This window comes from Pseudoalteromonas sp. SG45-3, from assembly GCF_014164075.1.
In the GTDB taxonomy this organism is placed as follows: domain Bacteria; phylum Pseudomonadota; class Gammaproteobacteria; order Enterobacterales; family Alteromonadaceae; genus Pseudoalteromonas; species Pseudoalteromonas distincta.
In genome coordinates this window covers 173,909-289,251 of record NZ_JACJEN010000001.1, presented here as the reverse complement: position 1 = coordinate 289,251, position 115,343 = coordinate 173,909, and the positions used below count along the sequence as shown (strand labels likewise).

Sequence of the window (115,343 nt, the reverse complement as noted above, 5' to 3'; positions counted from 1 at the left end):
TGGTTCTTTGAATGGTTTTCAAAATGGTACTTTTATATATTGCCCCAACAGCAATAAGGCCAACCTCGAGGGGTTGGCCTTATCAGTAAGTCAGACTGGCAGAATACGTATTAAATCAACTGATAAGTGCCAGAAGAAGTAATCTAGGCTATCGACCCCAGCAATAACCAATATCGGTGTCTCCTTTAGACCCTTTTGCACCTTTGAGACCAATATCAGTGATTGAAAGCTCTTTACAATCAGTATCTCCTTTTACAGCACCGTCTATAGGCTTAGCTGTAATAGTGAAGGTATTACTATCAACTACGCTGATAGATAGTTCAAAGTGACCATTTTCGGTTTTACTTTGTAGCCCTAAGTCAGTAAAGGATTGCGTATACTCACGATTATCTACAAAATATTGCTCCTCTTTGTTTGCAGCATCTAACAATGCTGCAGCAGCTTCAGCGCGCGAAGCACGCTTTACATATTCTGTATAATTGGGCAATGCAATTGAAGCAAGTATGCCTACAATTGCAACCGCTATCATCAGCTCAATTAAGGTAAACCCATGTTGTTTCTTCATTTAATTTCCTTAATTATTAACTTCGTCATTTTCTTCACGTTTATAGATATATGTTTGTTGAGTTTTAAAGCCAAACCCTACAGCATTGTCATTAACCAATACAACTTTACCATCAACAATTGTTAAGCCAGGGCCCTTTATCTCAACAGGCTTCATTGGGTTTTCAGCATTTTCACCTTTGATACCCGGCCCAATTAGATAAAACTGACTTTCTTGTGTTACGTCAACTGTTGGGTTGTCATCACACTTACCATCTCCATTACCATCTACGCATGAAGGGCCTTCGCCAAAGTATAACTGAGGTGTATCTGGTACATCATAGCTGGTTGTAAATTTAAGGTCATCATACACTTTAGTACCGTAATGTAAGTGAAATGCGTATAAAGAACCACCACCACCACTTAGGGAACATTGGTTTTCAGTCGATGTATCTGATGCAGGTGTGAAACTTGTAAAATAAGCAACACCTCCAACAACTGTAGCAGCAGCTAGTGATTTTTCACCCGTTCCTAACTCATATCTCCAACCATTAAATTTAGCCAAGTCGACTTCTAAGTCAACAAAATCATCAACGTCATCTAGAGCATTACCAAATGGGTCTGAATTCATTTGCATCAAATCAGCAGGTACAATAGTATCCGGTGCATTCGTTTTATATGATTTAGTAACTGTATTTTCATCTCTGATCATAAACAGTTGATCTTTTTCATTGGTACCGGTTGGTTTTGAGCGGTTACCACTACCAATAACTATTGCATCATACGGCGTATCTAAGCGTGTTATAACGGTACTACCATCAACTGTTGTCTCGCTTACTTTACTATAAATGGTTCGTGCAACGAGTGGTTTGTAAAAAAAGCGTCTGTCTTCAGTTGCTTTATTACTGCCAAGCTCAGCTAATTTAAAGTGACTAAATTCACTAGTACTAGTGCCTGGCATATCTATACGCCAAATATCTCCACCAGTATCTGCCGCATAAATTCGGTCTATATATCCATCATAATCTGAGTCAAGCGTGGTAATATCTGCAGCAATGCTATGCTTACCTTTAAAGCCATTAATATCGGGTGTTAATGCCCATACTCTTTTACCTGTTTCGGCTTCAACAATGTAAATACCTCGCCCTGTACTATCTTCACTTTTAATCACCGCATCTTTGTTTGTATCGTACCCAGCACCAAAAATTAATAAAGGCTTGTCACCAAATGCTTTAATGTAGGCTATTTGCGGTTTTGACCATGTTTGCGCAAGCTCTTTAAAATCACCTTTTCCGCCTTCTATTGGTGCGCTCCATAGTTTTTTAGGCTGATCGGGATTTGTTATATCCAGTGCGTAGTAGTTTTTACCACCTCGACGCATTCCTGCAAAAGCCCATACTTCATCATCACCACTCGCATCAATAATCCCGTCGTTTAAACCATCGCTATTTAAGTTTTTATTATTAAAATAAACGCTGATTGGACCATCCATACCATATTTTTTACCCGTTTCTTTGTTGCGCAGCGGTTGAATAATGCTGTACAGATCTGAGGGTATAAATGCCCAGCTTTCAGATACTTCATTATTTGTATCATCGTCTTTAAACATATGCAAAAAGCCAGCATTGGTACCAATAAGAATACGAATATCATCATTACCGTAATCAAGCGCAACAGGCTTTGAATGTAGAGGATCACCAAAAATATCATCTCTTTGATCCGTGGTATCGTTATCGTTATCTTCATCATCAACATCAATACCCATAGCCCATTTAATATCTGAACTAGATAAGCTAATTGGGTTATTAGTTATTAAATCAAGAATGTCACTAACAATCGATGTAGTAAATCGTACTATATCGCCTTGTTTATCTGTATATAGTGTTCTTCGTTCTTCTGCGTTGGTTCCTGTTAAGGTACTTAGTTGATAATTAACGCCACCTTGTGCTACTAAGTTCCCATCTGCTGACTTACCATCAGGAAGCCAAAATGTTTTTGCATCAGTGTCTATCAAACCATTAGAATCAAGCGCTACATTGCCTGTTGAATCAACTATGTTACTACCCGATACCTTTAACTTTTTTAAGTTACCGCCCCAGCGGGTATTTGTCTCTGGGTAAAACATTGCAAAATAAATAGCATCTCGACTACGGGTTTGATCTACGTTGTTACTAGCAACGGACGGCGATGAAAAGCTATCATTTACTTCACGAATACGAGAAATTGCACTGTTTAATGATTCAGAAAGCTCATCTGGCGTACTTGCGGGCAAGTTTTCACCACCACCTAAAGAAGCGGCCCTACGTAAAAGCTCTTGTCCACTCGCGCTCATACCAGAGCCAAAACCGATAGTATATAAACGGCCTGTTTCATGAATATCGGGAGTCGACGGGTATAAATCAACAGTAGTATCACTTGTACCATGAATAATTTTAGCCATTTGGTGTAGGTAACTACTGTAGTAACTATCCGTATTCCAGTTTAATCCTTCCCCAAAGTACTTCTCATGCTCTGCACTAATTTGGCTGTCACTATCATTATCGCCAGATGGGTCACCATCCGTCATATAAATGATATTTATTGAATTATCACAACGTTTAGCTTCTGCTGTACTATCTGCAAAAGGTGATATATAGGTATAATTCGTTTCAGGTACATAATATGTATTACATACCTGATAGCGATTTCGTCCCCGACCAGCCCAGTAACAATATTGATTTTCAACTTGGACAGTAGAGGAACTTTCTACACTCGTATCACGCTCTATTATTGAAGCTTCAAGCCCGTACTGAACTCCTTGCCCAGTAATATATAAATAAGCTTCCCAAAGAGTTTCTGTTAAAGGGGTCCCCCCAGCAGCAGGTAAAGCAGCAAGTGAATTTCGTATAATTGTAGAATCTTTACCAACTCCATTAACTATATAACCACCGTCTGTGGCTTTAAAGCGCATTAAACCAAAGTCGATAGTATCTTCGTTATCGGTAATAACTTTATTCATCGCAAACTGTGCTGCAGCTAATCGACTATCAGAACATAAAGCCCAACCTCCACTCGAATATTGCCCACAATTACTACCTGTACTTGATGAAAAAGCCATGCTTCCTGATGTATCAAAAATCAGTAATACTCGAGGTTTTTCTTCAACATCCACATCATGATTAACATAAAGCTCTATATCTTCAGCATAAACTGACGCACTTATTGTTAAGCCAAGTAAAGAGGCTAACACTTTGTTTAATTTTAATTTCATATTAAATCCCCTTACTTATGCTAGCCATTTCTTGCGCTACACCTGTAACAATGGTTAGTTCATGCTTACTTTTAGAGCCATATTCTATTGTCGTGGCGACCTGTAACATATTGCACGATATACCTGCAGTAAAATTAAAGCGTCGAGGACACTCTAGGTCAAGCGCACCTTTGTTTAGATTAACCATTTTGCTTTGCATACCATCATGTGTTGCGATCACCATGCCTTCTTTATCAGAGGCTGCAATCGAAGTGACTTCATCTGGACTCAAAAAAAACTGATTATTCGCACCTTTATTTGCTTCATCAGAAATCATGCGCTGTACTTCGCCAATAAGTTCATTTTCGGCCACTTCACGCTCTTGCGCTGCATTGGTAATTTTAATATCAATACTACTACTGCTCATAAGGGTCACCGCTATACCCGTCACTGCAATTACCATTATTAGAGCAGTGATCAGTACTACACCCTGCTGCTTTTTCTGTGATTGTTTTAAATACGCCATAAATTTGATCCAACATTATTTAATCGAATAGTCGTGGTAAACACTGTGCGTCTGAAACTATCTGTGAATTTCAATTCACGCTTGTTTTCATCTTCACCTAATATGTAAGTTTGGTTTTTAATTTTAACCCCAGGGTCTGGCTCCAATGCGCGTATTAATAAAAATACCTGTACTGTTAAAATACCCTTTCGATTTTCCCAATCAGTGTGCTCCATACTTTTAATACTTCGGTATGTATCTACACGATTGTCGCTGTTTGTATCGAGACCAAAAACAAACCGCATGTTTTCGACACCTTCCATAATAGTTTCTGTGGTGATATTCCCACCAACTAAGCGCTTTCTCATTAATGCAGGTACAGTTAGGTTCTTGTTATTTACTTTATATGTTTGCTCTGAAATATAATAAACATGATGGCTATACGGCCAAATAGAGGCATTAACAGAACTTCCTGTAATTTCACCTCGCTTGAATTGGGCTCTCTCTTGCTCCGCTATGAAATAGTTTTCACTCGTTTGAGTCTCACCTTCAGTTAATTGATCACCTTGTAAAAACTTTAACTGAATAATATCGGTACCTTTTACTGGACTCGTTACGCAGTTTAGTTCTTTTGAAGCATCTGCAACCTTCGCATAAATAGTTCTAAAGTTACTCGCAGTTGCCAAATCAGGAAAACTACCGTTATTTAGTCCTTCAAAACAGTCATTTAGCGGGTTTGATAATGCTTCTGTGTTTACCGAAGTAAAAGAATCATCATAATAAGTGCCCCAAAAGCCAATTTGTTCAATATCACGTTGCATTATGTTAATTGCAAGGCGTCCTGATTCTTGAAGTTCACCAATAGTCATCGTATCTTTAGTGGTTACTTTCATACCTATATAGGTAAACATAACGCCGCCTAAAATTAACCCACCAATAAATAATGAAATCATCATTTCTACAAGTGTAAAACCTTTTTGCTTCATGTTAGCTCCTAAGGTAAATATAACTAGTTAAAACAACTAAACGGCGCTTTTTATCAGCCGTTCCACACTTGATGTCTCCAGTCGTACTATTTGCATTAAACTCTTGACGCCCTTGCCAAGATACAACGACCTCTAAATTAAATGCTTTACCACCTGTACCTGCAACTGCAGTAGCCGCAATACATACAGTTGCGTCATCTAAAGAGCCTGTGTTTTCCCTTGCTTTTATAGCTCTTTTCCATTGCTCAAGGTCTAGGGCTGCAACTTGCGCTGCGCTACAAGTGCTTGTAAAACACGTCTGTGAGGTTTTAGTTGAGGCTTCGCTATTAAATGTTTGGGTATATAGGCTAGCTATTTGCGGGGTATCGTTAGCACGGATACGCTGCACAATATCATTACCAAGTGCAACTGCAGCAGCACGCTGCATAGAATCAAAGCTTGCTTGCTTTGCTTTTGCTTGCAAAGCAACTGCGCCTAAAAGGCCAAAACTAAGAATAATAAATGCAATTAGCACTTCAATCAGAGTGAAGCCTCTTTGCACTTTTACGTGAGGTGATTGCATAATAAAACCAAATAAAAATTATCTGATTTTAAGTTTATGTTATTTATTTGAGGAATCAATGAGGACTAAGACAAGCGGTTATATTTGTTGATAAACGGTTAATTAAACCTGTTTATTCAATAACACCGTTGATAATTAAGACTCAAATGTATTTAAATCAAGGGGAGGTTAATTGCAAGGTAAGCCTAAAGCGAATTTTTTACTAATTTAAGCTCACGGCGGCTCACTGGCAATAACTCACTGCACCCTTGTAGCTCAATCATATGATTGCCATTCGCTTTTGAATGCAAAGCAATTACTTTTTGTTTATTAACCAATGTATTGCGATGAATTCGCAAAATATGTGTAGGAAATTGTAACTCTAATTGTTTTAGACTTTGTTCAAGTAAAGCTTCTCCACCACAGAATATCATTTTGGTATACTTTTCTTCGGCACTAAAATACAAAACATCATTTATATCAACACTGCGTAGAGTACCAGCTAGCTGATAAGAGATTTTTACATTTTGTTGTTTTTGAATATGTACTTTATTTAAGCGCCCGACTTGCTTAAGCACCTTTTGCAATGATTGCTCTGAAATAGGTTTAACTAAATAACCTGCAGCGCTTAATTGTAAAGCATCGAAGGCATGCTCAGGGTGAGCAGTTATAAAAACAATAGCAGGAGGTAGAGTTAAACTATTGAGCTCATTAGCAACTTGTAAACCATTCATACCAGGCATATCAACATCTAAAAAAATCAAATCCGGCGTTTGCTTTTTAGCCAGTACTAGGGCTTCATTACCATTACTTGCCTCGCCTTGTACAACTATGCTTTTATCATGTGCCAACAAACGAATTAAGCGCGATCTCGCAAGAGGTTCATCATCAACAATGAGTACGTTCATACACTGCCCTCAATTAGCTTAGGAATAACGACCTTGACCCTAAACACATCATTTTTATTAGTAATTGTTAGCTGCGCTTTATTTTTATAATAAATATTTAATCGCTGGCGAATATTTTCAAGCGCCATGCCGTTATTAGGCCTAGTTTGAGCATTAGAAATTGTTATAGGGTTAGAAACAATCATGGTTATATAGCCGGTAGTAATATGTAGCTCTACTTTTATTTCTGCACCATGCTCACTTGTTTCAACACCGTGGCATACTGCATTTTCAATTAATGGCTGCAGGGTTAAACAAGGAATGCTCAATGCAGGTAGTTCATTAGGTATTTGCCAATCAACGCTTAAGCGATTACCGAAACGCCATGTTTCAAGTGCTATATATTGCTTACTCAGCGTTATTTCATCGTCAAGAGATACATTTTTTCCTGAGTGCATTGCTGCCTGCGATAAGGCGGCTAATGCTAAAATAGCCTGCTCTGCCGCATCGGCATCATGATGAGTAAGCTCTGCAGCGGTGTTTAAACTATTATATAAAAAATGAGGACGTATTCTAGCTTGCAAGGCATCAAGCTCAGCTCGAGAAAGCGCTTTAGTTTGCTGCTCTTTCTCAAAATGAATTAATAAAAATTGGACGAATAAAGCCGCCAGCAAAGCCACTATAATGCAATTGCGAAGTGTGAAATAAATTAAGTTATCTGTATCATCTATATCAAAAGCAAAATGGGAAAATAAAATACTAAAAATGCATGTAGATAATAAAAAAAAGATAAAAAACAAACTTAATTGAAAAGTTTGAGTGCGCGTTTGTAAGAAAAATCTACAAAAGTATAAAGAAGAGGTACCGACTAAAACAATTAAATGCATAAACAAACTGATGATCCCAAGTCGAAGCCAAATATCTCCTTCTACATTGGGTGCAAAGGCTAAAACAATAGCAATAACTTGAGAAACAATAAGCGAAGCTAGTACGCCTCGCTCATTAAAAAGAGCCGAAAAAAGCAAACCATCATTTTTTAGTGACTTACTCATAACGACTCTCCTATAATCTAAATTTTAAATTAACGTAGCTCTACAGGAACAGCAAATACGATATTCTCTTCTTCGCCTGGGTTTTCAACAACCTGCGTACCACCAAGATCTTTTAATCGGCTTATAACTTGTTGTACAAGTACTTCTGGCGCAGATGCACCCGCAGTTACACCCACTGATTTAGAACCTGAAACCCACTGCTCTTGCACATCAGTTGCATCATCAATTAAATAAGCAACAGTGCCCATTTTATCTGCAAGTTCACGTAAGCGATTAGAGTTAGAGCTGTTTTTAGCGCCAACAACTAATAGCACATCAACTTTGTCAGCTAAGTCACGAACAGCATCCTGACGATTTTGCGTTGCATAACAAATATCATCTTTACGAGGTCCATCAATTGATGGAAACTTATTGCGTAGTGCATCAATAACATCAGCAGTATCATCAACTGATAAAGTCGTTTGACTACAGTAAAAAAGATTTTCAGCATTTTTTACATTAAGCGCAACAACATCATCAACGGTTTCAACAAGATAAATACCACCGTCTGAGTTATCATATTGTCCCATTGTTCCCTCTACTTCAGGGTGACCATGATGTCCAATTAAAATACACTCAATACCTTTGCGACTCGCACGTGTAACTTCCATATGCACTTTAGTTACAAGCGGACACGTTGCATCAAATACTTTTAAATCACGACGTTTAGCCTCGCTGCGAACCGCTTGCGATACGCCATGTGCGCTAAAAATAACAATACTGTCGTCAGGTACTTGATCAAGCTCTTCAACAAATACCGCACCACGACTTTTTAGTCCATCAACCACATAGCGGTTATGTACTACTTCGTGGCGAACATAAATTGGCTTTTCAAAAATATCTAAAGCGCGCTCAACAATACTAATAGCACGGTCAACACCAGCGCAAAAGCCGCGAGGATTAGCTAGTAATATTTCCATTAACCTTCCACCTCAATAATATCAACTTCAAACGTTAAACGCTGGCCAGATAAAGGGTGGTTAAAATCAATCGTTACCGACTCACCTTGCACTTCGCGGACTAAACCAGGAAGCTCAGTGCCATCAGGTTGAGTAAACGCAATAATTGCACCTACCTTAGCTGGTGTTTCTGAACCAAACTTACTACGGTCAACATAGTAAATATTATCTGGGTTTGGCTGACCAAAAGCATCTTCAGGTTCTAATTCAAACGTTTTACTTTCGCCTGCAGTTAAACCTAATAAACACTTTTCGAAGTTTGCCGTTAAGCTGCCATCACCCATTGTTAATTTAGCAGGTTTGTTGTGCACCTTGGTAGAATCAGCGGCAGAGCCATCTTCTAATTTAATAGAAAAATGGAAAATAACTTGCGAGTTTTCACCAATTACAGCTTGGCTCATGCTTTATGCTCCTTTGGACTCTCGCCGGTGAAGGCGTCAAATAACAATAATGCTGCGCCAATACAAATAGCGCAATCGGCAATATTGAATACAGGAAAATGTGAGTCTTTATAAAAAACGTGAATAAAGTCGATTACATAACCATACGCAATACGATCGTATAAATTACCAATAGCGCCAGCAAGTACCAATGCATAAGCACCGCATAGTACTTTATTTGTAGCAGGTAAGCGTTTTAGCCACCATACAAGCAAAGCACTAATAGCAACGGCAATTGCACTTAAAAACCAACGCTGCCAACCACCCGCTTCACTTAAAAAGCTATAAGCAGCACCATAGTTATGTACATAAGTAATACTAAAAACAGGGAGTAAGTTTATAGACTCTTGATAAGCCATAGTCCCTACAACAAGTGTTTTACTGGCAAAGTCTATTACTAAAAGTAATAGACTCAACCAAAGCCACACTAAACCACTTTTTTGGGCTAGTTTGCTCACTAAGAATAACTCCTAAGCGAATTGACGCTTTTCACCTTCGCCGTCAACATTACTTACACAACGACCACAAATTTCAGGATGAGCAGGCTCAACGCCTACATCTTCGCTGTAATGCCAACAACGCTCACATTTAGCAGCATCTGTTGCAGCAACGCTAATGAACAAACCTTCAATCTCGGTAGCTTGTGTATCTACAGGCTGGCTATCAACTTCAGTAACATTCACGGCTGATGTTAACAATACAAAACGCAGTTCATCACCAAGCGCGTTTAATTTAGCGGCAAGCTCTTTACCCGTAAATAAATTCACCGTTGCTTGAAGTGTTGCACCAATGACTTCTTCTTTACGTGCAGCTTCTAATAAGCGGTTTACTTCGTCACGTACAGTTAAAATCTCTAACCAATCATCGTTACTAAATTGGCTATTTGTTGGTGCTTGTAAGCCATCGTACCAAACTGATGTAAATACGTAGTCACTACGCTCACCCGGTAACGCTTCCCAAATTTCTTGTGCGGTAAAGCTCATAATAGGTGCCATCCAACGCGTCATTGCTTCTGCAATATGATAAAGCGCAGTTTGACAAGAACGACGTGCATGGCTATCACTCTTAGCTGTATATTGACGATCTTTAATAACATCTAAATAGAACGAGCCAAGCTCACCCGTACAGAAGTTCATTAGCTTTTGAGTTACTAATAGCATTTGGTAGCTGTCGTATGCGGCTAAAATCTCGTCTTGCAACTGAGCTGCGCGACCAACAATCCACTTATCAAGCTCAACCATATCATCAACAGCTACTTGATCTGTTTCTGGGTTAAAACCATTTAGGTTAGCAAGCAAGTAACGGCTGGTGTTACGAATACGGCGGTAACGATCGGCTGAGCGTTTAAATATTTCATCCGACACAGTCATTTCTGCCGTGTAATCGGTAGAAGCCACCCACAAACGTAGAATGTCAGCACCTAGTTTATTCATCACATTTTGTGGTGAAATAACATTACCTAGTGACTTAGACATTTTGCGGCCGTTTTCATCAACAGTAAAACCATGAGTCAATACTTGGCGGTATGGCGCATGACCATTAATAGCAACAGATGTCATCATTGATGACATAAACCAACCACGGTGCTGATCAGAACCTTCAAGGTATAAGTCAGCTGGACCAACCAGGTCTTCACGTGCATCTACTACACAAGCGTGTGACACACCTGAGTCAAACCATACATCTAGCGTATCTTGCACTTTCATGTATTGCTTGGCGTCTTCTTCACCAAGTAAAGTAGCTGGTTCTAAATCGTACCATGCTTGTATACCAGACTTTTCAACAAGCTCTGCTGCTTGAGCAATTAACTCTTGTGTATTTGGGTGAAGTGCACCGGTGTCTTTATCAACGAACAATGCAATAGGAACGCCCCAAGTACGCTGGCGAGAAATACACCAATCTGGGCGGCTTTCAACCATGTTAGAAATACGGCTTTCGCCCCACTCTGGTAACCACTGCGTGTTTTTAATCTCAGCAAGAGAATCTTGACGTAAGTTAGCCTGATCCATACTTACAAACCATTGTGGTGTAGCACGGAAAATGATTGGTGTTTTATGACGCCAGCAATGTGGGTAACTATGCGTAAGCGCATGGTGATGCATAAGCGCACCACGCTCTTTTAACACTTCAATTACGCTCGCATTCGCCTTAAATACATGCTGACCTGCAAAAAGTTCGGTATCTGGTAAATAAACACCATTTGCACCAACAGGGTTAGCCACTTCAAGGTTGTAATTTAAACCAGCCACGAAATCTTCTTGACCATGGCCTGGGGCGGTATGTACAACACCAGTACCTGAATCAGTAGTTACGTGTTCTGCAACAATCACTGGTACATTAAAATCATAAAAAGGATGGGCTACTTGCAAGTTTTCAAGCGCTGCACCTTTTACATACCCTAGTACGTGAAAGTGATTAAAACCAAAACGGTCCATAGCATCTTTAACAAGCTCAGAACCTAAAATTAGACGTTGTTGTACGCCTTCATCTTCAACCTGTACTAACGCATACTCTAAATCGGCATGCACAGCCACAGCGCGGTTTGCAGGAAGCGTCCACGGTGTTGTTGTCCAAATAACAGTACCAACACTGCCTTCGCCTTTATGACCATCAGCCAAATCAAATGCACTAACAACAGCATCTTGATCAACAAATATAAAACGCACATCGATTGCTGGAGACTGCTTATCTTGGTATTCAACTTCTGCTTCTGCTAATGCAGAGCCACAGTCTGTACACCAATGCACAGGCTTGGCGCCTTTATGCAAATGACCTTTTTCAATAATTCGACCAAGTACACGAATTGCATTCGCTTCAAAGTCAAAGTTCATTGTTAAATATGGCTTATCCCAATCTGCAAATACGCCTAAACGTTTAAAATCAACTTTTTGACCTTCAACTTGTTTTTTAGCGTATGCACGGCATTTTTCACGAAACTCACTCGCAGTAACTTTTACACCCGGCTTGCCTACTTTTTTCTCAACCATTAACTCGATTGGTAAACCATGACAATCCCAACCTGGAACTAATGGTGAATCAAAGTCAGATAATGTTTTAGACTTAACAATAATATCTTTTAATATTTTATTAACTGAGTGGCCTAAATGGATATCGCCATTTGCATACGGAGGGCCGTCATGCAAAATAAAGGTTTTTTTACCTTTCTTAGCGCTGCGAATTTGACCATAAAGGTCGTCCTCATACCATGCTTTAAGCATTTTTGGTTCACGTTGTGCCAAATTGCCACGCATTGGAAACGGTGTTTCCGGTAAGTTCAAAGTATGTTTATAGTCGCTCATTTATCCTACATTCCGTCTCTATCGGCTACCTGATTTAAACCAAAACACTGCTTAGCGGCAGCAACATCAGTTGCTATTTGCGCCGTTAATTGTGTTAATGTCTCGAATTTTTTCTCATCGCGAAGTTTTTCTATTAACTCCACATGCATAAATTGTCCGTAAATATCCTGTGCAAAATCAAAAAGGTGAACTTCTAATAATGCACGAGTTCCATTAAATGTCGGCTTATTGCCTACATTTGCAACTCCAAAAATCTGTTTTCCTGCAATCGTTGCTTGCACTGCAAACACTCCGTTGACAGGACACACTTGGCGTTTTAGGGCTATATTTGCCGTTCTAAAACCGAGTTCACGTCCTCTTTTCCAACCATGTATAACACGCCCAGAAATAGCATAATCGTGACCAAGCATTATTTTAGCACTCGCTAAGTCACCGGATGCTAAAGCATCTCGTATTAAAGTGCTGCTTACTCTAGCATTTAATTGACGAAAGCTCGCGGTGCTTTTTACATCCATGCCCGCTTGCTTACCCATGCTAGCAAGTAAGTGAAAGTTACCTTGGCGTTGCTTTCCAAACTTAAAATCATCACCAACAGTAAGTGCTTTAACACCTAACTTTTTAATCAAAATCTCATTAACGAATTGCTCAGCATGCATGTTTGCAAATTGCTGATTAAAGCTAATGCAAATAACTCGCTCAATACCTAAATCACTCAATAAACGTAACTTATCTCGTAAGCGCGTTAACCGTGCAGGGGCATTGTTTTTAGCAAAAAACTCTTGTGGCTGGGGTTCAAACAGCATTACAGTGCTAGGCAAACTATGCGCTTTAGCATCGCTAAGTAAACCTTTTAATACTTCTGCGTGGCCTAAATGAACGCCGTCAAAATTACCAATAGTTAACACACAACCAAAATGGTGTGGGCGAATATTGTGTATACCTCTAATTAACTCCATGCCACCTAATGCCTTGTTTAGCGAGCTATTAATTACGGCTAAAAAATGATTAAAGCCGCAGAGTTGCCGATTATAATCTTTTTTTTAGTTTGATTCAGTAATTGCTACACTTTTTATCGTATTTAGTCTAACGCCCATCACAAATAGCATTGCAAAGTAGCTAATACCTGCCAAAGCCACTAGCGCTACTAATAATATTACTTGCTGTGTAAAGGCCCATGTAGCCCAATAATAGTAACTGCTCACAAACCATGTGACAGCTCCCATAACAATACTTGCAACAACACATTTAAGTGTAAAACGCATACTCATTGATGAGAACTGGTATACATTTTCTTTTTTAAGCTGTCTGTATAATAAAAATGCATTGCAGCTAGCCGATAACGAAGTAGCAAGTGCCAACCCTAAATAACCAATGAAAGGAGCCAGCATAATGTTAAACACCATATTAAGTACTAAGGTAATAATACCAATACGCACCGGTGTTTTTGTATCTTGACGAGCATAAAAGCCAGGAGCGAGTACTTTTATTAGCATAAAGCTTACAAGTCCGACCGAATATGCGACTACGCCTAAGCTTACAGCTTTGACATGATCAATACTGTCTTCTTTAAATGCACCGTGGTCGAACAACACGGTAATAATAAGTGGGCTGATGATCATCAAACCTATCATTGCTGGCAGGCCTAAAAATATAACAAAACGAACTCCCCAATCGAGAGTATGCTGAAAGTCGCTACTTTTTTTACTGCTATGTAGTTTAGAAAGCGCCGGTAAAATAACTGTCGCAATACCAATACCAAATAACCCCAGCGGAAATTCAATTAAGCGGTCTGAATAGTAAAGCCATGCAATTGAGCCCGTCATCAGTAATGACGCAATCATGGTATCGAGCAACAGATTAATTTGACTAATAGAGACACCAAACAAAGCCGGTAGCATAAGTTTTCGTACTTTTTTTACGTTTTCGTCTTGCCATGCCCAGCGCGGACGCGCCAACATTTTAGCGCGATACAAGAACGGTAATTGAAATAGTAGCTGCACTACACCACCGACAAATACACCTATGGCAAGTGAATAAGCACCTACCGAAAATTTATCATGTAAAAAAATTGCACACGTAATAATAGAAACATTAAGCAAAACTGGTGTAAATGCAGCAACAGCAAAACGGTTATACACATTCATTACCGCACCACTAAGTGCAACTAAACTTACAAAAAATAAATAGGGGAATGTAAGTTTAAGTAGTGAACTTGCAAGTTCAAATTTTTCGGCATTAGGTCCGCCTTGCCACCAATCTATAAACCAACCGGTACCAAATAGTGCTGCAATAACAGGGGAAGCAACAACACCAATAATAGTGACAATTAGTAAAATGGTTCCTAATGTGCCTGCTGCCTGTGCAACAAAAAGTCTGACCTTGTCGTCGCCTTGCTGTTCTTTAATTTCACTTAGCACAGGTACGAATGCTTGTGCGAAGGCACCTTCTGCAAATAAACGGCGTAAAAAATTAGGAATACGGTTAGCAAATAAAAAAACATCAGCCGCTGCACTTGCGCCTAATAAATTGGCAACGACAGCATCTCGAACGAGCCCTAAAATACGCGATATCATAGTCATACAACTAACAATCATACCAGAGCGAAATAAACCTTTTGACACCTTAAACCTACTCAAAAATCCTCAAGATAGGCGATTATGCCACAGTCTTTTTTATAAATCGCTTTAAAGCACTAGGCTGGGGGTCTGTGCTTTGTTACAATGTCTATATTAACTGCTAAAGCGGCAAATTGATGCTCGTTATATGGTGCAGTTTTTCTTGGATTGTTAAATTTAAATTGACATCCATGATAGAAACAGGCATATTCCACGGCCTTTAATTTAAGCTTTATTTTAAGATTGTTAGGAGCAAACCTTGGCTAACATCAAGTCTGCAAAAAAACGCGCTATCACAAGCGAAAAAAACCGTCAGCACAACGCAAGCCGTCGTTCAATGATGCGCACTTACTTCAAAAAAGTAATTGTTGCTATTGAAGCGGGCGATAAAGAAGCTGCACAGCAAGCTTTTTCTGTTGCTACACCTATCCTAGACCGTTACGCAACTAAGGGTCTAATTCACAAAAACAAAGCAGCTCGTCATAAGAGCCGTATAGCAGCTAAGATTAAAGCTCTATAATTTGTTTTTGATAGAATATAAAAAACCGGCTTTTGCCGGTTTTTTTTTATCTAAGATTTAATCTCGTACTTTAATAACAGTCGACATAAATATTTAAACAGATTGGTGTCATACATTTTCCAAGTCTGGATAAAACTTCTTAAGCATTGCCGCTATTTTTTTAGGTGTAAACGGCTTCACTACAAATCCTTTAGCGCCTTTATCAATTGCATCCTTAACATTTTCAATACCTGAATGTGCAGATACCATTACTACATTTGTCTCAGGGCTTAATTCATTGATTTGCGCAATCAAATCTTTGCCATCGCCGTCCGGCAGTTCTATGTCTAAAAAAATGATATTATAATTTGCAGCCTGGCACTCACTAATACATTGTGAGGCAGTAGATGCTTCCTTTACGTTATCTATCCCTAAGTGCATGAGCGTTTGGCTCAAAAAACTACGCACTGTGCTAACGTCATCTACAATTAAAATTGATAGCTGCGTATTCATCTTTATTCCTCGTAGGCTATAAGCTAACTTTAAGTTATCATAATAATTAGCTTAGTATATAAATTTGCTCATTTAATTATAGAGACCTACGGAAAAAAGGCCAGATTTGCTTTATGTCTAAAACCCCAAATAAACAGTCGTTGCTAGGTAAAGCACCAACAAGAAAAAAAACAGCGCAAAAAAGAAAGCCGCAACGCCCTACTCAGCGCTCTATACCCGCAGAGGAAAAAACAAACATAAACAATGGCACTAGCCAAAAAACAAAGTCAAAAAAGGGGCTATTTATATCTCTGGCCATTGTTATTGTAATAATTTTAGCTTTTCCAAAACCAACCTTGCTCACCTATAAAAAATTAGGGATGGTAAGTGAGAGTGTTTACTGGCCTGGACTTTTAGGTTACGGAGCTACTTTAATTGATTCCAACTTGCACCCCAACTATGATTCTAGCCGTGAATCCCTTTATTTATGCAGTGATTTACAAAAACCACAGAGCTGTCAGAAGTATCAAGTAATTGCTGACAATGGTTTGTTTTCGGCAATTGGCAGTTACTTTTAGCATTAAAAAAACTAATCTGAAAATTTAAAATTACTTGGTTGAAAGGTGTGCAAAAGATCAACATAATGGCGCTCCTTTTTTCAACAACTGAACTATTGAAACGACCATGCTAAATGAGCTAGATTGGCTTTTAAATACTACACTACTTGCACTAGGTTTAGGTGCATTCTTTATTAACCAGATAACACTGCTGCGCGTTGCCGCCATTAGTGCATGTGGTTTATTATTCTTATCATTTAGCCTAGATCTTATGTCGTCGAGCGTTATTTCAAATATGAGTTTAGTGTTGATCAACACTTTTTACCTGTTTAAAGTTTATACATTTGGGCAATTTAATGTAACCCAAAGTTAACAACTTTTCCTTAGAATATTTAATAGCCCAGCATTGCTGGGCTTTTTTGTTGCGAATTTTTAAAATATTAGAAACACGATGGATCAGGACAATATTAAGCGCCACTAAAGCACCACTGCAATAATGGTGCTGTGCATGTACTGTTGAGAGAAACGAGAAGAAAGACGAAAACTGAAAATACCTAATAAGCTAGGTTAATCTGCTATTGTTAATTCACTTTGGGTTTGTGTTTTAGATGGACTATCTTCAGCGTTAGCCTGATTAAACCAAGCTGAAACACCTAGCACGATAATTGAAATAACAACGAGGCTTAATTTAGCCCCACTTTGACTGGATTTCATAACACCCTCTTTATATTTTTATTAGTGAGAATATCTTTTACACTAATGAAAATTACAAATGTTAACAAGCTGTTTTTTAAACTAATTAGCTATCAGCTAATAACCTTTAGTTCTATCCACTGAATTATTGAGTGCTAAGCCCATATTCAAACGTTCAATATTATCGGCTATTTGGTCTATAACGCTATTTAAATCAGATAGCGCTGCACAATGTGGTGTAAGTGTTATTTTGGGGTTTCCCCAGTAAGGGTGATTCTGCGTTAAAGGTTCTTGGTCAAAAACATCCAAGGTAGCAGCGCGTAAGCTATCGTTATTTAATGCATTTAATAAATCTTGCTCAACCACATGAGCACCACGTGCTACATTAATAACAACAGCATGTGAAGGTAGCTTAGCGAGCATTGAGTGATTAATAATACCCTTCGTTGCCTGCGTAAGAGGTAATAAGCACACGAGATAATCAATCTTACAAAGCATATCGCTAAGTCCTTCATCGCCATAATAAACCTCGACATTAGTCGTGTTTTTATTACTTTGCGCCCAGGCACTTACTTTAAAACCATTAGTTACAAGTTTTTGCGCACATGCTTTACCTAATTCGCCAAATCCAAGTATACCAACATGTTTATTACTAAAAGCTCGTTTTGGCTTCCATGTTTGCTGTGTTTGTTTAGTGTAATACTCTTTTAAGCGTAATTTTTGAGCTAAGACATGTGTAAGTACATATTCCGCCATATCTTCAGCTAATTGCATGTCCACAATACGTACTACTTCGACATGTTCAGGTAATAATGTTAGATTTATACTATCTACGCCTGCACCAAATGACGACACAGCTTTTAAGTTAGGCAGCTGCGGCCACAGAGACTCAGGAGCATTCCACGCAAGTACAAAATCCACATTATTTGCGTTTTTGCAATCAGGCCATTGCTCTATCAATGTATTTGGTAATCGCTCTTGTAACTTCGTTATTAGCTTTTCGTTATTGCGCCCCGTTATAGCCACCAATACCGACATAAATTCTCCTAGCAATTCACAGTTTATAATTTAGTACTTTAAAAAGTCACACTACTGCAAAGTAACTGTCACACCCTTTTTTTAATCTTACATGTATAGCGAATAGACCAAACGGAATATGAGGTTAATATGATAAGTGTTGATAAAGTAATTGCAGCAAACTTACCACAACTAGAGAACTCTCCAAAAGTAAAAGGTTTAGTAAAAAAGGGCTTAGGTTACTTATTACATGAACAAGAGTTTATCACCTTTGGTAATACCTACCCTCACCTACAAGGATTAGAATTTGTTGAGCAAGTACTTGATGAACTCAATTTTGATACGCGCTATAAACCTAAGCAGATAGAACATATTCCTAACGAGGGTAAACTTGTTATTGTTGCTAACCACCCTATTGGTTCACTAGATGCTTTAGCACTTATAAAAGTACTCTCTACAGTAAGGCAGGATTTAAAAGTAGTCGCAAACCGCATGTTAATGTCGGTCAGCGCAATGCATTCTCTTTTACTCCCTGTTGATAACTTATCTGGTATGAGTAAAAAGCAAGAGCTTAGTAATATACAAAACCATTTAAAAGGTGGAGGTGCCTTACTTATATTTCCTGCAGGGGAAGTGTCGCGCCTAGGACCAACCGGTATTAAGGATTGCAAATGGAATAGCGGTTTTTTACGTATGGCAAAAAAAGCCAACTGCCCCATTTTACCTATTTTTATTAAAGCCAAAAATAGTCCGCTTTTTTATGGTACATCAATGATTTATAAACCTTTGGCAAGTTTACTATTAGTGGCCGAAATGTTTAAGCAGCGCCAAAAATCTTTAGAGTTTGAAATTGGTGCTTCTATCCCTCCTGAGTCCTACTTGATAGAAAACCTTAAAGATAAAGAAATTGTAAACCTCATACGTAAGCAGCTTTATAGGCTTACAACTAAAAAAACACTGCCGCTAAAAACACAAACACCTATTGCTGTGCCCGAGTGTAGAAAAGAACTAAAAAGAGCAATTGAGCAATGTCAGCTTCTGGGTAAAACACACGATGGCATGCACATTCATTTATATCAATATGTAGGTAGTTCACCTATTTTTAGAGAGTTGGGACGCCTCAGAGAAATTGCATTTAGAGCAGTAGGTGAAGGAAGCGGTAAGCGTCGTGATATAGATAAATACGATATGGATTACCAACACCTTGTACTGTGGGACCCTATGCAACTAGAGCTAGTAGGTGCTTATCGATTAGCCTGCGCACAACAGATAATACAAAAACATGGACGTGAAGGTTTATATACCGATAGTTTATTTTCTTACACCGACGCTATGACGCCCTATCTGCACCAAGGTATTGAGCTTGGTAGAAGTTTTGTACAACCTAAGTATTGGGGACGTAAGAGTCTCGACTATTTATGGTACGGTATTGGTGCTTTTATAAAAAACTACCCACAGTATAGATATTTATTTGGGGCTGTAAGCGTGTCCAACGCTCTACCTGAGCAAGCCAAAGCCATGCTCGTTTATTACTATCAACATTATTATAAAAGCAGTATAGAACTAGCTACGCCTAATAATGAGCTTAAATTAACTGAGCAACAGCTAACTCAATGCAATATTCTTTTTAATGGAAACGATGTTAAAGAAGATTTTGTAGAGTTAAAACATGTGTTAGCTAATATGGGCGCTCAAGTCCCTACTTTATTTAAACAATATACTGAGCTTTGCAACCCTGGCGGTGTACAATTTTTAAGCTTTAGCATTGATCCCGATTTTAATAATTGTATTGATGGATTGGTATTAGTCGATCTTAAAAGTGTGAAAGAAAACAAAGCTAAACGTTATTTAGAATAACTATTGATAACTAAAGTCAGTGCACCGAGTATTTTATGCTTTATAAAATACTCGGTTTATATTTCATTATAAATACCGACTCAATCGCGTTTAAGTCTTCCAATACTTTTTAAGTGTCAGTTGTTTTAATTATTTTTGAACCCTGCTAAAAACATATTTTCTTGTTTATTAAGGCCCTTGGTTAAACACGAGATTATGGCAAAGCAGTGCCTGCCTTATATTCATGTGACTGTTAATTAAATAAATATGTCAATCTTTACAAAAGCATAACGACACTAAAATTAATCTAAATCAATAAAACATTTTATAAGCTTCAAATGCTTTTTAAACTTTGATCTAGAACAGGTTTTCATATTTATTGCTCGGTAATAATAGCGCTAATTAAACAGTAGTTCTTGGAGAACAACATGAAAACTCAAATTAGCATCGCATTATTAACCTCTTTATTAGCACTCTCTCCAGCTGCACACGCGAACTTTAGCGTAAATGTTGGTGCTATTAACGTAAACCCTGATAACAATAGCTCAGCGATTAATGAAGCACCTACGCTAGGCCTTAAAGGTGATTCAGATACTCAACTAGGTATCACCGTAGATTATGCATTTAACGATCAATGGGTGTTAGAGCTGATAGCAGCAACACCGTTTTCACACGATGTAAATGGCGCAGGCGGCTTAGCAGGCAACAAAATTGCAGATATAAAACAACTTCCACCGTCATTGGTTGCACAATACCACTTTTTAGATACAAGCTATGCGCTAAGACCTTTTATAGGCGTAGGCATAAACTACACTACATTTTTTGATGAGCAACCCTCTCAAGCACTTAAAGCAACACTAGGAACAGACGATGTAGAAGTAAAGTTAGATGATTCGTTTGGCTTTATGGCTCAGGTAGGTGCTAACTATAAAATTGATAAAAACTGGGGTTTACACGCTATGGTATCAATTATGGATATTGATACCGATGCCACTGTTTATGCTAATGGTGCAAAATCGCTTACATCAACTGTTGAGCTTGACCCTGTTGTGGCTATGTTTGGTGTTAGGTACAGCTTTTAAAGCATATATGAAGTAGTACATAGTTACCCAATTACAATGTGTGTTAAAAGGCCGAAAGGCCTTTTTTCTCATTTGTAGGGTATTAGCGATTTGGCAGGTTACTTAACTTTTTCTGCTCTAACATTTCTTTCCAGTGCATTACTTCACTTGGCAATATAGGTGTTTGCCCATCAAAACCAGCAACTTCAAGCATTTCTTCAATACTTATAATACCCTTTTTACTTTTAAATACACCGCGTACATAAGCAATAGCATGTAAGCCTCGCTCTGAGTGAAACTTTTGCTCAATATAAAAGTATTTATGATCCCAGCCAACTAACTTAGTACTTATTGTATATCGCTGCATAGGTTTAATATCGCGGATATAAGTAATAGCAGTTGCGTTAACAATCGGAAACCAACGACGCTTCATTATTTGCTTTAGTAAGCCAACACGCTCCGTCATCCACGTGCGAGATAAATCCATCATCGCAAGATAGCGTGAGTTCGTTAAATGTAGATTAATATCACAATCAGTCGGCAAAGCTTTGTAATCAATATCTACTGTATCAAGTAGATTTTGATATTGCTTATTGCGTTTAATTTTGAAAAATAATAATAAAAGTCGAATATATAAGTTCACAATAAAGGTCTTACCAGTTAAATTTATTCGAGTGTAGCATAGCCCCTTGCGAAGACGAATATTCTACTTTAATCTTAAATCATTATTACAATAAAAAAGATAGCTAATGAAATCAAAACTAAAAATTATCGCTGCACTGGCCCTATTAGTCCCTAGCTACAATGCTTTTGCCGATTTTTCGTTACCAGGTAAAGGCTCAGTAACTTACCCTACCGGTGTAGTTAAAGAATTTAAATTTGGTTTTGAATGGCAGCAAAAAGCTGAGAAATTCACTATTGGATCTAAAAGTTACAATATGGAGCAAATTCCTAGCTCTTACTCTGTCGCCATCACGCTTTCAAAAGATGACAGCCAAGTATGGGTTCAAGAATTTAATAACGGGTTTATTGAGGAGTTTGAATGGCAAATTGGCGAACATACAGTCACTTTAAAAAAGCAGCAGTTTAGCGATCCGGTAAAAGGTGACTATGTTATTGAGCTAAATGGCCGTAGCTATTTTTTCACTCGTAATAACGCCAGTATCGTAATGAACTTTAACGAAGAAGGTATTGAGACGATTGCAATTGATGGGGTAACAAAAAATATGGGCACTAAAAATTAGTCCCCATATTTTAATTTCTTTAAGTCAATTACACTTTTACTGTTTTTCGATTAATCCCGTAATCACGTAACTTATTAGCTACAGCGGTGTGACTTAGGCCCAATCGCTTAGCTAACTGACGTGAGCTTGGGTAAGCAGGGTAGAGTTTGCGAAGTAAAGTCGCTTCAAAACGTTTAACAGCTTGATCTAGTGAGCCTTCAAAATCAGACTCTAAATACCCTAAATCATGAGTAAAAGTTGGTAACTGCAAATGCTCTACGCGAAGCTCGCTATCATCTAGTAACGACACTGCACGGTAAATTGCATTTTCCAGCTGACGTACATTTCCAGGCCAGGGATACTCTTGTAAGAAGCTTAAACACTCTTGTGATAAAACAGGAATTGCATGACCATTTTGTTGCGCATATTTTTGAATAAAATGCTCTGCAAGTGGTCCTACATCTGCTTTTCTATCTCTTAGTGGCGCTATTTCTAAAGTAAGCACGTTTATACGGTAATATAAGTCTTCTCTAAAAACCCCTTCTTGTACCATTGCAGGTAAGTCTTTTTGAGTAGCGGCAACAATACGTACATTTACTTTAACTTCGTTCTCATCGCCTACTTTTCTAAACGTACCATCTTGTAAAAAACGCAGTAACTTAGTTTGTAGTTGAGTCGACATTTCGCCAACTTCATCTAAAAATACAGTTCCACCATCAGCTTGCTCTAATACACCACGCTTTGGCGCTGCGTTTTCTTCGTACCCGGCATAACCAAATAATTCAGACTCAGCAACATCATCAGGAAGTGAAGCACACGATAGCGCAATAAAAGGCTTAACAGAGCGATTAGATGCGTAATGGCACGCTCTAGCTAATAACTCTTTACCTGTGCCAGTTTCACCAGTAATCAAAATAGGGGCTTCTAGTTGCGCCATTTTGCGTGCTTCGCGCACAACTCGGCGCATTGCCGTACTAAAGTTATGAATAGTCGCAAAGCTTTCTTGCCCGTAGCGTCTAAATGCACTGACCTGCTGCCCTAAGCGGCTTTGCGATTTAATGTTAATAACCGCACCCGCTAAAACATCGCCTTCACTGCCTTGTGGCACGGCAATTGGTAAAATATCTGCAATAAAGTCTTCGCCAGCTACTTCAACCCGAGTCGTTTGGCCTAACACTTCCTTGCCCTCTAACCAACGCGTAAAGTTAAAGCCTTTTAGTAGGTTATTTATGTTAGCACCAATAACTTCTTTTTCACTTAACTGCAGGTCTTTACAGGCAGCATCGTTGCATAAACGTACCCAGCCCTTAGCATCAATAGAAATAACACCATCAGGTAATGCACGTAACAAGGTATTTAATTCGTTATGCTCTCGCTCAGAAGGGAGAAATGCGGTAGTGCGTACATCATGCACACCATCAATCAGACGGATAGAAGGCATGATTTTTTGAAACTGCTCAAATTCTATTTCTGGAAAGCTCACATACATACGGCAATTGACAGAATCGACCTCAATACCTTTTAAATCAACACTGTAGTTAACTAAAATATTAAGGATTTCTTGGGCTATACCGATCCTATCAGCACAGTGAATATCTAGACGCATACATCCTCAAAGCAGAAAAAACTAAATTAGCCGAATAATACGCTAAGTCGCTTTGATAAGGTAGCTTATTGTAAACATTTTTGGACAAGTCTGCGTTTTAATTAACACATAAGAATAACAACATAAACACGCTACACAGCAGAGCTAGCCTGCTGCGTAGCTAAATTACTTTTAACCTTGAGGGTAAGCAGACCATTCTTCGCCATCAAGTTGTATGTAAGGTCGTTTATTAACATACATCATGATTGTGCCGGCATTTTCAGCAACTTTTGGTGCTTTTGGCAAGTTTTCAACTAAATTGGCAATGCTGTTATTACCCCCAAAAACATTTGTCTCAAGTGTTTTTGCAACAATTTCAGATAAGGCAAAGTAACTAGTCGATTCGTTAATCATAATTTGCGAATAACTTTTAACGTCTGGGCCAATAAATTTTATAGCGGCTGGTACAGATACAATAGTAGGGCTTGGTATTTCACGAAGGCCAGCAAACTGTACCTTGTCACCTTTTAATGCTGCACCATGTTCGGGTACTACCATTAACATGACATTACGGCCGCGCTTTTCAAGGTTTTGAATAAAACGATTAATATCAGATAATAAATTAGCGTGCCTGATTGGGTAACTTTCAAGGCTGTTCATGCGTTTTTTATTGGCCAGCTGGTTACCATCGTGAAGGCTTGTTGTGTTGTAATACATTGCACACGGCTCACAATCTTGCGCTTCATTTTTAAGCCAACTATCTAGCACTGCACCGTCAGAATAAATAGGACTGTCGTCAAAACCGTATTGCGCTACTGGAAGCGAATCAATATTAAGTGGTTTATCGTTTAGGCCACCAAAGCGATTAACCAAACCTTTAAAGTCATCGAAGTGGCCATCGTGGTTCATCACAACGCTGCTTTGATACCCTAATTTTTCTAAGTTTTTAAATAGATAACATTGCTCTGGTGCATCACTAAATAAAGCCGTTTGGCTTGTTTGCCCACAACTTGCGCGTAAAAGCCTTATAGCTGCAGGCCCACTGTATGATGTTGCTGAGTTAAAATCTGAAAACACCACATCAAAATCATTAAACATGTCTTCAACACTAACGCCAATAGCGTTCAAATCATCAATCGCCATTGAACAAATATTTAAAACGATGACATCGAACAGTTCGCCATTAACTTGCGAAGGAAAATGGCTAATTAAATGGCTTTGTTGTTGATAAAAGTCTGACAATTTTTGATCAGGCGTTTGGCTTTCGCGAGTAATGACTTGTGCTTGATTAGTAGGCTCATTTCTAATTGTTGTATTTGTAGATTTGGCATTTACTACTGTGCCTGGTTGTTCACCCTCTCCTTGCCATCCAATCAAAAGCAGCCCAACAATTGTAATTGTTGTAAAACGTAACCACTGAGATGTATACCAAAAACACACGGTAATAACGAATAATGCCAATAGCATATCTACACTGATTACACGTGCTAAAAGTTCAAAAAAATAACCAAAGCTGAAATCTTGAACATTACCAGCTTGCTTTGTCAGCCTATTTATTGGCGGCAACCAAGAGTCTTGGTAAAGTATGATAATCGCAAAAATACCACCAAGTACATGTTTTAACTTTTCAAAAGTCGATTTATTAAATTTGATTGCTAAAAGTGCTGCAAGGGCAGCATTGGTTAATACATTAAAATCAATTGCGCCGTAATAAAACAAGGCAAATTTAGCTAAGAAATAAAGATTCCACGCTCCTAAACCTGATAATTTCACTGCTCATCCTTCTTTTTTTTATTCGGTGTATAAGGTTCAAGTACTTCGTGTTTAAAAGTAAGCTTGTAATAATATGTTTTTACTCTGGCCAATATTTGAGTTGCCGACATACAAAGCACAATACCGACTATAATTGCCAAAATAACGGTAATAAAAAGCTGATTAATACTCATTGGTTAAGCCTTTAATCTCATTACAAATGACACAGCATCGGGGCGCGCATCATTTGTAAACTCAGGTGTGTCTAACGACTCAGTAATCCCTTTTGACAAACCGGGTTCAAACTTATAGCTATCATTTTCTGTTAACTGTTTAGAATAATCAGTAACCTGTTTACCGCTATAAAGCCGCCTTAATTGCTTACATTCTTGCTGTATATGAAAATGATCTGAAATAACATTTTGCTGCACAAAAAAGTCACTCGTTTGTAGCTTGAACAAATGCTTAATTGCATTATTTACGTCGTTCTCTCTACACGCATGCAAGTACAAATACACGGTGTTATCTGCAAGGCTAAATACATCCCCTTCACGCTTAATATGAAACAAGTGTAAAGGGTGAATGGGCTCTATGCGGGGTAGTAACTCAAGCTTAACCAACACGCCGCTAACACCCAGATTAACAGCCGAGTCACTATGAACCTCTACTTGGCGCGTAAATTCATCAAAAGGTAAATAGCCTTTAGAAAACGTATTTTCAGTATATTTCAGAACGTGCTCGACAGATGGCGGTAACGGTCTAGAAAATTGAAACCCTTGAATAGATTGAATTTGAGATAATAATCGCGAAGGTTCAGAAAAGCTATACAAAATAAGGTTAACGCCTAAAGTTAAAAATAAACATTCATCTTGATGGCGAATAACGCCATCAACATTTTGTACTACCAATTTCAACCAACGACCGCAGCTTTTTCTGAGTTCAAAGCACTGTTTACCAAGCAGTACTAAATCTGTGTAACGCGTAACAGCAAACACCAATGTTGCCGCTTTTAATTTGGGGCCTTTGTCAAACAGCTCATTATTGTCTTTTGCGGTATAATAATGCGTAGGCAATTTTGTACCGATTGGTACCGCGCTTTGCACTAACCAAACATCGTCCTCATCTGGAAAATGCGAGCCATTGAATACTTTTAGATCGTTTACAGTTCCCTCTTGTACCAAAAACTGATTATCTTCAAGCGAAAGTTGAAACTGCATATCAGCAAATACACCCGTAGTGTGATGCCAATAATCGTACTCTAAAACGCGGGTAGCGGAATCATTATCTACAAAAATTAATCCATCAAAAGATTTATTAAGCTGCCTTATTAAAAATCGATAGTGTGTTACTTCTGGACCAGATAACAAAAATAATAAGGTAACCCCTGTTTTTTTTGCAAACTCACTGTAATCGTTCATTATTGCTTTTGTGCTAGCTTCGGTTGCTGCACTAAGTAGCTCTGTATTGAAGTGAATAAACACTAGCGCATTTTTTAATTTTTTATACGCGCCTATCTCTTTAATTATACCTTTGTTTATTCGCTCTATTGAGTAATGCTGTGTCTCAGATGAGAGAGAAAATGGATGAACTTTACTACGTTTGTACGCAGTATTAATTGCTGCAGAAAATGACGACTCAAAAAAAGATTCAACGTCTTGAGAAACAATGTAAATATCGTTTGCGCAATTTTGGTTAATTGCATGTAAAGCAAATTCAACTACAAAATTGTCTAAAGGCGCTAAAACAGCATAACTTGAAGCCGATTTTAACTCTTTTGCAGCCGGCTCTAAACCCGTTATGTTAAAGTTATGCACTTAAAAAGCCCTCAAAAAAATACTTTTTTACTAGTTTTACCCGCTATTCTATATATAATAGCCAAATATTGTCCACTTTTAATAAAAATAAATATTACGCTTACAAAGGTTGTGATGAACAATTTAGCTACAAAAAGCTCACAAATACTCACATCAAGTGACATAGAAAACCTAGCTCGCCGTTTTGGTGGAAAAAGTGACGACTATATAGAAATTATGAATACACAAAAAAATCAAAAAACAATTAACAAGTATGCGCTATTGAAAGAAATTGATGACGCAATAAAAACATCTAAAGAAAAAAAATAAAAAAGGTAAACTCCATTGCAAAGGATTTTTATTAAAGGTATCAAAGGCGGCATAGGTAGCACATCAGTTGTTGCAAACTTAGCGTGCGTTTTGAAAAAATCTGATGTTGATGTGGTTGCAATAGACCTAGATGCTAAAAGTGACCTTGGTTTGCACTTTGGCCTTAAGTGGACAGCCACAAAAGGTTGGAGCAACGAGAGTACTTTTGACGATGCGTTATTGCATTTTCGTAAAGACAGCGATGGCGTTCTTTTTTTACCCCATGGCGATAACGAAGCAACGCTAGATGAAATTATAGCCACAATTAACAATTGCAAAAAACTGGACTATAAAGAATCTGCTTGGATATTATTCGACTGCCCTTCACACATTAATATTTCTCACTACCCGTTAGAAGAAAACGATATTGTTATTGAGCTAGTCACTTGCGATGCAATTTGTCATAGCCTCATATACAAGCGCCTACAAACCCTTAAGTCAGTAGAGTCAAGCTGGAAACACTTTTTTGTCGTTAATCGTTACAACGCAGCCTCAGTGTTAGAATTTGATCTATTTTCTCTTTGGCAATCTACATTGCCATTTATGGCGCCGTTTTTTATCAACAGTGATGAAGTTATTAAAGAGGCCACAGCTAATCGTAATGTAGCCCTTAATTGCGCACCATACAGTGTAGCGAACGATGACTTTGAAACACTGGCCGGTTGGCTTGTAAGCAAGGCGGCGAACTGAGGATGAGCTTTACTCTTTTTTACAAAAGGCCCATACACAGTACATTGTATATTCTATTGAGTATATTATTCACTGATAAGCTTGTGCGTTACATTTTATTTAAATTTCATAGTTACTTTAATCAGCACAAAGTAAATGTAATTGAAGCCTTTTTAATGCCCTTCATAACTTTGTTCGGTTCATTATTTGTGAATATTAAAAAGAACAAAGAAAACTTTGAGTTAGCGTTATATAACTATTATCCACATTTAAGATTGCCATACAGAACTTATATCTATTCCAATATTATACGCTTTGTTATTCAGAGCATATTTTTGCTTTTTGCTGTTCATAAACCCAAAAGAAAATCAGTGTCTATAAAAAAGCATGCTGTAAATTATTTTTATGATGGAGTCAGTTACAGCCTAAGGCAACTTCGTTGGTACGACCTTAAATTAGGCCGATTAATAAGGCGCCTTTTTTCCAAAAACAACAAGCCTAAAAAAAGTGCTTTTAAAACAATGGCCGACGCTCGTATTTGGCAGAACAAACTTATTAAATACATCGTTGTTGCACTGATATTATTCTTGCTTGCCATATTTGTTACTATTCCCTTTAGCCTTGAAGCGCAAGCGGTGTTTATTAGCTTTATTTTACTGGTTGCTTACGCGCTCAAACGCGTAAAAGGCCATATGGCCACGATTGTAATGATCACCTTATCTGTCACTACATCTTCTCGATACTTGTGGTGGCGATACACTGAAACACTTAACTGGGATGACCCTTTAGCACTTACATTAGGTGCAGGCTTGTTACTAGCAGAAACATACGCATGGATGGTACTTATTTTAGGTTTTTTTCAAACTATTAACCCACTTGAAAGAAAACCTGTCATGTTGCCAAAAAATACTGACTTATGGCCAACGGTAGATATTTACATTCCTACTTACAACGAGCCTTTAAGTGTTGTAAGGCCGACTACCCTTGCCGCTTTAAGCATAGATTGGCCAGCAGATAAACTAAAAGTCTATATTTTAGATGATGGTAAACGCCCTGAGTTTGCTGAATTTGCTAAACAAGTTGGTGCAGGTTATTTAACAAGACCAGATAATAACCATGCAAAAGCCGGTAACATGAATAGTGCTATGCGCTACACAGATGGTGATTATATTGCCATTTTTGATTGCGACCACGTACCTGCTCGTTCATTTTTACAAATGACTATGGGACAGTTTTTAAAAGACAGTAAAGTGTGTTTAGTACAAACACCACATCATTTTTTCTCAGCAGATCCATTTGAGAGAAACTTAAATAACCACAGTCAAATTCCAAATGAAAACATGTTGTTTTACGGGCTTATTCAAGACGGAAACGATATGTGGGATGCTACGTTCTTTTGTGGTTCGTGTGCGGTACTCAAAAGAGAAGCGCTTGATGAAATAGGTGGCTTTGCTTTTGAAACCGTCACCGAGGATGCTCATACTGCACTGCGAATGCAACGCGCAGGTTATAAAACTGCCTATATAAATATTCCTCAAGCTGCTGGCCTTGCCACTGACAGTTTATCGGCTCATATTGGCCAGCGAATTCGTTGGGCACGGGGCATGGCGCAAATATTTAGGCTCGATAACCCGCTGTTAGGCAAAGGCTTGAACATACCTCAGCGACTTTGTTACTTAAATGCTATGCTGCATTTTCTATCAGGTATTCCGCGCATTGTATTTTTAACCGCGCCCCTGGCACTTATATACTTTAATGCATACATTATTTACGCGCCATTTTTAGCTATTTTTATCTACGTTGTACCTACACTTATTCAGATAAAAGCAACTAACTCACGAATACAAGGTAAGTATCGCTATTCGTTTTGGGGCGAAGTTTACGAATCTGTGCTTGCTTGGTACATATTAAAGCCAACAACAGTTGCTTTGTTTAATCCAAACAAAGGTAAATTTAACGTTACCGAAAAAGGTGGCTTAAACGATAAAGAGCATTATGACTGGGGTATTTCTAAGCCATATTTGGTTTTACTCGCCATTAATTTAGTAGGTATGTTAATTGGTATTTTACGCCTGTTTTTTGGCGACCCTACGCAAGTTGGTGTACTGCTGATTAGTATGGGGTGGGCGCTTTATAATATTATCATTTTGGGTGCTGCGGTTGCCGTGGCAGCAGAAGCACGCCAAGTGAGGCATTCACACCGTATTAAAGCAAACTTCCCAGCGGGAGTTCGTTTAGCAAATGGCCACACATTAAAAGTAAAAATTACAGATTACTCCGATAACGGCGTAGGAATAGAAACCGACCATGCACATGCTTGTCGTGTAAACGATAAAATAGAATTATTAATGAGCCGCGGTAATAAGCAATTTTCGTTTACTACCCATGTTTGTAATACTCGGGGTAATCAAATTGGCTTAACCATTAAAGATTTATCTCTTGAAAAACAGCGCGCGTTTATACAATGTACATTTTCACGAGCTGATGCGTGGCTTGACTGGCAAAATAACTTTAGACATGACCGCCCATCTTACAGTTTTAAAGAAGTGCAAAAAACAAGCCTCAGAGGGTTTAGTAACTTGCTCTTCCACGCACCAAGAGTGCTTCAACCTATCATTCAGTTTATGACTAATTTAGTTGTATACGTAAACTCATTTACTCCAAAAAGACCAATAGTGCATAATAATTATGATTAAAAAGTTGCTTAATATATCCCTAACATTGTCGCTTATTTGTTGCGCTTATTTTGCGCATGCAATTGAGCCATTACAAAATAAATCAATGTTCATTAATGGATACCCTGAGAGCGCTCAGGTGTCGAGTTTACGCTTAGATTTTGAAGCGTTAGGCTTTACAGGTTTTAGGCTCAACGGGGTAAATAATAACTCCCGCGTTGACTTTACAAACCGAATAGATAAATTGAGCACCAATTTAAAGCTTAACTTTTCGTATACTAACTCGCCTTCATTAATCGCGAATGTTTCGCACTTAAAAGTATACTTTAATGATAATTTAGTCACTGTTTTACCTATTAACGAACAACTTAGTATTGTAAAGAACACAGTGCAGCATAGCCTCGATCTTAACGCTAAATACATTCAAGATTACAACCAAGTCCGCTTTGAATTGGTTGGTTATTACGACCTTAGATGTCAAGACTACTTCAGCCGTACTATTTGGACAGAAATAAATAAATCAAGCAACATAACGCTCGACCAAAAGCAGCTTGCTATCGATAGCCGTTTAGAATACCTCCCAGAGCCGTTTTTTGATGAAAAGGATTACAACAAGCTTAACCTTCCATTTGTATTTGCTAAAACACCCAATACCCAAGCTATTGAGGCAGCAGCAACGCTATCGAGTTGGTTTGGAGCCCAAGCTGATTGGCGTGGATTTAATTTTCCCGTAACGTTAAATAAATCGCCTGATCAACACAGTGTGGTTTTTATTACTAATGATTCAAAACCTGATTTTTTGAAAGATTACCCAGATGTTGAAAAACCAACGATTGAAATCATTTCAAACCCATTTAATCGTTATTATAAAATGTTACTGATATTGGGCCGTGATGAAGCTGATTTAAAAACAGCGGTGACTGGCCTTGCATTTGGCCACAAAGTAATGACTGGAAGAAGCGCAAGTATTGAAGCCATAAATCAGTTGCCACTTCGAAAAGCGTATGATGCACCACGCTGGCTTAGAAGCGATCGTCCAGTGCATTTTGACGAGCTTATTGACTACCCTACGCAACTACAGGCGCAAGGTCTTAATAATGGTCCAGTAAAACTAAACATTCGCTTTGCACCTGATCTATTCACGTGGCGTGAAAGAGGAATACCTATTACTCTTCAGTACCGTAGCACGCCAGAATCAGAAGCCATCGACTCTCGTTTAAATATGCTAATAAACCAAGAATTTATAAGTGGTTTTTTACTAGATGAAAACAACGATTTATTACAAACAACACAAGCGTTGTTGCCACTAGTTGCCAATACTGACACCACACAAAGTACAGAAGGCTTTTCTGTCAATGGCATTAATTTAGCTAACAGAAATGAACTTAACTTTGACTTTAGGTTTGGCGTACTCAAAAAAGGCGAATGTGCTGTTGCACCTCCTGGCGGTGAGTTTGGTGTTATTGATGGCGATTCAAGCATTGACGTAAGTGAATTTGATCACTACATCGCATTACCAGATCTGAACGTATTTGCTAATAGTGGCTTTCCTTTTACCAAATATGCTGATTTACAAAAAACACTTGTACTTATTGATGAAAACCCAACACCTAATGCTTTAACCGTTTTATTTAACTTAACGGGGCACTTTGGCGCAATCACCGGCTACCCAACCCACAGAATGAGTGTTGCTCATTTAAATGAGGACGCTGATTTAGATGATAAAGACATACTCGTTATTGCTAAACCTAACAGTATTGCTAATGACTTAGATGAAGATGCACAAACAAATGTTTTGCTTAACAATAATCAGCGCGCAATTAAACAAGCAATTTATAATGGTGCATACGACGAACAAACGACCGATAAAGTAGAGGTTAGTATTAAAAGTAGTGGCGATATGGCTGTTATAACAGGGTTTCAATCACCGTTTGACTCAGACCGCTCTATCGTCTCGTTGAGTGCTACGACGCAAAATGCATTTACTATACTTGACGATGTTCTAATGAACTCAGAAAAATTAGCTCAAGTAAAAGGTAGTGCAGCCATTATCAACTCACAGGGTATTAAAACCATTCAAGTAGATGAGCAATACTTTGTAGGCCATATCCCAGTCTATACATTAGTGTGGTTTCACTTATCTGATCATCCATTTATTTTGGCATTACTGTCTATTTTAACGCTATTGCTGATCTCATTTATCTTATGGCGATTATTACAAGCACTAACTTACAAGCGTTTAGCTGAAGGAGACGAATAATGAAATCACTCGTTAATATGTTTTTTACTGTGATGGCACTATTTGCTTTCAATGCCAACGCACAAGTTGAACAGTGCGAACCTTGGCAGTCGTGGCAAGTGTTTAAAAATCATTTTATAAGCCAAGACGGCCGCGTTATTGACTTGGGCAGTGATCAAAGTATCACAACCTCTGAAGGCCAATCATATGCACTATTTTTTGCGCTTATTGCCAACGATAAAGCCGCTTTTGATTCTGTTTTAAATTGGACCCAAGAGCATTTATCAGAGGGCGATTTAAGTACGCGTTTACCAGCATGGAAATGGGGACTAGATAAAAACCGCGTAGGGGGTATTTTAGATTCAAACCCTGCGTCAGATTCAGACCTATGGATTGCCTACAGTTTATCGCAAGCGGCAATTTTATGGGATGAACGCCGCTATAGTATTTTAGCCGCAGTGCTTGCTCAACGTATAATCAGAGAAGAAACCGCCTACATAACGGGCCTTGGCCTGTCTTTACTCCCCGCACCTGCCGGTTTTGAGTTTGACAATGAGCGCTATAAGCTAAATCCTAGCTACTCGCCGTTATTTATTTACCAGCAATTTAAAAAGCTTTATCCACATTCACCGTGGCACCAACTGCACGAAGGATCAGCTAAGCTAATTTTAGATACCGCACAGCAAGGCGTTAGCCCTGATTGGGTTATGTTTGATTCAAACCGTGGTTTTTACTACAACAGAAAAAATACAGATTTAGGTAGTTATAATGCAATTCGTGTTTACCTTTGGGCAAGTATGATGGCAAAAGATGCACCCTACAAACAAGAGCTTCTTGCTCAGTTTGCACCATTTGTGGATACTATTGAAGAGCGCGGCTATGTTCCTTTAAATACGTACGCTCAATCAGGTAAATCTGAAAAAAGAGGACCTTTGGGCTTTAACGCTGCCCTGTTGCCTTTGTTAGCAGAGCAAGGTAATGATGAGCTAGTAATGGCCATTCAGCAAAAGCTAATGATTGATAAGTCTTTTACGCAAACACGTTATTACGACAGTGTATTGCATTTATTTGGTGAAAGTGCTGTAAACAAGCGTTTTAAAATAACGGCTGATGGAACGCTACAACCTACTTGGAGCACTGAATGTCGTTAAGGTTGGCCTTAGCTTGTACATTGGCACTAAGCACTAATTTAAATGCCGCAACAATAAATGATATTGATACACAATCGGTTGATTGGTTATTAAACCAAATTAGTATTGGTGAAGCACAACAAAACAAAAGACTTGTTGAAGATAGCCTGCAAAAATTGGTTGCAATTGCCCCTACGCGAATAGAAACGCAATGTGCGCTTGCACATTACGACTTTACGAATGGCAATACAGACCAGGCAAACTTGTTATTAAATAAGCTTGATAACCAACTAACACAACAAACACCTTGCGTAAAAAAACTCAAGGTTATGTCTCGTATTCAAGGTAAAGACAAGGCAGTAATTCAAGAAGCAAAGCTGCTTGCTCGTGCCGGCAGATATGAACAAGCACGTCAAATTTACAATAAAATATTTAATGATGTTTATCCTACTTTAAACTTTGAGCTTGAGCATTTAGGCTGGTATGCACAAGACAGCGCTCAATGGCAAGGGGTTAAAAATGGTTACAAGCAATTATTAAAACGCTATGACAACCTAGGCACTATAGAAGTTGCTTATGCCAGACATTTGCTAAGACGTAACCCACGCGATAAAGCAGCAATGCGTATTTTAAGTAAGTATGGATCGACATCGGGTTTTAGTGATGAAGTTGAAGGTATTTGGCTCTCTGCATTAAAAAATATGCCAATAAACAGTAATACTGACAAGCAATTTCAGCAATACTTTATACTTTACCCGTTTAGTAATAAGGGAGAGTTACAGTATCAAGACTTTAAAAAGCAATTAAAAGCACGCCAAAAATTATTAGCCGACCCGGCTTATCAGCTCTGGTTAAAAGGCAATAATCTACTCGAACAAGAAAAGTTAAAAGCAGCAGAACCTCTTCTATTAAAAGCATTAAAAGGCCGCCCTACTGACGGCGAAATCATGAACAGCTTAGGCATACTTTACCTACAACTAGGTGAAAATGGTAAAGCCTATAATTATTTTACACGTGCACAAAAATACACTGCCGACTTTGCAGAGCGAAATACCCTTAAAAGCATGGCTAAAACAGCTAAGTTTTGGCTGTATATTCGCCAAGCAAGAGACGCTATAGATAGCAGTGAATTTAGAGTTGCTAAACTAAAACTCGATTTAGCCGCCGCATTAGAAGAAGAACCTAATACCGTACTGGCAAATCGTGGCACCTTACAATTTGCCCAAGGGCTATATTCACAAGCTGCGCTTACCTACCAAGTGGTGCTTAAAAGCGAGCCTTTAAACGAAGGCGCCGTATTTGGCTTACTTGAAATTGCAAAGCTTGAACAAAGTGAAAAAACGCTCACCTCTTTTTTTAATCGACTTTCATTTTCACAAAAAGAAATATTAAGAGCGTCATATTTAAGCTCATTAAGTAGCGTGTATAGAGCTAAGGCAACAAAGCTAACTGAAGCTGGTGAGTTAGAAGAGGCTGAAAAAATATTAAAAGAGGCTATTCAGGCAACACCAGAAGAGCCTTGGTTATATTACGACTTAGCGTTTATATATCAACAAAAAGGACTCACCGACAAAGCTCGCTCATTGTTTAATAATGTATTGTGGCAATTTCCGCTAAATTCACAGCTTAGGTATAGCCATGCACTGTTTTTGCGCGCTTTAGATGATTACCAAGGTGCGCTTGCTACGCTTCAGTATATTCCATTTAAATCTCGCGATGCTGACATTGTATCTCTTGAACAACAGTTACAACTTAATGAGTCTTTAGCACAAAGCGAACGTTTTATTAATTCTCAAAATAAAGCAGCTGCTATTTATCACTTAAGTGCGTTAGAAGCACAAAATTTAACGCCACCAATGAAAGCGGAGCTAGCACGAAGCTGGTTTAGCATAGAAGAACAAAACCACGCTTTAAAACTCATGCGTGACGCATTAGCTGAAGACCCCTCATTATCAGCCTATTGGCATATGTTGTATGGAGAATGGCTTTTAGCACAGGGTAATAAAGCTCAGACTACGGATTGGTTTAATCAATATCGGCTTCCTGAAAATGCCTCTGAGGGTGAAATAGATCAGTTTGTGCAATTACAAAATGCCTATTATTCTGAGTATTTTAGTGGCAGTGATCTTATTGCGAAGCTAAATCAGCTTGATCAAAAATACCCAAGTTCATCAGCAACAACAACTGCGCTAATAAATGCAAACTTAGCACTTGATCAAAACCAATCAGCGATTATTTTATACGAACAAAAACTAAAAAATAATCAGTTAATTGAACCTCAAGCTTTAATGGCAATATCCAAAGCCTATAGAGCACTTGGTGATGATTTCCAATCGAAAGAAGTCACACAGCTCGCCATTGAACAAAGTACAACGCAAGAAAGTTATTTTCAGCGTCAAATTATGGAATCGTTAAACGATTTTAATTACGCAGGTGATGCCCTTTACTTAGCTGAACAGCTTATTCAAAAAGCACCTAATGATTTAGAGCTTCGTTATTTAGGCGCGCAAGTTGCTGCTAATTTTAATGAAACAGAGCAAGCACAAACGTGGTACGCACAAACGCTTTCACCTAATCGTCAACTAAATGAAAAAGAACTCTACGCATCACTTTCGCGCATTAATGAAAACGACGAGTGGTATATAAACGGTGCCAAACGAGAACTACTCAGCCAACAAAACAAAAACCAAGCCTACATTGCTGTTGGTGTAAATTTTAGCGGACAAGTAAGTACTGAAAGTGAGGCTACATTGGGCGCTGGTTTAGTCCCTATTGAAGCGTACTTTCCGCTTTGGCAAGGGCAAGGCTTTGTAAAAATAGATCCTACAAGTATTAGCGCTCAAACAACACGATTTGACGAGCAATTTGCTGGCAGTCGATACGGTCAAGGCGCTTTGTGTATATTTACCTGTGGTATTGACGAAGTAAGTCCTGAGCAAGATGGCGTTGATATTGGTATTGGTTGGCAAAACGAAAACTGGCGCGTAGATATTGGCACAACACCACTGGGCTTTTTAATCGAAGACATTGTGTGGGGTGTTAATTACTCGGACGACTTTGGTGACTTTGGTTATAGCCTTGAATTAGAAAAACGACCAGTAACCAGCTCAGTACTCGCCTATGCAGGTCTTGAAGACGTTAATACAGGTAAAATTTGGGGGGGTGTGCGCTCAACCGGTTTAACCGCTAATGTTTCTCATGATTTAGGCGGCAATTGGGGATTTTGGTCTAGTGCTGACTTTACATTGTATAAAGGTCAAAACGTAAAAGATAACCAGCGCTACCGCTTGATGGGCGGCACCTATTATCGTGTGATAAGTAATCAAGACCGCGAATTTACAGTGGGTGCAAGTTTATTGCATTGGGCCTATAAATTTAATTTAAGTGAAGAAACCTGGGGCCACGGCGGCTACTACAGCCCACAGAACTATATTGGGTTATCGGTTCCTTTAACCTACGATGCACGATGGGGTGATGACTTTGTATACCGCGTAAAAACAGGCGTGTCGTATTCACAAACTAAAACGCAAGCAATCGACTTTTTCCCTAATGATCCTGACCTTCAAGCAGAGGCCTTTGCGCGTCAACTTGAAACCGGTGTAGATCCGGCCTTTGATTCAGATACAAGTGCGGGCGTATCGTACAACTTAGAAGGCAGCTTTGAATACAGAATAACCCCACATTGGTTCTTTGGTGGTTATTTAGCTATTGACCGTTCTGACTTTTACGAACCTAATTTTGGCCAACTGTATATCCGTTACTACTTCAATCCTGTTTACGGGACACTCGAATTTCCGGGTACACCTATTATCCCTTATGCTGAGTTCTAACTTAGCATAAGGTGATACACCGCTCAGTACTTCCCCTCGCCTTGAGGTGTATGTATACTTGTGCTCAATTGTAACTAGGATAAGGGTGTGTCTCTTACCTTCTGGTGTTACTACCATATAGCAAATCATTATCTTAGCTACAAATAATAAACTGATGGTCGAGCATTTTAGTATGACTAAATATTAAGATAGCTAAAGCAAAAAATTATAAGGCCATTACAACAATTCTTAAAGTTAGGAAGTAAATATGAGTTCAGCTCCAGATAGTGGTTGGTTTGGCCACCCTAAAGGACTTTCGACATTGTTCTTCACTGAAATGTGGGAACGAATGAGTTATTACGGTATGCGAGCTATGCTCGTATTATTCATGACAGCAAGCTTACAAGAAGAAGGCCTTGCCTTTACTGTTGCATCAGCTGCTGCAATCTATGGTTTGTACACAGGCGCAGTATACTTTTTAGGCTTACCGGGTGGGTGGCTAGCTGATAGATTGTTTGGTGGTCAAAAAGCAGTTTGGTATGGCGGCATAATTATTATGATTGGCCATATTATTTTGGCTATTCCACATGATTATTCTTTCTTCGTTGGCTTAATATTTGTAGCAACAGGTACTGGTTTACTAAAACCAAATATCAGTGCAATGGTAGGCCAATTATATAGCGATGCTGATGAGCGTCGTGATGGCGGTTACGCTATTTATTACATGGGTATTAACATGGGTTCTTTAATAGGTTACTACGTATGTGGTTACTTTATGGAGAACGTAGGCTGGCACTGGGCATTTGGTGCGGCAGCTGTAGGTATGGCCATTGGTTTAGTACAGTACAAACTCACACTTAATAACTTACCAAAGCACAGTGCTTTACCGGCTAATCCATTAGGCTCTAAAGGTACTTCACGTGCATGGGGCGGTATTGCTGCATTTGTAATTGCAGCTGCTGCAGTTACTACGGCTGCAATGACCGGCGCTATTGTTATTAATCCAACTGTAGTTGCAGGTTACACAGCCATTGTATTTACTATTATCTTTTTTGTTTATTTTGGAGTTATTTACTTTACAGGTAATTTAACAGATGCAGAAAAACAAAGAATGTGGGCACTATTTTTAGTATGTATTGCATCTGCATGTTTTTGGTCTGGCTTTGAACAAGCTGGTTCATCATTAAACTTATTTGCTCGCGACTATACTGACCGTCTTATTGGTACTTTTGAAATCCCTACAACGTGGTTTCAATCATTAAACTCACTGTTTATTATTGCTTTATCGCCATTTTTTGCAGCGCTTTGGATTAACTTATCTAAAAGCTTAGTATCACCTAGCTACAGCGTTAAATGTGCAATCGGCTTAATTATCATGGCATCAGGCTTTTTAGTTATGTTTATGGCGGCTCATTACGCAGCTGAAGGCTTAAAAGTTGCGCCTTACTGGCTTGTTACTACGTACTTTTTACATACAGTGGGTGAGCTTTGTTTAAGCCCTGTAGCATTAAGTGCTGTAAGTAAGTTATCGCCTAAACGTTACACTGGCCAAATGATGGGTGTGTTTGTATTAACTTACTCAATCGGTAACATCATCGCAGGTTTACTTGCTGGTAATTTCGATCCGAATAATGTTGATGAAATTCCTAACTTATACTTACAAATTGCATTATTTAGCATTGGTGTTGGTGTTGTTTTAGTACTAATGACTTTTAAAGCTAAAGTATGGGAAAAACAAGGTTTAGAAGAGAAAGTCTCTTAATTATTGTTTATTTCAAATGTAGCAATATAACCTAAGACAATTCCTCCATAGCTTCTATGGGGGAATTTTTTATTCAACTTTGCCCTTCCCCCGTTAACTGATATTATATCCTGATTGGTTATTGAATAGACTCAGGGACATCCGTAGATGCAATCGTTAACGATATCACGTGTTATTATATTTATATTTCTTAGCTTTATTCTAACTGCCTGTGGTAGCGGTGATGAAGTGACGGTTAATCCAAACGATCCTGTTGAGCCTGAACCTAGCAAATTAACACTATCAAGCGCTAATGGTTTAGAGGCTACATTAGACGAAGGCAATTTTATATTTAATGCACCTTCCAGTGCTATTTCTAGTGATGTAGAGCTTACCTACGAGAAAACATTATTAGATGAGACGAATATACAACAAAATATAATTTCTGATTTACATGCGCTTACGCCCTCCACGCTTACTCTTGAAAAACCTATTACCATTACAATAAAAATCCCTGATGACTATGCATTAGGCGGACAACTGTTTATCGCAAAACTATCAGGCGCTAATTGGGATACTGTTACAAATTCAATAGTTTTAGATGGATTTGTTAGCGCTCAAGTAACAACACTGGGCACATATGCAATACAAATGCAGCGCAATGAAGCTTTCGCAAATATCGGCCCAACTTGCGACGCTAATGCAACAGAGCAATCGGTAAGGTTTGTTCACGTTGCAGATTTACATGCTCGCTTTGGCTATGAAGAGCAATATTTCAGCCGGATCAAAGCCTACTACAACCAAGTAGCAAGCCAAACTCCGCACACCTTATTTACAAACGGTGGTGACGACTATGAAAAAGGCACCGTTGCTGAGCAATTATCACAAGGTACCGCGACAGAAGAAGCTATTAAAGCAATGCAGTTTGACCTACGAGTCGTTGGAAATCATGATTATGCTTGGGGCCCTGAAAAATTACTAAGTTATTCCCAAGACGAGAATGCAATCGTACTTGCTAGTAATACTCGTTATGAAGCAGAGCAACTACAAGATTTTGAAGGCGTAGGATTTGCAAAAGTTCAAGTAGGATGTATTACACTTGGTGTGTTTGGCATGACCTCAGTGCCATGGAATGAGCTAGATGAACCTATTCAAGATGATCCGATCCCTGATTTTATTAAACAGTTTAAAATGAGCTGGGAGTGGCAACAAGTCGCACAAAGCATTGTAAACCAATACCGTGATGATGTTGATTACATGGTAATGCTAAGCCATCTAGGAGTAGGCCTAGACACAGATATGGCAACTGACGTTGCAGGTATTGATTTAGTATTAGGGGGCCATACCCATGGCGGCGAAAGCTTTGATACACTAGAAAATGGCGCCATTGTTATTCAACCTGACTTTTATGCAAAAGGGATAACCGACTTAACACTTGAGTTTAATTTAGCTGATAAAACATCACCTGTTGTGAACTATCAAACGATTGCCACTGAAACCATCACTGAACGTGATGAACCGACAAAGCAAGCCATAGATGAAATTATGGGCCGTTACGCGCCTGATGCACAAACCGAAATAGCTATTTCAGAAAACTACCCTAGTGCAATTGAGTTAGCTGAAATAACAGCATTAGCCGCGCAACACGAAAGTTCAATCACAGCTGCACTTTTAAACCCCGAACTGGTTCAAAAGCGTTGGACACCCGGCACGCTCACACAAGAAGATTTTCACGAAGCATTTTACGTAGAAAGACAGCCTTCAAATACACCCGGTTTTAACGCAATATATAAAGTAACAGTAACAGGTACAGACTTAACATCTATGTATGCAAGCCAACCTGACTGGTTTTTACTCACACCCGAAAACATTCAAGCAACCAGCAATTATGATGTCGCTTTATTTAAAGGCGCAGCGCTTAACCCTGAATTATTTTTTAATGGTGTCACATTTTCAAACGTAGAACCCATTGCCGAAGCATGGTGGTTACTAGATCAGTACGCCCGATTTAGAACAAGCCAGTGCTTATACCTAGATACCAACAATCAACTGTTTTCATGTACAAACGAAGAAAACATAACGGTATGGAATTTTGATAATACAGCAAGCCCACTTACAGCAGATTTTGGACCTTCAGTACTCAGTTACTTCGATCCTGAAGAAAAAGACTGGGGCCCAGAAGAAACTCAATATAAAACTACTGCCGAACTGGGCATTAGTGATTTGAGTGATGGGCCGTCAGGTGTAATGGCATTTTCAAGGCATGCACCAACCGAAGGCCTACATATTAACTTAAACACAGCCGCTAACGGCGATTATGCCGCTGATGGCATGGTTTCAGACTACACACTTGTAATGGATTTATACTGGCCAGCAGAAGGCCAAGATATTTACCGTGCGGTTGTTCAAGCGGATACCGTTAACTACTTAACCGACGATGCCGACATATTTATTGACCCAAGTGGTGGTTATGGTAAATCAACCAGCGACAGCGGCTATTTTGGCAATACACAATCCGACTCTTGGCATCGTGTCGCTTTAGTATTTTATACTGCACCTACCAATGGCGTATTTGAAGTGTACATAGATGGCGAACTAGTGGGTGTAAAGGAAGATGGAGAAATAAACAACCGCTGGGCACTCAAAGACGCAGTGCTGCTGTTTAATGATGACAACTTTGAAACCGAGCCAGGCTACTTAAATGCCATGCTTTATGCCGGCCGTGCAATGAGCCGCGACGAAATAAAAAGCTTAGGTAATGCGCAGCAAAAACTCACTTACGAGCAAGCAACACGCGTACTTAATCAAACCATTGAACGCCATTACCAAGCTGCGCCTGAAATAAAACCAAACTTGTGGTTACAACAGCGTAGCAAGTTTTTTGGTGAACGCGCCAAAAATGTAAATAATTAATTACACTTAACCCTATTTCATACCACTTCAAAAAAGAGAGTTTAGCTACTTAAACTCTCTTTTTTATTACTATAATTCATAAACTTAATCAAAAAACCGCCACTAAAACTGTTTACTTTTACAGCGTGAAAATTTTCTACTGTATTGACTCAAAACAACTTGGACACAAGCGTCCTATAAAATTTACACACCACTCAATTACTAAATACCCGGCTGCTCTTCCCCTAAATCTAATTCTGGTTAATTATCTTGCCATTAACACAACAACACATAATCGCAGTGCTTAATTGCGGGAGTAATAATAATGAGTGAAGTAAATAACTATTTGGGTTTAGTCGGTATTGAGTTTACCGAGTACGCAACACCTGATGCTGATTATATGGATAAAGTATTTACTGATTTTGGCTTCTCTAAGCTTAAAAAATTCAAAGGTAAAGACATTGTTTATTACAACCAAAACGATATTCACTTTTTACTGAATAACGAGCGTGAAGGTTTTTCTGCAGAATTTGCTAAAAGCCATGGCCCTGCTATTTGTTCAATGGGTTGGCGTGTTGAGAATGCGCAAAAAGCATTTGAAACAGCTGTAGAACGTGGTGCAAAACCAGCGACCGACTCAACGCATAAAAATATGCCTTACCCTGCGATCTATGGTATTGGCGACAGCCTAATTTACTTTATTGAACAATTTGGCGACAAAGGCACTATTTACGAAAGTGATTTTGAAGACTTAGAAACGCAAAATGTTGTAGAAGATAAAGGCTTTATCCGAATCGATCATTTAACCAATAACGTTTATAAAGGCACCATGGAAAAATGGGCTAACTTTTATAAAGACGTATTTGGTTTTACTGAAGTACGCTACTTTGACATTAAAGGTCAAAAAACAGCGCTTATTTCGTATGCACTTAAATCGCCATGCGGCACCTTCTCTATTCCAATAAACGAAGGTAAAGGTAACGATAACAACCAAATTGATGAATACCTTGGTGAGTACAACGGCCCAGGCGTTCAACATTTAGCGTTTTTAACAGATGACTTAGTAAGCTCTCTTGATAAGCTTGATAAATCAACAATTGCCACTTTAGATATTATCCCAGAGTACTACGATACTATTTTTGACCGTGTACCTTGGGTTGCTGAAGATAAAGAAAAAATTCGTGAGCATCAGATACTCGTAGATAGCCAAAGTGAAAATTGTTATTTATTACAAATTTTCTCTAAAAACTTATTTGGTCCAATTTTTATAGAGATGATCCAACGCGTTGATGATGGTGGCTTTGGTGAAGGTAACTTCCAAGCATTATTTGAATCAATCGAACGTGACCAAGAGCGTCGCGGCGTTTTATAAAATATTTGAGTAAATTAAAAGCAGCGACCTTCGCTGCTTTTTGTCGTTTTAATATTTAAAATGTATGGCTCAAAGTGCAAGTATGCTTAAATAAATACTCCATTGTTGCCATACAGTTAAACCAAAGGAAATGTAATGAGCCTAATTAACGAAACCCATGATATTAATTTAACAAGCTGGGTAGAGTCAGCTAATGTTGCCAATTGCGACTTCCCTATTCAAAACTTACCATTTGCCGAGTTTCGTCGCAAAGGCACTAACGAAGTATTTCGTGGCGGTGTTGCGATAGGTGATCAGGTTATCGACCTTGCAAAACTAAATGAGCTAAATGTATTTACAGGCGACGCTAAAACAGCACTCGATGCAGCGAGCGAGTCAACGCTAAATACATTTATGGGTTTAGGGCAGCAATATTGGTCAGCACTTCGTTTGGCCCTTTCAAAAGCATTACGCGAAGGCGCTGATTGTCAAAAAGATATTGCGAGCGTATTAATATCGCAAGCTGATATTGAATTTTCATTACCATGTCGTATTGGTGACTACACCGATTTTTACACTTCTATTTATCATGCAACAGCAGTAGGTAGTTTATTTCGCCCTGATAACCCATTACTACCTAACTATAAATGGGTACCAATTGGTTATCATGGTCGTTCTTCATCTATTGATGTGTCTGGGCAAACATTTCACCGTCCTAAAGGACAAACTAAAGCACCTGATGCTGATGTACCCTCATTCGGCCCATGTAAACGCCTTGATTACGAGCTAGAGCTTGGCATTTACTTAGGTAAAGGCAATGCGCTTGGCGATGCAATTGCAATCGAAAATGCAGAAAATCATGTATTTGGCTTTTGTGTGTTTAACGACTGGTCGGCCCGTGACTTACAAGCTTGGGAATACCAACCATTAGGTCCGTTTTTAGCGAAAAACTTTGCATCAACAGTGTCTCCTTGGATTGTTACAACAGAAGCACTCGCACCGTACAGAACAAGTTGGACCCGTGATGAAAACGATCCACAGCCAATGGACTATTTAGAATCAAAAGCGAATCGCGACCAAGGTGCTTTTGATATTCAAATGGATGTTAGAATTCAAACGCAAAAAATGCGTAGCGAAGGCCATAACCCAACGCGCGTATCAACATCTAGCTTTAAGCACTCTTACTGGACTGTGGCACAAATGGTTACTCATCACACAGTAAATGGCTGTAACTTTATGCCAGGTGACATGCTAGGTTCGGGCACTCAGTCGGGTCCAACGCACGAAGAAGCAGGTTCATTACTTGAGCTTTCTCGTGGCGGTAAAGAAAAAATCACGCTAAGTAATGGCGAACAACGTAGCTTTTTAGAAGATGGCGATAACGTTATTATGCGTGGCTGGTGTGAAAAAGAAGGCTATGCACGTATAGGTTTTGGCTCTGTAGAGAGTACTGTAATACCGGCAAAATAATACGCATATTAAAAAATTTATTAAAAGGGCTGCTTACTAAAAGCAGCCCTTTTTTATTAATTTTTGAACAGTTACAATTTTTTTCTAGCTTTTTTAACTCAAATTGCTATCTTAATTCGGTTAATAGCCAGTGTTTATATGCCATGTCAGTATTTATAAAGTCTTTTTATCATAAATTTTTCCCTGCTCGTCAGCTACTTATTCGTCAAAATGGCGAAGTTAAGCATGTTGTTTTAGCCTCTTGGTTTCAACTTCTTGTAGCGTTGCTTATTTTAGTCACTTTTACTTGGCTGAGTATTTCAAGCTTTCGTGTTTATACACAAACAAATAAAATCTCTGACATAAAACAAAATCAAATAACCGAGCAAACGCTGTGGCAACAAAAAGTCAGTGAGCAACAAGCCCTTCAAGCAACGCAGTTAGAGCAACTTGCAATTCTTGAGCAAAAGCAGGCGCTACTGCAAAGCATGATAGAATCCCTTCCTGCTTCAATTAGCAAAGACGTTATTAAGCTTGATACAGAACTTGATGTACCTATTAATGAAAATGGCAATGAATTTCATGAACCATTAGTCGATGAAAATCAAAAAGGTAAACAAGCACAGTTAATCGCTCCAATTACATTCGCAACAAGAGTGGCCAACTTAAATAATCATTATGAGCAAAGCTTTACCTATTTAGATAACCAAATTAGTGAACGTCACCAAGCCATTTTAGCTATGGTTAAAGGCGCAGGAATTGAGTCTGCGCTTGAGCAACACCTAATATTAAGCGCCCAGACAACTGCACAAGGTGGGCCACTTGATATATTTAACGAAACAAAAATTCCGAGCCACTTTTTAGCCATCGTTGATAAGCTATTAATATTAAATAATTTAGAAAACTTTTTAACTGAGCTACCAAATACCCTGCCTTTAGCTAAAGCTAAATACTATATTTCGAGTAATTTTGGCCTTAGAAAAGATCCCATGAATAGTAATCATGCCTTTCATAAAGGAATTGATTTAGCCGGTTGGCATAAAACCGAAATATTCGCTCCAGCAGACGCTGTAGTGCTTCGTGCCGGTCGTAATGGTGGTTATGGTAACTTTATTGAGCTTGAACATAAAAATGGCTTAGTGACTCGATTTGGACACTTAAATAAAATTAAAGTAAAGAAAGGTCAATCAATCACTAAACATGATGTAATCGGTTTAATGGGCAGCACCGGCCGAAGCACAGGCACGCATTTACACTACGAAGTATTACTTAATGGTAAACAAGTCAATCCTCTAAAAATAACAAAGGCGCTTTCTCGTGTTTGGTAGAAAAAAACAAAAAACAGTTAGCTCTAATTTAAAAAGAGTGAATCACACACCGTCTATTATTTCTGAAGACGTACGCCTTACAGGCACTTTAGTTAGCCAAGGTGAAGTACAGCTTGATGGCCGTATTGATGGTGACATAAAAGTGGAGCATTTAGTTATTGGCTCAGCGGGAGTTGTTGAAGGTATTGTTGAAGCTAAAAGCGTTATTGTTAAAGGTAAAGTTATTGGGTCAATTAATGCCAGTGAAGTAAAAGTACAAAGTGGCGCTCATGTTCATGGCGATGTATTTCACGATACATTGAGTATTGATGCAGGCGCAGTAATTGAAGGCAGTTTAAAGCAACGCTTTGAAAAAGAAGAGCCGGAACTAATTTCGAAAGAACTAAAACCCGCAAAAGAAGTTAAAGCATTATTGAAAGAAGATGGCAGCGACTTATCATTTGTAAATAAACAAGCCACTGATAAAAGCTAAGTCAAATTAGCTTTACGTAAATTAATTTTTCTCAGTAATGTACATAGTAATATCTGCAGTGAAAACAAGCTCATTGCGGGTATTATACAGTTTAACCGGTACTACTAAGTCTTCTTTATCAATCCACTTATGTGGTAAATCAATTTCAGCGACTGCTCGTACATCTGTATCTACTTTAGCCAAATACCTAACTGTCATCCCTTTTGGGATCCAACGATGCGTTTTAACTGGCACTGTTGCATCAACCATTACACCTGCACACAATTCAGCTAAGTTACACTGCGCAATAGCATGAATAGTTCCAATATGATTATGAACGCTTCGGCGGTTTTTAACCACCGCACTACAATGGCCCTCTCTCAAATCGAGTACGTAAGGTTTCATCGAACCAAAATATGGCGCTTTAAAGCAAACAGCTTTAGTAAAAAGCCAATTCCCAAAAGGTAGGCGCTTAAATTTATGCCATGTTTGTACAAGTGCAGATTTATTACTCATTATTATTTTCCATCAACAGTTACTTTTTTAAAATTAACACATCAGACCAGTTTTAAAAAGTGCATTTATGCTGGCTTTTTCGCTTAATCCAATCAAAAAGTAAGAATGACGGCCTATGCAGGGGTCATAAGCCCTTTCTTTTTTATGAGTGCCCACCTAAAATACTCGACAAAAGGAGACTCAATGCAAACACAGCCCGCTAAACCTAATATGACTTTGTTACTTATCTTAGCGTTACTCGTTATATTTTGCCCTATGGCAATCGATATTTACCTACCTGCTTTTCCAACTATTGCAGAACAATTTGCAGTTACTGAACAACAAGTACAGCAAACCGTTGCTATTTTTATGCTTACAGTGGGTTTAGGCCAATTAATTGCGGGCCCTTTGGCTGATAGATTTGGCCGAAAACCAGTGGCAGTAGTGGGCATTAGTTTGTATGCAAGCTCTGCATTACTCGCATACTACTCGCCTTCTTTTGAGATATTACTAATAGCACGTGCTTTTCAGGGATTTGGAGCGTGTGCCACATTTGTTGTCGCATTTGCGATAGTGCGTGATAAATATGGCAGTGAACGAAGCGGACAAATGATTACCTACCTTAACGGGATTGTGTGCTTTATTCCGGCAATGGCACCTATTTTAGGGGCTTGGCTTACCGTACAGTTTGGCTGGCGTATGAACTTTATGTTTTTAACCGCGTTTGCTATTTTGGGCCTTATTGTTACCCTATTCTTTTTTAGAGAAACTCGTCCTGCTGATAGCCATTATCAGGGGCATATTTTAGATTTACGTCGCTTTACACCGATTATTAAAACACCGGTATTTTTGTTTAATAGCCTAATTTGTATGGTCTCAATGTCAGCCATATTAGTGTATGTAACGCTCTCACCAGGCTGGCTTATTACACATTTAGGGGGTACCGTAGCCGACTTTACTTTTTGGTTTACGTTAAATGCCGTAATAAGTATTGTCGCAAGTTTTATTTTACCTACCTACATTAAACGAAATAGCCAACGTGCTTTGCGTGTCGGTGTGAGTGTACTGGTTTTCTCAGGCATTTTAATGCTAGCCTTGAGTCATATAGAAACAGCATTTGCGCTTATGCTACCTATCTTAATTGCTGCATTAGGGTTTGCTTTAAGTTTAGGCTCTGCTGCAGGAATGTCTCTGTCTAGCTTTCCTAAACAAGCAGGCACAGCCTCTGCATTACTCGGTGCTATGCAAATGAGTGGCGCGAGTATACTTGTTGTTTTAACCCAATATTTAGGGCTAAGCACACCGTGGTTGATTGCTTTTCACTTATTATTGCTAGTTCCGCTTTGGCTTATTTTAATGAGCAAAAAAGCACATACTTTACACCCGGCTAAAAGTACTCAATGATCAATCCTGACTTTCTAGTCTCATTTTTATTAGCCAGTTTTTTAATGGCAGTAGCGCCTGGGCCATCAAATGCATTTTTGATGGCGCAAACATTTGCTAATGGTCGAAGTGCTGGTATGCAAAGTGCTTTTGGTTTTGCATTAGGTGGGGTTGTTCATACGCTATTTGCTGTTGTAGGCCTAAGCGCAGTACTGAAAGCTTCCCCTAGTGCCTATGCCGCAGTGCAATATGCAGGCGCAGCATACTTATGCTATTTAGGGTTTATGATGATTAAAGGCACGCTAAAGCAGCCAGAGCCGACATCTGATGACAAGCAAACCGATAAACCGCATATAAGTACCAGTAAAAAAAGTAATGTCATGTTTCAGGCCATGATGACTGAAGTATTAAACCCTAAAGTAGCATTATTCTTTATTGCATTTATTCCACAATTTGTAGATCCAACGCTTTCATCGGCTACTTTTCAGCTCGCATTTTTTGGCTTACTTTACCCTCTTTTTGCTTTTCCGATTGACTGCACGTATATTTATTTTGGCGACAAAATTGCACAGTTTTTTAGACGTAACCCAAATAGCCAACTTTGGATTGATAGGATCACTGGCATTGTATTTATTGCCCTTGCTATCAATCTATTATTTTAACTAACCTGCACTTTGGTTAAGAGATTTATTCTTCCGAGTTTAGGTTCATCAATAAAAAGAATTAGCATGGAACAAAAAACACAATCTCTTCCCGCACAAAAAAATATTGCTTTAGTGGCACACGATGGTAAAAAAGCAGCACTAAAATTATGGTGTGAAAAGCACAAAGAAATACTAAGTAAGCACACTTTATATGGCACAGGTACTACGGGGCATTTAATTCAAAAAACTACGGGGCTTGATGTAGTTCAGCTTTTAAGTGGTCCTATGGGCGGCGATCAACAACTTGGCGCTAAAATAGCAGAACATGAGATACATGTTTTAATATTTTTTTGGGACCCATTAGCATCACAGCCTCATGACCCTGATGTTAAAGCGCTGCTGCGTTTAGCAGCTGTTTGGAATATTCCGGTGGCGTGTAATGAAGTGAGTGCAGATATGTTATTAAGCTCACCGCTTATGGACGTAGAGCTTGAACGCACATTGCCAGATTACGAAAAATACCTCGCAACCCGACAAATAGATCTTTAAACCTCAATTGTAATCTAGGTTATTTATAAAGCATGCTGGCCCATTTAGTCAGGCCAGCGGTTACACTACCAAAGTGATCCCCGTTAACCATCTTTATATCGCCTAAGTGCTCACTTAAAGCCGCTTTAATCAATGGTGACTGTGCACTACCGCCTGTTAAGTAAATAATGTCTGGCGTGGTCGCAGCGTCGCTGATTGCTTGTTTTGCTAAAGTAACTATTTGGCTAATACTACTCTCAACGGCAACAGCTAAATCTCTTACAGATACATTTTTATTCAGCCCACTATCTAAAAAACTTAAATCACAATCAAACACACTAGCAGACGAAAGTGCTATTTTAGCCGCTTCACCTTGTTGCACTAACTGATGGCCTTGCTTGTTTTGCTGTAAATGTATTAAACGTTTATAAAGCTCAGGTGCACTTACATCACGTAATTGTGCGTTTAGCTCTCGGGTATGGCTTTCACTATAAAATTGGCTTTGTAAGTTTACATCGTTAATTTTACACGCTTGCCAAAACGCTTGATTAGGCAAAGGCAAACCCGATTTAAACGTACTACCTAAACCCAATAACGGCATTAAACCATGAAAGCTCAAAGCAATATCTAAATCGTTTCCGCCAACACGTTTACCACTGTGAGATAAAAAATCGCTATCGCGCTGGCTATTTCCTCTAAAGCTTGGGCCCATTTGTACAAATGAGCAGTCACTTGTACCACCACCAATATCAATAACGAGTACTTTTTGATCCTGAGTTAAATCACTCTCGTAATCGATACCCGCAGCAAGTGGCTCATATAAAAACTCTACGTCTTTAAAACCAGCACGTTTAGCAGCACGCTCTAAAATACCGACCGCTTGTTGATTTGATTGCTCACCACCCACAGCTTGAAAGTTTACTGGGCGACCAATCACTGTTTGTGTAAGTGTTTTACCTAAAGAGAGCTCAGCACGTTGCTTAATTTTTAAGATCATCGCGGTTGCGATATCTTCAAAAAAGTTAATTTGACCTTGCTTTAAACCTGTTGCACCAAAAAATGATTTAGGAGACTTAACAAAATAGCCTTCTTCAGGAAACTGCACGTACTCGCTAATCGCTTCACGACCAATAAATAGGGTTTCATCTGAAGGTTGTAAATCAAGGTCTGACTTAATACGAGGTAAGGTATTTAATAATGCTTGGCGCTGCGTTAAAAAGTCATGCTCATGGGCTGTGCCATGTAAATGCTTAGCAACAAAATCAACAACCAACGCGCTGTGATGAGTGTAAAGTGTAGACGGTAAGTAATGTTTTCCTTGCTCTAGCGGTACTAATTGAACATTACCCTCGCTCATTACACCCATAGCACAATTAGAACTACCGTAATCAAAACCTACAAACATACTTCACCACACATTACCAAAAAGGCCGCGCAATTTAGCACACTTTGTAAAATTTATAAATGTTATAAACTATCTCTGACCCGTAAAAAACTGGCAAAACGCGGTAACCCATTTTTTGTTAAGCCATGAAATCGGTACGTTACAGTACTACCAATCTCCGGTGGGATGGAGCGCTGTGCATCATTAAACCCAGTACCAATAGAAAATACCTGCCCCTGCGCTGTTTTTACCCTTAATGCCCCTAACATACCTTGATATTTACCTTTGCCTGGTAAGTGCGCAATTACAACCGCTTCTGCATCTAAATAAGGTTTTAATTTTAGTAATGCATTACTTCTTCCATTGCTGTGCTTCGCGCTGGCCAAATGAAGCATTACGCCCTCGCCGCCCTGCTTAGTTATGTTCTCAAAATACTCTGTAAGTTGCTCATTATTTGTAAAGCTATATTGAACTACAGCACTAATGTGCGGCGAGTTTAGGCTAGTAATAAGCTCATTATAGTTTTTATAGCGAGTGCTAAAAGGCAGATTTTTATCTGGCATATCAAATACTTTATAAGTAATAGTTTGCCAATCATGATTATTAGGTTTTTTAGTTCTGACTATGCCACTAAGCGCAGAAAAGTGCTCACGTTTAGTCCACAGCTCACCATCAAGCCATATATTTGGCAATGGCGCTGTAAACCAACTTGGCGCATTGATAATATTACCCTTACGAGTGACAAACTCCGTGCCGGTCCAGATAGCTCTTACGCCATCATATTTTTCACTGACTAAATATTTACTTACATCATAATGCTTCGTTTCGTCATATACTTTAGCCAGTAAAACAGACGGTTGTGCTGCACTTATGCATTGCGTAAAAAGTACAATAACAATTAAAAGCAGGTGTTTAATAGTAAACATTGGCGCATCCAAGCACGTAAAAGTTGGCTTAAACTATAGTTGAGATTGCGCCCATTGCCAAAACTCATCTAAGTTGCTCATTTGATAGGTAGCTTGGCTAAAGTCGTGATCTTTAGTATGGCTATTGGCAATGGCTACAACACGTAACAAAGCATTATTAGCAGCTGTTACCCCTGTGTAAGTATCCTCAACAGCAATTGCATTGCCAGGTTGTATATTTATCTGCTCAAGTGCCAGTAAATACGGATCCCCTGCAGGTTTAGGATTAGTTACATCATCTTTTGTAACCACCGTATCAAACAGCTCATAAAACCCTAAGCCTTTCAGTATTGGCATAGCTTCACTTTTAGCACTGCCTGTTACTAGCGCCATTTTTAAGCCACTCGCTTTTACAGCTTTCAATGTTTGCTCTGTAAATGGCATCAGTGGCGGTAAATGTGTTACTACATATTCACCAAATAAACGGTATTTTTCATCTGCTAAAAACTGTGCACTTACCGATAAGTTATGCTCTTGCTTAATTTCAATTGCGGCTTCTAAAGTGGGCCGTCCCGAAAAGCGCTGACAAAAATCATTTTCTAAATAACTAACACCGTAGGGTTTAAGTAATTTACTCCAGCATACAAAGTGCATGCTTTCTGAATCAACTAATGTGCCATCCATATCAAATAATATTGCTTTTAAAGTCATCCTCATTCCTTATTTAACTTGTGCTAAATTTTGACAATAAAAAAGGCGCCTTAAGCACCTTTTATATAAATACAGTTATTGCGTTAAGCCTGCTGGCGGCTCACCCGTTGCTTCCTCTCCCGTTTCAACATCAACAAGCTCGTAGCCACGCGTTTTACGTACAACTTTAAGTACTGGTTTATCAAATGCAGTTTTTAAACGCTCAGAGTCATCTTTCAACTCATCTAAGGTTGTTCCAAAAGGGGCTGCGCCAGTTTCTGACCAGTTAGTTACTTTACCATTTAGGTTATATTCTACTTCATGTATTTGATATTGCGCTGCTTCGTCTTTCGTTGCTTCACAAAAAATTACACGGTAATTCCAAAATCCAGCCATCTTTTTATCTCTTTAAATTAATTAACGCTACTTTACCAGCTTTATAAAAACATAAAAGCCTGCACAAGGCAGGCTTTTAAAAATTAATATAATTTAAGGTTATCTCTAGAAGAAGTTAACTTTAAATTCAGCACCAACATAACGCTCTTCGTTAACAATACCTGTATTGTTATTGAAATCTACAGCGCCAATAACTTGTTGCTCGTCAAATAAGTTACGAACAAACGCAGCAACTTCGTATTCGTAATCGCCTTCAGACCATGTGTAACCTGTACGAAGACCTGTTTCAATAAGCTCTTTACCTTCAAACTCTACTGATTCGTAAAGGAACATATTGATTTTACTACGATAAGAAATATCACCGCTTGCGAAGAAGTTACCATCGGCAAGTTCTTTAGTGTAGCGAAGCGTAAAGTTAGAGATCCACTCAGGAGCATGCGGTAAGCTATTACCATCAAGTACAGCAAGACCAGAACCATTAATTGGGTCAGTTACAGTACATTGAGCACAAACAGCGACAGCTAAATCGTTATCTTTAATTTCTGTTTTATTGTAGCTTAAGTTAAACGTTGCATTAAACTCATCGCTTAATACCCACTGCGTATCTAACTCAAAACCATAGCCAGTCGTTTTATCAGCATTAACTAAACGGTTAAAGTTAGCACCACCGCCTACAGCAGTAAGCTGTTGGTCGTCCATCGTGTAGTAAAATACAGTTGCATTTACACGGCCTTGGCCGTCTAGCACGTCTGATTTAATACCTGTCTCGTACGATGTTACCGTTTCTGACTCAGCTGTTGTAACGTCATCACCAAATAAAATACGACCTTGTAAACTAGGTGCGCGGAAGCTGTTTGCTACACGGCCGTACCAGTTAACATCATCGTTTACTTTATAGTTTGCAGATAAATCCCAGCTAACATGGTCGTCACTAACATCACGCTCTACAAGTAATGCACCGCCACCAATTGGGCTAAGTGTACGATCAGCTACAAAATCTTTATCATCATCAGAATAACGAAGGCCCGCTGTTACTTTTAAATCATCTGAAAAAGTATAATCTACAGAACCAAATACAGCCCATGCAGTTGTGTCTTGTTGTTGGCGAACATAACCATTTAAAGCACCAGCATTAGGTGTTGAGAATGTATCGTAGCTGAAGTTTTCAATCGTTAGCTCTTCATCAAAGTAAAATACACCTACTTGATAATTTAAGTCACCATCAAAGTTACTAGATAAACGTAGCTCTTGCGTCAACTGGTCGTGATCTGGAATGCCATCAGCACTTTCTGAAGAGAAAGGGATAAAACCGGGTCCCATGAAATCTGGAATATAAGAAGCACCATAACCGCCGTCGATGTCAGCGCGAGAATAAATTTCAGCACTTTCCCATGCAGAAATAGAAGTGATTGTGTGGTTTTTAAGTTCCCACTCAAGCTTTAAGCTTGCACCTTCCGATTCTACTTGTTGAGTAGAGCGAGATGCCGCATCTTGATAAACAACATCATTTTCGTAGTTATCTACTAGCTCATTAGTACCCGCTTTAATTACATTTGCACGAAAGGCAATTGGTGAGCCATCTAAGTCACGTGTGTGATAGTTTAATAAAGCAGTAAAATCATCGCCTTCATATAAAAACTGAACGCGTGCCGCTTTTTCAGTGTAACCACCTTGCTCATCTTTAGCTTCAAAGCCTGGAGCTTGGTTATCAATGTAATCGTCTTTGTCTTGCCATAATAATGAAACACGAGCAGATAAACGGTCAGTTAAAGCACCACCTACAGCACCACTTGTATCTACAGCACCACGGCTACCGTATGAAACAGAGCCATAACCATCAAATTCTTGGCTTGGTTTAACAGTATCAAACTTAACAAGGCCAGCTGGCGTGTTACGGCCAAATAGCGTTCCTTGAGGACCACGTAATACTTCTACGCGTTCAACATCAAATACTGGGAAACCTTTTAAAATTGCATTTTCTTGAACTACTTCATCAACAACAAGTGATACTGGTTGTGATGCATTCAAATCGAAATCGGTATTACCTAAACCACGAACGTAAAAGCGTGGGAATGAACGACCAAATGAAGACTCAATAGATAAACTTGGAATTTTCGCATTTAAAAAGCGAATATCCATACCTGCAGAGCTATATGCATCAAGGTTATCACCTTGTAATGCAGATACAGCTACAGGTACTTCTTGTGCATTTTCTACGCGTTTACGGGCGGTAACTTGAATAACTTCTAGTTGATTGCTTTTTTTAGCCGTTTCTTCTTCAGCGGCGAATGCTGAAATAGATGTGCCAGCAGCAGATAGTAGTGCAGCGTTAATAATTGTCGCTATTGCAGATTTCTTTAATGATTTCATGTCGGGTATTAACCTTTAGTATGCACTCTTGTTCAACGGTTTTTTGTGTTGCGCAATGTATTCATTGCGGGCTCGTACAATTTTTCGCGACTTGCTATATGGCGCGCGGACCTCATCACCGAGAGTACAAAACGGAGTAACAAGGCTGAACGAACGATTAAGATTATACCATTGTGTAATAATTTTACTGCATAAATATGAACATAAATGGAAACTTTTTTGCAACATTTAACTACAAGATTACGTGTTTTTATCAATATTTAGATGCAAAAACCTAATAATGAGGACATATGTCCTTTATTGAAGATCGCGAAGTGAAGTAGGAAAAATGGATTACCTTCCATATTAACCCAAAATAGAAACGTTGTGGTTACTCATAAAAAAGTCACCCGCAAGCGACTTTTTTTATTAGAACTACGACCTTTTAAAAGCAATTTCACCATCTATATGAATATCGCGCTGTGGAAACGCAATCACTACATCATGCTCTTCAAATACAGCATAAATACTAAAACGAATATCACTGCGCACTTTTCTAAGCATGGTTTCAGACTCGGCGCATACCCAAAAAATAGCATTAAATACAAGCGAGCTATCTGCAAAGTCATCAAATAACACTGATGACTTTGGATTAACCAATATTGCATCATGATCATCAAGCACTTGCTGGATAAGCTTTTTAACCAGTATAACGTCTGAACCATACGCAACGCCGACACTGACCGATGAGCGTGCATTGCCATCTATCAGCGTCCAGTTTGTTACTGTATTTTCGAGCAATTGAGAATTAGGTATAAGCATATGTACGCCGTCATTTCGGCGAATACGTGTAGAACGCGTATTAATAGTTTCAACTACGCCCTTTGCGTTACCTACCTCTAAAAAGTCACCAATGCGAATTGGACGTTCCCACATCAATATCCAACCGCTGATAAAGTTATTAATAATGTTTTGTGCACCAAAACCTACACCAATAGCAATCGCACCGGATACAAAAGCAAATGCCGTAAGCGGGATGCTGAGCACTTCAAGCGATGTAAAAATTAAAATTGCGATACTTAAAATAAAGTAAATACGAGTAAACAAATGCACTGCATCTTGGCTTATTTTTTTAGCGAGTAATGTTTTTTTAATAAGCTTGCCAATACGTGTGACTACAAACCACATAGCAAACAATATAAGTGGCACTTGAATTACTTTTGCTACCGTAATATTCACATCGTTATAAGTGAATATTACAAAGGCTAAGTATTGATTAATTTGTTCGAGGGTCATAAGTGTTCCCAATATCTTTTTTGATTGTTATTTGTTCACTAAAAATAAGTGTGGTTCAGTTTTCGCTAAGCTTAGCACGTCATAATATAACTAAAACGCCAAGTTAATAAGTTCAATATGAATTTTATAAACAATTTATTAACTCTTTATTGCACCGAGTGCTATATAAATAGTGTACAAGCACTGGAGATCACATATGACACAACTTACTCTAAATCAAAGACTCGCTACTTTGCAGCCGCAGGTAGATTTAAAATTGTTTGAAAGCAGCCTAGATTACCGAAATAAAGTTTTGTGCTTGCTCGCCGAACAAGAGCAAACTCTAGCAACTATTAATAAAGAGTTTGGGCAGCAATCTAATAGCTTTGGCTCAGAGAAAAAATTTGTTTTAGGTTATAACTAACCCCCTCTCAAGCACACAATCGTATAATTAAGTAGCTTTAACGTTTGATTTTAGAGCTACTTTTACCCACCTTAATACTAATTATTAGCTAATTTGCGTTCAAATCCCCCTTAATACCGATAAACTTTATTGTATAAACCCACAAATTTGATAAGTTAACTAGGTTTTTCGACTCGCAAAGCCTATTTCGGCTAATCTTTTTATGGAGTTATTATGCGTAAAACCCTGATCGCCACTACTATTGCTAGTGCCCTAATCCTATCGGCTTGTTCTTCTAACGAACCTCAAGACATGGCAAAAGAGAGCGCAGCACAAGTGCAAGACATGAACGCAAACAATGTTTTATTCAAACCAAGCCCATTACAATACATGGCACCTGAGTTTGATAAGTTTGGTACAAAAGACTACGAAGCCGGCTTTGATGCTGGTATTGCTCAGCATACTGCGCAAATACAAGCTATTGCTAACAACCCAGCTCCTGCAACTTTTAAAAATACATTAGTTGAAATGGAAATGTCTGGCGAGCTACTAAACCGTGTATCAGCTGCTTTTTATAACCTTTCAGGTTTGATTTCTGATGACGAATACCAACGTATAAGTAAAAAAATGGCGCCGGTATTATCTGCTCACTCTGACGACATTTACTTAAATGGTGCATTATTCAAGCGCGTACAAACTATTTACGACAACAAAGACTCGCTTAATGCTGAAGATCAACGCCTTGTGGATTTTTACTATAAGCAATTTGTAAAAGCAGGCGCTAAATTAAATGACGCTGAAAAAGCAAAAATGCGTGAAATCAACTCACAACTTGCAGAGCTTTCTACTGCGTTTTCTCAAAACATTTTAAAATCGTTTAAAGAAGATGTTATTGTAGTTACAGATAAAAGTGAATTAGCAGGTCTTTCTGAAGGTGAAATTGCCGGTCTTGCAGCTTCAGCTAAAAAAGCAGGCAAAGACGGCTACATGATCACGCTTGTTAACACAACACAGCAGCCTATCTTAAGCAGCCTTGAAAACCGCGACCTTCGTGAGCAAATATTTAAAGCCTCTGCTAACCGTGCAGCAAAAACTAATGGCCCAATTATTATTGAAGAAACAAACCTACGCGCTCAAAAAGCAGAGCTACTAGGGTTTAAAGATTGGGCATCGTATGTAATGACTTCGCGTATGGCACAAACAACTGACAACGTGTATGGCATTTTAGATGACTTAGCACCAAAAGCAGTTGAAAAAGCTAAAATTGAAGCCGCTGCTATTCAAAAAGTAATTAACGATTCAGGTGAAAGCTTTGAGCTTAAACCATGGGATTGGGCTTTTTACGCAGAAAAAGTACGTGCTGAAAAGTACGACTTAGATCCTGCCCTTGTTAAGCCTTACTTTGAAATGGATTCTGTAATTCACGATGGTTTATTCTTTGCAATGAACAAGCTATACGGTATTACATTTAAAGAGCGTAAAGACTTACCGGTTTATCATGAAGATGTTACAGCCTACGAAGTATTTAACGCTGACGGCAGCGCCATCGGTTTATTTTACTTAGACCCATACGCACGTGAAGGTAAGCGTGGCGGTGCATGGATGAGCGCTTACGTAAGTCAAAGCGGCTTAAAAGGCACTAAACCAGTTATTTACAATGCGCAGAACATTCCAAAACCTGCTGCAGGCGAGCCTACGTTAATGACGTTTGACGAAGTGTCAACTATGTTCCATGAGTTTGGTCATGCGGCGCACGGTTTATTCTCTGACGTTAAATACCCAAGCTTAGCAGGTACTGCTACAGCGCGTGACTTTGTTGAGTTTCCGTCGCAAGCGAATGAAGATTGGATGATTGAACCTACGGTACTTGCTAATTACGCCAAACACTACAAAACAGGTGAGCCAATTCCACAAGCTTTACTTGATAAAGTACTTGCATCGCAAAAATTCAACCAAGGTTTTGGTACCACTGAATATTTAGCAGCTGCTTTACTTGATATGGAATGGCACTCGTTTGGCTCAGATAAAAAAATTACTGATGTTCAAAAGTTTGAAAGCGATGCGCTAAAAGCACACGGTATTGATTACTACCCTGTACCACCGCGTTATAAATCAAACTACTTTAGCCATACATTTGCCGGTGGTTACTCTGCGGGTTACTACGCATACCTTTGGACTGAAGTATTTGCAGCCGATGCCTTTGCACATATGGAAAACAACGGCGGCTTAACACGTAAAAATGGTGATAAGTTCCGTAAAGAAATCCTATCTAAAGGTAACAGCCGCGACTTAATGCAAAGCTACATTGAGTTTAGAGGTCAAAAACCAACTACCGACGCATTACTTAAGCGCCGTGGTTTAGTTGAGTAAATAACTTAATTTATTAAGCTCACTTTTATAAAAGCCCGCTTGCGGGCTTTTATTGTTTATACCCTCACATATAACAGATAAACTTAGCTCAATATTTATTAAAAGATGATGGTTATGCAGTACTTATTTGCAGTCACTTTGCTTTGGGCGTTTTCGTTTAGTTTAATTGGTGTGTATTTAGCAGGCCAAGTTGACGCTTGGTTTAGCGTATTAATACGCATAGCACTGGCAACACTGATTTTTTTACCTTTTTTAAAGCTCAAACAAACGCCTAAACCTTTAGCCTTAAAGCTTATGCTGATTGGCGCTATACAACTTGGTGTTATGTATAGCTTTTACTACCACTCATTTTTATTTTTAACCGTTCCCGAAGTGCTGCTATTTACTGTAATGACTCCTTTGTACATTACCCTGCTAAATGATGTATTGAACAGACGCTTTAACCCACGCTTTTTTATAGTCGCACTTATTGCTGTAATCGGTGCAATTACTATTCGTTACGAAAACCTAAATAGCGATTTCATAATCGGCTTATTAATCGTTCAAGGGGCGAATATAAGTTTTGCTGTAGGCCAAGTTACCTACAAACGATTAATGAATAACAATCAGCTTGATGATAAAGCCGTATTTGGATGGTTTTTTATAGGCGCACTTATTATTGCCACAATTTGCTATGCATTATTTGGTAACTCAAACAAATTACCAACCACTTTCACACAGTGGGGCATACTAATTTATTTAGGGTTGGTTGCATCAGGACTTGGTTACTTTATGTGGAATAAAGGCGCAACCCTTGTCAACGTAGGTGCTTTGGCAGTTATGAATAACTTGCTTATTCCAGCTGGGATTATAATTAACGTGCTGATCTGGAACAGAGATGCCGATATAGTTCGGTTAAGTATTGGGGCTGCTATAATGTTAGGTGCATTATTGGTCAATCAAATGCTTAATAAAAAAGTAAATTAATAAGCTTGTAGCAAAATTGTCATTAATAATCATTAAGGTAGTACAAATTTTACTTTTTAAGGATAAACAATGAAACGTATTACCTTACTTACAAGCTGTATATTGTTAGCCACACTTGCAGGCTGCGACGACGATGTAGAAATAGTAGAAAAAGAAGTGGTTGTTACCAACACCGAAGTGGAAATTGTTGAAGTACCTACGCCCATTGTTGTAGAGGTTGCTGAAGGAGTAAATATTCAGCTAGGGACTCGCCCTGACTATTTAATTAACGATATGGCGCAAAGCACACTAAAAACAAAATTAGAGTCATGCAGCGAAGGTCCTTTTTACCGCACCGATTTTTCTATTGGTCATCGCGGTGCATCAATGCAATACCCCGAACACACTAAAGAAGCCTACATTGCGGCAGCGAGAATGGGCGCTGGCATTGTTGAATGCGATGTTACATTTACAAACGACAAAGAGCTTGTTTGTCGCCACTCTCAATGCGATTTACATACCACAACTAATATTTTAGCTATTCCTGAACTTGCAGCTAAATGCAGTGTGCCATTTACACCAGCCGACCCTGCTAATGGTATTGCCGCATCAGCTAAATGTTGTACCAGCGATATAAGCTTAGCGGAGTTTTTAACCCTTGAAGGTAAAATGGATGGTGCAAACACTAATGCAACGACCGTTGCCGATTACATGGATGGCACACCAAGTTGGCGCACTGATTTATATGCCACCAACGGCACATTGATGACCCATAAACAAAGCATTGCACTGTTTAATGAGCTAGGTGTAAAAATGACACCAGAGCTAAAATCGCCACAAGTAAGTATGCCATTTGATGGAATGACACAAGAACAATATGCGCAAAAAATGCTAGACGAGTACACGCAAATGGGTGTGCCAGCCTCAAAAGTTTATCCGCAATCATTTAACCTTGAAGACGTAAAATACTGGATTAACAATAACCCTGACTTTGCAGATAAAAGCGTATACCTAGATGGACGTGACAGTGAAGCCGGATTTGATCCAAGTAACCCACAAACATGGCAACCGGGTATGGATGAGTTAGTGGCTGATGGGGTGAAGATTTTAGCTCCTCCAATTTGGATGATGCTAACAATAGATAACGAAAGTAATATTGTGCCATCGCAATACGCTATTGACGCAAAAGCAGCAGGTTTAAAGCTTATTGCATGGAGCCTTGAGCGCTCGGGCCCGCTTAATGAAGGTGGAGGTTATTACTATCAATCAATTGCTGATGTTATAGATAACGATGGCGACATGATGACAGTAGTCGACGTACTCGCAAAGGACGTGGGGGTAATGGGTATTTTTTCAGATTGGCCGGCTACGGTAAGTTACTACGCCAGTTGTAATAAAATGCCTGCAAGTATTTAATACCAATCTGCTTATATATGGGGTCTATTTAACGTTAAGAAAATTACGCTAGAACTAGGCAAAATTTTTTTTATCTAGTTGTTCTAAATAAAAAATTTTTAACGACGTTGTAGTGAAATTTAATTCGTTAAATTGATCAAAGATTTATGCAGGTTGGTATAAATACTCAACGACAAAAGTCGTATATTTTATCGCGCTCAGTTACCATATCAGCATATATAATTTTATTTTACTGAGCGCTTTTTATGATAATCCAACAACATAATGCTGACTTGCCAACACCGACAGGTTTAATGCGAACAACTGTATATCGCCCTCAAGCGCAAGGACAGTTCCCTGCTATCATTTTTTATTCTGAAATATTTCAGCAAACTGCCCCCATCGCACGCAGCGCAGCTATTTTAGCAAGCCATGGCTTTGTAGTGTTAGTGCCTGAAGTGTTTCATGAGTTAAACCCTATAGGCACTGTGCTTGCTTATGATGATACAGGTAAAGACAAAGGCAATGCCGACAAGTGGGCAAAGCCACTTGAGCACCACGACAGTGATACACAAACTATGATCGACTTCATTAGATTACAAAGCTATTGCACAGGCTCCGTCGGCGCAATGGGCGTATGTATTGGCGGTCACTTAGCTTACAGAGCGGCACTAAATCCTGAAATTAATGCGGCTTTTTGTTTATACGCAACTGATATTCACAGCAATACATTACCTGCGCAACCTGGAAATAACTCATTCGAGCGTATGGCTGATATACAAGGCGAAATTCACTTTATATGGGGCAAACAAGACCCGCATGTGCCAAAAGAAGGCCGCGCTAAAATATACCAGCAATGCGTAAGCACAGGCATCAATTACCAGTGGCAGGAAGTTAACGCACAGCATGCCTTTATGCGTGATGAAGGTGAGCGATACGATGCAGCCCTTGCGATAAATATGTATCAACAAGCGGTGGCATTATTTAGCCGAACTTTATAAATGCTGTAAAAACTACTCATTAAGTACTTTTCAGCATACCTAAAGCGGTATGCTGTTTTACAAAGTATGCTTTTAAGTAATCAATAAACAATCGTAGCTTTTTAGAGCCCGCAGCCCCTGGCGGAAATACCCCGTAAAGCTCAATATCTTTGCTTTTATAATCATCTAATATTATTTCAAGCAGTCCAGCTTGCACTTTTGGCCACGCATCGTAAAGCGGAATACGCCCAATGCCATGCCCTGCTTCAACAAAAGCAGTACGAGCAGCGGCATTATTGGTGCTTAAGGCGCCTTGCATTGTAATATCGTGTTTTTTGCCATCTTTTTGAAGTGTTAATGTTTTACTGCCCAATTGATAAACGACCCATTGGTGCTCTGCTAGCTCTAAAGGCGTTTTAGGTTTACCAAAATGTGCAAAGTATTCAGGCGCGCCACAAATACAAGTGCTCATTGTAGTCAGCTTGGTTGCCTGCAAGTTGGAGTCACTCAGTGCCACGCCCCTAATTGCAAAATCAAACCCATTTTTAATAATATCAACCACATCGTCGGTAAGCTGTAAGTCTATTTGAATTTTAGGGTATTGGCGCTTAAACGTATTTATTGCAGGCACAATTAACTGCATTCCCACATTTACTGGGCAACTAATTTTAAGTAAACCTTGTGGCTCGCTCTTTATATTTTCTATTTGCTGATTAGCCGCATTAGCTTGTTCGGTAATTATTCTACAACGCTCATAATAAGCAATGCCCGCTTCAGTGAGCGCCATGGTACGGGTTGAGCGATTTAGTAAAGTAACTTCAAGCTGCGTTTCTAATTTTTTTAAATGATAACTTGCAACTGCTCGCGTAAGCCCTAGCTGTTTGGCAGCAGCGGTTAAGCTGCCCTGCTCTACAATTTGTGCAAATACAACCATGCTCTTTAACTGCTCAAACGACACTTTCATAAATGCTCCGTAGTGTGTTTTAAATTCAACCTTTTTATTGTATCAATTATTAAACCAATAAAGTTAAATTTATCATCGTTGTTTAAAGCAGTGTTAGTGCATATAGTAATTGGTAAGCAAGGTAAACTAATTCAAATCATCAGAAGGAATATATTCAATGTCTAAAAAAGTACTTATGGTTCTTACATCTCACGCAGAACTTGGTAACACTGGCGAAAAAACAGGTTTTTGGGTAGAAGAATTTGCAGCCCCTTATTACGCCTTCGTTGATGCAGGCGTTGAAGTAACATTAGCGTCTCCAGCTGGCGGCCAACCACCCATTGATCCGACAAGTACACTTGCCGATTTTCAAACAGATGCAACTAAACGTTACGACGCCGATAGCGCAGCACAAACACTTATGGCAAACACTAAAGTGTTGAGTGAAGTAAAATCTAGCGATTTTGACGCTGTATTTTACCCAGGCGGTCACGGTCCATTATGGGACTTGGTTGACAACACAGATTCAATCTCACTTATCGAAAGCTTTGTAAAAGAGCAAAAGCCTGTTGCTGCGGTATGTCATGCAAGTGCTGCATTTTTAAATGTTAAAGATGCTGATGGCAATGCATTAGTAGCGGGTAAAAAAGTAACTGGTTTTACTAACTCTGAAGAAGCTGCAGTGCAACTTACCGATATCGTGCCATTTTTAGTTGAAGATGAGCTAATCAAAAAAGGTGGCGATTATCAAAAAACTGACGACTGGGGTGTATTAGCACTAGAAGACGGTTTAGTAATTACCGGCCAAAACCCAGCAAGCTCTGAACTAGCTGCAAAAAAACTATTAACTAAATTAGGTTAATAGTGAGTAATAATTAAAATTAAGCACAGCATTTAATGCTGTGCTTTTTTAATTGCTTTTCATTAGCAAATACAATTCCTATACTGGCAACTCTTAAAGTCAATTAGGGCGATTATATGGCAACCAAGCCAACCACACTGTCATTACTAACAAGTACCCGTTTCGCAATATTTAGTATTGTTGTTATTTGCTTCGTACTACAGGTGATCAATAGTCTACCTGGCATAAATATTAATGGTTTAGGCATATATCCACGCAGTATCCAAGGATTAATTGGCATACTATGCGCACCTTTTTTACATGGTAGCTGGTGGCACTTTGCCAGTAATATGATCCCATTTGTAGTATTAAGTTGGCTAATTTGCCAGTACAGCGTAAAACGTTTTTATAACGTATTTATTTTTACCGCTCTAATCGGTGGACTTTTAGTTTGGGCATTTGGGCGCAGTAAAATACATGTTGGTTTAAGCGGTGTTATATATGGTTTATGGGGCTTTATTCTATGCTACGGCTTAGTAAGACGCTCATTAAAATCAATTATAATTGCAGTTGCAGTGGCTATACTTTATAGCGGTTTTATATGGGGTGTTTTACCTCAGCGCTATCATGTATCGTTTGAAAGCCATTTATTTGGAGCGCTAAGCGGGTTGTTTTTAGGTTATAGATTAGCAAAAGCCGATAAATTAAAAGGTCGGTAAATTAAATATTTAGGGCCTTTAATTAATTTTTTATGGCCACATTTATGAGTAAGTATTAAGCATTTTCATTTAACATTGAGGTTATTTATGAGTGATCAAAACGAATACACGCCACCAAAAGTATGGACGTGGGAAAGTGAAAGTGGCGGTAAATTTGCCAGCATTAACCGCCCAATTGCAGGCGCGACTCATGACAAAACCCTACCTATTGGTGAGCACGCATTTCAGCTTTATTCTCTTGCTACACCAAATGGCCAAAAAGCTACAATCATGTTTGAAGAGCTTTTACAGCTTGGTTGCACCGATGCAGACTATGACGCATATTTAATAAACATAGGTGATGGCGATCAGTTTGGATCTGACTTTGTTGATATTAATCCAAACTCAAAAATCCCAGCGCTAATGGATCATTCAACTACCCCACCTACTCGCGTTTTTGAATCGGGTTCTATTTTACAATATTTGGCTGAAAAATTTGATGTACTCATCCCTAAGGATTTAAAAGCTAAAACGCAGTGTCGTAACTGGCTATTTTGGCAAATGGGATCAGCGCCATACTTAGGTGGTGGGTTTGGTCACTTTTATAGTTACGCACCAAGTAAAATGCAATACCCTATTGATCGTTTTACCATGGAAACTAAACGCCAACTTGACGTGTTAAATCGTCATTTAAGCGAAAATGAATACATGGCGGGTGATGAATACTCAATTGCCGATATTGCAATTTGGCCTTGGTATGGCTCGCTTGTTTTAGGCGACTTATATGATGCAGCTGAATTTTTAGATGTTGCCTCATACACTCATGTTGTTCGTTGGGCAAAACAAGTTGCTGATCGCCCTGCTGTAAAGCGCGGCCGCCGCGTAAATCGCACATGGGGCCCTGAAGAAGATCAAATGGCAGAGCGCCATAACGATAGTGATTTCGAAGGTTAAATCTACTAAACAGCAAGTAAAGTCGTTAACACTTTAACCTGCTTAATAATTTTAAGGCTCATAATGATTATTTATTATGAGCCTTTTTACTGTGCTAGCTTTTTTTTTTGCTTTCATAAACTATATTTATTCTTATACTCAGGATTAGAGCCTAACTAATCGATGTTTAATACGCTTTTGTTCATCTGAAATATTTGCTGTATTTCTTGAACGTTTCTCCATCGCTAGTTGGAGTGACTTTTGTATAAGGTTTTACTTAGTGCCATATAAAAATCTAAATAGTGAAGAACGCAGAGAAACCGTTAAAATTTTATACTCTAATGCCATCTCTGGCATTGCCATTTCGACTGTAGTCAGTTTTATATTAGTGTTTGCTTTTGATTTAAATAACCAGAAAATATCCTACGAAAAAAGTATTTGGCTAAGCATTATGGTTGTCTTATTAGCAGCTCGCGCTATTGATGTAATGTGGTTTTATAAAACCAAAAAGGATAGCCCGTTATTTAATGCTGACACATACTCAAAAAGATTTTCAACCGGGTGTATTTTAACTGCGCTATCGTGGTGTGGGTATGCACTTTGGTTTCATAGCACCTCATCAGCAATAGAGACGACAACCACGATTGCTATTTTATCGGCATTTGCAGGAGGCTCTGCAAATCTGCTTTCAGGAAGTCGAGTAACCGCTGTACTCTATAGCATTATTTTACTGGCGCCCTACTCTTTTTTATTAACCTTTTCTAACGAAAACTACAACTCTGTCCTCGGTATTTTAGGCCTAGCATTTACTGCTATTATGGTAGCTTCATCGTACAAATCAGCCACATTTACACACAGCGCAATCAAGCTCAAAAACCAAAACAGAGAGCTGCTTAATGAAATGGAAAACAAGGTTGAGCAACGCACAGAAGAAATTTACCGTTTATCGAATACCGATCCACTTACAAATCTATTAAACCGAACCGCATTTTTAAAAAATGCAAACAGACAACTAGCAGACAACCCTCAAGAACCCTTTGCTTTATTATTTGTAGATTTAGATGGGTTTAAACAAATAAATGATTCGTTGGGTCATAAAGTAGGCGATAAAGTATTAAAAGAAATAGCACGAAGAATTAGTAATGTATGCAATCAACAGCTATTTAAATGCCGATGGGGCGGGGATGAGTTTTTAATTTTAGCAACGTATCAAAAACAAGCTGAGCTTATCGAGTTTGCAGATAAAGTACTTCAAAGCATTGGTGCCGAGCATGAAACATATAAATATCAAAAATGGGTATCTGCAACTATTGGTATTGCCATGTATCCTGAGCACGGGAGTGATTTTAATACTTTAATTCGCTCTGCTGATACTGCAATGTATCACCAAAAACGCATCGCGAAAGGTAATATCAATATTTATAACGATTCACTCAAATTAATACAAGAAAGGGAGTATCTTTTGAGTCAACGCCTAGCCAGTGCCATAGAAGAAAATAGTTTAAGGCTAGTATTTCAACCAATTGTTGATAGCAAAACCTCAAAAGTAACCTCTTTTGAATCATTATTACGCTGGCAACTAGATGGTGAAAATATTTTCCCTGATGAATTTATAGCTATTGCCGAGCAATACGGTTTAATAACCGAGTTAGGTATTTGGGTAATAGAACAGGCATGTATACAAGCAACAAAATTAAGTCACTTACAACCACAAATTGCTATAAGCGTAAACGTATCGGTTATTCAGCTACAAGATCCTGATTTTGTATCTAAGGTATTAAAAATAGTAAATCGCCACCTGGTAGAACCTAAAAACCTACACATAGAAATTACTGAGTCAGTATTTGCCGAGGATAAACTCACATTTTTGACAGCCGTTAAAGCACTACAAAAACAAGGCTTTTGTATTTCAATTGATGATTTTGGTACAGGCTACTCATCACTATCAAGCATGCTTGATATTGGTGTCGATATAGTAAAAATAGACAGAAGCTTTATTCAAAATATGGATAAAAGAGGGTTAAGTATTATTCATGCAATTGTACAAATGGCCTCTACTTTAGATTTTACTGTTGTTGCAGAAGGCGTTGAAACTATTGAGCAAGCAAACACACTCACTAAAATTGGTGTATCTCACCTACAAGGTTATTACTTTTCAAAACCGATGGAAGTAGGTTTTGTAGATGCTTATTTAAATGAGCAAAATAAGCGATGTAGTTAATAACCAAACACTTCTAAAAGCGCTTAGCTACCATATGAGTTATGCGCTACCTTTCTTATTAGGGCCAGTATATTTTTCGAGGTTGAATTTGCAGCAGACTGTTTGATATTAAGCAAGGCAGAGCCTATGAAGTGTGGTTAGCCCCCATAACCAGTTGATAACGTAGCATAAATGCCAAACATGCGCTGTCCGAAGGGTTCTGCCTAGGGAGATTGACTCTTTGTTACTAGGTTACAAACCTCGCGCCGCGATTAAATCGTCCTTGGATTGAACAAATTTCAATCCTTAAAGGTCAGCAGCCCCTCCCTAAAACATAATCTTACAATTGCTTACACCCAGTACATAGTAATTAGCGTAGGCTAAATATAATCCAACTTACATATGTATATTACGTTTAAACGAAAAAGCCCCAGCGCTGGATAGTAGGTAAAATTATGCGCTGACGCTGCTTAAATAATAAAAACTTTAACGATACAACTAAATATAAAAAAGGAATTTGCATGATAAAACCACTTTGCTATTCACTCATCACTTTACTTACCCCCATAAGCGTTATAGCTCAAACAATGGCAATAAAAACAACGGATGAATTAGTATCAACCGATTCAGAGATTTTATTTGCATATAATAAAGAATTAAAACAATTAGAAGCCATCAATTTACTTACATCACTTAGTAGTGAACTTGCTTTACCAAAAAACGCCATCGGGTTTGATGTGGCAACACTTGCTAACATCACCGATAAACAAGCACTCGTACTAACAAGTGATGGCGTATATAAAGCCCAAGCAGGTAAACCAACATTGTTGTTTAATTATGAGTCGGTTCTTAATCAATTAAAAATAGATAAATTTGAAAAAGTAGACTTTGTTTTCGATGCTAACAACGATGGTCTAAGCGATATTTTCATTCCTGGGTTAGCAAGCAGTACTTTATACATTCAAAATAAAGATGGCAGCTTTAAGCCTAACCAATTTAAGCAAATACCTAAATATGAAGGCCGCTTTTCAGGAAAAGGGCTTTCTTTAGAAGTTAATATTAACAATAAACCTGTGGTTATCGATTTTAACCACGACGGATTAAACGACCTGGTTTTTTCAAATGACTTTGGAGCAGATGTACTACTTGCTAATTCAGAGGGCTTTGAGCAAAAGCTTACCTCAATTGATTTTAGCATTGAGCTAGGCGAGCTAAGCAATGGCGAGACTCGCAAAATAAAGCAAATTATTGATATTAATAACGACGGATTTCTAGATTTTACAACCAGACAGTTTAAGCCTACACAAGGTATGGACTCGCTAGATATAAAAATAGCACATACTTTGTACCTAGGGAGTGCTAAAGGTTTTACTAATACGCCCATTACCTTATTTGAAACACAGGGCCCTAGTGAGTTATTGCTCAAAACTGACTTTAATAATGATGGCTTAATTGATTTACAAAAAATGGACTTAGATATTGGCTTAGGTACTATCGCCTCTATGGCATTAGGCGGTGGCAGTACTGATGTAGATGTAGAAATGAATCTTTATAAGCAGCAACCCGACGGCTCATTTGCCAATAAATCGAGTATTGAACTTGATTTAGAAATGGAAGTGGGGATGAATGGCGATGAATCAGAACCGGCTCTCTATTTAGGTGACATTAACGGCGATAGCTATATTGATGCGGTATACAAATACAGTAAAAAAACGCTGTATATTTATTATGCAGAGCAAGACTCACTGCTAAATGATAAACGCAAAAAATTAAAGCTAACGCTGCCTAAAAATAATAAAGATATTCTTCTGGTAGATATAAACCAAGACGGTAAAAAAGATTTTGTATTTAAATTTACCGAAGAAGATGGCACCAGCAAAATAGAAACGCGATTAAATTAAGCCAATAAAAAAGCCCAACAGAATTAACCGTTGGGCTTTGGACTTAAGACTTTCGAGTAACAGTCAGCTTTACTCTAAGTAATAACACCTAAGCAGTTACATTTAGCAGTGAATCGCCTTCACTTAAACCAAACTTCTCTTGCACTGATGCAAGGATTGATTCTTTATCTTCATCAGACAACTGGTTTGAATACTCAGTTAAGAGCTCATCTAAGTAGCTCACTACCTCGTCTGTATCGACTGATTCTAATGAGTTTTGTGGCGGTGGCGGCGGTCTTTGACCTTCTGCTCTTCCTGCATCACCAATGCTTTTAGCATCAAACTCGAGTTCGCCCATTAAATCAGCAAGCTCTTTTGTTGGTTCAATACCTTGTTCTTTAAATGCAGCTTGAATACTTTGCGCATCGTCGCTAGTTAAGTTTTCTGCATCAAACTGTGCAAGCGTTTCTTTAACAAAATCACTTTGCTCTGTTGTTAATTTTGCAGCTTGACTACTTTGTTGCGGCACAAAACTCACAGAGCTGCTGCCAATATTATTAATCATTTTAGTATCCTTTCAACGTTCACGACGAGGTGGTTTATGATCGCTAAGCTCTTGTTCAGTAATTTCGCCATTACCATCGGCATCTATAGAATCAAAAATTGTTTGTGCATCACCGTGTGGCGGTTTTTTAGCACTAAACTCTTCAAAGCTAATTACGCCATCACCATCAGTATCAATAGTTGAAAAGTCAGGTTTTTCAGGAGGATTGTCACCGCCTCGAGCAGCTACATTAGCTGAAAAAGCAATAGATAATATTGCCACAGTGGCAAGAGTTGAAAAATGCTTCATAGTAATAACCTCGTATTTAAGAATTAAACTAAGATTACGCTTTAAAAACGCAAACAATGTGCAAATAATGAGGAAGTAATAAATTATTTTTAATAAAAACTGATGATTCAAAAAAAGTTCTGGTTGATTGCTTTGCAATCAATATATAAGCTAATAAAATAATACGATTAATTACTCTCTGGCAGTAGTGTTACTGCCCTTAATTCTCAAAGCTGATATACTGCTTGAGCCAATTAAACAAACAAATACAGAGCACTTTCATAAATAATGATTAATAACCAACCCTACTTAGCAGGCAATCTGTGAAAATACCTAAACGCCTACAACCTCTTGTTGATGATGGCCTTATTGACGAAGTAATAAGCCGACTAATGAGCGGTAAAGAAGCCGATGTATTTATTGTGCGTTGTGGTGAACATATTCGCTGTGCGAAAGTGTATAAAGATGCGGTTAAACGTAGTTTTAAAAAAGCGGCACAATATCAAGAAGGCCGAAAAGTACGTGGTGGACGCCAAGCGCGTGCTATGGGTAAACGCTCTAGCTATGGCCGCCAATTAGAAGAAGAAATTTGGCAAAATGCCGAAGTTGATGCGTTATCTCGTTTAGCTAGCGTGGGTGTACGCGTTCCTGATACTTACTTTTGTATTGATGGCGTGCTGCTTATGGAGCTCGTCTCTGATGAAGATGGTAACGTAGCCCCTCAACTAGGACATGTCGTTTTTAGTGAAGAGCAAGCGATTGAGCAGTATAAACTCATGATACATTACATTAAGTTAATGCTTTGCGCTGGTATAATACACGGTGATTTATCTGAGTTTAATGTACTTGTAGATAATAACGGCCCTGTAATTATAGATTTACCGCAAGCCGTTAACGCTTCAGCAAATAACAGTGCACAAGCTATGTTTGCACGCGATGTAAATAACATACGCCGCTACTATGGTGAATTTGCGCCAAGCATACTAAAAACTCAATACGCTAAAGAAATGTGGGCACTATTTGAAGAGGCCAATTTAACGCCTAATTCAACGCTTACAGGTGAATTTGAAGACAGCGACGAACTTGCTGATGTAGATTCTATTCTTGATGAAATCCAAGCTGCCGAATACGAAGAGTTTGACCGTTTAGAGCGAATTAAAAATGCTGACGATGATGAGTAACTCATCGTCATAGCTCATTCCACCTTACTGTGGATGCACAAACCGGTAGCCAACCCCATAAACAGACTGGATAACACTTTCAGTTTGTGTCACTTCATCTAGTTTTTTACGCAACTTTTTAATATGGCTATCAATAGTACGGTGGCTCACAATACGCTGATCGGCGTACATAGTGTCCATTAAGCTATCGCGCGAATAAATACGATTTGGGTTGTTAAACAAAGGTTTAAATAGTTGAAATTCAAAGTTCGTCAATTCTATACTGTTTGATTTAAATTTTACGCTGTAGCTGCTCTCGTCAAGCTTCATTGTTGACTCTGTAACGTCACTTGCGTTATTTAATCGCCTTAAAATAGCTTTTACACGTGCCACCAGCTCAGCATAACTAAACGGCTTACAAATATAATCATCTGCACCTAATTCAAGCCCAAGTAATCTATCTATTTCTTCTACCTTTGCCGATACCATAATAATAGGCACGTTTGAAAAGCGCCTGATTGCTTTACACAGTTCAATACCACTTTGACCTGGTAACATTATGTCTAGCAAGATTACACTCGGCCTGTTAATTTCAAGCCAAGGTAATACTTCATTCCCGTGATGTATTTGATGAGTAATAAAGTGATGGCTACTTAAAAAGTCACTCATTAAGTTAGCTAGCTTTACTTCATCTTCCACAATTAGTATTTGTTCACTCATAGGCATCTCTGTAAGTAACCTTAACTTTATTTTATAAGCTAAATAGTTGGCAATCTAATAATAATAGCAAGGCCGCCTAAGCTGGCTTTTTCTGCAGCTATTTCACCTTTATGACCTTTAACTATATGCTGGCAAATAGATAAACCTAAGCCAGAACCGCCCTCTTGGCGATTACGCGAACTATCTACTCGGTATAAATATTCAAATAAATGCGATAAATGCGATTGCTCTACACCGACACCATTATCTTCGATTATAAGCTCTAAATAAGTTTGCCCTTTAATGCTTATATTATTAGCCGTTAAAGAAATAGTTGTACATTGTGCATAGTGTACTGCGTTCATTAAAATATTATCGAGTAGCTGCAAAAGGCGTGTTTTATCTGCTTGTACAGTTATGTGTTTAGCGCTATTTAGTAGGTATATTTTTATATTATGTTGTTCAAGCACAACCTGATATTTTTGCTCAATAGTATTTAATAATAACGCCATATCAGTAGGTTGCATAGTGTAGTGCATACCTCCTAACTCTGCGCTATTGAGCATATGCAAGTCGTCTATTAAGCGTTTTAAATGCAAAGCTTCATCGTTAGCCGAACTTATATTTTTTGCGTTCGGTTCTCGTATACCAAGTAGCATAGCTTCAAGTTCACCGAGTAAAATACTCATTGGCGTCCTAAGCTCATGAGAAATATTAGCAAGCCAACGCTTACGTACTTGCTCATCTTTAGCGAGTGTAAATGCAAGCGTATTAAAATCTTCGCTCAACTGTCCTAGCTCGTCTTTTCGCTCAAGTTTGAGTTTGGTCTCGTAATTACCTTGCGTTAAGCGATGCATACCGTTAGCAATTTGCTTTACAGGGCTTACTAGGTGACGAGACAATAAAAAAGTAACCATTAATGTTAGCAATACCGCAGCTAAAGCAATAAACCATAAGTAGTTAGTTTGCTGCTGTAAAAAATCAAGCTCATAGCCATCAACCAAGCTATCTCTTTTAGAAACTGCTAAGTAACCCACTATTTTATCGTTAACAATAATTGGGGTTGTTATATATTTTAAATCGCTGAGGTATCTACCCACTACTCGCTGTTTATTTTCGTCAAGCAAAGCGTAGTGAGCAATATTTTCTGGCGGTGGGCGGCGATCTTCCTCTAAACGAATATGATCTGGCGGCGGTGGTCGCATCACTCGCCCACGCGGACCTGGGCCTTCTTGTGGCCTAGGCAAAAACTGGCTATTTTCTAATTGCGATTCAACACGTTTTCTAAAGCTTTCGCCATTGCCGACAACATGCTCCCATGAGGGTGTTTGTTCGTATTGCTTTGCAAATTGCACAACAAGTGGTTCAAGCGCTTTCACCTCTTTTGCATTAACAAAATCAATTACGCCTTGCCCTATGCTCCACTGTATAAGAACCACAAGCCCTGCAATAACACTAAAGGTAAAACTAAATAGTATTAAAAAAAGTTTATTATGAATTTTCATTAATGCGTGTTTTCAACCTTGCTAGGAAAGCTCTCAAATCGGTATGTTATAAACTCTTTGGTTTGGTCGTTAACATACAGCGTAGCAACTATTTTTTTACCTTGAGCGGTCCAATACATATGACCATGATTATTTAAAGTAACCGATACGGTATTTATACCAGTTTTAAATAAGTTAGCAGGTAAATGCAACGCTTGTCCGTAAATTCGCTGTATTTTAACCCCATTAATGTATAAATGAGCATGACCTTGTAAAAAACCGGTGTCTTGGTTTGTTGTCACGCCCATCATTTGTTGCATGTTCATCGTGCCCTCTGGCGGCACAGACAAATCATAACGCTGTGTATCTAAAATTAAGTTATAACCCGACATACTATCTTTTAATAACTTAAGGCTTAATGCCGGGATTGGCGTGTCATTTGGCACAGCTATAGGCATATGGCTATGATCCATCATTTCCTGCTGCGCAAAGAGCTTGAAGCTCAATAGCGCAGCAGTTGTTAGGATCAATGCGTATTTAAAATAACGCATAGTTACTCCTTACATTCCCGGTGGTGGACCCATTGTTTCGCCAGTATCACAGCGACCAATTGAATTAGCGGCTAATTGACCTTTAAAACGAGGCCCTATTTGATAAGGAAAAGAAGGCTGTAATTTACCATCACTGTCTAACGTTAGTGTTATATGGTAGTGATAACCCTTACCATCATTAGTATCGTGGCCGTTATGCTCATCTAATTGAGCACCGGTTACTGTTTTTTGCGCGTAGTAATAATCTTCAAAGTAATAACCATCGTCGGCATTCAATCTATTACCAGAGAGCGTTGTTACTTGTGCACCTATAGCAGGACCTGCATCACTTGTTTGTGTACCTTGGCTAACATCGTATTGATCAACTAAGGTACAGCTTCGCTCACCCTCAGTACCACAACCCCCTTCACTTGTAGGTGCACCGTAATCTCGCATTTCCCAGCCACTTAATGCTAGTTGTCCGTTACTTTCATAAGGACCATAAAGCGGATAGCCATCAGCTGCAAACCCATAGATAGGTGAATGCGCATCGCCATCATCTTCAAGTAAATCAGCTAAGCAACTAGTATAAAAATGGTGATGATATTCACCGTTAGCAGCATGTCCGCCACACACATCAACATCATATTGCTCAGCAATGGGCGCTAATGTATACCAAATATTATTTCCGTAGCTCATACCATCGCCCCAGTTAAATATACTGGTGCCATTAACCATTAAGCCAACTGTACCTAAACCTGTTTCGCAAGTTTCAGCGTCAGATAAATCGGTAGGTGTTAGCGGAAAATATGCTTCAACCGCTTGTTCTGTTGGGCAACCCGGTCCTGGAGGCCAATAACCTGCACCGCCTGTGTCATCACAGTTTTCAGTGCTGCTGTTATAGCCAATATCTTCACCAAAGGAAATGGTTTGCCCTACTGCTGCAGAAGTTACACCGTTATAAAAATCGGTAGCTGCACGCGGGCGGTTATTTAACGCGTCTACTTGGTCTTGTGTAAGCGTTACATCATATTTAGGAATGTCAGTAGTTTGCACATACATGTATTCAACGTCAGCATCTTCCTCAGTAACGCTAACAACCTCAACTGATTGAACATCTTCAACCACTGCACCATTATTTTGTATGTATGTAGAAGTTGTATCGTTGTTAATTAACCAGCTGGTAAGTTTTGCACTATTATCAACTGTAACTGAGTCTGATGAAGCAATAACATTAACTATAACTGTATCTACAACGACATCGTTTGTGCCATCATCTGCACTAATTTCAAATACAAGTGCTTCATCGGTTAAAACTTCAGGTGCAACAAACTCTGTAGACGTTGCAGTACTTGAAGATAAACTAACGGTAGTGCCTGATGTTTGTGACCAACTAACCGATACTTCACCGTCATCTTCAACCATTGAACTTAAATAAACGGTATCGCCCGCATTAACAGTTTGGTCAATACCAGCATCAACCGTTGGAGCACTATTACTGACTGTATCGCCGTCTGTTGCAGTACTTGTTGAATCGCTATTACATGCGCTTAAAGCGATACAAAGCGCACTTAACGCAAATAACTTAGTTGCATTAGCGGCTTTTGTTTTAAGAAGTGTTTTCAATGCTTGAACCTTTACTTTAACGTTTAATAAAACAAAGTTAACAAGTAAAAGTGCAAACAATGTGCACAAACAAAGGAAGATTGTGATCAAAAAAGACAACCTAAGTTGTCTTTTTGCTATTTAACTGGAGTCTGGCTATTTATTTTTTTCAAATGTTTATCAAAAAAGTCTAAAAATGCCTGAAGAGTTTTAACTCTGTGTTCTTGATAAGATAAGTAATGATCGCCATCCTCAAGCTCAATATAAGTAACATCTTTTGCTTCATCATCAAGTTCATCCTGCATTTCTCTACTATGATAAACAGGTACCACACTGTCGTCAGTTCCATGTACAAGCAATATTGGTCTTGTTATTTTTTTAGCAAAATTCACTGGAGAATTAGCTTCTAGTAAATCATCATCAGTTCCAAACTGCTTTCTAACGATATTTTTGTTTGTAAAGTGTCGTGCTTTACTCACTAAATACTGTAAATCACTTACCCCAGCAAAACTAGCTGCACATTTAAACGTTTCTGGGTGCTTAATTACAGCCATTAACGCTGCATAGCCACCATAGCTAGCACCACCAATACAAATGCTATCTGCTTGTGCTATTCCTTGGTCAATTAACCAGTTTGCACCGTCTTGCAAGTCATCTTGCATAGCCAAACCAAAACCTTGAATTGACTGCATTAAAAAGTCGTGCCCATAACCACTCGAACCACGGAAATTAGGCTGTAAAACAGCATATCCGTTATAGGCTAATAAAGCTGTCCAGTAATCAAAATTAGCATAATCCCTTGCCATAGGGCCGCCATGTGGAAATATAATTGTTGGTAACTTATCACCTTCTTTATATTCTACTGGTAGAGTTAGATAGCCTTCTATTTTTAAGCCATCTCTTGCCTTGTAGCTAATGCGCTTTTTGCCTCTGTATACAGAGGCATCTATTTGCGGATAAACATCAGCAATTGCACTCACCTGCTTTTTTACTCTATCCCCAAATAAATAACTACCAGACGTTTTGTCTGAACTGATATAAAGTATATATTTTTGCTGATTTTTACTGGTACTTACAATATCTAATTTATATTCATCTTTAGGGAGTGATACGCGCAAAGAACGATGTAATTTATCTAAGTCTTTATCCCAATATTTAATACCATCATCTAAATGTGAATCAGTAAAGCCTGCAACTTCGCCAGTTTGTTGTGAATAAAAAATAGACCCATCAAAATCATATTTACTATTACTGTAAATTAGCTCGCGAGCTTTAGTCGTTAAATTGAGTTTAAATAATGCATCGCGCCCTTCATGTAACGCAGTGATGTATAAAAAATTAGAGTCTTTATCAAACCCTAATATAGAAATACTTTGCTTACTAAAAACCTCATAATCAAATAAAGTTTCCCACGACTGTTTATTCTCATCAAAATAATCGTAAGTAAATTGCGTATCGTCCATTTTTTTTGCAATACGAACTTTACCTTGCCTGTCGGCAAACCAAGTAACTACATTACTGCGTGGTCTTTGTATTTGTGTCTTACGTAATGTGGTTAAATCTAACTCATAAACTGCTGGGGTATTTGCTATTTTAAAATCCCCTTGAACTAAAATTTTATTTTCTTTTTCAGGTAAAAAACTAACAATTCGGTCTGAATATTGTGGCTGGATTTCATCTCTTACTGTGTTGGCTTTAAAAGCTAATTTAAGACCTTTATCATTTTTAAAGTTATACGCATACATAAGCGTTGATGTATATTTAACTCCGCCAAACTGATATTTTATATAGCGAGCACCAAGTAACAGTACGTCATCATTTGCCCAGTTATACCAATCAAAAAACACTGTATGGTTATTTGAGTTTATAATTGGTGTTGTAACCCCCGTCTCCAAGTTTTTAACCATTAAGATTAAAGTCCCTTGATGGTTTCTTATAAAAGCGAGGTTCTTACCATTGGGAGATAGCTTCACTTGGCTAAAATCTTTTAAGCCTGCAAAAACCTCTATAGGTAGTTTTTTATCTTGTGTGGCAAAAGAGCCAAAACTTTGCAAAGCAATTAACAAAGTGAAAATGAACTTAAACATTCGTAAATCCTTTTATTATTGTACTCCTAAGTAAACGATTATTTCACAACTGTGGCCTTTTAAGCAAAAACTTATCTTTGGTTGTACTAAAGTAATCGCCGCCCATTTTGCCCACTGCATTTAATAATTCAGGGTCAATATAGCCACCACTCATCACTTCATCGTCTATACAAATACCCACTACATCCAGCAACATCATTTTTCCACCACTAGGCTCATTTGAAATACTAATAACTTCGCGTAACTTACATTCAAACCGTACTTTTGAATCGGCAACGCTTGGCGCGTTAACTAACTTACTTGGAGCTTGGGCAATGTTAGCTGCATCAAACTCGCTTATATCACTAGGATAATTTGCACAACTTTGGTTCATTTTTTCAACTAGCTCTTGGCTGACAATATTAACCACACATTCTTTAGTTGCCATTAGATTACTAAGCGTATCTTTATTCGTTTTATCACTAGGGTTTACTTGCGTAACACTTAAAACAGCTGGCTTGCAACTAGCCACAGTAAAAAATGAATAAGGCGCAATATTTGCACTACCTTCGCTATTTAATGTACTTATCCATGCGATAGGCCGTGGGCTGATACCGCCTACTAAGTAAGAGTAAACATTTTGGTTGGTATTTTCGGTGAGATCTAAAAACATATTTTTTCAACTAAATAAGAATATCAACATGCCTAATATCTTAATCCGATGAAGGTTGGGGTTAAAGAAGATTTACAAATGAGAAAAGTTAAAAAGTAAAACCGAGCCTTCAGGCTCGGTTTTCAATCCATTTAGCAAGGCGCTACATTATTGAATACTCTGACTTTTGTTTTTAAATCAAATGCAGCATAAGCTGCAACAATAATAAAACACCCCGCAGGCACAACATAAGAAAACGCGACACTGTATGTATCAATAAACACAGCTTGGAATACAGGAACTATCGCTCCACCTAAAATAGCCATTACTAAACCAGCAGCACCTAGTTTTGCATCATCGCCTAACCCATGTAGTGAAATCGCGTAAATAGTTGGAAACATTAACGACAAGCAAGCCGATATACTTACCAGCGCCCATACGCCACTTATATTTGGCATTTTCACCATATAAAAACACAGCAGCATTGCAATAATAGAGGTTGCCATTAACAGTTTGGCAGGACGAATAAATCCCATAAGCCAGGTCATTACAAATCGAGAAACTAAAAAGGTGATCATACTGTATTGTAAAATACTTCCCCCAGTAACTTCATTTGTATCGAGTGCCTCCATTACGTACTGGATGGTAAATGTCCATACACAAGTTTGCGCCGCAACATTAAAAAACTGGGCGATAACACCAAAGCGGTAATGGGTATTTTTAAACAAGCGCTTAAACGTTGCACTAAATTCTACATGCTTAGAGACTTTTTTTTGCTTACAAAAATTAGGTGTTTTAGTAAACGCAATTGCCAACCAAATAAAAACCAACACACAAGCCATACCAACATAAGGCACCATAACTGCATCAAGTTCTGCGCTTATAATGCTAGTTAATTGCTCACTATTCATATTTGTGCGCTCACCAGAGGTTGCGGTATTGAGCTTTGGTAAAATAAGGGTAGCGGCTAAAAAAACACCAATGTTAGTACCGACAGGGTTAAATGATTGCGCCAAATTCAACCTGCGAGTTGCACCTTGTTGGGTGCCCATTCCCATTACATAAGGGTTTGCTGATGTCTCTAAAATAGATAAGCCTCCAGCTAACACAAACAAAGCCACTAAAAAAAAACCATAAGTCATTGCTTGGCTGGCGGGATAAAACAAAAATGCTCCGATTGCAGCCATCCCTAAACCGGTTAACACACCTGTTTTATACGAAAAGCGTTTATTGATATATGCCGCCGGAATAGCTAGGCAAAAGTAAGCTCCATAGTAGCTAAATTGTACCAATGCAGACTGCACTGACGACATAGTAAAAATTTTACTAAACACTTTTACTAGCGGATCAGTCATGTTTGCCGCAGCTCCCCATGCAGCAAAGCACAGAACAAGTAAAATAAAGGGAACCACCATCTCCTTGGAGACAAGAGGTGTTTGTGTGTGTGTGTGTGTGGTCATTGCCGTGTCTCAGTTGTTAATGTTAAGTAAAGCATTTAACCAGTTAAATATCATTCCGTCAATAAATCAACTATAGTTATTTATTAACCTCCTGTGACTTATTTATACTCTGTCGTAAATTTAATAATAAGAAATGAACCCGGCAATAAAGCTAATATAGTCGCCAATTACACACACTCGGTGTACAATTAATCAGGTTATTCAAGATAATAACAACTAGGTAGGAATAATTATCAAATCTAAAAACCCTCGACTCTCTTTACAAGAAGGCCGAAGCCAATCTGGCCTGCGTGCTCATAATGAACGCCGAATTATGTCATTAATTCGCCAACACGGTAGTGCTCCAAAAGCTGAAATTGCACAAAAAACAGGGCTTTCAGCACAGGCCGTCACAGTAATTATCAATAGTTTAGAAGCCGAATCGTTATTAATACGGAAAGACCCTCAGCGTGGTAAGGTTGGCCAACCAACCATCCCATTTGCGTTAAATCCAGATGGTGCATTTGGAATTGGCTTAAAAGTAGGTCGTCGCAGTTTTGATTTAACCTTGATTGACTTAGTAGGAAATATACGCGCAACTTTGCACGAAAACTGCGCTTACCCCACAGTACAGAGCTTGCTAACCTTTTTAGAGAAAGGGATCAGCGTACTTAAAATGAGCTTAAGTGACGAATTAGCCAAGCGTATCTTAGGTGTGGGTGTTGCTACCCCTTACGAAATTTGGAACTGGACAGAAGAAGCCGGCGCTCCAAAAACAGTATTGAATGAATGGAAGTCTTTTGATTTTAAAGAAAAAATAAATCAGATTGTACATCTTCCCGTGTATGTATGTAATGATGATACCGCTGCTTGTTCAGCTGAATTAAGCTTTGGTAATCCTGCTCGTTTTAGCGATTTTTTATATATTTTTATTGGTACTTTTATTGGTGGTGGAGTTGTTATAAACGAAACCTTATTTACTGGTAAAAAAGGTAATGCCGGCGCTATAGGTTCATTACCTAGGCCTATGCTTAATAGAGAAGGACAACTAACCTCCCAACAACTTATTATGCAATCATCACTGTATATTCTCGAAAAAATGCTCAAAGGTGATGGCTACAATACTGACATACTATGGAGTTCAAAAGAGTATTGGGGAGACTTAGGCCCCGTACTCGATAAGTGGATAGACCAAGTTGCAGATGGCCTCGCCTACGCGGCATTGTGTTCTTTAGCTATTTTTGATTTTGAGGCAATTGTCATTGATGGCGCCATTCCTATCAATGTCAGAGAAAAAATAGTTTTGGCAACAAAGTTAAAATTGAGCCAGGCTGATCATCGCGGTATTAATCGCTGTGAAGTACAAAGTGGCTCTATTGGCGCCAAGGCTCAATCAGTAGGCTGCGCTAACCTTCCGTTACTTATCAACTTTTCTCAAGATCACGCAAGCCTTTCACACCACTAATATACTTTAAAGTTAAAAAGCAGCCATCGGTAACGTTGGCTGCTTATTTATTTTTTATCAGAGGTAAAAAATTCACTTAAACAATCAAAAAGCTGTACAAAAAATAATAAGTAATAATAGTTGATTTATTATTTTAAGTTCTCTACATTCTATTTACAAATTTGATAACACTGACATGTTTGATTAATAAAACCGCAAATTTGTATACACACACAACAAAGAGAGAACAGAAAAATGAAAGTATCAGCAAAAATGACTCTAATTGCAGTCGCTGTAGGTCTATCCATATCCCCTAGCGTCTTGTCACAAGAGCAACAAGTAGCAAAAAGTGATTTAGGGTTTGAGCGCATCATTGTAACGGGAACATCTCGGCCAAAAGAGAAAATCGAATCAACTAATGCAATAACTACCTTTAACGAAGCAAAGTTAGAGCAATTGGCTCCGCACAGTGTTGCTGAATTAGTGCGAAGTATTCCTGGTTTTCATGCCGAAGACACCGGTGGAGAAACCGGTAACAACGTAGCCCCACGAGGCTTTCCGTTATCAACGCAAACAGAGTTTACAGCACTACTTCGTGATGGTATGACCGTGTTTTATAATCAAGATATTTTATTTACTCAAAATGATCGCTTTACCCGTTTGTCTAATTTTGTTGGCAGCGTTGAAGCTATTCGTGGTGGTGCCTCGTCAATTTTTGTTGGTAGCGCGCCAGCTGGGTTTATTAATTTTATTTCTCGTGAAGGCTCCGATGATACCCAAGGTGATGTGTTTTTTGAAACCAACAGCAACAACCGCCTAGGTGGACAAGGTTGGGTTAGCGGATCAATAGACGATCAGACAACCTATGCTGTTGGCGCTTGGTATCGCAAGGATGACTCCGCACGCGATCCGGGGTATACAGCTAACCAAGGTGGTGAGCTTAATGGTAATATTAAGCACTTTTTTAAAGATGGCAGCGGTTTTACCCGCTTTGAGTTTAATAAACAAAACGATAGATCATTCTTTTTTATTCCTCAGCCATTAATAGGCTCAACCACCAATGCTAAAACAATCCCAGGCGGGATGGATATCAGAGATGGCACCACCGGTAACTCAGCAGGTGCGCGTTTATTAACTCTTAATAACACCCCAAGCGGCGACATTGATTTGGATATTGCAGATGGTAACTACGCTAATGTGACCTACTTTGGCAATACAACCGAAATTGAAATCAACGAAAACTTAGTCTTTTCAAATCAAATGCGTTATACCGATATGCTAACAACCTTTACCGGCATCATTAACGTAGGTAACGCCGAATCGTTAGCTAGTAAAGCACAAGCTATATATGCTGCAAATACTGATGTCCTTGCAGGTGCCATGGTTGATGGTAACCTAAGTTACGATATACGCGATGCAGGAAACGGCTTTGTATTGGCTGATTCAAGCAACGTAAATACCTACAACACCAATGGATACGGAATAAACGCAGGCTTTTGGCATAGACGTTTTGAAGGCGATAACTTTCAAAACGAAACCAGATTCAACTACACCTTTGATGATGTAGGCGAAGGGACTCTTTATGCTAATTTTGGCTTATTCTTCTCTAATATTAATGGCCATGTTACCGACTATCGAATTAATACACTGCAATCAGTAGAGCCCCTGCCGCAGCGCTTAGATGTTGTATTTACAGATGCACAAGGTCTTGACATTGCCAGCGGTACTTACAAAGGTATTCAGGCTGGATCACATGGTTTTGCCGATATTGTTTATAGTGAAAATACCCTTGCGCCCTTTGCTGACTTTGAATACGAGCTTGAAGATGTGTCGTTTAATCTGGGCCTAAGGTACGAAACCCTCAAAGCAGATGGGGAAGCGCAAAACCAAGCTAATTACACAATTGACAGTTTTGCCAGCGATACTGATACCGTCAATGGGAATATTACCCTGCCCTTTGGTGATGGGACTTACCGAAACTTTGATGTTGAATACAACGAAATGGCATGGACAATTGCAGCTAACTACAAATTTAACGACGACTTAGCGGTATTCACTCGATATGCAGATGGTTTTCGTATGCCTGATGTAGATAAATACATGGCGATTACCAACCTAACTAGTCAAGAGGAAATTAATCAATTTAATAACTCTGAGAGACGCGAAACACAACCAGCTTCAACGGTAATGGCCGAGGTGGGCATTAAATATAACGAAGGTGATGTCGCAGCATTTGTAACCGGTTACTTCGCCGCTGCGGATGATTTATTCTTTAATGTACCTACTGTTGAAAATGGTCAAGTAGTGCAACGTCAAGCCTTTAGAAACACAGAAACCTTAGGTGTAGAAGCCGAATTTAACCTGCAAATCACCCAAGACTGGCGCATTGGTGTATCTGCAACGTACCAATCACCCGAATTTGTAAACACACCAGCGGCGCAATACTTGGATGCTAATGGAAGCTCTGCCTCTATTGATATAAACGGCAACTTACCTGTACGTGTGCCTAAGCACTTTGGCCAATTAACTAGTAGCTATCAGTTTGAAGATTTTTCGTGGGGTATGGCAGCTATTCATGGTAGCTACTCTTGGAGCGGTAAACGTTATGCCGACGACGCCAACACAGCAGAACTGCCTATGTATGGCATGTTAAACCTTGGTTTATCCCTTGAAAACGAAGACGGTTATTACCTTCGTGCCGATGTTAAAAACCTAAATAACTCAGAAGGCTTATCAGAGGGGGATCCTCGCGCAGGTGAAACGGTAGCAGGTCAAGCAACTACATTTAATGCGCGCGTTGTCTTACCTCGTACCTTTAGCCTTACTATTGGTAAGCGTTTTTAATTTTACTCTAATCTAGGGTATCGTCATGCAAAGCGATACCCTCGCAATTTTTAGGAAAATATAATGGAAGTAGTTGCAATTGGTGAAGCTTTAATAGATATACTCTCACATGACTGCATGCACAATAAGGCATCAAATAGCGAACTAGACTTCACACAGTTTGCCGGAGGCGCACCCGCTAATGTTGCTGTAGCCGTAGCAAAGCTTGGTGGTTCAAGTTATTTGCTTGGTAAAGTAGGCAATGATAAATTTGGTCGCTTTTTAATAAATGCACTCAAAATGTATAATGTAAACACATCTTATGTTGGCTTTTCAAAAAAAGGGAAGACGGCACTCGCGTTCGTATCGTTGGATGAAAACGGTGAACGTACATTTGAATTTTACGATAAATATGCTGCACATTACGATTTACAAATAACCGATTTAGAGCCCTCTTTATTTTCAACACCTAAAATTGTGAGTTTTTGTTCAGGCTCTTTTGCAAAACCTTTAGTATTAAATACAACCTTACATGCGCTAAAACACTTTAAAGAATCAGGCTCGGTTACATGCTTTGACATTAACTTTCGTTCAGCCTTCTGGGATGAACCACTCACAGCTAAATCTGTTATTGAGGATGTTGCTAAAACAGTTGATGTTATTAAAGCGAGTAAAGATGAGCTGATCTCGCTTTATGGAATAGAGCATATTGATACCACTATTAGAAGTTGGGTAGATAGTGGCGTAGCTTTAGTTTTAATGACCGATGGTGGCGAGCCTATTACTTTTTCATCTAGCTCATTTAGTGGTACTTATCCTTGCCCTAAGGCATATGTTGTGGATACCACAGCTGCAGGCGATGCGTTTGTAGGTGGTTTTTTATATCAAATATCTTCGCTAGTGAGTAATAAAACAGAATTTACTGACTGGGCAAATAACTTTACTAACGTTTCAAAGGCTATCGACTTTGCTACTAAATGCGGAGCCAAAACAGTAGCAACGTTTGGAGCCTTTGATGCCCTACCTGCATACCATGATATCTCGGCGAGTACCCTTAAATCTTCGTGTCGATGTTAAAAACCTAAATAACTCAGGAAACTTATTAGAGGGAAGTTTCACTCAGGTGAAACGGTAGCGGATCAATCAATTATATTTAATGCGCGCGTTGTCATATCTCGTGTCTTTAGTTTTACTATTGGTAAGCGTTTTTAATTTTACCCTAACTGAGGGTATCGTCATACAAAGCGATACCCCCGCAAGTTTTAGGAAAAGATAATGGAAGTAGTTGCAATTGGTGAAGCTTTAATAGGTGTACTCTCACATGACTGCAAGTGCCAAAATTGCTTAAGTATCACGGTAATTCTCCCTATTTATAATACTTCTTTTATTGGCGACTCATTTTAGTATCACCTTAACATGAGTTGCCTATATCAAAATCGTTTTTACACTAGTCTTCTTTTACATTTAAAACGTATTGGTTTTGTCCTATTATTTATAATGCCACGGTTTTAATATTGCCAGTATGAAAGAAAAAATAAACATCGTGTGGTTTAAACGTGATTTACGTCTTAGCGATCATCAACCATTAAAAAATGCATTTAGTAATGGCTTACCGACCCTGTTATTTTATAACTTTGAGCCATTACTGCTCGAAGATGCACACTACAATGAGCGGCACTGGCGCTTTGTGTATCAATCGATAGTTGAGTTAAATAATCAGCTAGCGCGTTTTAACGCCTGTGTTTATATATTTAATTTAAATATGAACGATTTACTTGAGTCGATAAAGACGCAGTTTGAAATAGTTAATATTTTTAGCCATCAAGAAATAGGCTTAAACAACACCTTTGAGCGCGATAAGGCAATAAAAGCATGGTGCCAGCATAACCACATTAATTGGCAAGAGTCGCAAACAGGCGCGGTAATTCGCGGCAAAAAAAATCGTAATAATTGGAACGAACGCTGGCAGCAAACAATGCAAGCACCTATTGCTGTTCCTAATTGGAAGAGTATAAAAACAATTACCCTTAATAACTATCAAGCGCCTGAGCTGCCAAGCGCTTACACTCAAGATCACGACAGCTTTCAACAAGGTGGCCCACTGCATGCGCGAACTGTAATGCAGAGTTTTTTTGCCGAGCGCGGTAAAGGTTATCAAAAGGGAATATCGAGCCCAAGTTTAAGCCAAACCCACTGCTCTCGGCTTTCGCCCTATCTAGCATGGGGGAACATTAGCCTTAGGCAAGTGTATCAAATGACCATTGATGAATATCATTCAAAACACCCTGACAAAAGAGGTTGGAAACGCCCACTAGCAGCGTTTGTATCGCGCTTGCATTGGCACTGCCACTTTATGCAAAAGTTCGAAAGCGAGTGCTCTATGGAGTTTTTAGCTCTTAATCCGGGTTATCACGTATTTCCGTATCGTGATGATGAACGTGTGAAAAACGATATTGAACGCTGGGCGCAAGGTCAAACAGGTATTCCAATTATTGACGCTTGCATGCGCTGCTTAAAAGCCACCGGTTATATAAACTTTAGAATGCGCGCCATGCTTGTAAGCTTTGTAACGCATCATTTAAATATAAGTTGGCAGCAAGCAAGCTTTCCGCTCGCTAATTACTTTTTAGATTTTGAGCCAGGGATTCATTATCCGCAAATTCAAATGCAAGCCTCGGTCACAGGTATTAATACCATTAGGCACTACAACCCAATTAAGCAATCAGAAGATCAAGACCCAACAGGTTCGTTTATTAAAAAGTGGTGCCCAGAGCTTGAAAAACTCCCTATTGAATATTTACATCAGCCTTGGGAGCAAACTCCAATGGAAGCACTCTTTAACGACTTTAAATTAGGGGAGGATTACCCTGAACCCATGCTTGATTTAACAGCGGCCTCAAAAGAAGCACGCGAACGCTTATGGCAATACCGTGAGCGAGCCGATGTTAAACGTGCCATAGGGAAAATTCTTAAAAAGCACGTTGGGGGTACTCAAAAAGTTACTCGAACAAAAAGTAAAACGGATACTAAAAATAACAGTAAGGCTAAGTAAGTATGGCGCACAAAAAACTAAACTTACCTCAAAAAATATGCCCTCTTTGTAATAAACCTTTTACGTGGCGTAAAAAATGGCAACGCGATTGGGATAACGTTATTTACTGTTCAGAACGCTGTAAGCGAAATAAACAGGGGTAACAATTAACTGGCGCCTATTTTGCAACATCATCAGTAATTAGTGCTTTTAAGGCTTTATATAAGTTTATTTTGTAAATAACGCTTAGATAACCTGAAAAGCTTACACTCTAGCAAGGAGAAGATGATGACGATTAAAAAAACGGCAAGTTCAACATGGTCTGGCGACATTAAAACAGGCAAAGGTAGCATATCAACTCAAAGTGGCGCGCTTAATAAACAACCATATGGTTTTAATACCCGCTTTGAAGATGAGGCAGGCTCAAACCCTGAAGAATTAGTAGGTGCAGCGCACAGTGCATGTTTTAGTATGGCGCTTTCACTTGCATTAGGTGATGCAGGCTTTACCGCAGATAAAATTGATTCTAAAGCCACTGTAAGCCTTGATGAAGTAGATGATGGTTTTTCGGTGACGCATATTGCCCTTGAAGTAAAAGCGCGTATTGATGATATTCAAAATGAGCAGTTCCAAGCCTTATGCGAGCAAACCAAAAAGAACTGTCCTATTTCCAAGCTCTTAAATACCGAAATATCACTAGATGCGACACTTCAATCAGCATTTTAAATATTTAGACTTAACTATTTAGACAGTCCCTTACTAAACAAGCCAAGTAAATATTTACTTGGCTTTTTTATTATAAAGAAGTATCTCTAGGGCGTGTTGTTCTTTGGTGATTGAATTTACAGCAGTGTGCTTGGTATTTAGGCTAGGCAGAGCCTATGTTGTGTGGTTATTCCCCATTAATAGGTGATAACGCAGCATAGATGCCAAACATGCGCTGCCCTTTGGGTTCTTTCTAGGGACGATTGACTCTTTGTTGCCTACATGGATGTAGGTAAGGGGCGTGAGCAGGACGCGGAAGCTTTGCTCGGTTTTTACTTATTCTTACATGGATGTAAGCCAGTAGAATAACGCAGGAGCAGTTATCGAGCCCACTAGGTTACAAACCTCACGCCGCGATTAAATCGCCCCTAGATTGAATAAATTTCAATCCACAAAAATCAATACGCCCTAGATTTATTCCTACTCAAAGCACTTACTACTAACCCAATTCCCATCCCAAGCGCTGGCCATACTACCCAGATATAACTAGGCGAAGTTAGTAAATTTATAACGCTTAGCAAAGTTAAAATAAGTAAATATGCTTTAATTTTTTTGCCTATTGTAATTGTATTGCTCATTTATATTCTCAAAGTAATGTATGTCGCTATTATTGTTTTAATAAGCAACGTACACACCTGCCAAATGTCACTAAGTGATCTGACATTAGTCATTATTTTTCATTTAATTACATAGTTATTTATTATGTATAAAAACATAAAAAACAATACTTTAATCTATTTGTGTTAGAATCTAATCTCAACTAACCTAAACAAATATGCATCAGAGGATGAACTAAGTGATCGAAAAATCAAAAGATTGTGAAAAAGTGACATGTAGTAATTGTGCTGACGCCAACGATCTTGAATTTGATTTTTCTATGGCTTTTCAACCGATTATAAACTGTAAAACTCGCCTAATTTATGGCTATGAAGCATTGGTTAGAGGTTTAAATGGCGAGTCTGCTTATTCAATTATTTCAAAAGTGAATGAAGACAACCGCTATGCATTTGATCAGCTTTGTCGTATTAAAGCCATTCAACTAGCCGCAAAGCTGGGCATAACATCAATGCTAAGCATTAACTTTTTACCTAATGCTATTTATAAACCTGAGCGATGTATACGCACCACACTCGAAGCTGCAAAAAAGTATAACTTTCCAATTCAAAATATTATGTTTGAATTTACTGAAGTTGAAAAAATAGAAGACACCGCACACATTAAACGCATTGTTGATTACTATCAGTCTCTCGGATTTAAAACCGCCACTGATGACTTTGGTGCAGGTTATTCTGGTTTAAATCTACTGGCTGACTTTCAAACAGATATTATCAAGCTTGATATGGCGCTCATACGCGATATTAACAACGACAAAAAACGCCAACTAATAGTAACTCATTGCTTAAATATGTTTCGCGATTTAAACATCACCGCACTAGCTGAAGGGATTGAAACGGTAGAAGAATATAAGTGGCTTAAAAACGCAGGTGTTGAGCTTATGCAAGGGTATTTATTTGCCAAACCAAGCTTTGAAAACTTGCCTGAGGTAAACCTAATTTTTTAATTAGGAAAACCAACAACATCTAAACACTTTATTACAATCATTTAATTGCCTTATAAAACCTCACAAATATAATACCCATTCTAGTAACAAATTTACTTAATTATAAGAAGGGATACTTATGCGCTTTTTAATCCCACTCACTTTACTCGCACTTAGCTGCACAGCGTCTGTAAACGCCGAGCAGTCAGAATCAAAACAATGGTTTAACTCTATAAACTACGCAAAAATTGATTCTGATTATTACAACGATGATGTGTACGGGTTATCAACTCACTATTACTTTGAGAAGCAGCAAAATTCAGGTGTGTGGGATGATTTTGGCTACTTAGATACAGATAGCAATATAGGCTTAAATTATTTTAATTCAGATGGTTATAGTGGAAAAGGTATTTTTGGAGAAGGCTTTTACGGCAATGCTTTTGCAACTTTTGAACTACCTAATATTGGTGATGCCGACAACTATTCACTAGGTTTAGGTTACTTATTTGCTGATTCACTAAAAGTATCTGTACGTATGTTAGATTATGAATATAGCGATACAGTTTATTTGTTTAAAGCTCAGTATAATCATGAAATTAACGACACCGACTACATTGGTTTTACTGTTGAAACAGATGATGAAACAGAGTCGTGGGACCTATCATCACGTTACTTTGCCCATCTTTATGATGACAGCTATTTTGCTGTAAATGTTGACTATCTAGATGTTGGCGACGACTCAGTTTTTAATGTGCTCGCAAACTATTACTTCAATAAACATGTTGCAGTCGGTATTGGCTCAAACGACTCTGATTTAGTTATTGAAGGTAAGTACTTTATTAATGATAGCTACTACTTCACAGCTAATTACACTGATAATGATAACTATGATATATACAATCTTAGCTTTGTAGCCCAGTTTTAATAAACACAAAAAAGCCGCCTTGCTGGGTCTGCTCAGTTAACCAAGGCGGCTTTTACTAAACAACTATAACTACATATTACCAAGCTCTATCATCATTGCTGTGTACATACGTAAATTCAGTTCAAGTTGCTCAAGTGTCATAAATTCATGCTCTGAATGACCTGTGTAGCGCTTACCCGGCATTGAAGGGCCAAACGATACAGCATTATCAAACAGCTTTGCGTTAGTGCCACCACCTATTGATACAAAGTCAGCTTTTTCGTCGCCCGTAAAATGCTTGAAAATATCAAGCAGCTTTTGCGCATGTGGCGCGCCATCAAGTAGCATAGGTGTGCCAATAATTGTTTCTATGTTAGCAAGTGTTACATTGTTAGTAGCTTGCCAATTAGCGAGTGCATCATCAATTTGCTTTTGTAATACAGCTTCGTCTTTACCCATTGAGCGACGTGCATTTACAGCAAGTGTTAGCGCATTACCATCGCGCTCAATAACGGTTGGTGCCACTGTCATTGGGCCCATAAAGTCGTGCTTGTAAGCTATTTCGCCAAATTGTTTACCGTGAATATCTAAACCAATTAACTGATTCACAAAGTCGATTAGCTCGCCGTCACTGTTATTTTCAAGCTTCACACCTTTAAATAACTCAGCTAAATAAGCAATAGCATTTATACCCGACTCCGGCTCAGATGAATGCGCCGACATACCTTTAACGCTTATTGCTAAACCATTACTTTTTTCACTAAAGTTAAATTCAACTTTATTTAATGTTTTAGCTTTTGCTTTTAATGTATTAATAAGTGCCGCGTCTGCATTGTGAAGCACTAAGCTGGCGTCTTCTGGAATTTGGCTTCTAAACGCACCGCCAGTTACATCCTTTACATATAAACCCGTTTGTGGTGATGTTGCATTAAAAGTAGGTGCAATTAAGCTCCAGCCTTTCTCGGCAACCACTACAGGGTATGATGCATCAATCGTTACTGCATATTTTGGTTGTTCATACGTTTTCATAAATTGAGTAAGCGGACCCCAATCAGACTCCTCAGCAAGGTAAATCATAAGCTCAATACGGTTATTAAGGGTTATGCCTTTATCTTTAATTGCTTTCATGGCGTAAAGCGCTGTTGCTATTGCACCTTTGTCGTCCTCAGTACCACGACCAACTAATTTACCCGGTTCAGATGTATCAATAATAAAAGGGCTTTGTTTCCATTTACTTGCATTAGCAGGTTGCACGTCGCCGTGGGTTACTACCGTTACTTTTTCGCTTTGCTCGCCCATACCAATTAAGACGGTGTAGCCTAAATCTTGGTAGTCAAAACCAAGCTCTGCGGCTTTCATTTTTAAAAGTGCTTTAAAGCCAATAAAATCGGGATTTTGAGGAGTGCTAATGTCGCTTTTATTAACCGTCGGAAAAGCCACTAAGTTAGTTAGTGTGTGTATTTGAGCATTTTGGTAGGTATTTACTGCGTAATCGGCAACGCTATCAATATTTTTATTTAACTGCGCATGTGCGCCAAATGCAAATAAAGCAATACTGGCTAAAGCTAACTTTTTCAAAACAATTCCCATTTAATTAATAGCTAAGAGCGGTAATTATAACGCTATGAGTTACTTACTTATAGCTCTTTACGCCAAACGTGCAGATTACTTAAGGTAAATAACCTGAACTCTGGATAATAAATCTATCTCAAGCAGCTATTTCCAGCGCTAACTGCGTTGAACTTACTTGCAATAGGCCAGCTATTGACGCGTAAGTTCGCCTTGTTTTCACTGAAAATCTCTGGCTAGAGAAAATAAATTTAAATATCACTATAGTTCAATACGCTGGTAAACCTCTTACCCAGAGTTCATGTTAAATATTTATATAGCAGCTTTCATGAGGATGACTGTATAATGCGCGACTTAAAATTAAGAGAGTATTTAATTGTGAACCGTCGTAAAAAAATCGTCACTAAATTTCAAAAAAAAGATAAACGCACTAACGCTAAACTACATAAAAGCAACAAACCCTCTTATGTATCAAAAGCTGAGCGCGAAAAACTAGCTGAACAAGAAAGTAATGAGCCACAGGTAATCCAAGAGTAGCTTTACGTTACCTGTTGCTTTGATAATTTAAAGAGGCAAAAGTACCAACCACTTACATAACATACCACTGCCGTGGCAACTATAAGTTCAAACTTAGCTAAGTAATTAACTGTATCTACATATGGCATTGCGAGGTTTATACTTTGCATCCAATCAGCCATTTTAAATAATGCAGTTGCCCCAATGACCATTGGAAATGTAAAAGCAGCGTAGCTCGGCGTAAAAGGTCTGCGTAATAACTTTATAAATAACACATAAACAATCAGTGTTTTTATTATCGCTAATATAAATAATGCGCCCACTATAACAAGTGATGGATTAGCTACAATATGAAAATACCCCACTAATGTTAAACTGGCTGGTGCTGCTAAAATGGCGAGTGTTGGCTGTATTTCGTAGTCACTTTTTAATGCTAATAAAAAACGATAAAACATAATTGGCAGCATTATAGCGTACGTTGATATACCAATAACTAATGCACTATAAGCTAACCACGCTAATGTCGGATTTCCCGAAAAAGTAACATCTGCAATAATTATCCCCACTGGTGGCACAAACCAGCTAGGCGCCATATCTTCAAAATTAAACTTTTTTGCTCGCTGGTATAAAAAACTCACCAAAAAGGTTAGATGCAACACAAAAGCTAAAACCCACATAATGTCGCCAGCTAATTGGTTAAATTGCCCAACTGAGTTTGAAATAACAAGATTAGCCATTGCAAATGTAGGGATCACACTTCCTGCAACTGGGTGTGCTAAATCGGCTTTTAATAAATGAGGGTGTAGTAAAAACTTAGCAGCCAAAAGTAAAACTAATACGCCAGCTAATACCGCTCCCAAAAATTGCCCTTGGGAGTTTAAATTAAAAACGTTTTCCCATGTCCATCCCATACTAGCAATACCCAAAGCTAAACCGGCCATAGCTGTTGGCGCACCCATCACTTTATTTTTAAATTGCTTAAACACTGTACTTCCTAATCATTGGGTGATGAACAAGTTACTGCTTTTTACTGCATTGCCTTAAAATAACGCTGTAAAATTAGTACAAGCGTGCTTAATAGAACGCTTTTTGCGTACAAATATTTCATAAAAATAAGTTTACGGCTTACATATTAGTTATTAGTTATTAAAGCGCAAAAAAAGCCATAACGTGGTTATGGCTTTTGCTTTATTTTAAATTTGAATATGACGTTAATTAAAACGCGTAACTAACACTTAAATTAAATGAACGACCCTGCCCAGCAGGTTGTTCAAACCCGTTGCTGCTATCTTGTTTAAGTGCTGCAATACTTACGCCGCCTAGTGGGAGTTGGTAGTACTCATCAAACACGTTACTCACTTCTGCGCTTAGCGTTAATGAATCCCATGTGGCTTTAGAGCTTAAATTAACCAAGCTGTAGCTGTCTGTTTGGTTTTCAAAACGATTATTATCTACACGGCTTTTATTATCGACCCACTGCCAAGATAATGCGTGTTCAAACCGACCCATTTGCTGGCTAATACCTAGCTGGGTCTGCAGTGGTTTAATTTGATAAAGCGGCTGGTTAGTATCGTCGCGCTTGCCTCTCGTATTAGTAACATTAGCGTGTAACTGCCAGTTACCTAAATCCTTAGATTCATAAATGTTGGCTGTTAAATCTATTTTTGCACCATATAAAATGGCATCTACATTAGTAAACTGCAAAATATTACGCGCTGTGTTGTCCAAGTCATAACTATTGAAGCTTCTTACAATATCAGCATCAATATAATCATTCACATCTGTATACCAAACATTGGTGCTTAAACGCCAACGGTCATCTTTAGCCGATTTAATATAAGTAGCACTTAAAGTATGCGCTGTTTCAACGTCTAAATCAGGGTTACCAATATAGCCATTACCATCGCCATACCAGCCAATCATGGTGGTTGCCATATTACTTACGCCCCAGCTGTATCGCTCGTATAAATTAGGCGCGCGGTTTTTACGGGCTAGACCAAATTGCAGCTCATCATAATTTGTTATTTGGTAGTTAATTAATAAGTTAGCATCAACTATAGTGTCGGTTTTATCTCTGCCGCCAGCATTAAAATTCTGTGCAGCAATGCTATTATCTGTAGACGTATCGCTCATGGTCATACTTTCCATACTGCCCATATCGCTCATATAGTCCATATCCATCATGCTCATACCGTCGTTGTAAGGCTGAACCTCACCTACTTGGGTATTAACACTTTCAATACGTACACCTGCGTTTAGCCATAGTTTTGTATTTATTTGGTTCTCATATTCAGCAAATGCTGCTATGCGCTCTCGTTTGCCATTATTTATATTTACGTAATCGTCTGGTCCCATCATGGTTGAGCCTTCAATACCTGGCCACCAATCATCAATGCTGTAATTGTAATATTCTTGAGCGAGTAAAATACTGCTATTTTTATCAAGCGAAATACGCCATTTAAGCTGCGTACTTATATCTTGTGCATCGGTTTTCATTGGCATCATGCCTGTTTTTTCTTGGCTAAAAAAACCCATTTCATGCTTTATACTGTGCCAATTAACTTGCCCTTCAAGCTCGCTGTTTTCAAAGGAGCGTTTGTATTGAGCTATTGCACCGTAACTGGTGTTATCGGTCATATCCATATACTGATTTGCAAATCCCTGATACGGGATTTTTTGATGTGTTAGCTTTATAACTAATTGCTGTTTATCATCGCGCATAGCTGCGGTTAAACTATGATTTTGTGCTCGATACAATGTATCTAATACCACATCGCCGTTACCGTCTTCATAACTATCAGCATCACTAAACGACCCCTGGTAATTAAGGCTAAACGTGTCACTTGCTAAACGTGCACCTACGCCAAGCTTACGTCCGTTATCAACACTACTGTACTTTGCTGACACATAGCCTGAGTGCCAATCTAATTCATTGCTATCGCTATACTGTGGTGAAATAGAATTAACGCTTATTACGCCAGCAATATTATCGCCGCCCGCGCTCACTGGCGACACGCCTGCAGCCACATTGTAAGACGAAATTTGATTAGCCGAGATATACGAAAGTGGCGGGTTCATATGATTAGCGCATGCAGCGGTAACATCTGCGCCATCAATTAACACTTTAACTCTGTCGCCCATTAAACCATTTAAAATAGGGAGGTTAGATACGCCGCCCGCAGCTGAAAAGTCGACACCTAAATCACTTAATAACGATTCTGACGAACCAAGTGCTAAATGCTTATTTTGAGCATGTCCGTGTACTTCAATTACTTCTAAAGACGTATCGTCGGCAAATGCAAAAGTAGATAGCACACCGCTAATAAAAAGTGCGACAGGGGAAAGTAAGTAAGTTTTTTGAGTTTTGCTTTTATAAACCATTGTTAATTTATGCCACTGTAATAATTGGCGTAATTATAGTGTGAACTGCAAAAGCAAAAGCGCGACATATTGTCGCACTTTATCAATTTTGAATGTTGTTAGGCGTGTTTAATCTAAAAGGTCATATAATAAATTAAGTATTTAACTCAGCGACTGTTTGAGAAACAATATCAGCCCCTCGCTCAATCTCTTTAATAACCTCAGATACATTCGCAATAAGCTCTCGGCCTTGCTCTGAAGAGTCTGAAACCGACGTAATTTGCCTTGATATATCATTAGTGAGCTCTTGGTTATTTTTAACAACGGTCGCTATTTCATTAGTTGAACTACTCGTACTGGCTGCAAGTTGCCTTACTTCGTCAGCTACTACAGCAAAACCTCGACCGTATTCACCAGCACGTGCAGCTTCAATAGCAGCATTGAGTGCAAGTAAATTAGTTTGATCAGCAATGCTGCTGATTGTAGAAACAATGGAGCCTATTACAGCTGATTGTTCATTAAGATTTTTAATTAAATCAACTGACTTAAGAACTTGGCTTACAATGGCATCTGAGTTTGCAACAGAGCTTTGTAGTATCTCAGAACCTTTTTTAGCGGTTTGCGCTGTAGCTACCGCCGATTCATACGCGATTGCAGCGGCTTCAGTTACTGCATTATTATTGTGTATACGATCAGTAATATTTGATGCAAACTTAATTATTTTAATTACATTACCTTTGCTATCTAATATTGGGTTATAAGTAGCTTCTAGCCAAATTTCTGAACCGTCGGCAGCAATACGTTTAAATTTTCCTGACTTAAACTGCCCCTGCGCTAATTCATTCCAAAAGTGTGGGTTTTTCTCATAAAACACTTCAGTACAAAACATTTTATGATGTTTACCTACAATATCTTTTAAGCTGTAGCCTACTGTTGCTAAAAAGTTTTGATTTGCGCTTAAAATATTACCTTGTGGGGTAAACTCTATTGTAGCCAATGCTTTATCGAGTGCACTAGCTATCGCTTCTTGTGCCTTTCGTTGTATGTAACTAGTCGTAATATCAGAGGCTATTTTAATCACTTTAGTGACTACGCCATGCTCTTCTACAGGAAAGTAAGTTGCCTCAAGCCAAAGCTTATCGCCATTAGCTTTGTATCTTAAAAACGATCCTGATTTAGAATCTCCGGTTTTTAATGCTTGCCAAAATTGGCTATATTCGTCTGACTTTGCATATTCAGGTTCGCAAAACATGCGATGATGTTTGCCAATTATTTGCTCTTTGCTGTAGCCTACAGTAGCTAGAAATAACTGATTTGCGTCTAATATTATTCCTTCAGGTGTAAACTCTATATAAGCCACATGCTTGTTAATTGCCGACAAGATAGACTGTTTTTGAATTAATTGAAGCTCCATTTCTTCAATTTTTGCGTTTCTTTTAGAAATACCAAACATATAAAAACCTTAAGGAGTAAATTAGTAAAAACATTAGCAAATTAATGTGATATCAACATGTAACTGTACTGTAAATATAAGCTCTAAATAACCTTTCGGCGAATATTTAACACCTTATAGATGCATGCTTTATAAATAGTTTTTTTATTTTATGAATTTTAAGTAGTATTTTCTTCTAATTAATATTTTAAAAACCTAACAAAAACACTAATTTATGCATGACTCTGTACTTTTTTTAACTTAAAATAGCACTTTCACAGACTACCCTCTCACACCAAAATTTAAGCATACATATAATATTTTCTATTCAGAATTTATTGCGCTGTTTCACTTTTAAAATTAAATCTTAAGGGATCATCTATGACATCAGATGTAACGTCGGCATCTAGTCAACTTAACAGAACCGCTATTTTACTCGTATTAGCACTTGGCACATTTATTTTAGGATTATCTGAGTTTTCGATGATGCCTATGCTGCCACTAATTAGCGAAACATTTGGCTCAACGCCCTCACAAAGTGGTTACGCAATTAGTGCTTACGCCATTGGTGTTGTAGTGGGTGCGCCTATTTTAATGCTTACCACTGCTAATATGAGAAAGCGCAAAGCATTGCTCATTTTTATAAGCTTAATGTTTATCTCAAACGGGTTAAGCGCGATGGCAACGTCGCTTGAGCAGCTTGTAATATTTAGATTTTTAAGTGGCTTACCTCATGGTGCATATTTTGGTGCTGCTATTTTATTAGCATCAGATATTGCCCCAAAAGGTAAGCGTGCAAGCTTTATGTCTAAGGTGTTTATGGGTTTAACTGTGGCTACTATTGTTGGCGTGCCTATAGTTACACTTGTAGGTCAAAATTTAAGTTGGCGTTATTGTTTAGCTGGCGCTGCAGTACTGGCCTTTATTGCTTTTGTTTTTGTTTATAAAGTAGTGCCTAGTATCGATAACGCTAAGCCTTCTAACTTACTAAACGAGTTTGGCGTACTTAAAAATAAACTGGTTTGGTCCATTTTGGGTATTGTAATTATTGGCTTTGGCGGAGTGTTTTGTATTTATACTTACATTGCCGACACCATATTAGTGGTAACAAAAACAGCTCCGTATACTATTTCTATCGCAATGGTAATGTTTGGTATCGGTTGTACACTCGGTAACTATGTACTGGGTAAAGCTGCCGATAAATCAGCAATTAAAACGACTGGCCTTGCGCTTGTATGTACTATTGTATTTGCCTTTGCATATGTAACGGCAAGCCATAATATTTGGGCTCTTTACGCGGTGATCTTCTTTATTGGTTGCAGTGTGGGCTTGGCTACGCTGATTCAAACGCTTTTAATGGACGTTGCGCCCGAAGGCCACGCTATGATTGGTGCCTTAGTACAGTGCGCATTTAATACTGCCAATGCTATAGGTCCTTGGGTTGGCGGAATAGCAATAGCGCAAGGTGCTGCACCTAATCAAACAGGTTACGTAGCAGCTGCATTGTTTTTAGGTGGTTTGGGTATGTGGCTATTAAGTTACTTACAACTAAACAAACAGCAACCAACAGCGCAAGCTACTAATTAACTGAGTTCGAGTTAATTTAAAATACAAAAAGAGCCGCTAATTAGCGGCTCTTTTATTTTTAATTTACCTAGTAAATTAAGCGTTTAACGATGCCATATCAATAACAAAGCGGTATCGTACGTCAGATTTTTCCATACGCTCGTATGCCGTGTTAATTTCGTCAATGTTGATCATTTCGCACTCAGGTAGCACGTTATTTTCACCACAAAAGTCGAGCATTTGTTGCGTCTGTGCAATACCACCAATAAGTGAGCCTGCAATACGACGGCGACCCATTAATAATGGCACCGTGCTTAGCTCATCTACAGGACCAACTTGGCCAACAATAACTAATGTACCATCTACATCAAGTAGCGGTGTGTAAATAGATAAATCATGTTTTACAGGGACTGTATCTATAATGACGTCAAAGGCAGATTGCGAGTCTTTCATTTCGTCATCATTAGATGACACTAAATAGTGCTGAGCGCCTAATTTAACCGCATCATCTTTTTTAGACTCACTACGGCCAATTACCGTAACGCTTGCGCCCATTGCAACTGCATTTTTAACGGCCATGTGACCAAGCCCACCTAGACCAACAACACCAACACGGCTACCTTTTTGTACTCCCCACTTATGAAGTGGCGAATACGTAGTAATACCTGCACAAAGTAGCGGTGCAACGCGTGAAAGGTCTAAATTTTCTGGTACAGAAAGTACAAATTCTTCGCGTACAACAACATGCTTAGAATATCCACCTTGGGTCATTTCACCACTAACGCGGTCTTTGCCTGCGTACGTACCAACCATGCCTTCGCGGCAAAATTGCTCTTCGTCGTTATCACATTGATCGCAACTTTGGCACGAATCAACCATACAACCCACAGCAACTGTGTCGCCTTGCTTATATTTTTTAACGTCGCTACCTACCGACATAACTTTACCAACAATTTCGTGCCCAGGTACTAGCGGGTAGTCACTGCCACCCCAATCATTTCGTACGGCGTGTAAATCTGAATGGCACACACCACAGTATAAAATTTCAATTTCTACATCGTTATTTCGCAAATCGCGGCGCTCAAAAGAAAACTCTGTCAATTCAGAACCTTGGCTTTTTGCTGCATATCCTACTGTTTTCATAATAACTCCATAGTGGTTAAAAATTTAAATCATCAACAGCATAGTCCATAGCCCGTGAATAGAACCTGACAATATAAAATAGGCACAAAAAAGCCCAAACAGTGTTTGGGCTCAATCTTTAGTACTAGGGCGCTAAATTTAATTATTTTGCAAGTAAGCTGTTTAGTTCATTAATAATTGAATGAATGCGCTCTGCATTTTTTCCTAAATCACTACGCCCTACTCGCGATTTACTACGAATATCAACAAAACGTTGGCTGCCTTCATCTTTAATACGAATTACCACATCGTCTTTAAAACCAAACCATGTTGTTGTATCAGTAGCTTCTACAATACCTGTAGCCGTGTTTGCACTTACTACTGCAAAACCAAGATTTTTAACTGCTTGTTCGCTTGCTGCCATCAAATCGGCTTTAGATTGTGCAAAGCTTAACGTTGCCAGTTCAGGGTATGCTTTGCGTTGCTGTACTGCCGTTTCTTCACCCGCGTACTCTACTGGATTTGGTGCTTCAGCACGCAGTGGCGCAATTGCTACAAATTTTGGTGGGTTAACTAAATCTGTTGAAATATCATGAATTGCCGGTACGCTTTTAGCTTTGTTCATCATGTTAAGTGGCATAGCAATAGCCACAACCGAAAACACAAGCGCAATAACACCACTGCTTAGCGTTAACGTTTTACGCATAAATGACGCTTGTACTATAAGTAGCACCAATGCAGCGCCACCAGCGTAAACACCAAATTTAAAACCAGCAAACGCAGTTCCTAGCTCTACAATACCAAATTTATACAAAGGCCCCGGTAGTATGACGAGTAAAAAGGCGATTAGACTAACTAAGCTCACTAAAACTTTCATTTTATGATTCCTATATTGTGTGATTTTTTATTATTAAAACAATTAAGCACTATTAAACAGTAGCTTATACTACTAACAAGCGCTTTTAGATTACTATTAGCGACTAATTACACAAAAAAGTCCAATGTTGTGTGATCAAAGTTACTCAAGTTTGGAAAAATATCAACAAGCTCAGAGCTTGGCACACCAAACCACTGAGCCAATGTGGCAAAGTACTGCTCATTAGCAACACTTGGAATTAAACGCCCGCCACCGGTATCTTGTGCGCCATCCAAATGTTGAGTTAATAGCTCGCCATATATATTGCCGCCTTTTACTGCGCCGCCCATTACTATTTGGTTCCCTGCCCAACCATGGTCAGTGCCATCGCCATTTGAGGTCAACGTGCGACCAAAATCAGACATAGTAAACGTAGTCACTTTATCAGCCATATCAAGCTCTTTCATCGCACTATCAAATTCACTTAACCCTTGAGCTAACGTATTTAATAAAGCAGGGTGCGTTGTTAATTGGTTGTCGTGGGTATCATACCCCCCCATAGAAACAAAAAACACTTGGCGTTGAGTACTCAACTTTGCCTGTACGCTAATTGTTTTAGCGACTGCGGCAAATTGCTCACTAAGGCTATTATCGCTAAATGGGGTAATAAGTGCAGGCGCGCTTTCTAACGCGCTGTTCATTGCTTGAGTGTTATTTATCGCACTTGTTAAGCCATTGGCATAAGCTGTACTTAACGGATGCCCTGTATTACCTAGTAAGCGATTCATAATAGCGGTTACGTGCTCGCTTCGAGGTTGATACCCTCCAAACGCGTTGATATTACTAATGCCGCTTTTGTTAAGCGCAAATGCACTCGTTGTACTTCCCGTTTGCCATAGATTAGTACCGTCGAGTGATACATTAGCTGCAAACTCATCTTGTAACTCTAAACGTTCTAAAAGTCGTGCGCCCCAACCACTGTTAAGTGATTGTTTTTCTCTACCATACATCCACGCAGCCTGCTGATCGTTATGTGAAAACAAATGCTTAGGCAAACCTATTGTTTTATTTTTATAGTCATTCAATGTTGTGGGAGCGAGTAAAGTACCTACCCCGCCTATAAATGCTAAATTTTGAGATTCAAACACATTTTGTATCGGTTCAAGTGAAGGATGAATACCGACTCCACCTGCAAACTGGCTTTTAATGCTTAGCTCAAGTGGGCTCTCTACCGCTAGGTTTTGCCTGCTTTGCTTGTACAAACTACGTTGCTCGCCTTCAAGCGGAACGAGCATATTTAACGAATCATTCCCTCCGTATAAATAAACACACACTAATGCTTTGTAATCACCTAGCTCAACAGCATTAGTCGCTCCAGTTAACGCTTGTAATTGCAGGCTTGTTAACGCGGCGGCCGATACGCTGCCTTTTACACATAACGACAAAAACTCTCTTCTATTAATGCTCATTATGCGCTCCTAATACTGCACGTTAAATTCAGGTGAAATAGCAATCATATATAATAAATACGAAACCCGTTCACGGTATTGCTCTTCATTAAAATAGGCATCTAAATCAAATAATGCTTGGCGAGTGTCACTGCTCATTGCGCCTGCAAAATATAGCGTGTTGTACTGAGTTAATAGCGCGCTAACACCGTTTTTCTCTAAAACATTCATGTCGTCTTGAACATAAACATAAATACCATTTGAATTTAAATCACTGTGTGCTTCAGCGGTACTCCACACTAAACTTGCGTAAAGCGCGTTCATGGTGCCAATCAGTGTCGCATCGTTTGCTATTTGTAACTCTGGCGCAACAATACCTTCATTTCGCAAAGCTGCGGTTTGATAATCAGGCCTAAAAAAGTTAAATACCGAAGCCGACTGCATGGGTCCTTGCCCGTAGCTATTTATTAAATTCCATGTTTTATAGTAACCAGCCAAAGATTTAGCATCGAGATTTCGCCAAAACTGTACGGTTTTTAAAATAGGCTCTTTAATTTTACCTTGATAGTTAAGCACTGAGCCAAAATGCCGTGCTTCATCATCTAAATAAATAGCCTTTACTACAGCCGCTAAATCGCCGCGTACACCGGCGCCATTATCAATAAATATATTAGCTACTCGTTCAACGTATTGGGGGGTTGGATTTGACGTAATTAATCGCTGAATAAGCTGCTTAGTAATAAATGGTGCAACATTTTGATGGTTAAATAAATTATCGAGCGCTATTTGCAATGACTCTTCTGCTGTATAACCTTGTGGTATAACCTCGCCATTTAGTAAGGTTTTTTGTTTACTAGAATGGTACTCGTCAAATGCTTCCATTGGTTTAATATAGTCACGACTTTTACGCTTAAATGTTTCACTATCGGCAAACGTCCAACCAGTAAATACGCGTGCAAAACCCTCTATTTCGACCTGTCCGTAAGTAGCAATAGTATTACCTTGTGCATCAAGCTTGGCGCTGCCATCTAGGTTTAGCTCTTCAAGGCCAATAGTAAATAACTGCATTACTTCACGTGCGTAATTTTCATCTGGGCGAATATTAAGTGCATCGTCTGCTTTTTCGTTACCCAAATGGCTTAAGTAAGTTCCCATAATAGGCGAAAGCGTGACCTCTTCGAGTAAGTCACGATAATTACCAAAGGCATGCTTTAGTAGCAAATCGTAATAAGTGATCATGCCCTCAGGTTGGCCTCTTAAGGCACTGTTTTCATCCGACACTACTAATATTTCACTTAACGCAAATGCAACACGTTGACGAAGTTGATCGTCACTTTGCATTACTGCCTTCCACCATGCGTCTATGCGGCTTATGTATTTAAAGTCATCATCGTCATTTAACTTTACTAAATAATCACGGTGATAATTAATAGGTAGCGCTATTTGTTTATCAAGCCATTGCTGCTCGCTTAAACCTTGTGCGTTTTGTATTTCACTAAGCTTAGGTCCCATTGTTGCTTGGTGTAGTAACCGTGCGGCGCTAATGTCATCCATATTATTACGTGCAGTAAAGCTTAGCGTTTTTACACTGCTTGCCCCTTCGTTATCGGTTGCTGTTACCGAAAAAGCATAATCAACAGGCTTATAACTTTGCGCATTTAGCAGTGTTACTGAAGTAGTTGTTGCCTCTAAAGGCCCACTAATTAGTTCAGGCCCTTGCGTTTGTTGCCACACAACAGATGTAATAGTGCCGTCTTTATCACTGGCTGTTGCTGTTAGCTCAATTGTTTGGCCTTTACTTAATTCACTAGGAATATCAGCGACTGACAAAATGGGGATTTTATTTCCGTTAACGCTTGGCGTATCATCGGAGCCTGAACTACCGCAAGCGCTTAGTATAAAAACCGAGCTTGCGATAAGAGCAAATTTATAATGCATGTAAAGTCGTCATCATTTGTTAATTAAAGTACGTTAGTGTGTACCGAGTTTAATGCATTTATTGAAACACAAAATTTACAATTTAACTCTTTATTTTTTGTAACCGAATCATGAACGCCCCATTAATAATGCGCTAGCAGCTGGGGTAAACAGCCAGAGCTTTATTATTTATGAAAACAGAAATTCGCTATTGTTTTGAATCATCACAAGTTGCTAACCGATTTTTACACGAGCTCAAAGACTGGCCGGTTAACGATGTAAAAACACGACTTTTTAATGGCGGCGATAGTGTAAAAGTGACATACGAATACGACGAAAGTGGTTTTGATTACACCTCAGCAGAGCTCGACGACCTAGCAGAAAAGCATGGCGGTAAAGAAGTTTAAATTAAGTGATAACAATAACTAAAGGCAATCTAATGAAAAATAAAGTGTTAAGTTTATTTACAATAATATGTTTAGCTTTTAGCTTATTAAGCCATGCAGAACCGATTAAAACAAAACCTTTTAGTATTGGTGAAACCTTTACCTTTAAATCAACCACGCTTGAGCAGCAACGCACTATAAACGTTTACATGCCTAATAGTTATGAGCAATCAAGCGATAAACATTACCCTGTTATTTACTTACTCGATGGCTCAAAAGATGAAGACTTTATTCATATTGCAGGACTTGTACAATTTGCCTCTTTTTCGTGGATAAATCATATACCCGAAGCCATTGTTGTGGGTATAGCAAATATCGATCGTAAACACGATTTTACATCACCGAGTAATAATGCCCTCGATTTAAAAGACTTGCCAACGCACGGTGGCTCAAAAAAGTTTATTAGTTTTATAAACGACGAACTACGGCCACTGATCAATAAAACATACCGTACCAACTCAACAAGTACTTTAATTGGTCAATCGTTAGGTGGTTTACTAGCCACCGAAATTTTATTTAATCATCCTGCAATGTTTAATCATTACGTAATAATTAGCCCCAGCTTATGGTGGGCCGATAATGAATTACTGAATGGCCCTTTTGAGCCAACTGCCTTTCCTCAATCGGTTTATATTGGAGTAGGTAAAGAAGGCGAATTAATGGAAGGTTTAGCAAAGCAATTACATAAAAAAGTCACGCCTATTCTGAGTAGTAAAAGCCAAGTGCAATTTGGCTATTTTGAAAACCTAGATCACACTGAAACACTACATTTAGCTGTATACGACGCTTTTAAAAAAATGAACTATCATCCCGAATAGTAAAGTATAAATAGTTAAATATAAATAATTTCATATAAAAACGCCAATAATGCACTGCATCATTGGCGTAAAATTATATTGTAACTAACAAAATAAAATTACTCTTCTACAGAAAATTCAACTTTTGATGGAGACGAACTCGCAAGATCCAGTACTTCATAATAATTTAAGCCATCAATTTTTTTACCAATAATAAAATAATTCATTTCATTCATCATGGTTGGGTCGCCTAAAACATCTTCTGCGCTTTGCACATCAGAAAATTGAATTGCAATTAAGGCGCCTATAAAGCGCATTACATCTTGAGATTTTAATGTCTTTAAAACTTTATTAACTCCGGCCTGAGTTGACTCAGGTGTAGAACCATCAAATCTAAAATCACTTTTTGTACTAGCGCATGCACTAAGCATTAATATTGATAGTGCGATAAGTAAACGTTTCATAAATATATCCTTATTTGTTTTATTAGTTATTCGTTTATTCGTTTATTCGTTTATTCGTGATACTTGCGGATCATCGCCATTTTGCGGATGAATACCTTTTACATAGTTTTTATAACGAATAGCAAAGCCTGTATCGTTAAACACAAATGTATGAAGCAGTGTGCTTTCAAACAATGTGTGCGCAACTAAGTAAAAACTTATACCTTTGCGCATCTGCTTTTTACCATCTGGAGTACGTGAGTCATCCGGTTGATACGGAATATGTTGATTGCCAATATCATCGGTTAACAATGCAAGGTAAGCCTCAAGCTCTTTAGCACCTGCGTTAGGTGCTTGAGTGGCGGTCATGGCGTTGTAATAATTCAGTGCAAACAGCTTTAGGTCTAACGGCTCATCGGCACGGGCTGAAAAGCTAAGAAATATAATTTATAGAAAGCTTAGCTTGCACTTCATAACGACTCTTTTTAAAAAAGTATTTTTACTAAAACGACTAAATTTATTAATACATTAATTTTTTAGCGCAGCTTTTCTTGCAAGTTCTTTTATATCTTCATCGATATTGTCATCAAAAGACATTGAATAAATTCTCCAACCTTCTTTCACTTTAAAAAATTGAAATTCAAAACGAATAGGCTGCCTATCGTAGGTTACTAGGTAGGTTACATGAACAAAAAGCTCCCCAACTTTATAATCAGAAACCTTATTAATGAAATTAATTTCACCAACAAGATCATCAAGTGAGGATAGCTGTGTTTTTATCTGTTTTACCTGGTCAGGTATCGACGATACATATTTATTACTTGCGTAAATGGAATCAACAGCATCGCTTATTTTTTCATCAGAGTACAATTCAAAAAATTTATCAACTTCTTCTTGGTAATTGTTAGCACTGACACCCGATGAGAGTAAAAGTAAAGCAGCAAATATAATTTTCATTTTTAACATTCCTTATTGTTTCTAATATAAAAACACACTATTTAAAGTAAATAAAGTTATAAAATACGGCAAATTACATTTTGCTCTTTACTCTATTTGTTGCAACGCTGTTGGCTGGGTCGTCTGGCCAAAAATGTTTAGGGTAGCGGCCTTTCATTTCCTTTTGCACATCGCGGTAACTGCTAGCCCAAAAGTGGGCTAAATCTTGAGTAAGTTGCAATGAACGTTTACCTGGCGATAGCAGCTCCATAAGCAATGGCAATTTACCGTTGGCAAGCATAGGCGTACTGGTCAAGCCGTAAACTTCTTGCATACGCACGCTTAGCTTTGCGGGGCCATCAAGTTGGTATTCTATTTTTATATTTGAGCCACTGGGCACCGTTAAGCGCAAAGGTAACAAAGCTTTTAACGTAGTTTGTTGTTGCCAATCAAAGCAGTTTTGTAATGCTTCAAAGTAGTTAAACTTTTTAAGCTGCGTGAGCGTTTTAATATCTTCTAAAAACACGCCTAGCCACTGCGCTGCATTTTGAATAAGTTGTTGCTCGTTTATTTGCGGGAATTTATCGGGCATTAAATTACTTGCTAGGCTCATACGTATCAGCAATTGTTGCGCATCAGGTTGCTCGTTAAATAATGCAAAACCGTGTTTAGCAAATAAGTTAAGCCACGCTTTAGCACGCTCGCTCTTATCTAGTTTTTGTTTACTAGGCTGGCTGCTGAGCGTTATAGCCCCGAGCTTTACTTCATCTTGGTGAATAAAGCGCGCTGATTTTTCATCAAACTCACAACGAGTAAGTTCACTAAATAAATGCGGTAAAAATTCTTGTAACTCAAATGGGTTAAGCGCGGTGGCTGCAAATATACGCCCTCCTTTGTGCCCGCCCATGGTTGCTATGGCTAAGTAATCGTCGTTGTGCCAGTAATCGGCATTTAACTCAGCCCCTGCACCATTGGCGAGTAAATAACCATTACCACGCTTTTTAGCAATACGATCGGGGTATGCCAATGCCACCAGCAAACTTATATAATGCGTATTTAATTCGCTGTTTTCGTCTTTTACTTTTAAGCGGCTTTGCCAATATTTTAACTGTTGTTTGAATACCGGATGCGGACGTTGCTGTTGGCTATGCAGCGCTAAACTCAACTCGTTTGCGCTATTTACTCGGCTCTCAAGTAATGCCACTAAATAAATAGCGAGCCTAAAAATACCAGGGAGTTGGTCATCAAGTATTTGTGCTTTTAATAGCATATGCGCCAAACGAATATCAGCACCAAAACCTAACATTTTACTGCCAAGCGGTGTGAGCTTACCTTTGCTATCAATAGCTTCTAGCATGTTAAGCAGGTTACTTGCTTGCTCACATTGTTGCTCAGTGGGCTTATCGAGCAAGGTTAGCTCATCAATACTGGCTCCCCACTGCTTTGCCTCAAGCATAAGCTGGCTTATGTCTGATGTGAGTATTTCGGGATTGTCGTGGCTATTACGTCGCTCAAAGGTTTGCTTTGAGCCAATTCGATAAACAATGCCCGGCTCTATACGTCCTGCACGCCCAGCACGCTGCACAGCAGATGAGCGCGATATACTTTGTGTTGTGAGCTCTGTAACCCCTGTTTTTAAATTAAAGGTGGCTGCACGGCGCTTGCCGCTGTCAATTACAATGCGTATGCCTTCAATAGTTAAACTGGTTTCGGCTACATTGGTGGTTAGCACTACTTTGCGCATGCCGTTTGGTGCAGGAGCAATAGCAGCTTGCTGATTAGCTTTATCTTGCTCGCCAAATAGCGTTGCAACTTGGCAGTTACTTGGTAAATCGCTCAGTGCTTGTTGCACGCGTAGTATCTCAAACTGCCCAGGTAAAAACACCAATACGCTACCTGTTTGCTCATTAAGTGCTTGTTTTATTATATTAGGAATTGCATCAAGCCAGCGGCTTTCATCTTTTATGGGTATGTATACTTCGTCTATCGGGTAGCTGCGACCGCTTGATTGAATTACAGGGCAGTCAAAAAAAGCTGTATAGCGCTCTGTATCTAGCGTTGCCGACATAAGCATGATGGTTAAATCTTCACGTAGCGCACTTTGGGTCTCGAGCGCAAAGGCAAGTGAGGTATCGGCTGCAATTGAACGCTCATGAAATTCATCAAATATCAGTAAATCAATATCGCTTAATTCGGGATCGTTTTGCAGCATGCGTGTGAGCATGCCTTCGGTGACTATTTCGAGGCGCGTATTAGCGCTTACTTTACTCTCGCCCCTGATCCGCAAACCTACACTTTGCCCAACACTCTCGTTTTGGCACTTTGCTAAATAACTGGCAATATTACGTGCAGCTAAACGGCGAGGCTCTAGCATTACAATACGTTTAAAATGTCCGTCACGCATGAGTTGCAGCGGCAACCACGTAGATTTACCCGCGCCAGGCGGCGCTTGTAATAACGTAATAGGATTACTTTGTAATGTAGTAACGAGTTGTTGATATATGTCTTGAACAGGCAGCACAGCTATTTACCCTAAATTGCTTTGTGTGCATTGTAACAAAAACCAAAAATAAACGCGCCGCTAAAGCTATGTGGTTATAAAGGATTTAATTAAGGGTTACATAATCAGAAATAATTACAGACCGCTCTGTACATTTTTTAAGGATGTGCTCAAAAAATTAATTATTACTGCCCCAATAAAAACATAACACCATGATTATAAATGCAAAATAAAAATTTAACTTATTGGTATACGCCTTGCTCCTTTTATACTGAACGTTAATTAAATCTAAGTAAGGAGAAACTTATGAACAGCGATCGTATGAAAGGTAATTGGAACGAACTTAAAGGTAAGGCTCAGCAAAAATGGGGCGATCTTACTGACGACGATTTAGATAAAATTGAAGGTAGCCGTACAGAGCTAGTGGGTAAAATCCAGCAGCAGTATGGTAAATCTAAAGAAGAAGCAGAGCGTGAAGTTGATGAATTTGAAAAAACTCACTAATCGCTAACTTCTAAAAAAACCGCCATTTTGGCGGTTTTTTTGTTTAAGCTGTAGGTTATTTAGTTACGCTTTTAGCTGGTCACCTATTGGTAACTGCCTAATACGCTTTCCGCACGCGGCAAAAATAGCATTACATAATGCTGGCGCATAAACTGGTGTAGATGGCTCGCCTACCCCTGCTGGAGGTGCGTCACTTTGTACAATTTCAACGTCAACTTCAAGTGGTGAGTCGCTCATACGCGGTACGCGATAATCATGAAAGTTACTTTGCTGCACGCGGCCTTTATCAAAGGTAATACCATCGCTGATTGCAGTTGTAATCCCGTAAATAGAACCACCTTGAGTTTGGTTTTTAACGGTGTCAGTGTTTACAACCGTACCCGCATCAATGGCAACCCACGATTTAATTACTTTTAAATCGCCAGCATCCGACACTTCTACTTCAACTACCGTAGCTACGTAAGTTAAAAAGCTTCTGTGTGCTGCTATGCCTAAACCTCGCCCTTTAGGAAGTTCTCGACCCCATTTACTCATGTCAGCTACTTTTTCAATAACATGGCGCAGTCTGCCAATATCTAACGGATAAACCGCTTTATCGCCACCGTAATTATCGTATGTAGCATTTTGCTCTGTTACATCAACAATACGACTCGGACCTATGGTGTCTAGTAAATAGTCTTTTTGGTCGCGACCGGCTTTGTGCGCTGCTTCGCCAATAAATGACTGAATAGCAAAGGCATGAAAAATATTTGATACAGAGCGCATCCAACCAATTCGTGCTTTGGCTTGCGCATCACCGTTTTCTAACTTCATGTTAGGTGTGTTAATTGGGTTATCGGTAAACCCTAAGCGCAGTTCAAAGCTTCCTGGCGTAGTCGCCCCTTCTGAAAAGGTAGACGTAATTGGTGAAAACGCAGTGCGGTGTAAATAAGATTCTATTGCGCCATTTTTATCTAACGATGCTTCAATGTGCTGAGCCGAAACTGCATGGTAAAAACCATGTTGTATGTCGTCTTCACGCGTCCATTGCACACGAATAGGTTTGCCTACTTTCATTGAAAGGTAAGCTGCTTCTGCTGAAAAGTCAGGTTTTGACTTACGCCCAAAGCCGCCTCCTAACATGGTAACGTGAACATTAATTTTGCTCTCATCCATGCCAAGCATGGCAGCCACTGTTTTCATATCGGCTTGTGGATTTTGCGTAGCAGCCCATATATCAACACTATCTTTGTTGTACATAGCCGTTGCACAAGGCGGCTCCATTGGTGCTTGAGCAAGATGCGGTGCGTAATAATCAGCTACGAGTTTATTGCTCGATTTAGCCAATACGCCCATGGCATCGCCTTTATCACGTATGTTTGCCTGTGGAGTTTGTACTGTTTTTAATAATGACTTTTTAAATTCTTCTGAATTGTAATCGCCATTTTTGCCATCATCCCACACGACTTTTAATGCTTTACGCCCTTGCCATGCAGCCCATGTGTTTTTAGCTATAATCGCAATTCCACCTTTTGGCTGAAACTGCGGTGCGCCTTTTGGTGCAGGAATTTCAATAACATCTATAACGTCGTTTATCGCTTTTGTAGCACTGGCATCAAACGACTTAACAACACCGCCTACCACTGGCGGGCGTTCAATTATAGCCACCAGCGCTTGTGGCTCGCGTACATCGGCTGCAAATATTGCTTTACCTGTTACTAAATCGGCTAAATCTATGTGCGCCATGCCAGTATTAATGTAGCGCCATTCTTTGCGTGTTTTAAGTGTTAGTTTGTCAGCTTCTGGTGGCGTTATTGTAAGCGCTAAGTCGATTAAATCTTTATAAGTAAGCGATTTACCTGAGCTGTGTGTAACAACGTGTTGATTAGCAGTACAGGTTTGTGGGTCAACTTTCCAATACTTAGCGGCAGCGTGCTGCATCATGTAACGCACACTTGCGCCCATTTCACGCAGGCGCTTCATGTTGTAGCGAATACTGCGCGAGCCATCGGTATTTTGATCGCCGTATTTAGGGTCGCCCTTACCCTGAATAACAATAACCTTATCCCACGCGGCTTCCATTTCATCGGCAACTATTTGTGCAATCGCGGTGCGAATTTGCTGACCCATTTCAGAGCGATGGCAGGTTATTTCAACCACGCCGTCTGGGCGCAGTGCAATAAATAAGTTTGCGCGTTTTGCTTGCTCAGATGGCTGCTCTAATACACCCGCAAATGCTCTTGGCGCACTGCCTACAAAATAAGTACCAAGTACCAATGCACCTATTGCGCTAGTTTTTAAAAACTTACGGCGGTTTAAATCAAAGTATCTGTTATCTTGGTTCATACTTCTTCCCCTTGTTCATTTGGGTCAAAATATTGAACACTCGCCATTGTTTTAGCAGCTGATTTAATTGCTTTATGAATACGCGGGTATGTACCACAACGGCAAATATTTCCCGACATATTACTTACTATTTCATCGTCAGTTGGGGTTGGGTTTGCTGCTAATAAACTCGCAGCTTGCATCATTTGGCCGCACTGGCAAAAACCACACTGCGGTACTTTATGCTCAACCCATGCTTGTTGCACTGGATGGTCGCCCTGCTCGCTTAGCCCTTCAATTGTCGTAATTGAACGCCCTGCTGCTGCCGCTACAGGCAATACACACGAGCGCTGAGCTACCCCATCAATATGCACGGTACACGCACCGCACTGTGCCATACCACAGCCAAATTTAGGCCCAGTTAAATTCAATTCATCTCGGAGGTACCATAATACTGGCGTTGACGGATCGCCAGAAAACTCATGTTTATTACCATTAATGGTAAGCGTGATCATACTAAACTCCTTGGCAAAGCGCTTTACAGGAGGGTTCCTTGTTGCGCGAGAACTATTTTTAATTACTTACTATTTTATACTTACTACTTTTAGCCTACCACTTAGATCTGTTTTATAAAAATACTAATTATTAGAACGTTTAAACCACATTGAAAATATTAACGTCTGATTATTAGTATTATGTCTAGGCCCTGCTGACCTTTTAGATTGAAACTCAATCTAGGGGAGATTTAATCGCGGCGGGAGGTTTGTAAACAACAAAGCGTAAATTGCCCCAATGCAGAACCCTTGGGGCATTGCATGTTAAACCTCGAAAGATAAACAGCCCTAAATAAAAGTTTAAAAAGACTATTAATAAATAAAAAACCGCCATTTGGCGGTTTTAGATAGTGTAAATAAGCTTTTAACTATTAATTAAAACGGCGTCTACCAAATAAAACCACTGATAGCAGCGTAAGTAAGTAATAAATACTGCCACCTGAGCTAGAGCCTGAATCAGATGAAGGAGTCGCTAGCGCAGCTGCTTGCTTACCTTCAACGTTTATAGTCACAGTTTGAACTGCAGAACTATCAAATTTATCTTTAGCTACATAGCTAAACGTTACTACATGATCGGATTCGCTCGTAGGAGTTAGTTTAAACAATCCAGTATCAGGCTCAAATGTTAAAGTTCCTGAGTTTGGCTCGGTTACCACTTCAAATTCAAGTGTATCGTTGTCGCTATCTAATGCTGAAAAGCGACCATTCACTTCACTCTTATAAGAGGTGTTATATGTTACATTTTGAGCTTGTGGG

100 protein-coding genes (2 of these 100 running past the window's edge) are annotated in these 115,343 nt (G+C 38.9%); 46 read left to right on the top strand and 54 right to left on the bottom strand.

All coding sequences use genetic code 11. The features are described from left to right. Positions 1-142, top strand: partial view of a GspH/FimT family pseudopilin gene (locus tag H5126_RS01255; protein ID WP_024596577.1) — the end only. Its footprint begins 389 nt before the window's first position; the window shows 142 of its 531 coding nt (coding positions 390-531); its start codon lies beyond the left edge, outside the window; its stop codon occupies positions 140-142. A gap of 6 nt (positions 143-148) precedes the next feature. Here the strand turns inward: H5126_RS01255 and H5126_RS01250 are convergent, their stop codons facing one another. The 13 genes from H5126_RS01250 to murJ form a co-directional block, all read right to left on the bottom strand. Then, on the bottom strand, positions 149-565 hold the full coding sequence (locus H5126_RS01250; protein WP_024596576.1) for a type IV pilin protein: 417 nt from the start codon (positions 563-565) through the stop codon (positions 149-151). A gap of 9 nt (positions 566-574) precedes the next feature. Beyond that, a complete protein-coding gene (locus H5126_RS01245) occupies positions 575-3,793 on the bottom strand; it encodes a PilC/PilY family type IV pilus protein (protein WP_182720529.1) in 3,219 nt (1,072 codons plus the stop codon). A 1-nt stretch (position 3,794) separates the two neighbouring features. Beyond that, the gene (locus H5126_RS01240) at positions 3,795-4,298 is read right to left on the bottom strand and encodes a hypothetical protein (protein WP_024596574.1); all 504 of its coding nucleotides are present in this window, start codon (positions 4,296-4,298) and stop codon (positions 3,795-3,797) included. Next, on the bottom strand, positions 4,286-5,263 hold the full coding sequence (locus H5126_RS01235; protein WP_165723620.1) for a PilW family protein: 978 nt from the start codon (positions 5,261-5,263) through the stop codon (positions 4,286-4,288). Before H5126_RS01235 ends, H5126_RS01240 begins: the two co-directional genes overlap by 13 nt. Before the next feature lies 1 nt (position 5,264). Beyond that, complete coding sequence (gene pilV, locus H5126_RS01230) at positions 5,265-5,825, bottom strand: type IV pilus modification protein PilV (RefSeq protein WP_024596572.1); 561 nt, start codon at positions 5,823-5,825, stop codon at positions 5,265-5,267. A gap of 185 nt (positions 5,826-6,010) precedes the next feature. Further along, complete coding sequence (locus tag H5126_RS01225; protein WP_024596571.1) at positions 6,011-6,712, bottom strand: LytTR family DNA-binding domain-containing protein; 702 nt, start codon at positions 6,710-6,712, stop codon at positions 6,011-6,013. Continuing rightward, a complete protein-coding gene (locus tag H5126_RS01220) occupies positions 6,709-7,743 on the bottom strand; it encodes a sensor histidine kinase (protein ID WP_002958233.1) in 1,035 nt (344 codons plus the stop codon). The genes H5126_RS01225 and H5126_RS01220 overlap by 4 nt, the downstream gene beginning before the upstream one ends. 29 nt (positions 7,744-7,772) lie before the next feature. After that, positions 7,773-8,702: a 4-hydroxy-3-methylbut-2-enyl diphosphate reductase gene (gene ispH / locus H5126_RS01215; protein WP_002958232.1), complete on the bottom strand. Its 930-nt coding sequence runs from the start codon at positions 8,700-8,702 to the stop codon at positions 7,773-7,775. Beyond that, positions 8,702-9,142 carry an FKBP-type peptidyl-prolyl cis-trans isomerase gene (fkpB, locus tag H5126_RS01210; RefSeq protein ID WP_149594271.1) on the bottom strand — a complete coding sequence of 147 codons (441 nt, stop codon included), beginning with the start codon at positions 9,140-9,142 and terminating at the stop codon, positions 8,702-8,704. Before fkpB ends, ispH begins: the two co-directional genes overlap by 1 nt. Next, complete coding sequence (lspA, locus tag H5126_RS01205; protein WP_002958230.1) at positions 9,139-9,639, bottom strand: signal peptidase II; 501 nt, start codon at positions 9,637-9,639, stop codon at positions 9,139-9,141. The genes fkpB and lspA overlap by 4 nt, the downstream gene beginning before the upstream one ends. Positions 9,640-9,651: 12 nt before the next feature. Next, positions 9,652-12,480, bottom strand: coding sequence for an isoleucine--tRNA ligase (gene ileS / locus H5126_RS01200; RefSeq protein WP_182720530.1), 2,829 nt, complete (start codon positions 12,478-12,480; stop codon positions 9,652-9,654). Positions 12,481-12,485: 5 nt separating this feature from the next. Next, positions 12,486-13,436, bottom strand: a complete 951-nt coding sequence (gene ribF, locus H5126_RS01195) for a bifunctional riboflavin kinase/FAD synthetase (protein ID WP_024596625.1) — start codon at positions 13,434-13,436, stop codon at positions 12,486-12,488. An 84-nt stretch (positions 13,437-13,520) separates the two neighbouring features. Further along, on the bottom strand, positions 13,521-15,059 hold the full coding sequence (murJ, locus tag H5126_RS01190; RefSeq protein WP_370660919.1) for a murein biosynthesis integral membrane protein MurJ: 1,539 nt from the start codon (positions 15,057-15,059) through the stop codon (positions 13,521-13,523). A gap of 295 nt (positions 15,060-15,354) precedes the next feature. Between murJ and rpsT the strand changes: the two genes are divergently transcribed. Further along, positions 15,355-15,615: a 30S ribosomal protein S20 gene (gene rpsT / locus H5126_RS01185; RefSeq protein WP_002958225.1), complete on the top strand. Its 261-nt coding sequence runs from the start codon at positions 15,355-15,357 to the stop codon at positions 15,613-15,615. 108 nt (positions 15,616-15,723) lie between these two features. Here the strand turns inward: rpsT and H5126_RS01180 are convergent, their stop codons facing one another. Further along, positions 15,724-16,107 (bottom strand): response regulator, encoded by a 384-nt coding sequence (locus tag H5126_RS01180; protein ID WP_002958224.1) that lies wholly within the window; start codon positions 16,105-16,107, stop codon positions 15,724-15,726. Between the two features lie 113 nt (positions 16,108-16,220). On the opposite strand from H5126_RS01180, the gene H5126_RS01175 reads away from it, so the two are divergent. Next, positions 16,221-16,664 carry a hypothetical protein gene (locus H5126_RS01175; RefSeq protein WP_024603734.1) on the top strand — a complete coding sequence of 148 codons (444 nt, stop codon included), beginning with the start codon at positions 16,221-16,223 and terminating at the stop codon, positions 16,662-16,664. 106 nt (positions 16,665-16,770) lie between these two features. Next, the gene (locus H5126_RS01170) at positions 16,771-17,016 is read left to right on the top strand and encodes a hypothetical protein (RefSeq protein WP_002958222.1); all 246 of its coding nucleotides are present in this window, start codon (positions 16,771-16,773) and stop codon (positions 17,014-17,016) included. Positions 17,017-17,210: 194 nt separating this feature from the next. Here the strand turns inward: H5126_RS01170 and H5126_RS01165 are convergent, their stop codons facing one another. Continuing rightward, on the bottom strand, positions 17,211-17,357 hold the full coding sequence (locus tag H5126_RS01165) for a hypothetical protein (protein ID WP_002958221.1): 147 nt from the start codon (positions 17,355-17,357) through the stop codon (positions 17,211-17,213). Positions 17,358-17,453: 96 nt separating this feature from the next. Further along, entirely contained in the window at positions 17,454-18,374 is a 921-nt protein-coding gene (locus tag H5126_RS01160) for a glyoxylate/hydroxypyruvate reductase A (RefSeq protein WP_182720531.1), read from the bottom strand. Between the two features lie 129 nt (positions 18,375-18,503). On the opposite strand from H5126_RS01160, the gene H5126_RS01155 reads away from it, so the two are divergent. Both H5126_RS01155 and H5126_RS01150 read left to right on the top strand, forming a co-directional pair. Then, on the top strand, positions 18,504-20,210 hold the full coding sequence (locus H5126_RS01155) for a lysophospholipid acyltransferase family protein (protein WP_024596629.1): 1,707 nt from the start codon (positions 18,504-18,506) through the stop codon (positions 20,208-20,210). Positions 20,211-20,617: 407 nt separating this feature from the next. Then, positions 20,618-21,271 carry an OmpW family protein gene (locus H5126_RS01150; RefSeq protein ID WP_182720532.1) on the top strand — a complete coding sequence of 218 codons (654 nt, stop codon included), beginning with the start codon at positions 20,618-20,620 and terminating at the stop codon, positions 21,269-21,271. Between the two features lie 82 nt (positions 21,272-21,353). Here the strand turns inward: H5126_RS01150 and H5126_RS01145 are convergent, their stop codons facing one another. Beyond that, entirely contained in the window at positions 21,354-21,893 is a 540-nt protein-coding gene (locus H5126_RS01145) for a thioesterase family protein (protein ID WP_024596631.1), read from the bottom strand. Positions 21,894-21,999: 106 nt separating this feature from the next. On the opposite strand from H5126_RS01145, the gene H5126_RS01140 reads away from it, so the two are divergent. Beyond that, entirely contained in the window at positions 22,000-22,494 is a 495-nt protein-coding gene (locus H5126_RS01140) for a hypothetical protein (protein WP_024596632.1), read from the top strand. 28 nt (positions 22,495-22,522) lie between these two features. On the opposite strand, the gene tyrR is transcribed toward H5126_RS01140, so the two are convergent. From tyrR to bcsE, 4 genes are all read right to left on the bottom strand, one after another. After that, positions 22,523-24,079, bottom strand: a complete 1,557-nt coding sequence (gene tyrR, locus H5126_RS01135) for a transcriptional regulator TyrR (RefSeq protein WP_182720533.1) — start codon at positions 24,077-24,079, stop codon at positions 22,523-22,525. A gap of 171 nt (positions 24,080-24,250) precedes the next feature. Next, complete coding sequence (bcsG, locus tag H5126_RS01130) at positions 24,251-25,831, bottom strand: cellulose biosynthesis protein BcsG (protein WP_182712582.1); 1,581 nt, start codon at positions 25,829-25,831, stop codon at positions 24,251-24,253. Then, entirely contained in the window at positions 25,828-26,004 is a 177-nt protein-coding gene (locus H5126_RS01125) for a hypothetical protein (RefSeq protein WP_006791404.1), read from the bottom strand. The genes bcsG and H5126_RS01125 overlap by 4 nt, the downstream gene beginning before the upstream one ends. 3 nt (positions 26,005-26,007) lie before the next feature. Next, entirely contained in the window at positions 26,008-27,624 is a 1,617-nt protein-coding gene (gene bcsE / locus H5126_RS01120) for a cellulose biosynthesis protein BcsE (RefSeq protein WP_182720534.1), read from the bottom strand. A gap of 114 nt (positions 27,625-27,738) precedes the next feature. Here bcsE and bcsR point away from each other — a divergent pair, with 114 nt between their 5' ends. From bcsR to H5126_RS01060, 12 genes are all read left to right on the top strand, one after another. After that, a complete protein-coding gene (gene bcsR, locus H5126_RS01115) occupies positions 27,739-27,933 on the top strand; it encodes a BcsR/BcsP family cellulose biosynthesis protein (RefSeq protein ID WP_058429545.1) in 195 nt (64 codons plus the stop codon). A 15-nt stretch (positions 27,934-27,948) separates the two neighbouring features. Next, entirely contained in the window at positions 27,949-28,662 is a 714-nt protein-coding gene (bcsQ, locus tag H5126_RS01110) for a cellulose biosynthesis protein BcsQ (protein WP_182693947.1), read from the top strand. Positions 28,663-28,664: 2 nt separating this feature from the next. Continuing rightward, complete coding sequence (gene bcsA / locus H5126_RS01105; RefSeq protein ID WP_182715391.1) at positions 28,665-31,337, top strand: UDP-forming cellulose synthase catalytic subunit; 2,673 nt, start codon at positions 28,665-28,667, stop codon at positions 31,335-31,337. Continuing rightward, on the top strand, positions 31,330-33,576 hold the full coding sequence (gene bcsB, locus H5126_RS01100; protein WP_182715392.1) for a cellulose biosynthesis cyclic di-GMP-binding regulatory protein BcsB: 2,247 nt from the start codon (positions 31,330-31,332) through the stop codon (positions 33,574-33,576). The genes bcsA and bcsB overlap by 8 nt, the downstream gene beginning before the upstream one ends. Beyond that, positions 33,576-34,706, top strand: coding sequence for a cellulose synthase complex periplasmic endoglucanase BcsZ (gene bcsZ, locus H5126_RS01095; RefSeq protein ID WP_182712578.1), 1,131 nt, complete (start codon positions 33,576-33,578; stop codon positions 34,704-34,706). Before bcsB ends, bcsZ begins: the two co-directional genes overlap by 1 nt. Further along, positions 34,697-38,515, top strand: coding sequence for a cellulose synthase subunit BcsC-related outer membrane protein (locus tag H5126_RS01090; protein WP_182720535.1), 3,819 nt, complete (start codon positions 34,697-34,699; stop codon positions 38,513-38,515). Before bcsZ ends, H5126_RS01090 begins: the two co-directional genes overlap by 10 nt. Before the next feature lie 247 nt (positions 38,516-38,762). Beyond that, complete coding sequence (locus tag H5126_RS01085) at positions 38,763-40,256, top strand: peptide MFS transporter (RefSeq protein ID WP_024598453.1); 1,494 nt, start codon at positions 38,763-38,765, stop codon at positions 40,254-40,256. A 147-nt stretch (positions 40,257-40,403) separates the two neighbouring features. Then, on the top strand, positions 40,404-43,148 hold the full coding sequence (locus H5126_RS01080; protein WP_182715396.1) for a metallophosphoesterase: 2,745 nt from the start codon (positions 40,404-40,406) through the stop codon (positions 43,146-43,148). Positions 43,149-43,452: 304 nt separating this feature from the next. Further along, positions 43,453-44,499, top strand: a complete 1,047-nt coding sequence (gene hppD / locus H5126_RS01075) for a 4-hydroxyphenylpyruvate dioxygenase (protein WP_002958202.1) — start codon at positions 43,453-43,455, stop codon at positions 44,497-44,499. A gap of 135 nt (positions 44,500-44,634) precedes the next feature. Continuing rightward, a complete protein-coding gene (gene fahA / locus H5126_RS01070) occupies positions 44,635-45,948 on the top strand; it encodes a fumarylacetoacetase (RefSeq protein ID WP_182721535.1) in 1,314 nt (437 codons plus the stop codon). Positions 45,949-46,091: 143 nt separating this feature from the next. After that, positions 46,092-47,255 carry a M23 family metallopeptidase gene (locus tag H5126_RS01065; protein WP_039487126.1) on the top strand — a complete coding sequence of 388 codons (1,164 nt, stop codon included), beginning with the start codon at positions 46,092-46,094 and terminating at the stop codon, positions 47,253-47,255. Further along, positions 47,245-47,727, top strand: coding sequence for a polymer-forming cytoskeletal protein (locus tag H5126_RS01060; protein ID WP_182721408.1), 483 nt, complete (start codon positions 47,245-47,247; stop codon positions 47,725-47,727). The genes H5126_RS01065 and H5126_RS01060 overlap by 11 nt, the downstream gene beginning before the upstream one ends. 21 nt (positions 47,728-47,748) lie before the next feature. Here H5126_RS01060 and H5126_RS01055 read toward each other — a convergent pair whose 3' ends face one another. Beyond that, positions 47,749-48,222 carry a hotdog fold domain-containing protein gene (locus H5126_RS01055; protein ID WP_024595671.1) on the bottom strand — a complete coding sequence of 158 codons (474 nt, stop codon included), beginning with the start codon at positions 48,220-48,222 and terminating at the stop codon, positions 47,749-47,751. Between the two features lie 183 nt (positions 48,223-48,405). Here H5126_RS01055 and H5126_RS01050 point away from each other — a divergent pair, with 183 nt between their 5' ends. From H5126_RS01050 to H5126_RS01040, 3 genes are all read left to right on the top strand, one after another. Further along, positions 48,406-49,605 (top strand): multidrug effflux MFS transporter, encoded by a 1,200-nt coding sequence (locus H5126_RS01050; protein ID WP_182721407.1) that lies wholly within the window; start codon positions 48,406-48,408, stop codon positions 49,603-49,605. After that, the gene (locus H5126_RS01045) at positions 49,602-50,246 is read left to right on the top strand and encodes a LysE family translocator (protein ID WP_024595670.1); all 645 of its coding nucleotides are present in this window, start codon (positions 49,602-49,604) and stop codon (positions 50,244-50,246) included. Before H5126_RS01050 ends, H5126_RS01045 begins: the two co-directional genes overlap by 4 nt. 66 nt (positions 50,247-50,312) lie before the next feature. Beyond that, on the top strand, positions 50,313-50,777 hold the full coding sequence (locus H5126_RS01040) for a methylglyoxal synthase (RefSeq protein ID WP_002958191.1): 465 nt from the start codon (positions 50,313-50,315) through the stop codon (positions 50,775-50,777). A gap of 19 nt (positions 50,778-50,796) precedes the next feature. Here the strand turns inward: H5126_RS01040 and yegD are convergent, their stop codons facing one another. The 6 genes from yegD to H5126_RS01010 form a co-directional block, all read right to left on the bottom strand. After that, the gene (yegD, locus tag H5126_RS01035) at positions 50,797-52,161 is read right to left on the bottom strand and encodes a molecular chaperone (protein WP_024595669.1); all 1,365 of its coding nucleotides are present in this window, start codon (positions 52,159-52,161) and stop codon (positions 50,797-50,799) included. A gap of 62 nt (positions 52,162-52,223) precedes the next feature. Continuing rightward, entirely contained in the window at positions 52,224-53,066 is an 843-nt protein-coding gene (locus H5126_RS01030) for a DNA ligase (RefSeq protein ID WP_182721406.1), read from the bottom strand. 33 nt (positions 53,067-53,099) lie between these two features. Next, the gene (locus H5126_RS01025; protein WP_024595667.1) at positions 53,100-53,756 is read right to left on the bottom strand and encodes an HAD family phosphatase; all 657 of its coding nucleotides are present in this window, start codon (positions 53,754-53,756) and stop codon (positions 53,100-53,102) included. 75 nt (positions 53,757-53,831) lie between these two features. Next, on the bottom strand, positions 53,832-54,131 hold the full coding sequence (locus tag H5126_RS01020) for a hypothetical protein (protein ID WP_002958185.1): 300 nt from the start codon (positions 54,129-54,131) through the stop codon (positions 53,832-53,834). Positions 54,132-54,236: 105 nt separating this feature from the next. After that, on the bottom strand, positions 54,237-56,501 hold the full coding sequence (locus H5126_RS01015; RefSeq protein ID WP_024595666.1) for a TonB-dependent receptor: 2,265 nt from the start codon (positions 56,499-56,501) through the stop codon (positions 54,237-54,239). A gap of 414 nt (positions 56,502-56,915) precedes the next feature. Continuing rightward, on the bottom strand, positions 56,916-57,776 hold the full coding sequence (locus H5126_RS01010) for a mechanosensitive ion channel family protein (protein ID WP_002958183.1): 861 nt from the start codon (positions 57,774-57,776) through the stop codon (positions 56,916-56,918). Between the two features lie 196 nt (positions 57,777-57,972). Here H5126_RS01010 and H5126_RS01005 point away from each other — a divergent pair, with 196 nt between their 5' ends. From H5126_RS01005 to H5126_RS00985, 5 genes are all read left to right on the top strand, one after another. Beyond that, a complete protein-coding gene (locus tag H5126_RS01005; RefSeq protein WP_002958182.1) occupies positions 57,973-58,179 on the top strand; it encodes a hypothetical protein in 207 nt (68 codons plus the stop codon). Positions 58,180-58,392: 213 nt separating this feature from the next. After that, on the top strand, positions 58,393-60,528 hold the full coding sequence (locus H5126_RS01000; RefSeq protein ID WP_182721405.1) for a M3 family metallopeptidase: 2,136 nt from the start codon (positions 58,393-58,395) through the stop codon (positions 60,526-60,528). Positions 60,529-60,642: 114 nt separating this feature from the next. Beyond that, positions 60,643-61,494 carry a carboxylate/amino acid/amine transporter gene (locus tag H5126_RS00995; RefSeq protein WP_024597044.1) on the top strand — a complete coding sequence of 284 codons (852 nt, stop codon included), beginning with the start codon at positions 60,643-60,645 and terminating at the stop codon, positions 61,492-61,494. 69 nt (positions 61,495-61,563) lie between these two features. Further along, on the top strand, positions 61,564-62,889 hold the full coding sequence (locus H5126_RS00990) for a glycerophosphodiester phosphodiesterase family protein (protein ID WP_182695991.1): 1,326 nt from the start codon (positions 61,564-61,566) through the stop codon (positions 62,887-62,889). Between the two features lie 245 nt (positions 62,890-63,134). Further along, positions 63,135-63,869 carry a dienelactone hydrolase family protein gene (locus H5126_RS00985; RefSeq protein ID WP_024597042.1) on the top strand — a complete coding sequence of 245 codons (735 nt, stop codon included), beginning with the start codon at positions 63,135-63,137 and terminating at the stop codon, positions 63,867-63,869. A 19-nt stretch (positions 63,870-63,888) separates the two neighbouring features. On the opposite strand, the gene H5126_RS00980 is transcribed toward H5126_RS00985, so the two are convergent. Next, complete coding sequence (locus H5126_RS00980; protein WP_024597041.1) at positions 63,889-64,812, bottom strand: LysR family transcriptional regulator; 924 nt, start codon at positions 64,810-64,812, stop codon at positions 63,889-63,891. Between the two features lie 157 nt (positions 64,813-64,969). Here H5126_RS00980 and H5126_RS00975 point away from each other — a divergent pair, with 157 nt between their 5' ends. The 5 genes from H5126_RS00975 (at position 64,970) to H5126_RS00955 (ending at position 71,364) form a co-directional block, all read left to right on the top strand. Further along, positions 64,970-65,653, top strand: a complete 684-nt coding sequence (locus H5126_RS00975) for a type 1 glutamine amidotransferase domain-containing protein (protein ID WP_024597040.1) — start codon at positions 64,970-64,972, stop codon at positions 65,651-65,653. Between the two features lie 116 nt (positions 65,654-65,769). Beyond that, positions 65,770-66,351, top strand: coding sequence for a rhomboid family intramembrane serine protease (locus H5126_RS00970; protein WP_182721351.1), 582 nt, complete (start codon positions 65,770-65,772; stop codon positions 66,349-66,351). 87 nt (positions 66,352-66,438) lie between these two features. Then, complete coding sequence (gene yghU, locus H5126_RS00965; RefSeq protein WP_024597039.1) at positions 66,439-67,284, top strand: glutathione-dependent disulfide-bond oxidoreductase; 846 nt, start codon at positions 66,439-66,441, stop codon at positions 67,282-67,284. Between the two features lie 259 nt (positions 67,285-67,543). Then, the gene (locus tag H5126_RS00960) at positions 67,544-69,484 is read left to right on the top strand and encodes an EAL domain-containing protein (protein ID WP_182695989.1); all 1,941 of its coding nucleotides are present in this window, start codon (positions 67,544-67,546) and stop codon (positions 69,482-69,484) included. Between the two features lie 500 nt (positions 69,485-69,984). After that, complete coding sequence (locus H5126_RS00955; protein WP_182721352.1) at positions 69,985-71,364, top strand: VCBS repeat-containing protein; 1,380 nt, start codon at positions 69,985-69,987, stop codon at positions 71,362-71,364. A gap of 88 nt (positions 71,365-71,452) precedes the next feature. Here H5126_RS00955 and H5126_RS00950 read toward each other — a convergent pair whose 3' ends face one another. After that, the gene (locus H5126_RS00950; RefSeq protein WP_024603529.1) at positions 71,453-71,908 is read right to left on the bottom strand and encodes a hypothetical protein; all 456 of its coding nucleotides are present in this window, start codon (positions 71,906-71,908) and stop codon (positions 71,453-71,455) included. Positions 71,909-71,920: 12 nt separating this feature from the next. Beyond that, on the bottom strand, positions 71,921-72,196 hold the full coding sequence (locus H5126_RS00945; RefSeq protein WP_182196862.1) for an EF-hand domain-containing protein: 276 nt from the start codon (positions 72,194-72,196) through the stop codon (positions 71,921-71,923). 302 nt (positions 72,197-72,498) lie between these two features. Here H5126_RS00945 and H5126_RS00940 point away from each other — a divergent pair, with 302 nt between their 5' ends. Further along, positions 72,499-73,356 (top strand): PA4780 family RIO1-like protein kinase, encoded by an 858-nt coding sequence (locus H5126_RS00940; protein ID WP_182196864.1) that lies wholly within the window; start codon positions 72,499-72,501, stop codon positions 73,354-73,356. 24 nt (positions 73,357-73,380) lie between these two features. Here H5126_RS00940 and H5126_RS00935 read toward each other — a convergent pair whose 3' ends face one another. The 7 genes from H5126_RS00935 to fucP all read right to left on the bottom strand — a co-directional run bounded on the left by H5126_RS00935 (position 73,381) and on the right by fucP (position 81,831). Then, complete coding sequence (locus tag H5126_RS00935) at positions 73,381-74,055, bottom strand: response regulator (protein WP_182695987.1); 675 nt, start codon at positions 74,053-74,055, stop codon at positions 73,381-73,383. A 38-nt stretch (positions 74,056-74,093) separates the two neighbouring features. After that, positions 74,094-75,539 carry an ATP-binding protein gene (locus tag H5126_RS00930; protein ID WP_182721353.1) on the bottom strand — a complete coding sequence of 482 codons (1,446 nt, stop codon included), beginning with the start codon at positions 75,537-75,539 and terminating at the stop codon, positions 74,094-74,096. Next, the gene (locus tag H5126_RS00925; protein WP_024597033.1) at positions 75,539-76,069 is read right to left on the bottom strand and encodes a hypothetical protein; all 531 of its coding nucleotides are present in this window, start codon (positions 76,067-76,069) and stop codon (positions 75,539-75,541) included. Before H5126_RS00925 ends, H5126_RS00930 begins: the two co-directional genes overlap by 1 nt. 9 nt (positions 76,070-76,078) lie before the next feature. Next, positions 76,079-77,734 (bottom strand): YHYH protein, encoded by a 1,656-nt coding sequence (locus H5126_RS00920; protein ID WP_182721355.1) that lies wholly within the window; start codon positions 77,732-77,734, stop codon positions 76,079-76,081. A 56-nt stretch (positions 77,735-77,790) separates the two neighbouring features. Then, positions 77,791-79,740 (bottom strand): S9 family peptidase, encoded by a 1,950-nt coding sequence (locus H5126_RS00915; protein WP_182758490.1) that lies wholly within the window; start codon positions 79,738-79,740, stop codon positions 77,791-77,793. Positions 79,741-79,783: 43 nt separating this feature from the next. Further along, the gene (locus H5126_RS00910) at positions 79,784-80,392 is read right to left on the bottom strand and encodes a flavin reductase family protein (RefSeq protein WP_182721449.1); all 609 of its coding nucleotides are present in this window, start codon (positions 80,390-80,392) and stop codon (positions 79,784-79,786) included. Between the two features lie 131 nt (positions 80,393-80,523). Then, a complete protein-coding gene (gene fucP / locus H5126_RS00905; RefSeq protein WP_029753314.1) occupies positions 80,524-81,831 on the bottom strand; it encodes an L-fucose:H+ symporter permease in 1,308 nt (435 codons plus the stop codon). 226 nt (positions 81,832-82,057) lie between these two features. On the opposite strand from fucP, the gene H5126_RS00900 reads away from it, so the two are divergent. The 6 genes from H5126_RS00900 (at position 82,058) to H5126_RS00875 (ending at position 89,834) form a co-directional block, all read left to right on the top strand. Next, positions 82,058-83,275 (top strand): ROK family transcriptional regulator, encoded by a 1,218-nt coding sequence (locus H5126_RS00900; protein ID WP_310736023.1) that lies wholly within the window; start codon positions 82,058-82,060, stop codon positions 83,273-83,275. A gap of 234 nt (positions 83,276-83,509) precedes the next feature. Further along, positions 83,510-86,098: a TonB-dependent receptor gene (locus H5126_RS00895; RefSeq protein WP_182721450.1), complete on the top strand. Its 2,589-nt coding sequence runs from the start codon at positions 83,510-83,512 to the stop codon at positions 86,096-86,098. 63 nt (positions 86,099-86,161) lie between these two features. After that, complete coding sequence (locus tag H5126_RS00890; RefSeq protein ID WP_182721451.1) at positions 86,162-87,154, top strand: carbohydrate kinase; 993 nt, start codon at positions 86,162-86,164, stop codon at positions 87,152-87,154. A gap of 445 nt (positions 87,155-87,599) precedes the next feature. Continuing rightward, positions 87,600-89,129 carry a cryptochrome/deoxyribodipyrimidine photo-lyase family protein gene (locus tag H5126_RS00885; protein WP_182712563.1) on the top strand — a complete coding sequence of 510 codons (1,530 nt, stop codon included), beginning with the start codon at positions 87,600-87,602 and terminating at the stop codon, positions 89,127-89,129. A gap of 2 nt (positions 89,130-89,131) precedes the next feature. Continuing rightward, positions 89,132-89,272 carry a DUF2256 domain-containing protein gene (locus H5126_RS00880; protein WP_182721452.1) on the top strand — a complete coding sequence of 47 codons (141 nt, stop codon included), beginning with the start codon at positions 89,132-89,134 and terminating at the stop codon, positions 89,270-89,272. Positions 89,273-89,396: 124 nt separating this feature from the next. Further along, entirely contained in the window at positions 89,397-89,834 is a 438-nt protein-coding gene (locus H5126_RS00875) for an OsmC family protein (protein WP_182721453.1), read from the top strand. 437 nt (positions 89,835-90,271) lie between these two features. On the opposite strand, the gene H5126_RS00870 is transcribed toward H5126_RS00875, so the two are convergent. Then, positions 90,272-90,451: a 2TM domain-containing protein gene (locus H5126_RS00870; RefSeq protein ID WP_182695029.1), complete on the bottom strand. Its 180-nt coding sequence runs from the start codon at positions 90,449-90,451 to the stop codon at positions 90,272-90,274. A 218-nt stretch (positions 90,452-90,669) separates the two neighbouring features. Between H5126_RS00870 and H5126_RS00865 the strand changes: the two genes are divergently transcribed. Continuing rightward, entirely contained in the window at positions 90,670-91,434 is a 765-nt protein-coding gene (locus H5126_RS00865; RefSeq protein WP_182695030.1) for an EAL domain-containing protein, read from the top strand. Positions 91,435-91,552: 118 nt separating this feature from the next. Then, positions 91,553-92,338, top strand: coding sequence for a putative porin (locus H5126_RS00860; protein ID WP_182720676.1), 786 nt, complete (start codon positions 91,553-91,555; stop codon positions 92,336-92,338). Positions 92,339-92,407: 69 nt separating this feature from the next. On the opposite strand, the gene H5126_RS00855 is transcribed toward H5126_RS00860, so the two are convergent. After that, positions 92,408-93,895, bottom strand: a complete 1,488-nt coding sequence (locus tag H5126_RS00855; RefSeq protein WP_182720677.1) for a dipeptidase — start codon at positions 93,893-93,895, stop codon at positions 92,408-92,410. Positions 93,896-94,231: 336 nt separating this feature from the next. On the opposite strand from H5126_RS00855, the gene H5126_RS00850 reads away from it, so the two are divergent. Then, complete coding sequence (locus tag H5126_RS00850; protein WP_039487197.1) at positions 94,232-94,423, top strand: DUF2986 domain-containing protein; 192 nt, start codon at positions 94,232-94,234, stop codon at positions 94,421-94,423. A 2-nt stretch (positions 94,424-94,425) separates the two neighbouring features. Here the strand turns inward: H5126_RS00850 and H5126_RS00845 are convergent, their stop codons facing one another. The 3 genes from H5126_RS00845 to H5126_RS00835 form a co-directional block, all read right to left on the bottom strand. Then, positions 94,426-95,388: a TDT family transporter gene (locus H5126_RS00845; RefSeq protein WP_182720678.1), complete on the bottom strand. Its 963-nt coding sequence runs from the start codon at positions 95,386-95,388 to the stop codon at positions 94,426-94,428. Positions 95,389-95,617: 229 nt separating this feature from the next. Then, the gene (locus tag H5126_RS00840; RefSeq protein ID WP_182720679.1) at positions 95,618-97,783 is read right to left on the bottom strand and encodes a TonB-dependent receptor; all 2,166 of its coding nucleotides are present in this window, start codon (positions 97,781-97,783) and stop codon (positions 95,618-95,620) included. Positions 97,784-97,916: 133 nt separating this feature from the next. Then, positions 97,917-99,215, bottom strand: a complete 1,299-nt coding sequence (locus H5126_RS00835; protein WP_182196878.1) for a PAS domain-containing methyl-accepting chemotaxis protein — start codon at positions 99,213-99,215, stop codon at positions 97,917-97,919. 360 nt (positions 99,216-99,575) lie between these two features. On the opposite strand from H5126_RS00835, the gene H5126_RS00830 reads away from it, so the two are divergent. Continuing rightward, positions 99,576-100,781, top strand: a complete 1,206-nt coding sequence (locus H5126_RS00830; RefSeq protein ID WP_024598262.1) for an MFS transporter — start codon at positions 99,576-99,578, stop codon at positions 100,779-100,781. Positions 100,782-100,856: 75 nt separating this feature from the next. Here the strand turns inward: H5126_RS00830 and H5126_RS00825 are convergent, their stop codons facing one another. The 4 genes from H5126_RS00825 to H5126_RS00810 all read right to left on the bottom strand — a co-directional run bounded on the left by H5126_RS00825 (position 100,857) and on the right by H5126_RS00810 (position 106,124). Continuing rightward, entirely contained in the window at positions 100,857-101,903 is a 1,047-nt protein-coding gene (locus H5126_RS00825) for an NAD(P)-dependent alcohol dehydrogenase (RefSeq protein WP_182693538.1), read from the bottom strand. Between the two features lie 142 nt (positions 101,904-102,045). Next, on the bottom strand, positions 102,046-102,759 hold the full coding sequence (locus H5126_RS00820) for a DUF1499 domain-containing protein (protein WP_182720680.1): 714 nt from the start codon (positions 102,757-102,759) through the stop codon (positions 102,046-102,048). A gap of 107 nt (positions 102,760-102,866) precedes the next feature. After that, positions 102,867-104,207, bottom strand: a complete 1,341-nt coding sequence (locus H5126_RS00815) for a DUF1501 domain-containing protein (protein WP_182720681.1) — start codon at positions 104,205-104,207, stop codon at positions 102,867-102,869. Between the two features lie 9 nt (positions 104,208-104,216). After that, positions 104,217-106,124 (bottom strand): DUF1800 family protein, encoded by a 1,908-nt coding sequence (locus H5126_RS00810; RefSeq protein WP_182720682.1) that lies wholly within the window; start codon positions 106,122-106,124, stop codon positions 104,217-104,219. A gap of 170 nt (positions 106,125-106,294) precedes the next feature. Between H5126_RS00810 and H5126_RS00805 the strand changes: the two genes are divergently transcribed. Both H5126_RS00805 and H5126_RS00800 read left to right on the top strand, forming a co-directional pair. Beyond that, a complete protein-coding gene (locus tag H5126_RS00805; protein WP_010555169.1) occupies positions 106,295-106,510 on the top strand; it encodes a hypothetical protein in 216 nt (71 codons plus the stop codon). Between the two features lie 32 nt (positions 106,511-106,542). Next, the gene (locus H5126_RS00800) at positions 106,543-107,367 is read left to right on the top strand and encodes an alpha/beta hydrolase (RefSeq protein ID WP_182720683.1); all 825 of its coding nucleotides are present in this window, start codon (positions 106,543-106,545) and stop codon (positions 107,365-107,367) included. Positions 107,368-107,465: 98 nt separating this feature from the next. On the opposite strand, the gene H5126_RS00795 is transcribed toward H5126_RS00800, so the two are convergent. The 4 genes from H5126_RS00795 to hrpB all read right to left on the bottom strand — a co-directional run bounded on the left by H5126_RS00795 (position 107,466) and on the right by hrpB (position 111,246). After that, positions 107,466-107,810: a hypothetical protein gene (locus H5126_RS00795; protein ID WP_182720684.1), complete on the bottom strand. Its 345-nt coding sequence runs from the start codon at positions 107,808-107,810 to the stop codon at positions 107,466-107,468. Between the two features lie 42 nt (positions 107,811-107,852). Beyond that, positions 107,853-108,158, bottom strand: coding sequence for a hypothetical protein (locus H5126_RS00790; RefSeq protein ID WP_259413446.1), 306 nt, complete (start codon positions 108,156-108,158; stop codon positions 107,853-107,855). Positions 108,159-108,317: 159 nt separating this feature from the next. Next, positions 108,318-108,746: a hypothetical protein gene (locus tag H5126_RS00785; RefSeq protein ID WP_024593532.1), complete on the bottom strand. Its 429-nt coding sequence runs from the start codon at positions 108,744-108,746 to the stop codon at positions 108,318-108,320. A 73-nt stretch (positions 108,747-108,819) separates the two neighbouring features. After that, positions 108,820-111,246: an ATP-dependent helicase HrpB gene (hrpB, locus tag H5126_RS00780; protein ID WP_182720685.1), complete on the bottom strand. Its 2,427-nt coding sequence runs from the start codon at positions 111,244-111,246 to the stop codon at positions 108,820-108,822. Positions 111,247-111,531: 285 nt separating this feature from the next. On the opposite strand from hrpB, the gene H5126_RS00775 reads away from it, so the two are divergent. Then, on the top strand, positions 111,532-111,729 hold the full coding sequence (locus H5126_RS00775) for a CsbD family protein (RefSeq protein ID WP_002958133.1): 198 nt from the start codon (positions 111,532-111,534) through the stop codon (positions 111,727-111,729). Between the two features lie 63 nt (positions 111,730-111,792). On the opposite strand, the gene H5126_RS00770 is transcribed toward H5126_RS00775, so the two are convergent. The 3 genes from H5126_RS00770 to H5126_RS00760 all read right to left on the bottom strand — a co-directional run. Further along, complete coding sequence (locus tag H5126_RS00770; protein WP_182720686.1) at positions 111,793-114,054, bottom strand: xanthine dehydrogenase family protein molybdopterin-binding subunit; 2,262 nt, start codon at positions 114,052-114,054, stop codon at positions 111,793-111,795. Continuing rightward, entirely contained in the window at positions 114,051-114,548 is a 498-nt protein-coding gene (locus H5126_RS00765; RefSeq protein ID WP_007376163.1) for a (2Fe-2S)-binding protein, read from the bottom strand. The genes H5126_RS00770 and H5126_RS00765 overlap by 4 nt, the downstream gene beginning before the upstream one ends. A 410-nt stretch (positions 114,549-114,958) precedes the next feature. Beyond that, positions 114,959-115,343, bottom strand: the 3' end of a protein-coding gene (locus H5126_RS00760) for a VCBS repeat-containing protein (protein WP_182720687.1). It continues 2,714 nt past the right edge of the window; the window shows 385 of its 3,099 coding nt (coding positions 2,715-3,099); the start codon falls outside the window, past its right edge — the gene reads right to left on this strand; its stop codon occupies positions 114,959-114,961.

Excerpts from the sequence above, each read along its gene's own strand:
- H5126_RS01250 (WP_024596576.1), bottom strand. The coding sequence starts at position 565 with ATGAAGAAACAACATGGGTTTACCTTAATTGAGCTGATGATAGCGGTT.
- H5126_RS01245 (WP_182720529.1), bottom strand. The coding sequence starts at position 3,793 with ATGAAATTAAAATTAAACAAAGTGTTAGCCTCTTTACTTGGCTTAACA.
- H5126_RS01240 (WP_024596574.1), bottom strand. The coding sequence starts at position 4,298 with ATGGCGTATTTAAAACAATCACAGAAAAAGCAGCAGGGTGTAGTACTG.
- H5126_RS01235 (WP_165723620.1), bottom strand. The coding sequence starts at position 5,263 with ATGAAGCAAAAAGGTTTTACACTTGTAGAAATGATGATTTCATTATTT.
- pilV (WP_024596572.1), bottom strand. The coding sequence starts at position 5,825 with ATGCAATCACCTCACGTAAAAGTGCAAAGAGGCTTCACTCTGATTGAA.
- H5126_RS01225 (WP_024596571.1), bottom strand. The coding sequence starts at position 6,712 with ATGAACGTACTCATTGTTGATGATGAACCTCTTGCGAGATCGCGCTTA.
- H5126_RS01220 (WP_002958233.1), bottom strand. The coding sequence starts at position 7,743 with ATGAGTAAGTCACTAAAAAATGATGGTTTGCTTTTTTCGGCTCTTTTT.
- ispH (WP_002958232.1), bottom strand. The coding sequence starts at position 8,702 with ATGGAAATATTACTAGCTAATCCTCGCGGCTTTTGCGCTGGTGTTGAC.
- fkpB (WP_149594271.1), bottom strand. The coding sequence starts at position 9,142 with ATGAGCCAAGCTGTAATTGGTGAAAACTCGCAAGTTATTTTCCATTTT.
- ileS (WP_182720530.1), bottom strand. The coding sequence starts at position 12,480 with ATGAGCGACTATAAACATACTTTGAACTTACCGGAAACACCGTTTCCA.
- ribF (WP_024596625.1), bottom strand. The coding sequence starts at position 13,436 with ATGGAGTTAATTAGAGGTATACACAATATTCGCCCACACCATTTTGGT.
- murJ (WP_370660919.1), bottom strand. The coding sequence starts at position 15,059 with ATGACTATGATATCGCGTATTTTAGGGCTCGTTCGAGATGCTGTCGTT.
- H5126_RS01180 (WP_002958224.1), bottom strand. The coding sequence starts at position 16,107 with ATGAATACGCAGCTATCAATTTTAATTGTAGATGACGTTAGCACAGTG.
- H5126_RS01175 (WP_024603734.1), top strand. The coding sequence starts at position 16,221 with ATGTCTAAAACCCCAAATAAACAGTCGTTGCTAGGTAAAGCACCAACA.
- H5126_RS01170 (WP_002958222.1), top strand. The coding sequence starts at position 16,771 with ATGCTAAATGAGCTAGATTGGCTTTTAAATACTACACTACTTGCACTA.
- H5126_RS01165 (WP_002958221.1), bottom strand. The coding sequence starts at position 17,357 with ATGAAATCCAGTCAAAGTGGGGCTAAATTAAGCCTCGTTGTTATTTCA.
- H5126_RS01160 (WP_182720531.1), bottom strand. The coding sequence starts at position 18,374 with ATGTCGGTATTGGTGGCTATAACGGGGCGCAATAACGAAAAGCTAATA.
- H5126_RS01155 (WP_024596629.1), top strand. The coding sequence starts at position 18,504 with ATGATAAGTGTTGATAAAGTAATTGCAGCAAACTTACCACAACTAGAG.
- H5126_RS01150 (WP_182720532.1), top strand. The coding sequence starts at position 20,618 with ATGAAAACTCAAATTAGCATCGCATTATTAACCTCTTTATTAGCACTC.
- H5126_RS01140 (WP_024596632.1), top strand. The coding sequence starts at position 22,000 with ATGAAATCAAAACTAAAAATTATCGCTGCACTGGCCCTATTAGTCCCT.
- tyrR (WP_182720533.1), bottom strand. The coding sequence starts at position 24,079 with ATGCGTCTAGATATTCACTGTGCTGATAGGATCGGTATAGCCCAAGAA.
- H5126_RS01125 (WP_006791404.1), bottom strand. The coding sequence starts at position 26,004 with ATGAGTATTAATCAGCTTTTTATTACCGTTATTTTGGCAATTATAGTC.
- bcsR (WP_058429545.1), top strand. The coding sequence starts at position 27,739 with ATGAACAATTTAGCTACAAAAAGCTCACAAATACTCACATCAAGTGAC.
- bcsA (WP_182715391.1), top strand. The coding sequence starts at position 28,665 with ATGAGCTTTACTCTTTTTTACAAAAGGCCCATACACAGTACATTGTAT.
- bcsB (WP_182715392.1), top strand. The coding sequence starts at position 31,330 with ATGATTAAAAAGTTGCTTAATATATCCCTAACATTGTCGCTTATTTGT.
- bcsZ (WP_182712578.1), top strand. The coding sequence starts at position 33,576 with ATGAAATCACTCGTTAATATGTTTTTTACTGTGATGGCACTATTTGCT.
- H5126_RS01090 (WP_182720535.1), top strand. The coding sequence starts at position 34,697 with ATGTCGTTAAGGTTGGCCTTAGCTTGTACATTGGCACTAAGCACTAAT.
- H5126_RS01085 (WP_024598453.1), top strand. The coding sequence starts at position 38,763 with ATGAGTTCAGCTCCAGATAGTGGTTGGTTTGGCCACCCTAAAGGACTT.
- H5126_RS01080 (WP_182715396.1), top strand. The coding sequence starts at position 40,404 with ATGCAATCGTTAACGATATCACGTGTTATTATATTTATATTTCTTAGC.
- hppD (WP_002958202.1), top strand. The coding sequence starts at position 43,453 with ATGAGTGAAGTAAATAACTATTTGGGTTTAGTCGGTATTGAGTTTACC.
- fahA (WP_182721535.1), top strand. The coding sequence starts at position 44,635 with ATGAGCCTAATTAACGAAACCCATGATATTAATTTAACAAGCTGGGTA.
- H5126_RS01065 (WP_039487126.1), top strand. The coding sequence starts at position 46,092 with ATGTCAGTATTTATAAAGTCTTTTTATCATAAATTTTTCCCTGCTCGT.
- H5126_RS01055 (WP_024595671.1), bottom strand. The coding sequence starts at position 48,222 with ATGAGTAATAAATCTGCACTTGTACAAACATGGCATAAATTTAAGCGC.
- H5126_RS01050 (WP_182721407.1), top strand. The coding sequence starts at position 48,406 with ATGCAAACACAGCCCGCTAAACCTAATATGACTTTGTTACTTATCTTA.
- H5126_RS01045 (WP_024595670.1), top strand. The coding sequence starts at position 49,602 with ATGATCAATCCTGACTTTCTAGTCTCATTTTTATTAGCCAGTTTTTTA.
- H5126_RS01040 (WP_002958191.1), top strand. The coding sequence starts at position 50,313 with ATGGAACAAAAAACACAATCTCTTCCCGCACAAAAAAATATTGCTTTA.
- yegD (WP_024595669.1), bottom strand. The coding sequence starts at position 52,161 with ATGTTTGTAGGTTTTGATTACGGTAGTTCTAATTGTGCTATGGGTGTA.
- H5126_RS01030 (WP_182721406.1), bottom strand. The coding sequence starts at position 53,066 with ATGTTTACTATTAAACACCTGCTTTTAATTGTTATTGTACTTTTTACG.
- H5126_RS01025 (WP_024595667.1), bottom strand. The coding sequence starts at position 53,756 with ATGACTTTAAAAGCAATATTATTTGATATGGATGGCACATTAGTTGAT.
- H5126_RS01020 (WP_002958185.1), bottom strand. The coding sequence starts at position 54,131 with ATGGCTGGATTTTGGAATTACCGTGTAATTTTTTGTGAAGCAACGAAA.
- H5126_RS01015 (WP_024595666.1), bottom strand. The coding sequence starts at position 56,501 with ATGAAATCATTAAAGAAATCTGCAATAGCGACAATTATTAACGCTGCA.
- H5126_RS01010 (WP_002958183.1), bottom strand. The coding sequence starts at position 57,776 with ATGACCCTCGAACAAATTAATCAATACTTAGCCTTTGTAATATTCACT.
- H5126_RS01005 (WP_002958182.1), top strand. The coding sequence starts at position 57,973 with ATGACACAACTTACTCTAAATCAAAGACTCGCTACTTTGCAGCCGCAG.
- H5126_RS01000 (WP_182721405.1), top strand. The coding sequence starts at position 58,393 with ATGCGTAAAACCCTGATCGCCACTACTATTGCTAGTGCCCTAATCCTA.
- H5126_RS00995 (WP_024597044.1), top strand. The coding sequence starts at position 60,643 with ATGCAGTACTTATTTGCAGTCACTTTGCTTTGGGCGTTTTCGTTTAGT.
- H5126_RS00990 (WP_182695991.1), top strand. The coding sequence starts at position 61,564 with ATGAAACGTATTACCTTACTTACAAGCTGTATATTGTTAGCCACACTT.
- H5126_RS00985 (WP_024597042.1), top strand. The coding sequence starts at position 63,135 with ATGATAATCCAACAACATAATGCTGACTTGCCAACACCGACAGGTTTA.
- H5126_RS00980 (WP_024597041.1), bottom strand. The coding sequence starts at position 64,812 with ATGAAAGTGTCGTTTGAGCAGTTAAAGAGCATGGTTGTATTTGCACAA.
- H5126_RS00975 (WP_024597040.1), top strand. The coding sequence starts at position 64,970 with ATGTCTAAAAAAGTACTTATGGTTCTTACATCTCACGCAGAACTTGGT.
- H5126_RS00970 (WP_182721351.1), top strand. The coding sequence starts at position 65,770 with ATGGCAACCAAGCCAACCACACTGTCATTACTAACAAGTACCCGTTTC.
- yghU (WP_024597039.1), top strand. The coding sequence starts at position 66,439 with ATGAGTGATCAAAACGAATACACGCCACCAAAAGTATGGACGTGGGAA.
- H5126_RS00955 (WP_182721352.1), top strand. The coding sequence starts at position 69,985 with ATGATAAAACCACTTTGCTATTCACTCATCACTTTACTTACCCCCATA.
- H5126_RS00950 (WP_024603529.1), bottom strand. The coding sequence starts at position 71,908 with ATGATTAATAATATTGGCAGCAGCTCTGTGAGTTTTGTGCCGCAACAA.
- H5126_RS00945 (WP_182196862.1), bottom strand. The coding sequence starts at position 72,196 with ATGAAGCATTTTTCAACTCTTGCCACTGTGGCAATATTATCTATTGCT.
- H5126_RS00935 (WP_182695987.1), bottom strand. The coding sequence starts at position 74,055 with ATGAGTGAACAAATACTAATTGTGGAAGATGAAGTAAAGCTAGCTAAC.
- H5126_RS00930 (WP_182721353.1), bottom strand. The coding sequence starts at position 75,539 with ATGAAAATTCATAATAAACTTTTTTTAATACTATTTAGTTTTACCTTT.
- H5126_RS00925 (WP_024597033.1), bottom strand. The coding sequence starts at position 76,069 with ATGCGTTATTTTAAATACGCATTGATCCTAACAACTGCTGCGCTATTG.
- H5126_RS00915 (WP_182758490.1), bottom strand. The coding sequence starts at position 79,740 with ATGTTTAAGTTCATTTTCACTTTGTTAATTGCTTTGCAAAGTTTTGGC.
- H5126_RS00910 (WP_182721449.1), bottom strand. The coding sequence starts at position 80,392 with ATGTTTTTAGATCTCACCGAAAATACCAACCAAAATGTTTACTCTTAC.
- fucP (WP_029753314.1), bottom strand. The coding sequence starts at position 81,831 with ATGACCACACACACACACACACAAACACCTCTTGTCTCCAAGGAGATG.
- H5126_RS00895 (WP_182721450.1), top strand. The coding sequence starts at position 83,510 with ATGAAAGTATCAGCAAAAATGACTCTAATTGCAGTCGCTGTAGGTCTA.
- H5126_RS00890 (WP_182721451.1), top strand. The coding sequence starts at position 86,162 with ATGGAAGTAGTTGCAATTGGTGAAGCTTTAATAGATATACTCTCACAT.
- H5126_RS00885 (WP_182712563.1), top strand. The coding sequence starts at position 87,600 with ATGAAAGAAAAAATAAACATCGTGTGGTTTAAACGTGATTTACGTCTT.
- H5126_RS00880 (WP_182721452.1), top strand. The coding sequence starts at position 89,132 with ATGGCGCACAAAAAACTAAACTTACCTCAAAAAATATGCCCTCTTTGT.
- H5126_RS00875 (WP_182721453.1), top strand. The coding sequence starts at position 89,397 with ATGACGATTAAAAAAACGGCAAGTTCAACATGGTCTGGCGACATTAAA.
- H5126_RS00870 (WP_182695029.1), bottom strand. The coding sequence starts at position 90,451 with ATGAGCAATACAATTACAATAGGCAAAAAAATTAAAGCATATTTACTT.
- H5126_RS00860 (WP_182720676.1), top strand. The coding sequence starts at position 91,553 with ATGCGCTTTTTAATCCCACTCACTTTACTCGCACTTAGCTGCACAGCG.
- H5126_RS00850 (WP_039487197.1), top strand. The coding sequence starts at position 94,232 with ATGCGCGACTTAAAATTAAGAGAGTATTTAATTGTGAACCGTCGTAAA.
- H5126_RS00840 (WP_182720679.1), bottom strand. The coding sequence starts at position 97,783 with ATGGTTTATAAAAGCAAAACTCAAAAAACTTACTTACTTTCCCCTGTC.
- H5126_RS00835 (WP_182196878.1), bottom strand. The coding sequence starts at position 99,215 with ATGTTTGGTATTTCTAAAAGAAACGCAAAAATTGAAGAAATGGAGCTT.
- H5126_RS00830 (WP_024598262.1), top strand. The coding sequence starts at position 99,576 with ATGACATCAGATGTAACGTCGGCATCTAGTCAACTTAACAGAACCGCT.
- H5126_RS00825 (WP_182693538.1), bottom strand. The coding sequence starts at position 101,903 with ATGAAAACAGTAGGATATGCAGCAAAAAGCCAAGGTTCTGAATTGACA.
- H5126_RS00820 (WP_182720680.1), bottom strand. The coding sequence starts at position 102,759 with ATGAAAGTTTTAGTGAGCTTAGTTAGTCTAATCGCCTTTTTACTCGTC.
- H5126_RS00815 (WP_182720681.1), bottom strand. The coding sequence starts at position 104,207 with ATGAGCATTAATAGAAGAGAGTTTTTGTCGTTATGTGTAAAAGGCAGC.
- H5126_RS00810 (WP_182720682.1), bottom strand. The coding sequence starts at position 106,124 with ATGCATTATAAATTTGCTCTTATCGCAAGCTCGGTTTTTATACTAAGC.
- H5126_RS00805 (WP_010555169.1), top strand. The coding sequence starts at position 106,295 with ATGAAAACAGAAATTCGCTATTGTTTTGAATCATCACAAGTTGCTAAC.
- H5126_RS00800 (WP_182720683.1), top strand. The coding sequence starts at position 106,543 with ATGAAAAATAAAGTGTTAAGTTTATTTACAATAATATGTTTAGCTTTT.
- H5126_RS00795 (WP_182720684.1), bottom strand. The coding sequence starts at position 107,810 with ATGAAACGTTTACTTATCGCACTATCAATATTAATGCTTAGTGCATGC.
- H5126_RS00790 (WP_259413446.1), bottom strand. The coding sequence starts at position 108,158 with ATGACCGCCACTCAAGCACCTAACGCAGGTGCTAAAGAGCTTGAGGCT.
- H5126_RS00785 (WP_024593532.1), bottom strand. The coding sequence starts at position 108,746 with ATGAAAATTATATTTGCTGCTTTACTTTTACTCTCATCGGGTGTCAGT.
- H5126_RS00775 (WP_002958133.1), top strand. The coding sequence starts at position 111,532 with ATGAACAGCGATCGTATGAAAGGTAATTGGAACGAACTTAAAGGTAAG.
- H5126_RS00770 (WP_182720686.1), bottom strand. The coding sequence starts at position 114,054 with ATGAACCAAGATAACAGATACTTTGATTTAAACCGCCGTAAGTTTTTA.
- H5126_RS00765 (WP_007376163.1), bottom strand. The coding sequence starts at position 114,548 with ATGATCACGCTTACCATTAATGGTAATAAACATGAGTTTTCTGGCGAT.